This is a genomic window from Rhodopseudomonas sp. NSM (assembly GCF_052445935.1).
Taxonomy (GTDB): Bacteria; Pseudomonadota; Alphaproteobacteria; order Rhizobiales; family Xanthobacteraceae; genus Rhodopseudomonas.
Genome location: NZ_JBQTCH010000002.1, coordinates 166,895 through 279,105, shown reverse-complemented (window position 1 = coordinate 279,105; position 112,211 = coordinate 166,895). Strand labels below are relative to the sequence as shown.

Here is a 112,211-nt window from a genome sequence, read left to right as displayed (position 1 = left end):
CCGTGGATCAATTCCGGCGACCTGCAGGTCGCCTGGGCGTTGCGCGTCGACACTCTGACCGCGGTGATGCTGGTCGTGGTGACGACGGTGTCGTGCCTCGTCCATCTGTACTCGATCGGCTACATGCACGAGGACCCGCACCGGCCGCGGTTCTTCGGCTATCTGTCGCTGTTCACCTTCGCAATGCTGATGCTGGTGACCGCCGACAATCTTTTGCAGCTGTTCTTCGGCTGGGAAGGCGTCGGTCTGGCGAGCTATCTGCTGATCGGCTTCTGGTATCAGAAACCGTCCGCCAACGCCGCCGCGATCAAGGCCTTCGTCGTCAACCGCGTCGGCGATTTCGGCTTTCTGCTCGGCATCTTCACCGTCTTCGTGCTGGTCGGCTCGACCGATTTCGACACCATCTTCGCGGCTGCGCCCGGGCTCACCGGCAAGACCATCAACTTCTTCGGGTGGAACGCCGACGCGCTGACGCTGGCCTGCCTGCTGCTGTTCATGGGCGCGATGGGCAAGTCGGCGCAGTTCCTGTTGCACACCTGGCTGCCGGACGCGATGGAGGGCCCGACCCCGGTGTCGGCGCTGATTCACGCCGCCACCATGGTCACCGCCGGCGTCTTCATGGTGGCGCGGATGTCGCCGCTGTTCGAGCTGGCCCCGAACGCGCAGGCTTTCGTGATGCTGATCGGCGGCACCACTGCGTTGTTCGCGGCGACGATCGGTCTGGTGCAGAACGACATCAAGCGGATCGTGGCGTATTCGACCTGTTCGCAGCTCGGCTACATGTTCGTGGCGATGGGCGCGGGCGCCTATTCGGTCGGCATGTTCCACCTGTTCACGCACGCCTTCTTCAAGGCGCTGCTGTTTTTGGGCGCGGGCTCGGTGATCCACGCGATGCACCACGAGCAGGACATCCGCCACATGGGCGGGCTGAAGGACAAGATCCCGTTCACCTACATCGTGATGGTGATCGGAACGCTGGCGCTGACCGGCTTCCCGCTGACCGCCGGCTACTTCTCCAAGGACGCGATCATCGAGTCGGCCTACGTCTCGCACAATCCGATGGCGTTCTACGGCTTCCTGATGACCGTCGTCGCCGCGCTGCTGACGTCGTTCTATTCGTGGCGGCTGATCTTCAAGACCTTCCACGGCGAGCCGCACGACCAGAAGCACTATGACGCCGCGCACGAGAGCCCGCTGACGATGACGATCCCGCTGTTCGTCCTCGCGTTCGGCGCACTCGCCGCCGGCTATCCGTTCAAGGAGCTGTTCGCCGGCCACGGCGTCGAGGAGTTCTTCCGCGCATCGCTGAAGATGCATCCGGGCATCATCGAGGAGATGCACCACATCCCGGCCGGGATCGCCTATCTGCCGACGGTGATGATGGTGGTGGGCTTCCTGGTGTCGTGGATTTTCTACATCCGCCGGCCGTATCTGCCGGTCGAGCTCGCGACGCAGCATCCGCTGTTGTACAAGTTCCTGCTCAACAAGTGGTACTTCGACGAATTGTACGAGGTGATCTTCGTGCGGCCGGCGAAGTGGATCGGCCGGCAGCTCTGGAAGAAGGGCGACGGCATGCTGATCGACGGCCTCGGCCCCGACGGCGTCTCGGCCCGGGTGCTCGACGTCACCCGCGGCGTCGTCAAGCTGCAGTCGGGCTATCTCTATCACTACGCATTCGCGATGCTGATCGGCGTGGCCGGTCTGATCACCTGGTTCATGCTCGGCGGGGGAGGCCGTTAATGTCGGCTTCAATCATGACCTGGCCGGTGCTGTCGGTCGTCACCTTCCTGCCGTTGCTCGGCGCGGCGCTGGTCTATCTCGCCCGCGGCGACGACGAGGCGGCGCGCCGCAATGCGCGCTGGATCTCGCTGTGGACCACGCTGATCACCTTCGCGGTGTCGCTGATCCTGGTCTGGCGCTTCGACGCCGCCGACCCGGGCTTCCAGTTCGTCGAGAAGGCGCCCTGGCTCGGCGCCACCATCGGCTATCACATGGGTGTCGACGGCATTTCGCTGCCGTTCGTGATCCTGACCACCGCGCTGATGCCGTTCTGCATCCTCGCGAGCTGGAAGTCGATCACGGTGCGGGTGCGCGAATACATGATGGCGTTTCTGGTGCTGGAAACGCTGATGATCGGCACCTTCTCGGCGCTCGACCTGGTGCTGTTCTATCTGTTCTTCGAGGGCGGCCTGATCCCGATGTTCCTGATCATCGGCGTCTGGGGTGGTCCGCGCCGGGTCTACGCGTCGTTCAAGTTCTTCCTCTACACGCTGCTCGGCTCGGTGCTGATGCTGCTGGCGATCATGGCGCTGTACTGGACCGCCGGCACCACCGACATTCCGACGCTGATGAACACCGCGATCCCGCGCAACCTGCAGACCTGGGCGTGGCTGGCGTTCTTCGCATCCTTCGCGGTGAAGATGCCGATGTGGCCGGTGCACACCTGGCTGCCGGACGCGCATGTCGAGGCACCGACCGCGGGCTCGGTCGTGCTGGCGGCGATCATGCTGAAGATGGGCGGCTACGGCTTCCTGCGGTTCTCGCTGCCGATGTTCCCGGATGCCTCGGTGTATTTCGCGCCGCTGGTGTTCAGCCTGTCGGTGATTGCGATCGTCTACACCTCGCTGGTCGCGCTGATGCAGGAGGATATCAAGAAGCTGATCGCGTACTCCTCGGTCGCGCATATGGGCTTCGTCACCATGGGCATCTTCGCCGGCAACACCCAGGGCGTCGCCGGCAGCGTGTTCCAGATGATCTCGCACGGCATCGTCTCGGGTGCGCTGTTCCTCTGCGTCGGGGTGATCTACGACCGGATGCACACCCGCGAGATCGCGGCCTATGGCGGGCTCGTCAACCGGATGCCGATCTACGCCTTCGTGTTCCTGGTGTTCACCATGGCCAATGTCGGCCTGCCGGGCACCTCGGGATTCGTCGGCGAATTCATGACGCTGTTCGGCACCTTCCGGGTCAATATTCCGACCGCGACCATCGCCTCGCTCGGCGTGATCCTGTCGGCGGCCTATGCGCTGTGGCTCTACCGCAAGGTGGTGTTCGGCGCGCTGACCAAGCCGGCGCTGGCCGACATCAAGGACCTGACCTGGCGCGAGGGGATCATCCTGGCCCCGCTGGTGGTGCTGACCATCCTGTTCGGCTTCTATCCCAAGCCGGTGCTGGACATGTCGGCCGCATCGGTCCAGCAACTCGTCAACAATTACGCCGCCGCCGCGACTGCCGTGAAGGCAGCCGCGCTTCCGTAACCGGCAAGGACCGCACGCTATGAACTTCGAAACCGCCGGTTATTCGCTGCTGCCGATCATGCCGGAGCTCGTTCTGGTGATCGGCGCGATGCTGCTGCTGATGCTCGGCGCCTATCGCGGAGAGAAGACCACCGGCCTCGTCACCACGCTGGCGGTGCTGCTGCTGGTCGTGACCGGCGCGCTGGAGCTGATGCTGCCGGCCGGCAAGCTCGTGACCTTCGGCGGCAGCTTCATCGTCGACGATTTCGCCCGCTTCCTGAAGGTGCTGGCGCTGATCGGCTCGGCGGTGACGCTGATCCTGTCGGCCGAAATTCTCGCCAATCCGGCGCGTCGGATGTTCGAATATTCGATCCTGGTACTGTTGTCGTCGGTCGGCATGATGCTGCTGATCTCGGCCGGCGACCTGATCATGCTGTATCTCGGCCTCGAACTGATGAGTCTGGCGCTCTACGTCGTCGCCGCGAGCAATCGCGAGGACCCCAAGTCAAACGAAGCCGGCATGAAGTACTTCGTGCTCGGCGCGCTGTCGTCGGGCATGCTGCTGTACGGCTGCTCGCTGATCTACGGCTTCACCGGCACCGTTCAGTTCACCGGCATTGCCGCCGCGGCCAAGGACGGCAGTGTCGGGCTGGTGTTCGGTCTGGTCTTTCTGCTGGCCGGGCTGTGCTTCAAGGTGTCGGCGGTGCCGTTCCACATGTGGACGCCCGACGTCTACGAGGGCGCGCCGACCCCGGTGACGGCGTTCTTCGCCTCCGCCCCGAAGGTCGCGGGTCTGGCGGTGTTCACCCGTGTGACGCTGACGGCGTTTCCCGAGATCGTGCCGCAGTGGCAGCAGATCGTGGTGTTCGTCGCGATTGCCTCGATGGCGCTCGGCTCGTTCGCGGCGATCGGCCAGAAGAACATCAAGCGCCTGATGGCGTATTCGGCGATCGGCCATATCGGCTTCGCGCTGGTCGGGCTGTCGGCCGGCACCGTCGAGGGCGCGCAGGGCGTGATCATCTACATCTCGATCTATGTGGCCATGACGCTGGGTGCGTTCTCGGTGATCCTGGCGATGCGCCGCAACGGCCTGCATGTCGAGAACATCAGCGACTTCGCCGGCCTGTCGCGCACCAATCCGGCGCTGGCGTTCTTCTTCGCGATGCTGCTGTTTTCGATGGCCGGCATCCCGCCGCTCGCCGGCTTCTTCGCCAAGTTCTACGTGTTCATGGCGGCGATCAAGGCTGGGCTGTTCGCGCTCGCGGTGATCGGCGTCGTCACCAGCGTGGTCGGCGCCTATTATTATCTGCTGATCATCAAGGTGATGTATTTCGACGAGCCGGCGCCGGGCATCGACCGGGTGCGGCTCGAACTGCGCGGCGTGCTGGCGGTCGCCGGGCTGTTCAACATGCTGTTCTTCATCTATCCGGCGCCGCTGGTGAACGCGGCCACGGCGGCGGCAAAGTCGTTGTTCTAGGTGGCGTTCGCCCTCGGACCGAAGGCGCGCGCGGCCGGCGTTGGCCTGAAGGTTTTCGACGAGACCGGCTCCACCAACGCCGACGCGATGGCGTATGCCCGAGCGGGGGGGCGGACGCCCTGCTGGTTCGTGACGACGATGCAGACCGCGGGACGCGGTCGTCGCAATCGGGTCTGGGTGGCTCCGCGCGGCAATCTGGCGAGCTCCGTCTTCGAGAGCTTCAAGGTCACCCCTTCTGTCGCCGCAACCCTCGGCTTTGCTGCAGGCGTCGCGCTCGAGAAGGCATTGCGAGAGGTGAGCGTCGAGGCCGCAATGCGGTCGCCCACTTCCGCTGCGAATGATTATCGGCTGAAGTGGCCCAACGATATCCTGGCAGGCGGATCGAAGCTTGTCGGGATGAATCTCGAAGCCGAGACGTTGCCGGACGGGCGACTCGCCGTGGTGGTCGGGATGGGCACGAACGTGGTCGCTGCGCCGGAAGGTCTTCCGACGGCGGTGACATGCTTGAGCAAGCTCGGCGTGACCGCCAGCGCGGAAGACGTATTTGCGGCGCTGTCGGATTCGTGGCACGAGATGCGCGGCATCTGGGATGACGGGCGTGGTTTCGCCAAGATCCGCGATCTCTGGCTGGAACGGGCCGCCGGGCTCGGTCAGACGGTTTCCATCCGGTCGGGCTCGTCGGTGGTGACCGGGATATTCGACACCATCGATGAAACAGGCTGTATGGTCCTGATAACGTCCGATCGGAGACGCATTCCGATCGCGGCCGGCGACGTCTATTTCGGCGATGCGGCGTCAGCAAAGGCTGCAGACTAATGGCACGACCCGACGATCTGGTTTTTGCACCGCTTGGCGGTGTCGGCGAAATCGGCATGAATTTGTCGATCTACGGCCTCGGCAACCGCCAGCAGCGGAGCTGGCTGGCGGTCGACCTCGGCGTGTCGTTCGGCGACGAGGAGCATCTGCCCGGCATCGATCTGATCATGCCGGACATCCGCTTCCTCGAAAAAGAGAAGAAGAATCTGGTCGGGCTGGTGCTGACCCACGCCCACGAGGATCATTTCGGCGCCATCATCGATCTGTGGCCGAAGCTGCGCTGCCCGATCTACGCCACCAAGTTCAGCGCCTCGCTGTTCGCCGCGAAGCTCGCGGCGGAGCGTACCACGCTGAAGATTCCGATCACCGTGGTGCCGTCCGGCGGCCGCATCGATCTCGGCCCCTTCAACGTCGAGTTCATTCCGGTCGCGCATTCGATTCCGGAATCGCATGCGCTGGCGATCCGCACTTCGGCGGGCCTGGTGCTGCACACCGGCGACTGGAAGATCGATCCGACCCCCGTAGTCGGTCCACCGACCGACGAGAAGCGGCTGCGCGAACTCGGCGACGAGGGCGTGATGGCGCTGATCGGCGATTCCACCAACGCGGTGCGCGACGGCCATTCGCCCTCGGAGACCGAAGTGGGCGCGTCGCTCACCGGCCTGATCAAGGCCGCCAAGGGCCGCGTCGCGGTTACCACCTTCGCCTCCAATGTCGGCCGCATGCGCGCCGTCGCCGACGCCGCGAAGGCGGCGGGGCGGGAAGTGGTGCTGGTCGGTCGCGCGATGGATCGCGTCTCCCAGGTCGCGCGCGAGTGCGGCTATTTCGATGGCGTGCAGAGCTTTCGAGGCTCCGAATATTACGGGCATTTTCCGCCGGACAAGGTGCTGGCGCTGTGCACCGGCAGCCAGGGCGAGCCGCGTGCGGCGCTGGCGCGGATTGCGCGCGACGATCACCCCGACGTCACGCTGAACAAGGGCGACTGCGTGATCTTCTCGTCGCGCACCATTCCGGGCAACGAGAAGGCGGTCGGCGGCATCATCAACGGGCTGGTCAACCAGGGCATCGAGGTGATCACCGATCGCGACCATCTGGTGCACGTCTCCGGCCATCCGCGCCGCGAGGAGCTGCGCGAGCTGATCTCCTGGGTGCGGCCGCAATTGCTGATCCCGGTGCACGGCGAGGCGCTGCATCTGAACGAGCACGCCAAGCTGGCGCGGCAGATGGGCGTGCCCAAGGTGGTGGTCTGCCGCAACGGCGATCTGGTCCGGCTCGGGCCTGGCGATCCGGCGATCATCGACCAATTGCCGGCTGGCCGGCTGTACAAGGATGGGACCATCCTCGAGGAGGAGAAGTCGCGCGCGGTGGTCGAGCGCCGCAAGATGGCGTTCGCCGGCTGCGCCTTCGTGGCGCTGGCGCTGACCCAGACCGGCGACATGGTCGACGACCCGGAAGTCGAACTGATCGGCGTCCCGGAAAACAACAGCGCCGGCGAGCCGCTCGACGACATCGTGTTCGATGCCGTGGTCGCGACTGTCGAGGGTTTGCCGAAGGCGCGCCGTCGCGATCCGGATGCGGTCGCGGAATCGGTGCGGCGCACGGTTCGCTCGGTGGTGCAGCAGCACTGGGGCAAGAAGCCGCTGTGCTTCGTGCACGTGCTGAGGGTTTAGGGGCGTATAAGTAACAAGATCAAGGACGGAGGAAGTGTCATGCTGGGGCGGCTCAATCACGTGGCGATCGCGGTGAAGGATGCGGAGCAGGCGGCGAAGATCTACGGCGCCGCGTTCAACGCCGAGATTTCCGACGCGGTGCCGCTGCCGGATCACGGCGTCATCACCGTGTTCGTGACGCTGCCGAACACCAAGATCGAGTTCATCCAGCCGCTCGGCGAGGCATCGCCGATCGCCAAGTTTCTCGATCGCAATGCCGATGGCGGCATCCATCACGTCTGCTACGAAGTGCCGGACATTATCGCGGCGCGCGACACGTTGATCAAGGAAGGCGCCCGCGTGCTCGGCGACGGCCAGCCCAAGATCGGCGCGCACGGCAAGCCGGTGCTGTTCCTGCATCCGAAGGATTTCTCGGGCGCGCTGGTCGAAATCGAGCAGTCCTAGCCATGTTCAGTCAGATCGGCAGCCTGCTGGCGATCTATTTCGTGCTGTGGTGGGTCGTCTTTTTCGTGACGCTGCCGTTCGGCGTCCGCAATCGGTCCGAAAGCGGCGAGGTCGAGGACGACGTGCCCGGCGCCGATCCGGGCGCGCCGGTGGTGACGCTGCTGGCGCGCAAGGCGCTGTGGACCACCGTGATTTCGGCGGCGGTTTTCGCCGTCGCGCTGTATGCCTATCGCTCCGGATGGCTCGAGATCGAACGGTTGTCGAAGCTGCTGGGATTCCCGCTGTAGCGCCCGCATTGCTGCGCCTCGCGATCGTCGCACGCAGCCGGCGCCAGCCGCTTAGTCAAGGGTTCCGAGATGAGTTTCACCGATATCGCCACCCGGGTTCACAACCACAATTACCGGATGGACCCCGTCGTCCGCACGCTGCTCGACACCGATTTCTACAAGCTGCTGATGCTGCAGCTGATCTGGATGAAGCATCGGGATACGCCGGTCACGTTCGGGGTGATCAATCGATCGAAATCGGTCCGTGTCGCCGACGAGGTCGAGATCGGCGAATTGCGGGCGCAGCTGGACCATGCGAGGACCCTTCGACTCTCGAAGCGGGAAATGATCTGGCTCGCCGGCAATACGTTCTACGGGAAGAAGCAGATCTTCCGGCCCGAATTTCTGTCGTGGCTCGAGACCTTCGCGCTTCCGGAATACGAAGTCGAAGTTCGTGACGGTCAGTACGAACTCCGGTTCGCCGGACCCTGGCCGCTCACGACGATGTGGGAAATTCCGGCGCTCTCGATCATCAACGAACTGCGCGCACGCAAGGCGATGCGCAATATGGGGCGCTTCGAACTCGACGTCCTCTATGCGCGCGCCAAGGCGAAGCTGTGGGGCAAAGTTGAGCGATTGCAGGTGCTGAAGGCGACCGGGCGATTGAAAGTTGGTGATTTCGGCACCCGTCGCCGGCATGGATATCTGTGGCAAAGGTGGTGCTGCGAGGCCTTGCAGGAGGGCATCGGCGACGCTTTCATCGGCACCAGCAACGTCCACGTCGCCATGGAAATCGGCTCGGAGGCGATCGGCACCAACGCGCACGAACTGTCGATGGTCTATGCGGCGCTGGCGGGCGATGACGATGAGCTCGTCGCATCATCCCGCTACGCGGTGCTCGACGATTGGCGTAACCTGTATGACGGCAACCTGCTGGTCATCCTTCCGGACACCTATGGGACGACGTCGTTCCTGCGCAATGCGCCCGACTGGGTGGCGGATTGGACCGGCGCGCGCCCGGACAGCAAGCTGCCGATCGAGGGCGGCGACGAATTCGTCGCGTGGTGGAAAGCCAAGCGGCGAGACCCGAAAGAGAAACTGCTCGTGCTGTCCGACGGCATGGACATCGACTCCATCGAGCAATCCTTCCGGCACTTCAAGGATCGCGTCCGGGTCAGCTTCGGCTGGGGCACCAATCTGACCAACGATTTCCGCGGTTGCGCGCCGAACGGCGGCAACGCCCTCGATCCGATTTCGCTGGTGTGCAAGGTCGTCGAGGCGGCAGGTCGCCCGGCCGTGAAACTGTCCGACAACCCCACAAAGGCCACGGGTCCAGACGCGGAAGTCCGGCGGTATCTCGGAATCTTCGGGACGGAAGGCATGACGGATCACGCCATCGACGTGTGATCAATCCGTCCGCAGGTCCGTCCGCATCAAGTGATTCGGACTTTCGATCCGGATGCCGCGGCACCGACGCCCGGCCGGGATGATTCGCAGTCGAGAAGACGGCTGAACGCGTCACGAAAAAGAAAAAGCAGGGCGCTTGCCCTGCTTAAAAACTGTGTCGACCCTAATATTTTCCCGAATGATTTGGATTTATTCTTTTGTTTGACGGGCGACGCTGCATTGTTGCGCGTCAGGGTTCCTCCCGAGACTTGGACCGCCAGACTTCGCCCGAGGGCTTTGCCTGTTGCCATATTCGTAGCGGAAGTTTTTTGACTTGTCACCATTTCCGGCAACGAATGTTCAAATTTAAGGCACGCGGTGAAACGAACGAAAACTCGCCAGATGCGCGTGACTGTCGATATCATGCCAGATCGCGGCTTCCGACGCGGTGAGCCTGGCGCAATCGACAGCGGTAAAACTGCATGATATTTCGCCATGATGGAGCACAGGCTGTGATGCGCCGACGTCTCGGGCGGATGATTCCGGTTTTCGCGGTCGCGCTTCTGGTGCAACTGCTGTCGCCGATCGGCGCGTTCCGTTTCGTCGCCTCCGCGATCGCCGATCCGCAGAATTCCATCCACCTTTGCTCTGCAATGGCGTCCGCCGACGACGGCGAGACGCAACCGGCCGAGCGGGGGCATGACGGCGCCTGCTGCGCGGTCTGCTCGGTGGGGCTCGGCGGCGGTCCGACGGCTGCACCGGCGAGCCAGGATTTCGCCGTCATCAAGCGACCGCATCAGCGCGTGATCTGGTCGCTGACGGAGCCGGCGCTGCCCGTCTCGCGCGCCCGCGTGACCGCGCAGGCGCGCGCGCCGCCCCCACCCATCGCCGCTTAACAACCAACAGCTGCAGCGATCGCGCAGCCGTTTTCGACCATTTCGATGGACCGGAGTTCGAAGGCGAATGCCTCATGCAGGCGCCTGACGCTGGTCCGTTTCATCCCCATCAAATCCCAGCGAGGATCCGACCATGAATCCATTCATCCGCACATTCGCCTCTGCGGCTATCGTCAGTCTGCTGTCCGTCGCCGCGCAGGCGGCCGAAATCAAGGCCGGCGATCTGGTCATCACCCAGGCCTGGAGCCGCGCCACGCCGGGCGGCGCCAAGGTCGCAGGGGGCTACCTGACGATCGAGAACAAGGGCGCGACCGCCGACCGCCTGATCGCGGGGGCGGCCGACGTCGCCGGCAAATTCGAGATCCACGAGATGTCGATGGACAACGGCGTGATGAAGATGCGCCAGCTCGACAAGGGGCTGCCGATCGAGCCCGGCAAGACCGTCAAGCTTGCGCCGGGCGGCTACCACATCATGCTGATGGATCTGAAGGGGCCGCTGAAGGAAGGCGAGAAGGTGCCTGTCACCCTGCAGTTCGAAAAGGCCGGCAAGGTCCAGGTCACGCTCGACGTCGCCGACATCGGCGCCAAGTCGCCGGACGACGCCGGCGGCAGCATGATGAAGATGGACCACAAGGGCCATTCCGGGATGAAGCACTGATGCGGCGTCGTTTTGGGATCGCGATGGCCGCCTGTGCGGCCGTCGCGGCAATCGGCGGACCCGCGGTGGCCCATGTCTCGCTGCAGCCCAATGAGGCGGCGGCCGGCAATTACTTCCAGACGGCCCTCCGCGTGCCGCATGGTTGCGACGGCACCGCCACGCTCGCTGTGCGGGTCAAAATTCCGGACGGCGTGCTGTCGGTGAAGCCGCAGATGAAGCCCGGCTGGAGCATCGAGATCAAAACCCGCAAGATCGAGGGCGAACAGCCGAAACTGCACGGCAAGACCATCACCGAGACGGTCGACGAGGTGGCGTGGCGCGGCGGGCCGTTGCCCGATGCGTTCTACGACACCTTCGGTCTGGTGATGAAACTGCCCGACGCGGCCGGAAAGACCCTGTACTTCCCGGTGGTGCAGGAATGCGAGAACGGCGTGCATCGCTGGATCGAGATCCCGGCCGCCGGGCAAAAGCCCGACGCGCTGAAGGAGCCCGCGCCGACGCTGCGGCTGAAGCCGAAGGCTCCGTGATCGGAGCTCCCGCCCGGTCGCGACGCAATGCCGGGCGATGGCTGGCATGGGTGACGGCGCTCGCCGTCCTCATGCTGCCGTCGCTCGCGCACGCCCACGCCAGCCTGGTCGCCAGCGATCCCGCCGCCGAGGCTGTGCTGGAGGCCGCGCCGGCGACCATCACCCTGACCTTCAACGAGCCGGTCACGCCGCTGGCGCTGCAATTGATCGACGCCAAAGGCCGGTCGACCCCGATCATCGATATCGCGGGCGAAGGCGACACGTTGCGTTTTGCGCCGCCGGTGCCGCTCGGTGCGGGCGGTCATGTGGTGAGCTGGCGGGTCGTTTCGGCCGATGGCCATCCGGTCGGCGGCTCGCTGACATTCTGGATCGGCGCGCCGGGCACCGGCCTGCCGGCGATCGTGGTACCGGACGATCCGGCGCGGCGGACGGCGATCTGGGCGACGGGCATCGTCATCCAATCTATGCTGCTGGCCGCGACCGGCGGCGCCTTCTTCCTCGGCTGGATCGCGAATTGGGCGGCTGGGCCCGGCATGGTCGCCGGCTGTGCTGCGGCCGCGATCGTCGGCTTCGGCGCGCTCGCACTGTCGGTCGGTCTGCAGGGCCTCGACATACTGGACCTGCCATTCGCGCAGCTCGGCAGCGCCGCGGTTTGGCGGGAAGGGGCGTCCGGCTCGTTCGGCCGGGCCACGACGATCGCTGCGGTCGCATTCGGGCTGACGCTGCTGGCGCTGCTGAGCCGCGGCTGGCTGGCGCGGTGGCTGTCGCTCGGCGCGGTGCTCGGCGTCGGCGCCGCATTCGCTGCGAGCGGCCATACCGCGACCGCCGATCCGCTTTGGCTTGCGGCCTCGGCGATGCTGATCCACGGCGTCAGTCTGGCGATGTGGATCGGGGCGCTGGTCCCGCTGGCGGTGGCGGTCGGGACCGACCGCGCACCGGCCGACACACTACGCCGGTTTTCGCGCGCGATCCCGGTCGCGATCGCCGCGCTGCTGATCAGCGGCGTCGTGCTCGGCGCGATCCAGCTCGGCCGCGTCGAGGCGCTGTGGCGCTCCGATTATGGCCGCATCCTGATCGCCAAGCTGGCATTGGTCGCGTTGCTGCTGCTGGTCGCGCTGTGGAACAGACTCCGCGTGACGCCGCAGTTCGCGGCCGGCGACGGGCGCGCGGGACCGGCGCTGCGCCGGATGATCGCAGCCGAACTGGTGCTGGTGATCGCGATCCTCGGCGTGGTCGGGCTGTGGCGGTTCACCCCGCCGCCACGTGATGCCGCTGCCGTTGCGGAGCAGGCTGTAATTGCCCATGTCCACACCGAACGGGCGATGGCCAACGTCACCCTGACGCCCGGCCGTGCCGGTCCGATCGAGATCGCGGTCACGCTGCAGACGCCCGACGAGGCGCCGCTGCTGGCGCAGGCGCTGACCGTGACGCTCGCCAATCCGGATGCCGGGATCGAGCCGGCCTCCGCCGAGGCGCAACGTCAACCTGACGGAGCTTGGCAGGTGCGGATGTCGGCGCCGCTGCCGGGGCGCTGGACGCTGACGCTCGGCATTCTGATTTCCGATTTCGACAAAGTGACGATCGAGACGTCGGTCGTGATCCGCTAGTCATCGGTACCGGCGCCCGTTCGTAAAGTCGCGCAGAATCCGGCGTTTTTCGCAAAGTTGCGCAGTCGCACCCTTGTGTTTTGCTGCCTGATCCGGTTTCACTGGCGCAAACCAGCTTTCCCCTGATTCTTGAGTAAATCCCATGCGTTTGTCGCGATTCTTCCTGCCGATCCTGAAGGAAAACCCGAAGGAAGCCGAGATCGTCTCGCACCGCCTGATGCTGCGCGCCGGGATGCTGCGGCAGGAGGCCGCCGGCATCTATGCCTGGCTGCCGCTCGGCCATCGGGTGCTGAAGAAGATCGAGCAGATCGTGCGCGAGGAGCAGAACCGCGCTGGCGCGATCGAGCTGCTGATGCCGACGCTGCAGCTCGCCGATCTGTGGCGCGAGAGCGGCCGCTACGACGCCTACGGCCCGGAGATGCTGCGGATCAGCGACCGCCACAAGCGTGAATTGTTGTACGGTCCGACCAACGAGGAAATGATCACCGAGATCTTCCGCGCCTATGTGAAGTCCTACAAGAGCCTGCCGCTGAATCTCTATCATATTCAATGGAAATTCCGCGACGAGCAGCGCCCGCGCTTCGGCGTGATGCGGGGCCGCGAATTCCTGATGAAGGACGCGTACTCGTTCGACGTCGATGAGGCCGCCGCGCGAAAATCCTACAACCGGATGTTCGTCGCGTATTTGCGAACCTTCGCCCGGATGGGGCTGAAGGCGATCCCGATGCGCGCCGAGACCGGGCCGATCGGCGGCGACCTCAGCCACGAATTCATCGTGCTGGCCGAGACCGGCGAGTCCGGCGTGTATTGCGATCGCGACGTGCTGAACCTGCCGGTGCCGGACGAGACCGTCGATTATGACGGCGATCTGACGCCGATCATCAAGCAGTGGACCTCGGTCTATGCGGCGACCGAGGACGTGCACGACGCAGCACGCTACGAGAGCGAAGTGCCGGAGGCCAACCGGCTGAACACCCGCGGCATCGAGGTCGGCCAGATCTTCTACTTCGGCACCAAATATTCCGACTCGATGAAGGCCAATGTCGCTGGTCCCGATGGCACCGATACGCCGGTTCACGGTGGCTCCTACGGCGTCGGCGTGTCACGCCTCGTCGGTGCGATCATCGAGGCCTGCCATGACGAGAACGGCATCAAATGGCCGGAGGAAGTCGCGCCGTTCCGGGTCGCGATCCTGAATCTGAAGCAGGGCGATGCCGCGACCGATGCCGCCTGTGAGCAGCTCTACAAGGAGCTGTCCGCCAAGGGCGTCGACGTGTTGTACGACGACACCGATCAGCGCGCCGGCGCGAAATTCGCGACCGCCGATCTCATCGGGATTCCGTTGCAGGTGCTGGTCGGTCCGAAGGGGCTGGCCGATGGCAAGATCGAGCTGAAACGGCGCAGCGACGGCTCGCGGGAGAACATCGCGTTGGCGGAGGCGGTCGCGCGGCTCGCGCGTTAAGAATTATCCACCGGCGGCTCGGCTGAAATTAGCCCGAATCGTGTGAAATTCGGAGCATGGATCACAGCATGACTGAGCCAGTTCGAACTCCTCCTTTCGCGCCATTCGAATGGCTCCTGTCCGGGCGCTATTTGCGTGCGCGTCGCCGTGAGGGTTTCATCTCGGTGATCGCCGGCTTCTCGTTTCTCGGCATCATGCTCGGGGTCGCGACGCTGATCATCGTGATGGCGGTGATGAACGGCTTCCGCAAGGAACTGCTCGACAAGATCCTCGGCCTCAACGGCCATCTTCTGGTGCAGCCGCTGGAAAGCCCGCTCACCGACTGGAAAGAGGTCGCCGACCGCATCAGCGGCGTGGCGGGCATCAAGCTCGCGGCTCCGGTGATCGACGGCCAGGCGCTGGCGTCGTCGCCGTTCAATGCGTCCGGCGTGCTGGTGCGCGGCATCCGCGCCGACGATCTCAACAATCTTTCGTCGATCGCCAACCACATCAAGCAGGGCACGCTCGACGGCTTCGACGAGGGGCAGGGCGTTGCGATCGGGCGCAGGCTCGCCGATCAATTGTCGCTGCATGCCGGCGACAGCGTCACGCTGGTCGCGCCGCGCGGCGCGGTGACGCCGATGGGCACCACGCCGCGGATCAAGCCGTACAAGATCTCCGCGGTGTTCGAGATCGGCATGTCTGAATACGACTCGACCTTCGTGTTCATGCCGCTGAAGGAGGCGCAGGCCTATTTCAACCGCAACAACGACGTCACCGCGATCGAGGTCTACACCACCAATCCGGACAAGATCGACGCCTTCCGCAAGAGCGTCACCGAGGCCGCGGGCAGGCCCGTCTTCCTGGTCGACTGGCGGCAACGCAATTCGACGTTCTTCAACGCGCTGCAGGTCGAGCGCAACGTGATGTTCCTGATTCTCACGCTGATCGTGCTGGTGGCTGCGCTGAACATCGTTTCCGGCCTGATCATGCTGGTGAAGGACAAGGGCAGCGACATCGCCATCCTGCGTACGATGGGCGCGACGCAGGGCTCGATCATGCGGATTTTCCTGATCACCGGCGCTGCGATCGGCGTGGTCGGCACGCTGACCGGCTTCGTCGTCGGGCTGGTGATCTGCCTCAACATCGAATCGATCCGGCAGTTCCTGTCCTGGGTGACCAATACCGAGCTGTTCTCGCCGGAATTGTACTTCCTCTCGAAGCTGCCGGCCGAAGTCGATTTCGCCGAGACCAGCGCGGTGGTGATCATGGCGCTGACGCTGTCGTTCCTGGCGACGCTGTATCCGTCCTGGCGGGCGGCGCGGCTCGATCCCGTCGATGCACTCCGCTATGAGTGAGGCGCAGGACATGACGCAGGATCTGGAGCAGGGCGCGGAAGACATCCCGGTCGTGTATCTGCACGACATCAAGCGGCAATACGTCCAGGGCGAAGCGACGCTGACGATCCTCGACGGCGCCAAGCTGGCGCTGTGGGCGGGGCAGTCGGTGGCGCTCGTGGCGCCGTCCGGCTCCGGAAAATCGACGCTGCTGCACATCGCCGGCCTGCTGGAGCATGCCGACGAGGGCGAGGTCTATGTCGGCGGTGCCGCGACCTCGGCGCTGACCGACGCCGAGCGCACCCAGATCCGGCGCACCGATATCGGCTTCGTCTACCAGTCGCACCGCCTGCTGCCGGAATTCACCGCGCTGGAAAACGTGATGATGCCGCAGATGATCCGCGGCCTGAAGCGCAGCGAGACTGTCAGCCGCGCCAAGGAAATCCTGGCCTATCTCGGGCTGGCCGACCGCATCACCCATCGCCCCGCGGAATTGTCGGGCGGCGAGCAGCAGCGTGTCGCTATCGCGCGCGCGGTGGCGAACGCTCCGCGGGTGCTTTTTGCCGACGAGCCGACCGGCAATCTCGATCCGCACACCGCCGATCACGTCTTCCAGGCGCTGATGCAACTGGTGCGGGCGACGCGCGTGGCGATGCTGATCGCCACCCACAATATGGAGCTGGCCGGCCGGATGGATCGCCGGGTGTCGCTCGAAAACGGCGTCGTCGTCGAACTGGAATAGGCGCGGCGGCTGCAGTTCGTCATTCCGGGGCGCTCGCGTGAGCGAGCGAACCCGGAATCTGAAACGAGCACTCTGAAACAAGCACAGCGGCTCCCCGGCTTCGCCCAACAACCTCGAGATTCCGGGTTCGCGCCGGACGGCGCGCCCCGGAATGACTGGCTGGGCGACCGATGCGGGCGGCCTCAGTGCCGGCGGCGTTGCTTGCGCAGCTTCTTTTTCGCGGGCTGCGGCGCGGTGTACCACGGGTTTTCGATGCACTCGGCGGCGCGACCCGAGGCCGACATCCGGCATTGCGGGATCGACGTGTAGCTGCACTCGTCGTACCAGTCGCGGTAGTTGTGATAGATCCGCAGGCAGACCGGATAGTCGCGAGCCTCTGCGATCCCGGTCAACCCGAGCAGGGCCAGCATCCCGACCAGCAGTGTCTTGCGCATCTCGACCTCCCTGTGATCCGCCGCAGGCTCAGCGCGCGCGATGCCGCCGCGCCGGCCCTGCGGGCGGCTGATACCATGGATTGGTGACGCATTGCCCGGCGATGCCAGACGCCGCGGGCCGGCATTGCTCCATCGACATGTAGCGGCACTGGTCGAACCGCACCGGGCCGTAGATCCGCAGGCAGACCGGATAGTTGTCGTAAGGCGCCTGGGTTTGCGCCGCGGCTGCCGATGGCAGCGCAAAGGGCGACGCCAGGGCAGCCAACAGAACCGCAGACAAAACGCGCATCGGTATCTCCGAAAATGAGGGCCCCGATCGGGCTGAAGCTCGGCATCGACTCAGCCACGGGCTCATCGCTGATCCCGTGCGCCCGCAAGCATTTTACGTCAACGCCGCCGGCGGCCGAAGAGTCACCGCTGGATAGCGGGGATGTCGACGTTTTGTTAACGCTTCGCGAGCGCCCCGATGCGGGTACCTTGACTCAGGAACAAAATGAGAACAATGTTCTTCGTATGTTCACGTAGTCAGGGAGCGGACGATGTTGAAGATCTTCATTCAGGAAGCTGCGGCGCTGACGTCGATTGCGCTGTTCATCGGCATGGTGGCGGTGTGGGCGCAGGTGCTGCCGCAACTCTGAGGCAGCGGCCGGCGAGGCTGCGCCGATCGCCGAAGGCGATGCGGCAACAGCGGGGATAAGGGGGCGCGGCCGACTTGCGCGGCGGTGTCAGGCGGACCACCATTCCCGCCGAGTCGGCTGCGCGGAGCGCGCGCCGGCCGAGCACCTTCTCACTGCACGCCATCCACGCCCGATCGAGAGCCGCACCGCCGATGAGCAACGCCGGATTCGTCCATCTGCACGTTCACTCGGCCTATTCGCTGCTGAAGGGCTCGATGAAGATCGCGCGGCTGGCGGAACTCGCCAAGGCCGACCACCAGCCGGCGCTGGCGTTGACCGACACCGACAACATGTTCGGCGCGCTGGAATTCTCCGACAAGCTCGCGGGATCGGGCATCCAGCCGATCGTCGGCCTCGAGCTCGGAGTCGATTTCGGCGACCAGGATCCGACCTCGCGCAACGCGGCGCTGGCGGCGCCGGCGCGGATCGTGCTGCTGGCGACGCGCGAGCGCGGCTATCGCAGCCTGATGCGGCTGAACTCGCGGGCGTTCCTCGAGACCCCGGTGAACCAGCCGCCGCACATCAAGTTCGACTGGCTGGATGGCGAGACCGAGGACGTGATCGCGCTGACCGGCGGGCCGGACGGTCCGATCTCGCTGGCGATGCTGACCGACCCGGCGCTCGGCCGGCTGCGCTGCGAGCGGCTGGCGCAGGCGTTCGGCGACCGGCTCTATGTCGAGCTGCAGCGCCACAACACCGATTTCGAACGGCGCGCGGAAGCCGGCCTGATCGACATCGCCTACGACATGGGGCTGCCGCTGGTCGCGACCAACGAGCCGCATTTTGCCACCGCCGACGATTTCGAGGCCCACGACGCGCTGCTGTGCATCGCTTCCGGCAAGCTGATCGCCGAGACCGACCGCGTCCAGCTCACCCCCGACCACCGCTTCAAGACCCGCGCCGAAATGGCGGTGCTGTTCGCCGATCTGCCGGAGGCGCTGGCCTCCACCGTCGAGATCGCGCAGCGCTGCGCCTATCGGCCGCTGACCCGCAAGCCGATCCTGCCGCTGTTCACCGTCGGCGCCAGCGTCAGCGACGCCGAGGAGGCGGCCGCCGCCGAGGCCGCCGAGCTGCGTCGCCAGGCCGAGCAGGGGCTCGCCGACCGGATGCGTATCCACGGCCTGTCGCAAGGCATGACCGAAGAGGACTATCGCAAACGGCTCGCCTTCGAGCTCGACGTCATTACGCGGATGAAGTACGCCGGCTACTTCCTGATCGTGTCCGACTTCATCAAATGGGCCAAGGCGCACGGCATCCCGGTCGGCCCGGGCCGCGGCTCGGGCGCCGGTTCGCTGGTGGCGTATTCGCTGACCATCACCGACCTCGATCCGATCCGGTTCGGCCTGCTGTTCGAGCGCTTCCTCAATCCGGAACGCGTCTCGATGCCGGACTTCGACATCGACTTCTGCCAGGACCGCCGTGGTGAAGTGATCGAATACGTGCAGCAGCGCTACGGCCGCGATCAGGTCGCGCAGATCATCACTTTCGGCACGCTGCAGGCGCGCGGCGTGCTGCGCGACGTCGGCCGTGTGCTGCAGATGCCGTACGGGCAGGTCGACAAGCTGACCAAGCTGGTGCCGCAGAATCCGGCCGCGCCGGTGACGCTGAAACAGGCGATCGAAAGCGAACCGAAGCTTCAGGCGTTTCGCGACGAGGACCCGGTCGTCGCCCGGGCCTTCGACATCGCGCAGAAGCTCGAGGGCCTGACCCGGCACGCCTCGACCCACGCCGCCGGCATCGTGATCGGCGATCGGCCGCTCAGCGATCTCGTGCCGATGTATCGCGATCCGAAATCCGACATGCCGGTCACCCAGTTCAACATGAAATGGGTCGAGCCGGCGGGTCTCGTGAAGTTCGACTTCCTCGGCCTGAAGACGCTGACGGTGCTTGACGTCGCGGTGAAGCTGCTCAAGCAGCGCGACATCCACATCGATCTGGCGACGCTCGGGATCGAGGATCCCACCAGCTATCAAATGCTGGCGCGGGGCGATGTGGTCGGCGTGTTTCAGGTTGAAAGTCAGGGCATGCGCCGTGCGCTGGTCGACATGCGCCCGGACCGTTTCGAGGACATCATCGCGCTGGTCGCGCTGTATCGCCCGGGCCCGATGGCCAACATCCCGACCTATTGCGCGCGCAAGCACGGCGACGAGGAGCCGGAATACCTGCATCCGATGCTGGAGCCGATCCTGAAAGAGACGTTCGGCGTCATCATCTATCAGGAACAGGTGATGCAGATCGCCCAGGTGATGGCCGGCTATTCGCTCGGCGAAGCCGACCTGCTGCGCCGCGCGATGGGCAAGAAGATCCGCGCCGAGATGGAGAAGCAGCGCGCCATCTTCGTCGAGGGCGCGACCAAGAACGGCGTGCCGAAGGATTCCGCTGACACCATCTTCGATCTGCTCGCGAAGTTCGCCGACTACGGCTTCAACAAGAGCCACGCCGCGGCCTACGCGCTGGTGTCGTATCACACCGCCTATATGAAGGCGCACTATCCGGTCGAGTTCATCGCCGCGTCGATGACGCTCGATCTCAACAACACCGACAAGCTGTCGGAATTCCGCGCCGAGGCGCAGCGGCTCGGCATCAAGGTCGAGCCGCCTTCGGTCAACCGCTCCGGCGCCACCTTCGAGGTCGGCGAAAACACCATCTATTACGCGCTCGCCGGCCTCAAGGGCGTCGGCCAGCAGGCGGTGCAGCAGATCGTCGAGGCCCGCGGCGACAAGGTGTTCGCGTCGATCGCCGACTTCGCCGCCCGCGTCAGCCCGCGTGCGATCAACAAGCGCGTCGTCGAATGTCTGGCCGCCGCCGGTGCGTTCGACTGTCTCGATTCCAATCGCGCGCGGGTGTTCGCCGGCGCTGACGCCATCGTCGCGGCCTGCCAGCGCAGCCACGAGGCCTTCACCAGCGGCCAGAACGATATGTTCGGCGGGCTCGCCGATGCACCGCAGGTGATGCTGCCGCAGATCGAGCCGTGGCTGCCGGCGGAGCGGCTGCGGCGCGAATACGACGCGATCGGATTCTTCCTGTCCGGCCACCCGCTCGACGATTACGCCATCGCGCTGAAGCGGTTGCGGGTACAGTCCTGGGCCGATTTCTGCAAAGCGGTGAAATCCGGTGCCACCGCCGGCAAGGTCGCCGCCACCGTGGTATCGCGGATGGAGCGGCGCACCAAGACCGGCAACAAGATGGGCATCATGGGCCTGTCCGACCCGACCGGGCATTTCGAGGCGGTGCTGTTCTCCGAGGGGCTGGCGCAATATCGCGAGGTGCTGGAGCCGGGCGCCGCGGTGCTGCTGCAACTCGGCGCCGAACTGCAAGGCGAGGACGTCCGCGCCCGGGTGCTGCATGCCGAGCCGCTCGACGCCGCCGCGGCCAAGACCCAGAAGGGGCTGCGGATCTTTCTGCGCGACACCAAGCCGCTCGATTCGATCACAAAGCGCTTGCAGCCACCGGACCCCAAGGTCGCGGGCGGCAACATCGCGCTGGTGCTGCGGCTCGACCCGCACACCGAGGTCGAATTCGAGTTACCGGGCCGGTTCCAGGTTTCGCCGCAGATCGCCGGTGCGATCAAGGCCGTGACCGGCGTGGAGCTGGTCGAGACCCTCTAGGGGCGAGGCTGGTTTCGGCGCCGCTGCGGCTTCGGATTCGACTGGAACTGCGCCGCCCCGGCGGTCGCGGGCCTTTCGCGGCCGCGCGGCACCCGTTATGAAAGGTTCACAGATCGGGACTGCGCGTCAGGAGAACATTATGGCAGCCAAGACGAATTTCCGGGGGTCGTTCACCGCCTTGGTTACGCCTTTCAAGAACGGTTCGCTCGACGAGCAGGCTTTTCGCAGTCTGGTCCAATGGCAGATCGCAGAAGGCACCCACGGACTGGTGCCGGTCGGGACCACGGGCGAAAGCCCGACGCTGAGCCATGAGGAGCACCACAAGGTCGTGGAATGGTGCGTCGAGGAGGCCAAGGGGCGGGTGCCGGTGATCGCGGGCGCCGGATCGAACTCGACCCGCGAGGCCGTCGAGCTCGCCAGGCACGCCGAGCAGGCGGGCGCGGACGCCGTCCTGGTGGTGACGCCGTACTACAACAAGCCCACCCAGGAGGGCATGTATCAGCACTTCAAGGCGGTCAATGACGCGATCGGAATTCCGATCATCATCTACAATATCCCGCCGCGATCCGTCGTCGATATGTCGGTCGACACCATGAGCCGGCTGTTCGAGTTGAAGAACATCGCCGGCGTCAAGGACGCCACCGCCAATCTCGGACGGGTATCGCAGCAGCGCCATGCGATGGGGCCCGATTTCATTCAGCTCTCCGGCGAGGACATGACCGCGCTGGCCTATATGGCGGCGGGCGGTCACGGCTGCATCTCGGTGGTTTCCAACGTCGCGCCGAAGCTCTGCGCCGACCTGATGGGGGCGGTGCTCGCCGGCGACTATCCGGGCGCGCTGAAGATCCAGGACCGGCTGGTCCCGTTGCACGATGCGGTGTTCAAGGAGCCCGGCGTGGCCGGCGCCAAGCACGGCTTGACGCTGCTCGGCCGGATTCAGGAAGAGGTGCGGCTGCCGCTGATGCCGGTGACCGAGCCGACCGGCAGCACGATTCGCGCCGCCATGATGCATGCCGGACTGCTGAACTGATTTTCACGGACCAGCACGACGAGGTTGCGCACCGGAAATGCTGAGGGTGGTCGGTATGCTCAAGGAATTCCGTGAATTCGCGATGAAGGGCAATGTCGTCGACCTCGCGGTCGGCGTCATCATCGGCGCGGCGTTCGGCGGCATCGTCAGTTCGCTGGTGGCCGACGTCATCATGCCGATCATCGGCTCGATCACCGGTGGGCTCGATTTCTCGAACTACTTCACGCCGCTGTCGAAGGTGGTCACGGCGAACACGCTGGTCGAAGCCAAGAAGCAGGGCGCGGTGCTCGCCTGGGGCAACTTTCTGACGCTGACGCTGAACTTCCTGATCGTCGCCTTCGTGCTGTTCCTGGTGGTGCGGGCGATGAACCGGCTGAAGCGCAAGGAGGCGGCCGCGGCAGCGGCTCCGCCGAACCCGACCCCCGAGCAGGAACTCCTCGCGGAGATCCGCGATCTATTGAAGAGCGGCAACCGCCCGCAGGTCTAAGCGGGATAGAGAGATTCAGCCGCAATGGCCGAGAAGAACGAACGCCCGATCAAAGTGGTCGCGGAGAACCGCAAGGCGCGGTTCAACTACGCGATCGAAGACACCGTCGAGGCCGGCATCTCGCTGACCGGAACCGAGGTCAAGTCGGTTCGCGGCGGCAAGTCGACGATCGCGGAATCCTATGCCGATTCCCGCGGCGGCGAGATCTGGTTGATCAACGCCAATATCCCGGAATATCTGCAGGCCAACCGCTTCAACCACGAGCCGAAACGGCCGCGCAAATTGCTGCTGCACAGGAAGCAGATCAACAAGCTGATGGGAGCGGTCGAGCGTCAGGGCATGACCTTGATTCCGCTGAAGCTCTATTTCAATGAAAAGGGGCGCGCCAAGCTGCTGCTGGCGCTCGCCAAGGGCAAGCAGTTGCACGACAAGCGCGAGACCGAAAAGAAGCGCGATTGGAGCCGCGAGAAGGGCCGGCTGCTGCGGGCGCGGGGCTGACGCTTCGAGTGTTAGCTGCTCGGCTCGGCTTTACGCGTCCAGATCCGCGCGGACGCGCGCGAACACGTCGTGGAACATCTTCGGCGTCAGGACGCGGGTGTTGGTGTTGTAGCGCGAGCAATGATAGCTGTCGTACAGCCTCAGCGCACCGGCCTCGTGGACCGCGCCGTGTCCGAACGGCGCCTGTGAGGCGCGAAGGCCGAGCGCTTTCAGCGTGGAATCATGCGCGATCCGGCCGAGCAGCACGATGGCGCGCAGCTTCGTCATGGTCTCGATCGTCGTCGCCAGGAAGCGCCGGCAGGTATTGATCTCGACGGGCAGGGGCTTGTTCTGCGGCGGCACGCAACGCACCGCATTGCTGATCCGGCAGCCGACAAGCCGCAGCCCGTCGTCGGGCCGGGCCTGGAATTGCCCCGTCGCAAATCCGTATTCGATCAATGTCGCGTATAGCAGATCGCCGGCGTAGTCGCCGGTGAACGGACGGCCGGTGCGGTTGGCGCCCTGCACGCCGGGAGCGAGGCCGACGATCAGCAACCTGGCATCGGCGTCGCCGAACGAGGGCACCGGCGCGTTGTGCCAGCCGGGCTCACGCGCTCGCAGCTCGCCGCGGTACTCGGCGAGCCTCGGACACATCGGGCAATCGCGATCGGGTTCGGTGATCGGACGAAGAACGCCGGCCCGTGGGCCGCGCGTCGGTGCCTTGTCAGTCTTCGAAATCGTCGTCACCGCCCCTGGGCGCCATCGCAGCCGAGCGTTGCAGGAACTGAGGCGTGTGGCGGGGCTCACGCGGCGGCGGGCGGTCGGCCGGATCGCGGCCGATCTTGGACTGCAGTTCGACCAGGTCGGTGAAGACGTCGGCCTGGCGCCGGAGTTCGTCGGCGATCATCGGCGGCTGGCTCGAGATCGTCGAGATCACCGTGACGCGGACGCCGCGTCGCTGGACCGCTTCGACCAGCGAGCGGAAGTCGCCGTCACCGGAGAACAGCACCATCTGGTCGATATGCTCGGCCAGTTCCATGGCGTTGACCGCAAGCTCGATGTCCATGTTGCCCTTGACCTTGCGGCGGCCACTGGCGTCGATGAATTCCTTGGTCGCCTTGGTGACCACGGTGTAGCCGTTGTAGTCCAGCCAATCGATCAGCGGACGAATCGAGGAGTATTCCTGATCCTCGATGATGGCAGTGTAGTAAAAGGCGCGGACCAGAGTGCCGCGACCATGAAATTCTTTGAGGAGACGTTTGTAATCGATATCGAAACCGAGTGTCTTTGCAGTCGCATAAAGGTTGGCGCCGTCGATGAAAAGCGCGATTTTGTTGCTCGCAGGGGTGGACATCCAGATCTCTCGTGTTTTGTCGTTAGGTCTTTGGCGTGGCAGAAAAGCCAAGCGTTAAAGTCAAATTTTCACGAATAGCCGTCGGCTCGGGCTTCCGGCACAAACTTCAAACGCACGAAGCATCGACCGGTATTGTATACTTTTCTTTGTGAAAAGAAGCCATTTGTTGTCGGACCCGTGTTCGCCCCAGTGATTGGCTGCCAATCGCCGGATATTTGGTGCAATATCAGAGCGAGGGTTCACGGCCAAATGACAAATTGGTTCTTGCGCATCGCTTCAACCCCCTATACCTACGCCGGATAACCCGCATTTTGGTCCTTTGAACGGAGCGACTAGCGATGGCGCGCGTCACCGTGGAAGATTGTATTGATAAGGTCGACAACCGGTTCGACCTGGTCCTGCTGGCGGCGCATCGTGCACGCATGATCTCGTCTGGTTCGCAGCTCACAATCGACCGTGACAACGACAAGAATCCCGTTGTTTCGCTTCGAGAAATTGCCGAGCAGACGGTCTCGCCGGAGGATCTCAAGGAAGAGCTGGTGCACTCCCTGCAGAAGTTCGTCGAAGTCGATGAGCCGGAACAGGATACCGTTCCGTTGATCGGTTCGGCCGGCGCCAGCGTCGATGCCGACGACACCGAGGTCGCGCTGGAGCGCATGACCGAGGAAGAGCTGCTGAAGGGCCTCGAAGGCCTCGCGCCGCCGGAAGAGCAGCCCGAGGAAGACGAGTAGGGCGCGCATCGCTCCCGATCTCGTGTCCCGAATTCGTACAACGGCCCGGATTGCTCCGGGCCGTTTGTTTTGCGGCCCGGCGAAATGCCTTGCGGTCGATCAAACCTCTGTCGGATGGCTGGTTTTCGCGTTCAGCCGGCTTCCCATCATGGCAAAACACTTTAGTGTTGTGCGGTCGGATTTCCAGAAGATCTGAATCTTTCGACCGGTGTAATCCGCGGCGCCCGGCGCCGCGATTGAGGTTTTTTCGTATGGCGTCAGGCCGCCGCATCCCGAGACAGATGGAGGCCACGGCCGATTCGGCCACAGTGGCCGCGCCTGTCGTCGTCCCGCCGAAGCCGCGCGGCGCGCGGGCCCGGATGATGCGGCAGTACGACCTCGTCGAGCTGGTCCGGAGCTATAATCCGAACACCGACGAGGACATGCTCAACCGCGCCTATGTCTACGCGATGATGGCGCATGGCGAGCAGACCCGCGCCTCGGGCGACCCGTATTTTTCGCATCCGCTCGAAGTCGCGGCGATCCTGACCAATCTCAAGCTCGACGATGCCACCATCGTCGCGGCGCTGCTGCACGATACGATCGAGGACACCGAGGCGACCCGGACCGAGATCGACAAGCTGTTCGGCCACGAGATCGGCTCACTGGTCGAGGGGCTGACCAAGCTGAAGCGGCTCGAACTGGTGTCGCGCGAGGCCAAGCAGGCGGAGAACCTCCGCAAGCTGCTGCTGGCGATCGCCGACGACGTTCGCGTGCTGCTGATCAAGCTCGCCGATCGCCTGCACAACATGCGCACGCTGGACTTCGTGCCGCCCGCGTCGCGCCAGCGCATCGCCGAGGAAACCCTCGATATCTACGCGCCGCTTGCAGGCCGCATGGGCATGCAGGAAATGCGCGAGGAACTGGAGGATCTGTCGTTTCGCACGCTCGATCCCGAGGCCTTCGCGGTGGTGATGCAGCGGCTCGACGCACTGGCGGAGCGCAACCGCAATCTGATCGGCGAGATCGAAACCCAGCTCTGCGCCAATCTCGCCAAGAACGGCATCTCCGCCGAGGTCACCGGCCGGCGCAAGCGGCCGTTTTCGATCTGGACCAAGATGGAGCGCAAGTCGGTCGGCTTCGAACAGCTCTCGGACATCTACGGCTTTCGCGTCGTGCTGAAGGATGTCGAGGCCTGTTACCGCGCGCTCGGTGTCGTGCACACCACCTGGCCGATGGTCCCGGGACGGTTCAAGGACTACATCTCGACGCCGAAGCAGAACGATTATCGCTCGCTGCACACCACGGTGATCGGCCCCGGCCAGCAGCGCGTCGAGCTGCAATTCCGCACCCAGGACATGAACCAGATCGCGGAATACGGCATCGCCGCGCACGCGTTCTACAAGGACGGCGTCGGCTCGCCGACCGAACTGCTCAACCGCGAATCCAACGCCTTCGCCTGGCTGCGGCACACCGTCGAGATGCTGTCGGAGAGTTCGAATCCCGAGGAATTCCTCGAGCACACCAAGCTCGAGCTGTTCCACGACCAGGTGTTCTGCTTCACGCCGAAGGGCAAGCTGATCGCGCTGCCGCGGGCCGCCAACGTCATTGATTTCGCCTATGCGGTGCACACCGACGTCGGCAACAGCGCGGTCGGCTGCAAGATCAACGGCAAGTTCGCGCCGTTGTCGTCGGAACTGCAGAACGGCGACGAGGTCGAGGTGCTGACGTCGAGCGTGCAGTCGGCGCCGCCGGCGGCGTGGGAGTCGCTGGCGCGAACCGGCAAGGCGCGCGCCGCGATCCGCCGCTCCACCCGCACGGCGATGCGGGACCAATATGCCGGCCTCGGCCGCCGGATCGTCGAGCGGCTGTTCGCGCGCGCCAAGATCGAATATGCCGACGACAAACTGAAGGGCGCGCTGCCGCGGCTGGCGCGGGCCTCGATCGAGGAGGTGATGGCCTCGGTCGGGCGCGGCGAGATGAAGGCGTCCGACGTCGCCCGCGCGATGTACCCGGACTACAAGGAAGAGCGCACCGCGCGGTTCGGCGGCAAGAAGCCGGAGAAGTCCGGCGCCAAAGTCGTCGGCGAGCCGAGCAAGGTCGGCGCAGCGGTGCCGATCGGCGGGATCCACTCCGGACTGCCGGTGAAATTCGCGCCGAACGGCGGCGCGGTGCCGGGTGATCGGATCATCGGCATCGTGACGCCGGGCGAGGGCATCACGATCTATCCGATCCATTCGCTGGCGTTGAAGGACTTCGAGGAAGAGCCGGAGCGATGGCTCGATGTGAAATGGGACATCGACGAAACGACGCCGCAGCGCTTCCCGGCGCGGCTGTTCGTGCAGAACGTCAACGAGCCGGGCAGCCTCGCGCAGATTGCCGGCGTGATCGCCGAGCACGACGGCAACATCGACAACATCAACATGAGCCGGCGCTCGCCGGACTTCACCGAACTCACCATCGATCTCGAGGTCTATGACCTCAAGCATCTCAGCGCCATCATCGCCCAGCTCCGCGCCAAGGCGGTGGTGGCCCACGTCGAGCGCGTCAATGGATAGCGCGGCGCCGCAAGTCCTTCCGTAGTACGTCCCGCAGGTTCAACATGCCGAAATTCTCTCCGCTGCGTCTCGGGGTCAACATCGATCACATCGCCACGGTGCGCAATGCGCGCGGCGGCCGCCATCCCGATCCGGTGCGCGCCGCGCTGGCCGCGATCGAGGCCGGTGCCGACGGCATCACCGCGCATCTGCGCGAGGACCGCCGCCACATCCGCGACAACGACATGGAGCGGTTGAAGGCGGAGATTTCCACCCCTCTGAATTTCGAGATGGCGGCGACGCCGGACATGGTCCGGATCGCGCTCGGCGTGAAGCCGCACGCGGTCTGCCTGGTTCCGGAGCGGCGCGAAGAACTCACCACCGAAGGCGGCCTCGACGTCGTCGGCCAGCGCGACTCGCTGGCGCCCGCGATCGCGCGGTTCAACGACGCCGGCGTTCGCGTGTCGCTGTTCATCGCCGCCGACCCCGCGCAGATCGAGATGGCCGCTAGACTGAAGGCGCCGGCGATCGAGCTGCACACCGGCGCCTGGTGCGATGCCATCACCGACGACGAACCGGCGCGGGCGTCGGAGGAGTGGCGGCGGATCGTCGCCGGCGCCGCGCTGGCGCAATCGGCCGGGCTCGAAGTCCATGCCGGCCACGGCCTCGATTACGCCACCGCCGAGACGATCGCGGCGCTGCCGCAGATCGTCGAACTGAATATCGGCTTCTACATGATCGGCGAGGCGCTGTTCGTCGGCCTCGGCGAGACGGTGAAGGCGATGCGGGCGGCGATGGACCGCGGCCGCGCCAGGGTGATCGCGGCATGATCATCGGCATCGGCTCCGACCTTATCGACATCACCCGGATCGCCAAGGTGATCGAACGCCATGGCGAACGGTTCCTCGACCGCATCTTCACCGAGACCGAGCAGGCGAGGGCCGGGCGGCGCGACAAGCAGCCGAACCTGGTGGCCGCCACCTATGCCAAACGGTTCGCGGCCAAGGAGGCGTGTTCCAAGGCGCTCGGAACCGGGATTCGCCAGGGCGTCTGGTGGCGCGATATGGGCGTGGTCAATCAACGGGGCGGCCGGCCGACGATGCTGCTGACCGGCGGCGCCAAGGCGCGCCTCGATGCCCTGACCCCGGCCGGAATGATCGCCCAGATCGATCTCTCGATCACGGATGAATGGCCGCTGGCGCAGGCCTTCGTCGTCATTTCGGCGATTCCTGCGGTCGCGTCCGGCGCTTGACGCAGGGCTTCCGCCACAGGAAAAGTGACTGATACGTCATAGGATTAGCGAGTTTTGTCGGGACGGTTGATTGCACCCTTGCCGACAACAGTCTACAACCGCGCGGAACCCCCTGCGGGTCGAATCTGTGGTGAAGCAGCCTTGTCGGGCCTTCGCCGTCTCCAGCAGCTTCTCATCGCGAAGCGGTCCGCTTCACCTGAGAACAGTCGTCCACCGCGCGGCCTCCCGCGACGGGAATCGGGAAAGCGATGAGCGTGACATCCGGTACGAAATCTGAAAGCGGCATCGGCGAAACGATCCGTGTCGTCATTCATGCCCTCATCATCGCGCTGGTGATCCGCACCTTCCTGTTCCAGCCCTTCAACATCCCGTCCGGATCGATGAAGGCGACGTTGCTGGTCGGCGACTATCTGTTCGTGTCGAAATATTCCTACGGCTACAGCCACTATTCGATCCCGCTGTCTCCGCCGATCTTCTCCGGCCGGATCTTCGGCTCCGAGCCGAACCGCGGCGACGTCGTGGTGTTCCGGCTGCCGAAGGACGACTCCACCGACTACATCAAGCGCGTGATCGGGCTGCCCGGCGACCGCATCCAGATGCGCGAGGGGCTGCTCTACATCAACGAAAAGCCGGTGGTGCGCGAGCGGCTGCCCGACTATGTCGGCGAGGACCCGTGCGGCTCGGACGCCACCGCTCGCGTCAAGCGCTGGAAGGAGACACTGCCGAACAACGTCTCCTACGAGACGCTCGATTGCGTCGACAACGGCTTCTACGACAACACCAACGTCTACACCGTGCCGCCCGGCAACTTCTTCATGATGGGCGACAACCGCGACAATTCCACCGACAGCCGGGTGCTGTCCGCGGTCGGCTATGTTCCGTTCGAGAACATCATCGGCCGCGCCCAGATGATCTTCTTCTCGATCGCCGAGGGCGAACACGCCTGGCAGATCTGGCGCTGGCCGACCGCGGTGCGCTGGAGCCGTATCTTTTCGATTGTGCGATGATCGAGGATGTAACCAGCATCGACAGCCCGCCGATGGCCAGCGATGCGGCTGCGCCGGCGACGCCGGCCGAGCCGCCTGCCGGGCGCAAGCGGCGCAGCAAGGCAAAGTCGAAGGCCATGGCGGTCGCGATCGAACAGCGGATCGGACATAGCTTTGCCGATCCCTCGCTCCTGAACACTGCGCTGACCCATGTCTCCGCTTTGAAGTCTGCGCGCAACCGCGCCGACAGTTATCAGCGGCTGGAGTTCCTCGGCGACCACGTGCTCGGCCTCGTCGTCTCCGACATGCTGTATCGCGCCTTTCCGAACGCCGACGAGGGCGAACTATCGAAACGCCTCGCCGACCTGGTGCGCAAGGAAACCTGCGCCGACGTCGCGCGCAGCCTCGATCTCGACGAAGGCGTCCGGCTCGGCACCGTCGGCGCCGGCGCCGGCGCGCGTTTGCGCAAATCCGTGCTCGGCGACATCTGCGAGGCCGTGATCGGCGCGGTGTTTCTCGATGGCGGCTATCCGGCCGCGGCCGAATTCGTGCAGCGCAACTGGACCGAGCGGATGCGCAAGCCGACGCGCTCGCTGCGCGACCCCAAGACCGTGTTGCAGGAATGGGCGCAGGGCAAGGGCCTGCCGACGCCGGTGTATCGCGAGGTCGAACGCACCGGGCCGCATCACGATCCGCAATTCCGCGTCGCCGTCAGCCTGCCGGGGCTCGATCCCGCCGAAGGCGTCGGCGGCAGCAAGCGCGCCGCGGAGAAAGTCGCCGCCTCGGTGATGCTGGCCCGCGAAGGCGTCAGCGCTGGCGGTCACGATGCCTGAAACCACTGATGCGGCTCCGGCCACCCGTTGCGGCTTCGTCGCGCTGATCGGCGCCCCGAACGTCGGCAAGTCCACGCTGGTCAATGCGCTGGTCGGCTCCAAGGTCACCATCGTGTCGCGCAAGGTGCAGACCACGCGCGCGCTGATCCGCGGCATCGTCATCGACGGCGGCTCGCAGATCGTGCTGGTCGATACGCCCGGCATCTTCGCGCCGAAGCGCCGGCTCGATCGCGCGATGGTGCGGACGGCCTGGACCGGCGCGCACGACGCCGATCTGGTGTGCGTGCTGCTGGACGCTCGCAGCGGGATCGACGAGCAGGCTGAGACGATCTTCGGCAATCTCGAAAATGTCGGTCATCCGAAAGTGCTGGTGATCAACAAGATCGACCTGGTGCCGCGCGAAAAGCTGCTGGCGCTGACGCAGGCGGCCAACGAGCGGCTGCGGTTCGATCAAACCTACATGGTGTCGGCGCTGTCGGGCGACGGTGTCGACGATCTCCGCAGCGGGCTCGCTGCCGGCGTCCCTGTCGGCCCGTTCCACTATCCCGAAGACCAGATGTCGGATGCCCCGCTGCGGCATCTCGCGGCCGAGATCACCCGCGAGAAGATCTTCCGCAAGCTGCATCAGGAACTGCCGTATCAGTCGACGGTCGAAACCGACGTCTGGACCGAGCGCAAGGACGGCTCGGTGCGGATCGAGCAGACGATCTTCGTCGAGCGTGAAAGCCAGCGCAAGATCGTGCTCGGCAAGGGCGGAGCGACGATCAAGTCGATCGGCGCCGAAGCCCGCAAGGAAATCGGCGAGATCCTCGAACAGAAGGTCCACCTGTTCCTGTTCGTCAAGGTGCGGGAGAACTGGGAGAACGACCCGGACCGCTACCGCGAGATGGGCCTCGAATTTCCGAAGGAATAGCGGCGCCGCAATGAGCGTTCCCAAGAATGTCTACTGGTTCGAGGTGCTGCTGCTGGCATCGCTGATGCTCGATTGCATCTCGGTCGCGTTTCAGGACCGCACGATGGATCCCGAGATGTCGGCCAGCGTCATCGCCGCCGCCAACACCATCGCCGCGGCGCTGATCATGCTGCTGACCTATCTGGTCTGGCTCGCCGCCCATGGCCGCAAGAAATGGGCACGCGCCGTGCTGACCGCGTCGCTGGTGTTCTCGGTGGTGTCGCTGATGCAGATCATCGCGAGCAGCGGCCTGGAAGCCGGTCTGTGGATCGACATCGTGTCTTCCGCGCTGACCGCGGCGGGGATCTATCTGTCCTACACCGGCGACGCCCGCGGCTGGTTCAACGCCTGAGGCTCGTCCGCCACGGCTGCGCTCCGGCGAATAATCCTGTACGATCATTCCATGGAATGGAGCGACGAGGGCATCATTCTCGGGGTTCGGCGGCATGGCGAGGCCGGCGCGATCGTCGAGTTGTTGACGCGCGGCCACGGCCGTCATCTCGGGCTGGTGCGCGGCGGCGCGTCGTCCCGGCTGCGGCCGCTGCTGCAACCCGGCAACAGCGTGCTCGCGGTGTGGCGCGCGCGACTCGACGAACATCTCGGTTACTATCAGCTCGAAGGCACGCGGATGCGCGCCGCCACGATGCTGGCGTCGTCTCACGCGGTCTACGGCATCACCCATCTCGCGTCGCTGGCACGGCTGCTGCCGGAGCGCGACCCGCATGAAGACATCTACGAGATGCTGGAGCACACGCTCGACGATTTCGACGACGTCGCCGGGGCCGCGACGCATCTGATCCGGTTCGAACTGGCGATGCTGGCCGAGCTCGGCTTCGGCCTCGATCTGTCGTCCTGCGCCGCGACCGGCGCGACCGCCGAACTGATCTACGTCTCGCCGAAATCCGGCAGCGCGGTGTCGCGCTCAGCCGGCGAGCCGTGGCGCGACAAGCTGCTGCGGCTGCCCGGCTTTCTGCGCGACGACCATGACGGCCGCAACGGCTGGTCCGATCAGGATCTGCGCGACGGCTTCGAACTAACCGGCCGGTTCCTGCTGCGCAACGTGCTGGAGCCGCGCGGGCAGGGGCATTCTGACGCGCGGGATGGTTTCATCAACGCGGTGACGAAGCTGCTGGCGCGGGTCGCGCCGCCCTGAACACGCCACGGGGCGCCTATTTGTATCGCGGGAGCCGCTGTCCCGGCAGCAGATCGTAGGGCGAGCGCCAGCCCGGCAAGGCCGCGATCCGGCCGAGCCATGCGTTCACTGCCGGGTGGTGAGCGGGCAGGTCGAAGCCGGTCTCATCGTCGGGAAACGACAGATAGGCCATCATCGAAAAATCGGCGATGGTCGGTGCATCGCCGGCGACGAAGGCGTGGTCGCGCAGATGCCTGTCGAGGATGGTGAGCGCATCCTCGATCCGCCGGCGGAAATACGCCTGAACGTCCTGGTTCGCCGAGGGCATGAAGGTGCGGGCGAAGCGGTAGGTCGCGCAATAGCTGCTGAGCTTGTGGTTGTCCCAGAACAGCCAGCGCAGCACTTCGAACCTGTCGTCTGCACCGGCGCCGCCGAACCGGCCGTAGCGCTCGGCGAGCTGCAGCAGGATCGGCGCGGTCTGCGTCAGCCTGACGCCGTCTTCTTCAAGCACCGGAATTTCGCCCATCGGATTGACGCGCGCCCGCCACTCGGGCGTCCGCGTCACGCCGCTGCCGAAGTCGGTCCAGACCGGCTCGAAGCTCTGCCCGCACAGCGTCAGCATCAATGCGAGCTTGTAGCTGTTTCCGGATTCGGGGAAATAATGCAGGCGGTAGGTGGGCATTCGGCTCTCTCGAGGCTGGCAGCGGCGGTCGCGGCAGGTAGCGTTCAGAGAAATGAAACAGAAGTTTTGTAAAATAGAACAAATGTTCCGTCAACCGAGGCCGGGAACGCTGCTGCGAGCAGGATGGTTATGATCGAGATTGTGGAGATCAACGATCGCGAGCGCCCTGTGATGGAGGCGACGTTGCGCCTGATCGGGCGGAGCGGGCTCAAGGGCGTCACACACAGGGCGGTGGCCGCCGAAGCCGGCGCGTCGCTGGGCGCCATCACCCATCATTTCGGAACACGCGACCTGCTGGTCGAAGCCGCGCTGAATTTCGCCTTGATGCGGGAGGTGAGGCGTCTGCGCGCGCTGGCGCTGAGCCTGCAGAGCGACGCGCTCGACGTGGACGCGTGGATCGACGCGCTGGTCGGCTGGTACGCCAAAGAGCTCGGCTCCGACGCCGAGATCCACATCGCCTGTTACGAGGCGTTCCTGGCGGCGGCGCGCGACGATCGCTATCGTCCGATTGTTGCCGAATGGTACGCGACCTGGCGGCGCAGCGCCGAGCTGGCGCTGACCGCAGCGGGCTCCGGTGCGCCGCGGCTCCACGCGGAAATCTTCGTCTCGGCGCTGGTCGGGATCGTGCTGCCTTGTCGGAACTGGTGCGCGGCCTGATCGGAAGCAGCGGGCGGACGTAAGCAGGTCGAAGGCTGTTCGAAGCCTCATTGGCCTCAATCTGCTGCCCGATTGTGCCATCCGCAGCGGAAACGACCGTTCAAAGACAGTTTGATGGGTGGAGCGCCCGCAAAACGGCCGTAGAACTTGCCGGAAACCCAGCCAAAGGCTAACTCCACCCCATGGGAAAACGACTGATTCCGCCGGAGCCGGCCGAGATTCACGAAGTCCAGCTTCGTGACGCTCTGGAAGAGCGCTACCTCGCTTATGCGCTCTCGACCATCATGCATCGCGCGCTGCCGGACGCCCGGGACGGGCTGAAGCCGGTGCATCGGCGCATCCTCTACGGCATGCGCCTGCTGCGGCTCGACCCCGGCACGCCGTTCAAGAAGTCCGCCAAGATCGTCGGCGACGTGATGGGTTCGTTCCATCCGCACGGCGACCAGTCGATCTATGATGCGCTGGTGCGCCTCGCGCAGGACTTCTCCTCGCGCTATCCGCTGGTCGACGGCCAGGGCAATTTCGGCAATATCGACGGCGATAATCCGGCCGCCTATCGCTACACCGAAGCGCGTATGACCGACGTCGCGCGGCTGCTGCTCGACGGCATCGACGAGGACGGCGTCGCGTTCCGGCCGAATTATGACGGCCAGTCGAAAGAGCCGGTCGTTCTGCCGGGTGGCTTCCCGAACCTGCTCGCCAACGGCGCGCAGGGCATCGCTGTCGGCATGGCGACCGCGATCCCGCCGCACAACGCCGCCGAACTCTGCGACGCAGCCCTGCATCTGATCGAGAAGCCGGACGCCAAGTCGAAGGCGCTGCTGCGCTTCGTCAAGGGACCCGACTTCCCGACCGGCGGCATCGTCATCGATTCCAAGGAGAGCATCGCCGAGGCCTACACCACCGGCCGCGGCGCATTCCGTACCCGCGCCAAATGGGCGCAGGAAGAGGGCGCACGCGGCACCTGGGTCGTGGTCGTCACCGAGATTCCCTGGCTGGTGCAAAAGTCACGGCTGATCGAGAAGATCGCCGAACTGCTGAACGAGAAGAAGCTGCCGCTGGTCGGCGACATCCGTGACGAATCCGCCGAAGACGTCCGCGTCGTGATCGAGCCTAAATCGCGCGCGGTCGACCCCGCCCTGATGATGGAATCGCTGTTTCGGCTGACCGAACTGGAAAGCCGGATCCCGCTCAATCTCAACGTGCTGGTGAAGGGCCGCATCCCCAAGGTGCTCGGCCTCGCCGAATGCCTGCGCGAATGGCTCGACCATCTCCGCGACGTGCTGCTGCGCCGCTCCAACTACCGGAAGGCGCAGATCGAGCACCGGCTCGAAGTGCTCGGCGGCTATCTGATCGCCTATCTGAACATCGACAAGGTGATCAAGATTATCCGCACCGAGGACGAGCCCAAGCCCGTCCTGATGAAGGCCTTCAACCTCACCGACGTGCAGGCCGAGGCGATCCTCAACATGCGGCTGCGCAGCTTGCGCAAGCTCGAGGAATTCGAGATCCGCACCGAGGACAAGAACCTGCGCGCCGAGCTGAAGGGCATCAACGCGATCCTGAAATCCGAGACCGAGCAGTGGGCCAAGGTCGGCGAGCAGGTGCGCAAGGTGCGCGAGATGTTCGGGCCGAAGACGCCGCTCGGCAAGCGACGCACGCAATTCGCCGACGCGCCGGAGCACGATATCGCCGCGATCGAGGAGGCCTTCGTCGAGCGCGAGCCGGTCACCGTGGTGATCTCGGACAAGGGCTGGGTGCGCACGCTGAAAGGCCACGTCGAGGATCTGTCGGGCCTGAACTTCAAGCAGGACGACAAGCTCGGGCGGTCGTTCTTTGCCGAGACCACCTCGAAGCTGCTGCTGCTCGCCACCAACGGGCGGTTCTACTCGCTCGAGGTCGCGAAATTGCCGGGCGGTCGCGGCCACGGCGAACCGATCCGGATGTTCATCGACATGGAGCAGGACGCAGCCATCGTCGCGATGTTCGTGCACAAGGGCGGCCGCAAATTCCTGATCGCCAGCCATGACGGCCAGGGCTTCGTCGTCGGCGAGGACGACTGCGTCGGCACCACCCGCAAGGGCAAGCAGATCATCAATGTCGACATGCCGAACGAGGCGCGGGCGCTGACCGTCGTGGCCGAAGGCTCGGACAGCGTTGCGGTGATCGGCGACAACCGCAAGATGCTGATCTTCCCGCTCGACCAGGTGCCCGAGATGACGCGCGGCCGCGGTGTGCGGCTGCAGAAATACAAGGACGGCGGCCTGTCCGACATCGTCACTTTCGCATCGAAGCAGGGCCTCGGCTGGCGCGATTCCGCCGGCCGCGAGTTCAGCGCGACGATGAAGGAACTGGCCGAATGGCGCGGCAATCGCGCCGACGCCGGCCGCCTGCCGCCGAAGGGTTTTCCGAAGTCGAACAAGTTCGGCCGCGGCATCGAGTGAGCGCGCCCGCGGCGGTTCGCCAGAAGCGGTGCCGCGCGCTTCGCCGCGGCGTCCCGCCGCGATGTCACGACTGCTTGATGGGCTTTCCGAACGGCACTTATCTGCAATCCACTTATCTGCAATCAATGACCCGGGTGACGATGACCCTCACCATGGTGCGATGGCGATCAGCGAGTAGGGGCTGAAATCTGATAGTCCATTGCAGTTGCTAGTCATTTGCAAAAAGGACCAAAATCATCCAGTCTGACGAGATGGACGCGAAAACGCCTCGACCCAGCCCTGATGTTCCGTTGCCACAGCCGGATGGGGCGGCGTCAGGTTGGCGGTCGGCGCGCGGCGAGCCGTCACTGTCGAACATGTTTGGTTCGGTGCCGGCGCGGACGGGCGGATCGTTCTGGCGCAAGCTCGTCGCGTTTCTCGGCCCCGGCTATCTGGTCGCGGTCGGCTATATGGATCCGGGCAACTGGGCCACCTCGCTCGCCGGCGGCTCGAAATACGGCTATGCGCTGCTCAGCGTCGCGCTGGTCTCCAACGTCATGGCGATCATTCTCCAGTCGCTCTGCACCCGGCTCGGCGTCGGCGCCGGACGCGATCTGGCGCAAGCCTGCCGCGACGCCTATCCGCGCTGGGTGTCCTGGCCGCTGTGGCTGTCGGCGGAAATCGCGATCACCGCGACCGATCTCGCCGAGGTGATCGGCACCGCGATCGGCCTCAATCTGCTGTTCGGCATCCCGCTCGAACTCGGCGTGGTGATCACCGCCGCCGACGTGTTTCTGGTGCTGGCGCTGCAGGCGTTCGGCTTCCGCTGGATCGAAGCCTTCGTGGTGGCGCTGCTCGGGGTGATCGCGGCCTGCTTCGCGATCCAGATCGCGATGGCCGATCCGGAGTGGGGCGCGGTGATCGCCGGCTTCGCTCCGACGACGAAAATTCTCACCGAACCCGGCATGCTGTATCTGGCGCTCGGCATTCTCGGCGCCACGGTGATGCCGCACAATCTCTATCTGCATTCCGGCCTGGTGCAGACCCGCGGCTTCGGCGACAGCGTTCCCGAACGTCGCGAGGCGATCAAGCTCGCCACCATCGATTCGACGATCGCGCTGACCTTCGCGCTCACCATCAATGCCTCGATCCTGATCCTCGCCGCGGCAACCTTCCATCACACCGGCAAGACCGATGTCGCGGAGCTCGATCAGGCGCATGCCCTTCTGGCGCCGATGCTCGGCTCGACGCTGGCGCCGACGCTGTTCGGCATCGCGCTGCTGGCCTGCGGCCTCAACTCGACCATCACGGCGACGCTGGCCGGGCAGATCGTGATGGAGGGATTCATCCAGTTCAAGATGGCGCCGTGGCTGCGCCGGATGGTGACGCGGATGATCGCGATCGTGCCGGCCGTGGTGGTGACGATCTGGCTCGGCGAGAAAGGCACCGGGCAGTTGCTGATCCTCAGCCAGGTCGTGCTGAGTCTTCAGTTGCCGTTCGCCGTGGTGCCGCTGGTGATGTTCACCGCCAGCCGCGCCAAGATGGGCGTATTCGTCGCGCCGCGCTGGCTCACGGCATCGGCGGTGGCGATCGCCGTGGTCATCATCGCGCTGAACATCAAGCTGGTGTTCGACTTCGCCACCGGCGGGTAGCGGACCCGTCGCGTACCACCGGCCTGACTCTAAAGCTGATCAGCGTCATCCTGAGGTGTCCGACGTGCCGCGCTGCTGCGCGGTACGTTGGACCTCGGGTCGCGGTTGACGACTTTGGAGTTAGTCCTGCGGCTCGGGATGTTCGCCCGATGCGTCGACGCGGATCCAGCCCGAGGAGGCGAGGCGCTGCTGCGGGAGATAGCGGCCCTTGTAGTCCATCTTCTTGGAGCCTTCGATCCAGTAGCCGAGATACACATAAGGCAACCCGAGCCGGCGGGCGCGGGCGATGTGATCGAGGATCATGAAGGTGCCGAGCGAGCGGTTCTGTTCGCCCGGCTCGTAGAACGAATACACCATCGACAGTCCGTCATTGAGCACGTCGGTCAGCGCCGCCGCGATCAGATCGCCGCCGCGGCCGGTGATGCCGGTGTCGACGGTGCGCCTGCGATACTCGATGATCCGGGTCTCGACATGGCTGTCCTCGACCATCATCGCGTAGTCCAGCACGGTCATGTCGGCCATGCCGCCATGGCGATGGCGCTGGTCAAGATAGGCGCGGAACACCGAATACTGTTCCGACGTCGGCACTGGATTGCGCTGCTCGCCGACGATGTCGGCATTGCGCGCGAGGATCTTGCGCTGGTTGCGCGAGGGCCGGAATTCGTTGGCGATGACGCGGACCGACACGCAGGACCGGCACTGGTCGCAGGCCGGGCGGTAGGCGATCGACTGGCTGCGGCGGAAGCCGCCATGGGTCAGCAGATCGTTCAGCTCGCCGGCCTTGTTGCCGACCAGATGGGTGAACACCTTGCGCTCGTGCCGGCCCGGCAGATACGGGCATGGCGAGGGGGCCGTCAGATAGAACTGCGGGGTGTCGCGCGAGTGCTGTGTCACGTCGGTTCGTCAACCTCCACCGCGACATAGCATCGCGCCGCGACCGTCCCGGGTCAATCGCTTTGGCGTGTCAATACGAACGCGCCGGCTGCGGTGCGGCCGCCATGCTGTTGATCACCACCGTTCCGAGCATGATGTCGTGCAGCAGCCGGCTGCGGCCGTTGAACAGGCCGACCAGCAGCACCAGCGGCGTCAGCATCGAGACCGACAGCCAGAACAGGAACGCGTGCACCACACCGAGCACGAAATAGCCCGGCTCGCCGGTCCATGTCGCCATTTCGATGCCCATCGCCCGCATCCCGAGCGTCGCCGAATGCGGCCCGCCGAGCGACGCGCCGTAATAGATCAGCGCCCAGATCGCCGAGGCCGGCGATACGATCCAGAACAGCGTCCAGCCCAGCCCGAGCGTGATCACGCCGAACACGGTGATGAAGATGATGGCGAGAATCACCGGGATCGACAGCACCACCAAGTCTATCAGGAAGGCGAATACGCGTTTGGTCAGCACACCCTGGAATAGCTCCGGATTGCGCCAGGGATCGAAGGTTTCGCCCTCGTCGCGCCAGTCGGTATTCCCACGCGCACCAGGCCCGTTCGAACCGTAGTCAGACATGACCCTCGCTCCCTTGCTCCACGCCGCAACTCACGACGCGCTGGAAATGGCGACGGTCTGCGTGCCTTGCAAGGCCGCCGCGACATTACAAAGCGGCAACCGGGCCCGGGTCCGGGAGCGAGCGGTCCCTGATATCAGCCCTGCTTCTTCAGCTTCTCGGCCGCCTGCGGGGCGAAATAGGTCAGTACGCCGTCGGCGCCGGCGCGCTTGAAGCCGAGCAGGCTTTCCATCATCGCGCGCTCGCCGTCGAGCCAGCCATTGTTCGCCGCGGCGGCGATCATCGCGTACTCGCCCGACACCTGATAGGCGAAAGTCGGCACCGCGAAGGTTTCCTTCACGCGGCGGACGATATCGAGATAGGGCATGCCCGGCTTCACCATGACCATGTCGGCGCCCTCGGCGAGATCGAGTTCGACCTCGCGCATCGCCTCGTCGGTATTGGCCGGGTCCATCTGGTAGGTGCGCTTGTCGCCGGTCAGCGCCTTGGCCGAGCCGATCGCGTCGCGGAACGGGCCGTAGAATGCGGAGGCGTATTTCGCCGCATAGGCCATGATCTGGACGTCCTGGAAGCCGGCGTCGTCGAGGCCGGCGCGGATCGCGCCGATCCGGCCGTCCATCATGTCGGACGGCGCGATCACGTCGCAGCCAGCCTCGGCCTGGACCAGCGCCTGCCGGACCAGCACCGCGACGGTCTCGTCGTTGAGGATGCGGCCGTCCACGATCAGGCCGTCATGGCCATGGCTGGTGAACGGGTCGAGCGCCACGTCGCACAGCACGCCGATGTCCGGGAATTCGTTCTTGATGGCGCGCACGGTGCGGCACACCAGGTTCTCGGCGTTGGTCGCTTCCGTGCCATGCTCGTCGCGCAGCGACGGCTCGGTGTAGGGGAACAGCGCGATGCAGGGGATGTCGAGTTTGGCGGCGCGCTCGGCGGCGCGGACCACCTGATCGACGCTGAGCCGCTCGACGCCGGGCATCGAAGCGATCGGCGCGCGCTTATTGTCGCCGTCGATCACGAACATCGGCCAGATCAGATCGTCGGTGGTCAGCACGTTCTCGCGCACCAGCCGACGGGCCCATTCGGTCTTGCGGTTGCGGCGCGGGCGCACCGTGAGGTCGAGGGACGGGGCGGACGGCCGGGGGGCGGGGTCTCGCATTTCGATGGGACGGCCGAATTTGATCGCCATGTTGCCAACTCTCCCTGTGGGCGTCCGATTTGGTGCATCAAACTAGCATTTTGGCACCCCCGCGTCACTGCGCTGTTGATTTGGCGCAATCGGCGGCGTCGGCCACGATCACAGGCGATTGATTTTGCCGGTCCGGCAGGCCAAGACTCCGGCCCATCGACCACCGCCGAACAGCGAGCCGCATGTCCGAAATCCAGCCTTCGTCGCGCGACCACGCCCCGCGCGACCCCTCGATCGGGGTCGCGGCGATCGCGCCGGAACGCGACGACCTTCACGAAAACGACTGGACCCAGCGCCTGGTGCTGTTCCTGCGGGTGATGGCGGTGATCTCGATCTGCAAGGGACTGTATCACTGGGCCCAGATCACCGGTTTCGTCGGCGGCGAAGACGATGCCTTCGAATATCAGTCGATGGCATGGCAGACGGCGACGGTGTATTTCGCCGTGATCGAGCTGGTGGCGGCGATCGGGCTGTGGCTGGCGACGCCCTGGGGCGCGGTGGTCTGGCTGACCACCGTGGTGTCGATGGCGGTGATCGAGCTGATGTTCCCCGCGATCTATGGCGGCAGCCTGCTGGTCGTCTCGATCGAGGCGCTGCTGCTCGCGGCCTATCTGGCGCTGGCCTGGATGGCCGCCCGTGAACGGCCGCCATAGCCGCAAGTTCGGCCGATCCGGCCGCAATGTGCCGGCGGCGATGCCAACAACCATAAGAAAACAGGGGGAGCGCACCATGAGCCAGCTTCATTCCGGCGGAACCGCCGGCAGCCTGATCGTCAACGCGGTGGCGCGTTATGGCGACCGACCGGCGATCGCCGACGACAATCTGCGCTGGACCTATCGCGAATTCGGCGAAGCGGTCGGCCGCTTCATCACGCTGTTCCGGTCCGTCGGCCTCGCCAAAGGCGATGCGCTGTCGATCCTGTCGTCGAACCGCGCGGAATCCTGGGCTGCGATCTCGGCCGCGACGGTGATGGGCCTGCGCTACACGCCGCTGCATCCGATGGCCGCCGAGGACGACCACGCCTTCATCATCGAGGACGCCGAGATCGACGCGCTGATCGTCGAGAGCGGCAAGTTCGCCGCGCGCGGGCTGGCGATCCGCAGCCGCGTGGCGGGGCTCAAGCACCTGCTGTCGTTCGGCCCGGTCGAAGGTGCACGCGATCTGCTCGATGGCTTCGCCGGCGTCGAGGCGGCGCCGCTGGTCGACGACAGCGAGACCGCGGACATCGCCTGGCTCGCCTACACCGGCGGCACCACGGGCCGCTCCAAGGGCGTGATGATCCCGCATCGGTCGCTCTCGACGATGGCGGTGATTATCTATGCCGACTGGGACTGGCCGGCGGAAATCCGGTATCTGGCGGCGACGCCGATCAGCCACGCCGCGGGCATCACCGTCTATGTGGTGATGATGCGCGGCGGCTTCACCCGGCTGGTGCAGGGCTTCGAGATCGATTCCTATTGCCGCGTGGTGGCCGAGGAAAAGATCACCGCCGCCTTCCTGGTTCCGACGCTGATCTACGCACTGATCGACGCACCGGAGGTGAGGGCGCGCTACGACCTGTCGTCGCTCGACATGATCGTCTACGGCGCGGCACCGATGTCGCCCGACCGGCTGCGCGAAGGCATTGCGATCTTCGGCAACGTCTTCGTGCAGCTCTACGGCCAGACCGAAGCGCCGCAATGCATCACCACGATGCGCAAGATCGATCACGACGACCGCGTCCCCGGCCGGCTCGGCTCGTGCGGACGTCCGAGCCCACTGCTCGACGTCAGGCTGTTCGATTCCGACATGCGCGAAGTCGCCGACGGAGAGCCGGGCGAGATCTGCGTCCGCGGCACGCTGGTGATGGACGGCTACTGGAAGCGCCCGGAGGCGACGCAGGAAGCGTTCCGCGGCGGCTGGCTGCACACCGGCGACGTCGCGGTGAAAGACGCGGACGGTTACTTGTACATCGTCGATCGCACCAAGGACATGATCATCTCCGGCGGCTTCAACATCTATCCGCGCGAGGTCGAGGACGCGCTGATGGCTCATCACGCCGTCGCCTCCGCCGCCGTGATCGGCGTGCCGGACGACAAATGGGGCGAGGCGGTCAAGGCCTTCGTGGTGCTCAAGCCGGGCGCCAACAACGATGCGGCGGAACTGCAGGCGCATGTGAAGGAGAGACGCGGCGCGCCGTGGTCGCCGAAATCGATCGAGTTCGTCGCAACGATTCCGGTGACCGGTCTCGGCAAGATCGACCGCAAGGTACTGCGCGCGCCGTATTGGGACGGCCGCAAGCGCGGCGTCGCGTAAAATTTTCCGCGAATTGCGCGGGGTAAGGTTCCGGTCACCTTAAAGGGTTCGGTCAGGTCCGTTACGGGAATCTTTCGAATTGGAACGAAGCTGTTCTCAAATGCGACAGGGGGGACGTCGAGGGCATTGAATCCGGCCCCATCCGTGAATCAAACCTTGCAAGAAGTGGCCGATTTGCAAGCTTAATCCGCGATTCACTGTCTTCAATTCATGATCTCTTTATTGTCTTATTTAAGCCGATCTTCAAACGCCCCGATTAAGTTGCACCTATCAGACGGGACACAAGTTTCGTCGAATAAGTCGATCATAAAAGACGACAGGGGAAGTGTCATGATCAAAGCCGTTGCCACGGCAGCCGAAGCCGCCGCGCCCGCAGTCGCAGGACAAGCGCCGGTCCAGCCGCTCTATCTCGAGGCCCTGACTCTGGTGGAGCGGCTGCACCGCCGGCTGCTCGACGTCATCAAGGACGAGTTCGACCGTCGCGGTCGCGCCGATATCAATTCGGTGCAGGCGCTGCTGCTCTACAACATCGGCGACAAGGAGCTGACCGCGGGCGAACTACGTACGCGCGGCTACTATCTCGGCTCGAACGTTTCCTACAACCTGAAGAAGCTCGTCGAGCTCGGCTTCCTCGACCACCAGCGCTCGCGCGTCGACCGCCGTTCGGTGCGGATCCGGCTGACGGCGCAGGGCCAGGAGGTTCGGCACATCGTCGACGCGCTGTACCAGAAGCACGTCAGGACGGTGGAGCAGGTCGGCGGCATCTCCAGCGAGGAATTCGCCACGCTGAACAAGTCGCTGCACCGGCTCGAGCGGTTCTGGACCGACCAGATCCTCTACCGGCTCTGATCCCGATCCGGGAGCGCGCCGACGCCAGCCGGCTCACGCCAGGCGTTGCCCGAACGAGGCAGGCACGCGCGCTTCCGTTGTTTCCCAGGCTCCGTCGTCATCGGCTCTCCGCGAGGGGGGCCGATTTCTTTTTGGCCGGCCATCTCGCAGTGCCGAAAATCAGGTCCTGAACGGGAACTTTCCGCGCCGCCGCGATTTGTATCGGCGAGGCCGCTGGAGAGATTGATGCTGGTCGAGCGAGGATTGCGGGTCATGAATGTCGACGTGATCGGACGAGCTTACGATATCGCCGCCAATTATCTGCGCCGCACCGGGGCGATCGCCGACAACTCGGCGACCAACGATGCGCTGCTGGAATTGATCGTGCAGATGTTCCATCGCGGCGAGACCAATCCGATCCGACTCGCCAACAAGGCGATTTCCCACTTCGAAGCCGCCAAGCTGGCGGCTTGAACCAAGAGGCATTCTGCATGCAACGAGCCGTCGACCGCGTGATCCAGACATACGGCCTGCTGACCAGCCGCGAGGCCGCGGAAGAGGCGCAGGTCAAGGTCGAGAATTACATCCGCACGCTGTTCGAGGCCGGTGAGACCGACGACAACCGTCTCACCGTTTGTGGCCTGGTGTATTTGCGTGAACTCGACGGCAGCAACGATCCTGTCAAGGCGGGCTTTACCGGTCTCTGACGATACGGTGTGATCGATCGGAGCCGAGGCGGTTCTTTCTATTTTTGCGCGAACCGATATCATTCCGATGAAGACGCTCTGAAATGGAGTGGTGAGCGACGATGATACGTTGGGTTGCAGGATTGGTCGCAATCCTCCCGGCGATCGTCGTGTTCGCCGGCGCCGTCGCGGGCTCCGAAACGCCGCGCAAACGCTCGCTGATCGAAGACCTCGGCATCAAGCGGATGTTCGGCTGGCCGCCGAATGGTCACGACGTGCTGCGGCTGATGCACGAATTCGACCTGGTGCAAATTCGTGCCGCCGGCATCGCCGCAACGCGCGGCAACGACGCCGTGCACCGGTTCGCGCTGGAGCAGGCCGAGCGCGCGCAGCAGCGCGAAGCGGCAATCGTGCGGCTCAACATGTTCGCGCTGCTCAACATCGATTTCGCAGCCGACCCCAGCCTGCTGCGGCGCAACGAACTCGCCGGCCTGCAAGGCGAGGTCGGGCAGGCTTTCATCCGCGACTACACCGTCAAGCAGAAGGCCGACATCGCCGACACGATCGGCATGCTGCAACGCTATCTGCTCAACCCCGACAATGACGACGTCCGACGTTTCGCCGAGGCGCAGCTGCCGTCGCTGAAGCAGGCACTGCGGAGTCTTCAGTCAGTCCCGATGCAGTAGACGCTGGCGCGTCGGTCGATCAGATGCCCGACGATGTCAAACAGCCATGCCAATTTGATCTCGCGGCTCCGCTGAGCCCGAGTTGTGCACCCGTCGCTTCACAGCGAGGGGCGGGGGCGCGCCGAAAGGCGCGAAGGTGGTGAGTATCGCGATGGCTTGCGGACCATCGCGCAACGCCGTTCCGGCGCGCCCACCGCGGCGGTTTTGGGCGTCGGGACCGTTCTTCCGGGAACACAGCGGAGCGGGATCTCCCCGGCCTTGCTGCGCCCGTCCAGCCACGAAAGCGGCAGCCGCTCATAGTAGCGGCGGACGGTGACCTCTGCCTCCCGGACGCGTGCTTGCGAGGCACGACGCGCAGGACGCCGCGTCCACCCGACCTCGCTGACCAGTGTCAGCTTCGCCGGGCCATCGTTCCGGACCGGTTGCCCGGCCCGTCGATCTGTCCCGCTTGTACGACGCCTCGCGAAGCGCCCCTCACGGACAGGACGATGGGGAAATAATCCTAATTTGTGCCGCCTGTCAACCGGAATTCGCGACCCGCACCGAAATTCTTGCGGCGCCGTCGCATCGTTGCGCTACAAGGCGCGGGAGATTTCCAGGAGCAAGGCGAGGGCATGGACAAGAAGGCGATGCGCGAGGAGGCCGAACGGCTGATGCGCGAGGCGATGGCGAACCGCAAGGTGACGGTGAAGCAGGGCGACACCGTGCTGATGGTGACCTGCGGCAAATGCGGCGCGCCGAACAAGGTCAAGGCGCCGAAGGGCGTCACCCGCGTCGGCTATGTCTGCAAGGAATGCGGGGCGAAGCAGGAAACGATGTGAGGGCGCATCGCGTTGGATGCGACGGCCGTTGATCGCGTTGCGGCCGCCGGCCAACGCCAGTCGCAAGGGTTCCGATGCTGACGCTCCACCATCTCAACGACTCCCGCTCGCAGCGCATCCTGTGGCTGCTGGAAGAACTCGGCGCCCCGTATGAGCTGAAGCTCTACCAGCGCGACGTCGCCACGCGGCTGGCACCGCCGGAACTCGCCGCGGTGCATCCGCTCGGCAAGTCGCCGGTGATCACCGATGGCGATCTGACGCTGATGGAGTCCGGCGCGATCGTCGATTACATCCTGCGCCACCACGGCCAGGGCAGCGCGTTGCGCCCCGCCGAAGGCTGCGCCGAATTCGAGTCCTATCAGGAATGGCTGCACTATGCGGAAGGCTCGGCGATGCTGCCGCTGATGCTGCAGCTCTACACCAGCCGCCTGAAGCAGGAGGTCACGCCGCTGCAGCCGCGGATCGACAGCGAAATCGCCAACCATCTCGGCTTCATCGACAACGCGCTGAAGGGCCGGGCGTTCTTCGTCGGCTCCGGCCTCACCGGCGCCGACATCATGATGAGCTTCGTCGCCGAAGTCGCCGGCTCCTTCACCCGCCTCGGCCCCTATCCCGACCTCACCGCATGGATCAGGCGTATGCACGCGCGGCCGGCTTTCCGGCGGAGCGTGGAGAAGGGCGGGGCTTATCGGATGGGGTGAGGCTTCGGGCGGTTGTTGTGAGCACCGCCCATCGTCAGGCCGCTCAAGGCATGTCACACCAATTCTCGGCGCGCACCCCCGGCATCCGCCCAAACTCGCGCATGTTATTCGTGACCACGATAAGTCCCTCGCTGCGGGCGTGGCCGGCGATCTGCATGTCGTAGGCGCCGCAGGGCGTGCCGGCACGTTCGAGTTCGGCTCGGAGCTGGCCGTAATGCGCGGCGGCCTTGTCGGCAAATGGCAGGACTTCGAGACGTGCAGTAAAATGTGCGATCGTGTCGAGGTTCTCGGTGCGGCGGGATGACTTCTCCGCACCGTAGAACAACTCGCCGAGCGTGATGCTGGAAATGCACAGCTGCTCCGCCAGCGCGTTGAATTTCTCGCGCAGCGCTGGCGTACGATTCTTGATCACGTAGATGCAGATATTGGTGTCCAACATGTAGGTGAGCATCACAGCGGCTCGCGCTCGTCGGCCGGCGGCTGCACGCGCTCGCTGAGAAAATCGTTACTGGCGCGGGGCCCGTTCAGGAAGAAGTCGTCCCATCGCTGACCTTGCGGAACGATGACACGACTGCGGCCGATCTTGAGGATGTCGACCTTATGCACGCCTTCGGGAAAGGCGACGCCTTTAGGCAAGCGGACCGCTTGGCTGCGATTGCTGGTGAAGACAGTCGAACTGGCCATAGTAGATCTCCGAGCGGCATATCCATATGGGATATACATAATCCGACTGGGCCTGCCCGGCAAGAGAACGCGGCGCCGCCATCCCTCCTGCAAGCCCCTCGCATCCACCATATCTGGGTCTGATCGGAGCGCATGGCCGCAAATGTGGCGGGCGTCCTTGGCCCGCCGGCGCGGATATGCTATGGCCCAGCCGCCGCTTCCGAACCGCTATCCTGTAACCGCTCGCACCCGCCTCAACCGGCTGCGGCGGTGGAGACATTGCCCATGAGCACATCAGCCAACACTTCCTCGGCAAACGCCGCGTCCGCGCCCGACAGCTTCTTCTCCGCCTCGCTCGAGCAGGCCGATCCCGAGATCGCCGCCGCGATCAAGGGCGAACTCGGCCGCCAGCGCCACGAGGTCGAGCTGATCGCCTCGGAGAACATCGTCAGCCGCGCCGTGCTGGAAGCGCAGGGCTCGGTGATGACCAACAAATATGCCGAGGGCTATCCGGGCGCGCGCTATTACGGCGGCTGCGAATTCGTCGACGTCGCCGAAAATCTGGCGATCGAGCGCGCCAAGAAGCTGTTTGGCGCGAACTTCGCCAACGTCCAGCCGAATTCCGGCAGCCAGATGAACCAGGCGGTGTTCCTGGCGCTGCTGCAGCCCGGCGACACCTTCATGGGCCTCGATCTCGCCGCCGGCGGTCATCTGACCCACGGCGCCACCGTCAATATGAGCGGCAAGTGGTTCAAGCCGGTGCACTACACCGTGCGCCGCGAGGACGGCATCATCGACATGGACGCGGTCGCCAAGCTGGCCGAGGAGACCAGGCCGAAGCTGATCATCGCCGGCGGCTCGGCCTATTCGCGGGCCTGGGACTTCAAGCGCTTCCGCGAGATCGCCGACAGCGTCGGCGCCTATTTCATGGTCGACATGGCGCATTTCGCCGGCCTCGTGGCGGGCGGCGTCCACGCCTCGCCGGTGCCGCACGCCCATGTCGTCACCACCACCACCCACAAGTCGCTGCGCGGCCCGCGTGGCGGCCTGATCCTCACCAACGACGAGGCGCTGGCCAAGAAGTTCAACTCGGCCATCTTCCCCGGACTGCAGGGCGGCCCGCTGATGCATGTGATCGCCGCCAAGGCGGTGGCGTTCAAGGAGGCGCTCCAGCCCGACTTCAAGGTCTACGCGAAGAACGTCGTCGAAAATGCCAAGGCGCTTGCGGAAACGCTGCGTGCGGCCGGCTTCGATCTGGTCTCCGGCGGCACCGACAACCATCTGATGCTGGTCGACCTGCGGCCGAAGGGCCTGAAGGGCAACGTCTCGGAGAAGGCGCTGGTCCGCGCCGCCATCACCTGCAACAAGAACGGTATTCCGTTCGATCCCGAGAAGCCGTTCGTGACCTCGGGCCTGCGGCTCGGCACGCCTGCGGCGACGACCCGTGGATTCGGCGTCGCCGAGTTCAAGCTGGTCGGTAGCTTGATCGCCGAAGTGCTGAACGCCATTGCACAATCCCCCGACGGCGCCGCGCCGCTGGTGGAGGCCTCGGTGAAGCAGCGGGTCAAGGAATTGACCGACCGCTTTCCGATCTATCAGTAACTGATCACCGTCATGGCCGGCCTTGTGCCGGCCATCCACGTCTTTACGGCGTGGGGCGGGACGAAGACGTGGATGGCCGGGACGAGCCCGGCCATGACGGACGAGGGGGCTAATCCCCTTTGAAGCACTGAGGACGCGTCGCGATGCGGTGCCCGAACTGCAACAGCCTCGATACCCAGGTGAAAGATAGCCGGCCCACCGAGGATTCCTCGGTGATCCGGCGGCGGCGCGTCTGCATCGCCTGCAATTTCCGTTTCACCACCTTCGAGCGGGTGCAGTTGCGCGAGCTGACGGTGATCAAGCGCAACGGCCGCCGGGTGCCGTTCGACCGCGACAAGCTGGTGCGCTCGGTGCAGATCTCGCTGCGCAAGCGGCCGGTCGAGCCGGAGCGGGTGGAGCAGATGGTGTCGGCGATCGTGCGCGAGCTGGAAAGCGGCGGCGAGGCCGACATCTCGTCCGAGACCATCGGCGAGATCGTGATGGACCATCTGCGCAAGCTCGACGACGTCGCCTACGTCCGGTTCGCCTCGGTCTATCGCAATTTCCGCGAGGCCAAGGACTTCGAGGCCGTGCTGGGCGAGTTGTCCGGCGAGGAGGAGGCCCGGCAGGCGCTGGTTCGCAAATGATCTTCCGGATCCTCGAAGATCAATACGCCGAGCGCGCCCGCGCCGAGAAGGCCGGAAAGGCCGCAGCCGCCATCGATCTGCGCTTCATGCAGCTCGCGCTGACGCTCGGCCGCCGCGGGCTCGGCCGTACCGGGACCAACCCCGCCGTCGGCGCGGTGCTGGTCAGGGACGGCGTGATCGTCGGACGCGGCTGGACCCAGGACGGCGGCCGGCCGCATGCCGAAGTCGAGGCGCTGGCGCGGGCCGGCGAGGCGGCGCGCGGCGCGACGCTGTATGTGACGCTGGAGCCGTGCTCGCATCACGGCCGATCGCCGCCCTGCGCCGATGCGATCATCGCCGCGGGCGTCGCCCGCGTGGTGTCGGCGATCGAGGACCCCAATCCGCTGGTCGCCGGGCAGGGCCACGGCAAGCTCCGCGCGGCGGGCATCGCGGTCGATGTCGGCCTTTGCGCCGAAGAAGCTGCGCGCGATCATGCCGGCCATCTCCTTCGCGTCCGAGAGCGGCGGCCGCATGTCGTGCTCAAGCTCGCGGTCTCGACCGACGACAAGATCGCGGCTTCCGGCCACAAGCCGGTGGCGATCACCGGCGAGGCAGCAAGGGCGCGGGTGCACCTGTTGCGGGCGCGGTCCGACGCGATTCTGGTCGGGATCGGCACCGTGCTCGCCGATGATCCGGAATTGACCGTTCGCCTCCCGGGGATGGCGGCGCAGTCGCCGATCCGGGTCGTGCTCGATCCCAGCCTGCGGATTCCCGGCGACAGCAGGCTGGTGCATTCGGCGCGGGCCACGCCGCTGTGGCTGGTGGCGTCCGAGGTCGCCGAAGCCGCGAGCGCGATGCGGCTCGGCGCGGCCGGCGCGCAGGTGATCCATGTGGCGGATCGAAAGGGCGCGCCGGGGCTGGACCTCGCCGCGGTGCTGACGGCGCTGTCGGAGAAGGGCGTCACGCGGCTGATGGTCGAAGGCGGCGCGCGGGTCGCGAGCGCACTGGTCGCGGGCAAGCTCGTCGACGAGATCTGGTTGCTGCGCGGCGAGACGACCATCGGCGCCGATGGAGTCGATGCGCTGGACAAGCTGCCGCTCTCGACCATCACCCGATCGCCGGCCTGGCGCGCGCGGGAAAGCGAGCGTCTCGGCTCCGACACCCTCACGGTTTATGATCCTACCTAAGAGTCCGCATCCATGTTCACCGGCATTGTCACCGACATCGGCGAGATCGAAGCCCTGACGCCCACGGCGCAGGGGCAGTTGCACCGGCTGCGGATCGGCTGCAGCTACGACCAGGGCACGATCGCCGACGGCGCCTCGATCGCCTCGAACGGAATCTGCATGACCGTGGTCGGCTCCGGCACGGCGGGCGGCCGCACCTGGTACGAGGTCGACGCCGGCGCCGAGACGCTGGCGATGACCACGGCGAAGCATTGGGGCGTCGGCACCCGGCTCAATCTCGAACGCGCGCTGAAGATCGGCGACGAGCTCGGCGGCCACATCGTCACCGGCCATGTCGACGGCGTCGCCACCGTGGTGGCGCGCGAGGAACTGCCGGACATGGCGCGGTTCACACTGGAGACGAGCCGTGAACTGGCACGATTCATCGCCGCCAAGGGCTCGGTGACGCTCGACGGCACCTCGCTGACGGTGAACACCGTCGACGACATCCGGTTTTCGGTGCTGATCATCCCGCACACGCTGAGCGCGACCATCCTCGGCGGCTGGCGCGAGGGCAGTGCCGTCAATCTCGAGGTCGACCTGATGGCGCGCTATGCGGCGCGGCTGAGCGAGATGAAATAAGGCGGAAACACCGTCATGCGCGGGCTTGACCCGCGCATCCATCCTCTTAACAAGAACGCTCCTCGTCCGAAGACGATGGATCGCCGGGTCGAGCCCGGCGATGACGACACCAGGATCGAAGAATGGCAGACGCACGGCGCGCTCCCCTGAAAGACCAGACCGATGTGGCGGGCGCGCGCGTCCTGATCGTCGAGGCGCGGTTCTATGACGACATCCAGGACGCGCTGCTGGACGGCGCCGTCGCCGAGCTGAAGGCAGCCGGCGCGACGCACGACGTGCTGACCGTGCCCGGTGCGCTGGAAATCCCCGCCGCGGTCGCGATCGCGATCGACGCCGCGGAGGCCAACGGCAAGCCCTATGACGCGGCGATCGCGCTCGGCTGCGTGGTGCGCGGCGAGACCATCCATTTCGAGATCGTGTCGATGGAGTCGGCGCGGGCGCTGATGGATCTCAGCGTCGCGCGAAAGTTTCCGCTCGGCAACGGCATCATCACCGTCAACACCGACGAGCAGGCCTGGGCGCGGGCGAAACCCGGCGACCTCAACAAGGGCGGCGACGCCGCGCGCGCCGCGCTGGCGATGCTGCGGATCAAGCGCCGCCTGGCGCGGGGCTGACCATGGCCGAAGCCAAGAAACCGTTCGACCGCAAGCCGCCGTTCAAAGCGGGCGACAAGAAGACAGGCGAGCGCAAGGCCAACCGCCGCGGCGCCGCGCGGCTCGCCGCGGTGCAGGCGCTGTACCAGATGGATATCGGCGGCGCCGGCATCAACGAGACCTTCGCCGAGTTCGAAAGCCACTGGATCGGCAACGAGGTCGAGGGCGATCAATATCTGCCGGCCGAGGCTGCGTTCTTCCGCGATATCGTCTCCGGCGTGGTGCGCGACCAGAAGAAGCTCGACCCCCTGATCGACGAGGCGCTGGCCAAAGGCTGGCCACTGGCGCGGATCGACGCGATCCTGCGCGCGGTGATGCGCGCCGGCGCTTACGAGCTGGAGCACCGCAAGGATATTCCGGCCCGCGTCGTCGTCTCCGAATATGTCGACGTCGCCCATGCCTTCGTCGAGAAGGACGAGACCGGCATGGTCAACGCCGTGCTCGACCAGATCGCAAGGCAATTTCGCGAAGACGAATTCACGAAGTAATCGAGTCGGTTCGTTCGGCTGCCATTCCGACTTGCGCGTGACGCGCGCAAGCAGGAATGCCCCTGTGAGACGCTCCAATTCCGGCTAGAACTGCCAGTTCGCCGGGACCCAGGCATAACCGGCATCGGTCTTCAGCATCCGCCCGAGTCCGGGAAATGGATAGTGGAAGCCCAGCACCAGAAGCTTGTCGGCCGCGGCGCGGTCGAAGATTCGCCGGCGCGACCGCAGCGCGGCGTCCTTGTCGCGATCAGGACCCGGCCGCCACGGCCGGTCGACATTGACGACGGGATGATAGGCCAGATCGGCGGTGAGCAGCAGTTGGTCCGATCCGGAGTGAACGAGGAACGCGGCCATGCCGGGCGTGTGTCCGAAGGCGGGCAGCGTCGTCAGTCCGGGCACGATCTCGGCGCCGGCCTGGTACAGCACGACGTCGGCGGCGACCGGCTCGACGCTCCGCTTGATCGCCGCGGCGAAGCGGCGCCGAAACTCGTCGCCGACGGGAAGATACGACAGGTCCGGCTCGCCGCGGACGAAGAAGGTCCAGTCCGCTTCCGGCGCATAGATGGTCGCGCGCGGGAAGGCCTTGCCGCCTTCGGCGCTGCGCAGATTGCCGACATGGTCGGGATGGGTGTGTGAGATCACCACCGCGTCGATGTCGTCGGCGCGCAGTCCGATCGTCGCGAGATTGGCGAACAGCCGACCGCCATTCGGGCCCATGGTCTGCGCCGCGCCCGCTTCGATCAGGATGCGGCGGCCGCCGGTCTCGATCAGCAGCGTGTTGAGGTTCAACGTCATCGTGTCGGTCGGCAGGAAGGCCCGCCGCAGCGCCTCGCGCAGTTCGACCTCGGGCGCGTCATGGGCATAGACGCTGGGCGGGCCGCTGAGCAGGCCATCGCTCAGCACGGTCGCCTGAATATCGCCGACGTGGAACCGATAGGCGCCCGAATTGCGCACCACAGCCGGCGCCTTTGCGCAGGTGGCGCCGCTGATGTTTGCGGCCGGGCCGACCGCAGCGGCCAGCATGAGGCGTCGTCGGCTGATCTTGAATTCGGCCATGCCTGTCCTTCCTGTCCCACGTTCCGCTTCGCTGGGGCGCGGAGCCCCATCGATGTAGGCAGGCGGCCGTGTTACAGAAACCGGAGTTTCCGGATATTCGTTTTCCGCCAAATGAATAACGCGGTGCCGGCGGCAGGAGTGGGAGATGGCGTCCGACGACAACCTCCACCGCGTCGACCTCAACCTTCTCGTGGTGCTGAAGACGCTGCTGGAGACGCGCAGCGTCACCAGAACCGCGGAGCAGACCGGGATGAGCCAGCCGGCGGTGAGCAGGGCGCTCGCCAAGCTGCGAGAGCTGTTCGACGACGCGCTTCTGGTCAAGGCCGGCACGGTGATGCGGCCGACGATCCGGGGCGGCCAGCTGCTCGAACCGGTTCAGAAAGCGCTGGCCGGCGTCGCCGACGTGCTTGCGACCCGACCGGCCTTCGATCCCTGCAGCACCGCGCGCGTCTTTCGCGTCGCGACGACCGACTACGGTGCCGCGGTGATCCTGCCGCGGCTTGCGGGCCTGATGTTCGCGCTGGCGCCGGGGGCCAGCGTCGAGATCGCTCCGGTCGATGGACAGACGTTCAAGAGCCTCGGCGAGACCAACACCGATCTGGCGCTTTACAGCGACAATCCCGTTCCGGCCCACCTGCACAGCCGCGATTTGTTTCGCGAGAGCTTTGCCTGTCTGGTGCGCGCCGGTCACCCGCTGCTCGATCGGTCCGCGGGAAGCCGCATGACGCTGGACGACTACGTCGCCGCCTCGCACATCCTCGTCACCGTTGTCGGCGGGCGCGCCGGCCCGGTCGATACGGCGCTGAGGTTGCTCGGCCGGGCGCGGCACATTGCCGTGCGCATTCCTTACTTCGCCACCGCCGCCCAGGTGGCGATGAGTTCGGATCTCGTGCTCACGATTCCGCGGCGCGCGGCCGAGACCTTCTCCAACGACCAACGCTTGTGTCTGGTCGAGCCGCCGCTCGAACTTCCCAGCTTCGGCTATCGCATGGTCTGGCACGAGAGGGTTCACGCCGAGCCGGATCACGTCTGGCTGCGGCGACTGTTGCTTCGGGCCGTTCGCACGGAAGCGGATCCGCCCGACGACGCGGGCGCGCCGCGTGCACCCGCCTGAATTGGTGTTGAGGATGCAGGGCTCGATCGGCCTGGTGCTCGGCCGCGGTGCGGCTTGCGCTCGCCGCGGTTGTGGCCTTTCAGTAGCGGCCGACCTTCGACCCAGATTGGCACTCGCGTGCCGGTCGCAAACCTGCGGTGGACATGCCCTCCGGTGAAGACGATCTGATCGCCCGTTACTTCAAGCCGCTCGCGACCGATCCGGGCGCGCTGGGGCTGGTGGACGACGCCGCGGTGCTGGCGGCGTCGCGGGACGATCTGGTGCTGACCACCGACGCCATCGTCGAGGGCGTGCATTATCTGCCCGGCGATCCGCCCGAGGCGATCGCCCGCAAGGCGCTGCGGGTGAACCTGTCGGACCTCGCCGCCAAGGGGGCCACGCCTGCGGGCTTCCTGCTGACGCTGGCGCTGCGCAATGTCGATGCCGCCTTCCTGGCGCCGTTCGCCGCCGCGCTTGGCGAGGACGCGGCGCAGTTCGGCTGCCCGCTGCTCGGCGGCGATACGGTCTCGACGCCCGGACCGGTGATGATCTCGGTCACCGCGTTCGGCCGGGTACCGCCGGGCCGCATGGTGCGGCGCAACAGGCTGCGCCCCGGGGACCGGATCGTTGTGAGCGGCACGATCGGCGACGCCGCGCTCGGCCTCGACCTGCTGCAGCGCGCGAATGCGACGATCCCGGACGAGCACCGCGCCTTTCTGATCGGCCGCTATCGCGTGCCGCAACCGCGGCTGAAGCTCGCGCAGGCGGTGCGCGATCATGCCGGCGCGGCGATGGACATCTCCGACGGGCTCGCCGGCGATCTCGCCAAGATGTGCGCAGCGTCCGGCGTTACCGCGACGCTCGACGCTGCGGCCGTTCCGCTATCGGATGCGGGGCAGGCGATGCTCGGCGCCGGCGCGACGGAACTAATCCGTCTGCTCGGCGGCGGCGACGACTACGAGCTGCTTTGCGGCGTTGCACAAAACAGGCTCGATGAGTTTCTTGTTGCAGCGCGGCGAAGCGGCGTGAGTGTGACTGTCATCGGCACCGCCGAGACCGGAACCCGTCAGCCGCGCTGGCTCGACGCCAACGCCGCCGAAATCCCGCTGCAAAGACTGTCTTTCAGCCACTTCTAGCGCTTAGTCGCAGGTATTCCGGCGCGAGGGATACGGCTGGAATTCGCCTAAGGCTCCGGGAAAAGCCCGGGTTAGTCCCTTCGCAGCGATTGCGGAGCAACCGTGATTTTGGCATGGTCCGCGGCGATTTGGGGCTGCTCCGAAAGAGAGCAAGTCATCTTTTTGCGCGCCTGGGGCATCACGGCCATAGGCACGGGGGTGAAACTCGGGACTGAGGCATCAGTAATGACAGCTTTATGGGTGATCGTGCTCTGCGGAGCGCTTGCGATCGTATACGCCGCGTGGGCGACCACGTCGGTGCTCGCCGCTGATCAGGGCAACGCGCGGATGCAGGAAATCGCCGCCGCCGTTCGTGAGGGCGCGCAGGCCTATCTGAAGCGCCAGTACATGACCATCGCCATCGTCGGCGTGGTGATCTTCGCGCTGCTCGCTTACTTCCTCGGCGTCCTCGTCGCGATCGGCTTTCTGATCGGCGCGGTGCTGTCGGGTGCGGCCGGCTTCATCGGCATGAACGTGTCGGTGCGTGCCAACGTCCGCACCGCGCAGGCCGCGACCACGTCGCTGGCCGGCGGCCTCGAACTCGCCTTCAAGGCGGGCGCGATCACCGGCCTTCTGGTCGCGGGTCTCGCGCTGCTCGGCGTGACGCTGTATTTCATCTATCTGATCCACTTCGCCAGCCTGGCTCCGAACAGCCGCACCGTGGTCGACGCGCTGGTCGCGCTCGGGTTCGGCGCGTCGCTGATCTCGATCTTCGCCCGTCTCGGCGGCGGCATCTTCACCAAGGGTGCGGATGTCGGCGGCGATCTGGTCGGCAAGGTCGAAGCCGGTATTCCGGAAGACGATCCGCGCAACCCGGCGACGATCGCCGACAATGTCGGTGACAATGTCGGCGACTGCGCCGGCATGGCCGCCGACCTGTTCGAGACCTATGCGGTGACCGCGGTGGCCACCATGGTGCTCGCCGCGATCTTCTTCGCCGCGGTGCCCGAACTGCTGCTCAACATGATGACGCTGCCGCTCGCCATCGGCGGCATCTGCATCCTGACCTCGATCGCCGGCACCTTCTTCGTCAAGCTCGGCGCATCGCAGTCGATCATGGGGGCGCTGTACAAGGGCCTGATCGCCACCGGCGTGCTGTCGCTGATCGGCGTCGGCGCCGTGATCCACCAGCTGATCGGCTTCGGTCCGCTGGCCGGCGTCAACTACACCGGCTTGGCGCTGTTCGAATGCGGCATCGTCGGTCTCGCCGTCACCGGCCTGATCATCTGGATCACCGAATACTACACCGGCACCGACTTCCGCCCGGTGAAGTCGATCGCGCAGTCGTCGGTCACCGGCCACGGCACCAACGTGATCCAGGGCCTCGCCATCTCGATGGAATCGACCGCGCTGCCCGCGATCGTGATCATCGCCGGCATCCTGATCACCTACAGCCTCGCCGGCCTGTTCGGCATCGCGATCGCCACCACGACGATGCTGGCGCTGGCCGGCATGATCGTGGCGCTCGACGCCTTCGGCCCGGTCACCGACAATGCCGGCGGCATTGCCGAAATGGCCGGTCTTCCCAAGGAAGTCCGCAAGGCCACCGACGCGCTCGACGCGGTCGGCAACACCACCAAGGCGGTGACCAAGGGCTACGCGATCGGCTCCGCCGGTCTCGGCGCGCTGGTGCTGTTCGCGGCGTATAACGAAGACCTCAAGTTCTTCATCGCCAACGCCGCGAAGTATCCGTACTTCCAGGGCGTGCTGCCGGACTTCTCGCTGAACAACCCCTACGTCGTGGTCGGCCTGCTGTTCGGCGGCCTGCTGCCGTATCTGTTCGGCGCGATGGGCATGACCGCGGTCGGCCGCGCCGCCGGCGCGATCGTCGAGGAAGTGCGTCGCCAGTTCCGCGAAAAGCCGGGCATCATGAAGGGCACCGACAAGCCGGATTACGGCAAGGCGGTCGACCTGCTGACCAAGGCGGCGATCAAGGAAATGATCATTCCGTCGCTGCTGCCGGTGCTGTCGCCGATCTTCGTCTACTTCGTGATCTACGCGATCGCAGGCGGCGGTCCGGCCGGCAAGTCGGCGGCGTTCTCGGCGGTCGGCGCGATGCTGCTCGGCGTCATCGTCACCGGCCTGTTCGTCGCGATCTCGATGACCTCGGGCGGCGGCGCCTGGGACAACGCCAAGAAGTACATCGAGGACGGCCATTTCGGCGGCAAGGGCTCCGACGCCCACAAGGCGGCGGTGACCGGCGACACCGTCGGCGACCCCTACAAGGACACGGCGGGCCCCGCCGTGAACCCGATGATCAAGATCACCAACATCGTGGCGCTGCTGCTGCTGGCGGTGCTGGCGCACTGAGGCTTCGAAGCTTCTGACTGAGGAGAAAACCCCGCGGTGTGAGCCGCGGGGTTTTTGTTTGGCGAGCGGCTTTTTCCCGCGATAGACTGACGCACATTGCCCGATTGAGTGCGGCCGATATTTCCGGCCGCAAAGTCGACTCGTTGATTTTCTGGCCGGAGCGGACAAAGATCCTGCGCCCGCGGCGCGGGGCTGGTTCACGCCGGAGGTCGTCTCGAAGTTCAACAAGCACGCCTAGGCTGATGCGATGAAAGCATTTTTCTTCGACCTCGATGGCACGCTGACCGACTCGCGGACGGGGTTGCACGATTCGTTTCGCGCTGCGATCGAAGCGATCGGCGTCATGCCGCTTGGCGATGCCGAGCTTGACCTGTTCCTGGGCACGCCGCTGCCGGAGATGTTCCGAACGTTGAAGGCCGACATCAGCCAGGCCGGAATCGCGGCCGGCATCGACGCTTTCCGGGCTTACTACGAAACCCACGGCATCCGTCAAAACCGTGCCTATCCCGGAGTTCGGGAGATGCTGGAGGCCTTGAAGACCAGACGGATTCCTGTCTGGGTCGTGACCTCCAAGCCCCAGGCCTATGCCGAGCGTGTGATCCGCGATCTCGGCTTTGCCGATTTGGTCACCGACGTCGTCGGCGCGGGGCTCGCGGAGTTGGACACTAAAAGCGATCTGGTGAAGCGCGCGCTCGGCGAGGCGGGCGTCGCCCCCGGCGATGCCGTGATGGTCGGGGACCGACGCTATGATGTCGAAGGGGCCAAGGCCAATGGTGTCGTCGCTGTCGGCGTGACCTGGGGCTACGGCACGCGCGAAGAACTCGAGTCCGCGGGCTGCGATCGCCTCGTCGAGTCCGTTTCGGAATTCTGTCAGATCTTCATCGATCGCTCGATCGTGCTTCGTACCAGGACCGCCGCTGCGGCCTGCTGAACCGGTCGCCATTTCGGCGGAGCCGGCGGGCATCCTTCCGCACGCTCACGAGTGGCGCGCGCGCCTGCGAATTGAACCAATTGGAACCCGGCGCGTTACCCGTTCCCATCTTTCGTGAGGAACATGACATGAGCGGCGTGAGCGATATCAAAGAACATATGGAAGTCATCGGCGCCGACGGCGTGCATGTCGGCACCGTCGACAAGGTCGAAGGCAACCGCATCAAGCTGACCAAGAAGGACAGCGGCGAGGGAAGCCACAAGGGCCATCACCATTTCATCGACGGCGGCCTGGTGGCCGAAGTCGAAGGCGACAAGGTGCGGCTGTCGGCCAATGCGGCCGTCGCGGTGAGCATGGAAGAAGAGAAATAGGCAAGCGCTGCCGTCAGGCGCGTTGCATGCGACAGACCCCGTGGTGAAAGCCGCGGGGTATTTGTTTGGCCGCGCGACCGGCCGGGCCTCATGGTGAGGTCCGCGCTCTTGCGCGGCGTCTCGAACCATGGATGTTGATCTCCATCCTTTGGGACGCCGGCTTCGCTCTGCGAGCGACGCCGGGCATCCTCGGGATGACGGCGTTGCGAGGTGCAATGCCCCGATTGCCGGTTCGGAAGGTGTTGCGAGGAGTTCATCGATGTCACTGTCATCCGCCAAGAACTACGCGCTGCGCGCAGCCAAATCGCAGGATCAGAAGGAAGCGATCGAGCTGTTGTCCAAGGCGATTCTCGAACTCGCGAGTTCGATCGAGACCACTGATGCGAAGATCAAGAAGCTGAACAAATCGGGATAGGCACCCGGCTTGCGGCCGGACCGATGGCCGCGCCGGCGAAACCGGACCGGCAATAGCGGGTCTGACGGCGGCACGGAGGGATCGTGATGTCGATTCGGAGCAGACGGCTGCAGGCCAACGGGATCGATTTTGTGATCGACGAGGCCGGCGAGGGCGACACCACGGCGCTGCTGCTGCACGGCTTCCCGGAAGCTCGCCAGTCGTGGCATCGGCAACTCCCGGCGCTCGCCGCGCTCGGCTGGCACGCGGTCGCGCCGGATCTGCGCGGCTATGGCGGCACCACGCGGCCTCGGGCGAAGGCGGCCTATCATCTCGACCACCTCACCGACGACGTCGCCGCGCTGTTCACGGCGCTGGGCGGCAAGCGGCGCATTCTGATCGGTCACGATTGGGGCGGGGTGATCGCCTGGCAGACCGCGCTATGCGGCAAGGTCGCGCTCGACGGGCTGATCATTCTCAATGCGCCGCATCCGGACGTGTTCGCGCGCGTGCTGGCCGACGGCTGGCGGCAGAAGCGGAAGTCCTGGTATGTCGCGTTCTTTCAGCTGCCCTGGCTGCCGGAATGGCTGATGACCCGCAACGACGGCGCGGCGCTGGCGCAGATGTTTCGCAAGCACAGCCCGACGATCCCGGACGCGCAGATCGAGATCTATCGCCGCAACGCGATCCAGCCGGGTGCTGCGACCGCGATGATCAATTACTACCGCGCCAATCTCAGCGCGCTCGGCGGCGGCAGCGGGACGCATCCGAAGCTCGCAGTGCCGACCCTGATGATCTGGGGCGAGAAAGATCTGGCGCTCGACATCGCGCTGACAGAAGGCAACGAGGCCCATGTGGCCGACTTCACGCTACGCCGGCTGCCCGGCGCCTCGCATTGGGTGCAGCAGGATGCGCCCGATCAGGTCAACGACCTGATCGCCGAATGGGCGCGCGGCAAGGCGCTGGCGTAGCGCGTGCCGACCGCGCGCACCGCTCGCGATGCGATCAGCGGAAGCTGATCAGCCTGAACAGCGGCGCCAGATAGCTCATTTCCTGGCCCGAGGTCGGCGTGGTGCGGCTGATGAAGTCGAAGATCTTGCCGTCCTGCATGCCGTAATTGGCGATGCGGCGAACCTGCCGGTTCTGGTCGAAATAGATCGCGATCACCCGCTGATCGACCACCTTCTGCGGCATGAACGCGACCGGACGCTCGGCGCGCTGCGAGATGTAGTAGAACACCTCACCATTCAGGGTGGCGACGGTGGATGGGGTGCCCATCACGATCAGTACCTGGTCCTGGCTGGCGCCGATCGGAATCTGCTCGAGCGCGCCGTTGGGGAGGATATAGCCCTTCTGGAATTGCTCGGAGGTGCAGGCGGACAGTCCGGCGCCCAGCAGCGCCAGCGCCAGTGCCGGGCCGAGCCGACGACGGGCCATCGCGCGGAGGCCGTCGCGGCGGCTTCGTTCGATCGAAATACTCATTCGGAAGCAGGCTCCATCCCCTTGCATCGCGCAGGGCGTTGACGTACCGGGCAGGCACTCGGATTGCAATCCCGAAGGGCCCGCGTCAGGAACCCGCAATGATCTGGCCGTTCAATCAGCTTCGTCCGCCCCGGACGCCACCGCGCCGCACCATCGAGGCGATCTATGGCATGATCGTGGCGCAGGCGCGAGAACCCGCGTTTTATCAGCAATATGGCGTCGCCGATACGGTCAACGGCCGATTCGAGATGATCGTCGTGCATCTCTGGCTGGTGCTGCGACGGATTCGCGCAACCCCGGACTCGGCACCCTTCGCTCAGGCGCTGTTCGACTATTTCTGCAGCGATCTCGATGCGAATCTGCGCGAACTCGGCGTCGGCGACCTGACCGTGCCGAAGCGGATGCAGGCGTTCGGCGAGGCGTTCTACGGCCGCTCGGCGGCCTACGATCTGGCGCTGACCGAGGGCGACGAAGCGTTGGCGATGACGCTGGACCGGAACGTTCTCTACGGCGCGGACATTGAAAACGCGCGCCGGATCGCGGCCTATGTCGGGCAGGTGATCGAGACACTCGACGGCATCGAGCCGTCCAAGCTACGCAATGGCGAGGTGCGGTTTCCCGCGCCGCCGGCTGCCTGAGCGCGGAAGGACTTGACGATGAGCGGCGACAATCCCTGGCGTGTGCCGATCGTGGTGATGCAGATTCCGGAGACCGGGCTGCATCGCGAGATCGAGGCGGGCGAGGCCGAGCGCGCGGCGATGGCCGCGCTCGGCGGTCTGCGAGAGGTCATGTCGGCCAAGGCCGCCTTCGACCTGACGCCGGAGAGCGGCGGCCGGGTCCGCGTCACCGGCCGGGTCCAGGCCAGGGTCGGCCAGACCTGCGTGGTGACGCTCGATCCGATCGAGAGCACGATCGACGAGGATGTCGACCTGACGTTCATGCCGGCGGAGCAGATTCGCGAATTGTCGGAGACGGTCGATGACGACGGCGAGCCCGATCCGGGCGATCCGCCGGAGGCGATCGAGCGCGGCATGATCGACATCGGCCGGGTCGCGGCCGACGCGCTGTATCTCGGCATCGATCCGTATCCGCGCAAGCCGGACGTGGTGTTCGAGCCGGTGGTCGAGCCGGATGCCCCTGAAGAGCATCCGTTCGCCGTGCTGCAGGCGTTGAAGGCTCCGGCGAAGCCGTCGCGATCGCGCAAGCCGAAGGGTGATTGACGACCGCGCCGACGCCTGATCCCGGCAAACGCGCGGGATTCGCATCTGCGCTGCGTATTTTCCCCAACCGGGAAATGCGACTTAAATCTGCCCGGTCAAGATGTTGTATCGGGGGCGGGAACGGCTATTGTCCGGCCCGATCGGTGTGCAGCGCTGCACGCACGAGCGCCATCCGGCGCATTTCTCACGACGCGGCCAAGCGCTTCAGGCCGCAAGCGAACGGGTTTCCGATACGCCATGCCGGTGAAGGTTCGAATCGCGCTGGACGCAATGGGTGGTGATTTTGGTCCATCCGTCATTGTCCCAGGCGCCGCCATTTCGCTCGGCCGCCATCCCGACGCTGAATTTCTGCTGTTCGGCGACAGTGCGCTGATCGAGAAAGAGCTCGCTGCGTACCCGGCGCTCAAGAAAGTCTCGCGCGTCATCCACACCGACGTCGCGGTCAGCATGCACGACAAGCCGAGCCAGGCGCTGCGCCGCGGCCGCAAGGTGTCGTCGATGTGGCTGGCGATCGAGGCGGTGAAGAAGGGCGAGGCCGACGTCGCGGTGTCGGCCGGCAACACCGGCGCGCTGATGGCGATGGCGCGGTTCTGCCTGCGCACGCTGCCCGGCATCGACCGTCCGGCGATCGCGGCGACCTGGCCGACGGTGCGTGGCGATTCGGTGGTGCTCGATCTCGGCGCCACGATCGGCGGCGACGCCGAGCACCTCAGGGCGCTGGCGGTGATGGGGGCGGCGATGGCCAGCGTGCTGTTCGACCTCGAACGGCCGACCGTGGGCCTGCTCAATATCGGCGTCGAGGAGATCAAGGGCGGCGAGGAAATCCGCGAGGCCGCCGAACTGCTGCGGGCGATGCAATCGCCGCGGTTCGAGTTCATCGGCTTCGTCGAGGGCGACGGCATCGGCAAGGGCGCCGCCGACGTGATCGTGTCGGAAGGCTTTTCCGGCAACATCGCGCTCAAGGCGGCCGAGGGAACCGCCCGGCAGATCAGCGAATATCTGAAGGCCGCGATGTCCCGGACGTGGCGATCGAAGATCGGCTATCTGTTCGCGCGCGACGCCTTCAAGGCGCTCAAGGACAAGATGGACCCGAACAAGTCCAACGGCGGCGTGTTCCTCGGACTTAACGGAATCGTGGTCAAGAGCCACGGCGGAACCAGCGCCGACGGCTTTGCCTATGCGGTCGATGTTAGCTATGACATGGTTCGCTACGATCTCCTGACCAAGATCAATCAAACGCTCAATCGTGAAGCCGGCGCGCTGGTCTCGACGCCGACGGCGCAGGAGGCTGTCTCGTGACGGTGGTTCGTTCGGTCGTGCTGGGCTGCGGCGCTTATCTGCCGGAGCGGATCCTCACCAACGCCGAACTGGCTGCGTCGGTCGACACCTCGGACGAATGGATCGTGCAGCGCACCGGCATCCGGGAGCGCCACATCGCCGCCGAGGGCGAATACACCTCGCATCTCGCCACCAAGGCGGCGCAGGCCGCGCTCGACGACGCCGGGCTCACCGCCGACCAGATCGACCTGATCGTGCTGGCGACCTCGACTCCGGATCACACTTTTCCCGCCACCGCGGTTCAGGTCCAGGCCGCGCTCGGCATGACCCACGGCGTTGCCTTCGACCTGCAGGCGGTCTGTTCGGGCTTCGTGTTCGCGGTCGCCACCGCCGACAACTTCTTGCGCGGCGGATCCGCGAAACGTGCGCTGGTGATCGGCGCCGAGACCTTCTCGCGCATTCTCGACTGGACCGACCGCGGCACCTGCGTGCTGTTCGGCGACGGCGCCGGCGCGATCGTGCTGGAAGCGCAGGAAGGCTGGGGCACCTCGGCCGATCGCGGCGTGCTGACCACGCATCTGCGCTCCGACGGCCGCCACAAGCACAAATTGTATGTCGACGGTGGACCGAGCTCGACGCAGACCGTCGGCCATCTCCGGATGGAAGGCCGCGAAGTGTTCAAGCACGCGGTCGGGATGATCACCGGGGTTATCATCGACGCGTTCAACGCCAGCGGCACCAGCGCCGACAATGTCGACTGGTTTGTTCCGCATCAGGCCAACAAGCGGATCATCGATGCCTCGGCGCAGAAACTCCATATTGCACCGCAGAAGGTGGTGATGACGGTGGATCGCCACGGCAACACCTCGGCGGCCTCGATTCCGCTGGCGCTGGCGGCAGCCGTCGCTGATGGCCGGATCAAAAAGGGCCATCTGGTGCTGCTGGAAGCCATGGGCGGTGGCTTCACCTGGGGCTCGGCGCTGCTGCGCTGGTAGTTGCGCGTGTAAATTTTTAACAGCATTTCCATTGCGTTCCGTGCTAATCTGAATGCTGGCGGAGGTTGACCGCCGATTGCTAAACACCTAGTTTCAGCACGGATTTTTCTTTCGCCGAGAGGTGGGGCAGGCGATGACCGGGACCGGACGAACAGTCACACGTGTCGATCTTTGTGAGGCGGTCTACCAAAAGGTGGGCCTGTCGCGCACGGAGTCGTCGGCGTTTGTCGAACTGGTATTGAAAGAGATCACCGACTGCCTCGAGAAGGGCGAGACGGTGAAGCTGTCGTCGTTCGGTTCGTTTTTGGTGAGACAGAAGGGCCAGCGCATCGGCCGTAATCCCAAAACCGGGACTGAGGTGCCGATCTCGCCGCGGCGGGTGATGGTGTTCAAGCCCTCGGCAATCCTCAAGCAGCGCATCAACGCCAACGGCGCCGCTGAGCCTTCGATGGCGGCGTCCGCAAACGGCGCGTCCGAAGGCAAGTCCGAGTCGGCGTCGGGCACCTGAGCACAGGAGACTGCATTTGGACAAAGCGCCGGATGCATTCCGAACCATCAGTGAAGTCGCCGACGAGCTCGATATTCCTCAGCATGTGCTGAGGTTCTGGGAGACGCGCTTCACCCAGATCAAGCCGATGAAGCGATCCGGCGGCCGGCGCTACTACCGGCCGGACGATGTCGATCTGCTGAAGGGCATCCGCCGGCTGCTCTACGGCGAAGGCTACACCATCCGTGGCGTCCAGCGCATCCTCAAGGAACACGGCATCAAGTCGGTGCAGCGGCTTGCCGACAGCGAGGCCAGCGCGACCTTCGGCGCGGTCGAGGAAGCGATCGGCCGCACCGTCGCCGAGGAAGACTACGAGCCCGCGCCCGGCAGCGGCATCGATCTCGACGACGACGATTATGACGGCAAGGACGAGGGGCTCGATCTCCACGCGATGATGGACGAGCCCGACCTGCGGGCAGCGCCGGCCCGGGCGGCGAGCCCGGCAGCAGCGCGACGCGCGCCGGCGATCGAGCCTCACGCCTTCGAGGACGACGACGACCTGCCGGCGATGACTTCGCCGGCGCCACGGCTCAATCTGCCGCCGCTGGGTCTGCCCCCGGTGAATGATGCCCCGGCGCGCCCCCCGGTCGATCTGGCGCCGCTGCGCGCCGTGCTGCAGGACCTGATCGCCTGCCGCGAAGCGCTCGACGCGGCGATGAAGGACGGCTGACACGGCCGGTTTCGCCGCGCCGGGAGCCATGATTTGACGCCGCCCGCCTTGCGCAAGCCGCCGATCGAAGCTACAGCATCAGAGCCGAAACGGCATCGGAGCGTGGCGCAGCCCGGTTAGCGCACTAGTCTGGGAGACTAGGGGTCGAAGGTTCAAATCCTTTCGCTCCGACCATTTCTTGGCCGTCACGGCTGAATTCCCGAACAACCTGACGCGAGGTCCGCTGTTGAGCAGTTGATGCCCAACGCGATCTTCTCCACCGTCGTTGAAATTCGACAACAGCTCGGAGTGAGTCCGTGCGCCTGATGTCGCGGTGTGACTAGTACCCCGACCAAGTAGCCGGACATCGTGCGTGCACATTCGATGGCTCGCAGAGACGCAAGCATCGCTCTTGCGGCGCGACGCCGCCGTCCGGCCAGCTTCCGCCCAGCATCGAAATGTCATAGCGTGCCGAATCTCTGCAACGCTGAGGACCCGGCCATGCGATTCCGTGTGCGAAAAGCCGCTCATGTCCTCGAACGCACCGGGCTGGCGATGGCGGGGGCGGCGTGCGGGATGTTCGTCGGCGCGCATGTCGGGACCAGCATCGGCGCGCTGACCACGATCGCATTCCTGCTGGCGATGATCGCAGTCGGCGCTGTCGGATTTTATCTCGGCATCGATATACCGCCGCTGCCATTCCACGCCGGCGAGAGCGAGGCCGAGCACGCCGAGCGGGGCAAGGTCGACACCGCCGAATTCCTCAGCGCGGTGGGCACCTTCTGCGCCACGCTCGCCGCATTCGCATCCGTCACCCTTGTGGTGCTGCATCAGGCGCCGCATCTCGCCTGGACGGTGATTATCCTCACCGGCTGGCTCGGCGGGGTGACGATGCAGATCGTCGCCGGCGCGATCGCGCGGTCGCGGAAATGACCGGCGGCGGCCTTCGCATGCGAGTTTCGTCGAACTGACAACGAACCGCCCTCGCGAACGAGGGCGGCTGTCAGAAACCAACCCGGGGAGGACGCCCGCCGCCGCGGTGAAGCGGCGGGTCGGGCGGTGGCGTTGGCTATTTCTTGCCGAGCAGGCCGGTCACCGACGCCGGCAGCGGGATTCGGGAGACCAGCCGCGGCGCGAACACCAATGCGGCGATCGCCAGCGCGATCAGCACCGGCAGCAGTTCGAAGGCGCTGACCTGCGCCACCAGCCAGATCGCGAACACCAGCGCCGCGAGTTCGGCGGCGAGATACAGCAGCACCGTGGTCAGGCCCGGCCGCGGCAGCTTGCCGAGCGGCGGCGCGAGAAAGGCGATGAACACCGCGACGACCAGAACCGCGACCAGCAGCAGAAACAGGAAAGCCGCGGTCTGAAAGGTGGCTGCCAGCATCGTCACGCTCCTCGATCCGAATGAAGCCGAAAGACTAGGACGATTCCGGCGAGGACGAAAGCAGCGTTGGTGTCAGGAACGCACCTGACGACGAACGGCAGGCCGACCGCGTAAGCCGCCGGCGTCCGCGTGGCCATGATGGACTCGCGCGTGACGCCCTCTATGCTGCGCTCCGCAGCCGCGGCTCGAACCGCGGCGCGAAACAATATCGGGAGGCACGTCATGGATGCGGTGATCGCGTCGGAGACATTCGATTTCGCGGCGATGGTGGCCGATCTCAATGCGCTGCTGCGGCTGAAGACCACCGTGATCGGCATGAAGATGTTCGCCACGACGGCCGAGATGGAAGCGGTGCCGAAGATCCGCCGGCCGAACGCCATCCACACCACCGACCAGATCGTCAGCATGGCATCGCGGCTCGGCTGGACCGTCGGCATCACCGGCGAGGATCTGGTCGGCGCGCAGTGCCGCGCGGTGATCGGGCTCGGCCCGCAGGACGAGCAGTGGCTGGACGGTCGCTCCTATGTCGGCGTCTGGCATGCGACGCCGGAGGATGCGCGCAAGCGCCAGCAGGCGCTCGACGTTGTGCCGTTCGGGCAATATCAGGCGATGGCGGTGTCGCCGCTTTCGAGCGGCCGGCTCGATCCGCCCGATATCTGCCTCGTCTATGCGACGCCGGGGCAGATGATCATCCTGATCAACGGCCTGCAATATGCCGGCTACAAGAAGTTCGAATGGGGCGTGGTCGGCGAGACCGCCTGCGCGGATTCCTGGGGCAGGGCGCTCGTCACCGGCGAGCCGAGCCTGTCGCTGCCCTGCTTCGCCGAGCGCCGCTACGGCGGCGTGCCGGATGAAGAGATGCTGATGGCGCTGAAGCCGGCGCAACTCGCCAAGGCGATCGACGGCATGAAACAGCTCGCCAGCAACGGGCTGCGCTACCCGATCGCGCCCTACGGCATCCAGGCCGACGTCCGCGCCGGGATGGGCGTGTCGTACGGGAACAAGTAGCAAGTCGTTCGGAGTCAATCAGGCGCCGACTTAACCTCTCCCCACTTGCGGGTAGAGGTCGACCGGCGTAGCCGGTCGGGTGAGGGGGCGCATCCGCGCTGCCGAGCCTCTGCGACTTGTGGCCTGCCCCTCACCCCAACCCTCTCCCCGCAAGAGCGGGGCGAGGGAGTTCGCTTTCTCCCGGGGCGGCTTCTTCTCATCCCACAGGAGCAAGGGCAGCGCGTTGCGCCTACGCTGTCTCAATACGCGTTCTCGCCCTTGAGCAGGGCCCACGGCGTCTTCAGCAGAATGAAGAGGTCGAACAGCACCGACCAGTTCTCGATGTAGTACAGGTCGAACTCGACGCGCTTCTGGATCTTCTCTTCGTTGTCGATCTCGCCGCGCCATCCGTTGATCTGCGCCCAGCCGGTGATGCCCGGCTTGACGCGATGGCGGGCGAAGTAACCGTCGACGGTTTCGTCGAACAGCCGATGCTGCAGCTTGCCCTGCACGGCGTGCGGGCGCGGGCCGACCAGCGACAGATTGTTCTTGAAGACGACGTTGAACAGCTGCGGCAACTCGTCGAGGCTGGTGCGGCGGATGAATTTTCCGACGCGGGTGACGCGCGGGTCGTTCCTGGTCACCACCTTCGACGCGGTCGGATCTGCGAGGTGATGATACATCGAGCGGAACTTGAACACGTCGATGCGTTCGTTGTTGAAGCCGAACCGCTTCTGCCGGAACAGCACCGGGCCGGGGCTGTCGAGCTTGATCGCCAGCGCGACCAGCGCCATCACCGGCGCCGCCGCCAGCAGGATCAGGCCGCCGACTATATGGTCGAACAATCGCTTCGTCACCTGGTCCCAGTCGGTGATCGGCGCCTCGAACACCTCCAGCGTCGGCACATTGCCGAGATAGGAATAAGCGCGCGGGCGGAAGCGCAGCTTGTTGGTATGTGCGGATAGCCGGATGTCCACCGGCAGCACCCAGAGCTTCTTCAGCATATCGAGAATGCGGGTCTCGGCCGAGATCGGCAGCGCGAACAGCACCAGATCGACGCGTGTGCGGCGTGCGAATTCGAGAATGTCGTCGATCTTGCCGAGCTTCGGCGAGCCCGCGCAGCTGTCGAGCGCGCGGCTGTCGTTGCGGTCGTCGAACACGCCGAGCACGCGAATGTCGGAATCGTCGTCCTGCTGCGCTCTCAGCGCGTTGATCAGTTTCTCGCCGTTCTCGTCGGAGCCGACGATGATGGTGCGGCGATCGAGCCGGCCCTGGCGCGCCCAGTGCCGGACCAGATTGCGCAGCACCAGCCGTCCGCCGATCAGCAGCGCGAGGCCGATGACATAGAATGAGGACAGCCACAGCCGCGAGACATCGCCGCCGACCTTGGCGAGGAACGAAACGCCGATGAACAGCAGGAACACGAACGACCACGCCGAGATCATGCGGGTCATCTGCTTCAGCGTGCCGCGGAACACCTGGACCTGATAGATGTCGGCGGCCTGGAAGCTGATCACCGCGGTGATGGTCATGCCGAGGATCGCGGCGATGTACTCCCACTGCAGGCCGTCGCGACGCGCGACATAGCCGAGATACAGCGCGATGCCGACGCCGGCGATCAGCACGAAATCGGCGAGCCGTACCAGTCCGGCAATCACGATCGGCGAATAGGCTTCGGGAACCTTTTCGTTGGCCACGGCGAGCGCTGCCGGCGACAGCCGCTTGCGCCGCTCGACCGTCGGCCGGGTCGCATCATTGCCGGCCGCTGCCTGCGCTGCAGCGGCGTCGATGATGGAGCGGGAGCTGATCGGTTCCACGTGACGATTTCCGTTGTCACCGCTCGCGACCCTGCCGCGCGCGAATCCTCGGCGGACTTAAGGGTAAAAATTGCAAGAAACCGTTAGCGCAATCGTAGACTATTGATGTCCGCCGGTCGCCTCGTCGGAACCGGCGTCTCTGGCACTGCCTTCTCCGGCAAAGGCTTCGCGGTAGCCGGCCATCACGCCATCGACCATCGCCTTCTGCGAGAAATGCAGGAAGATCCGTTCCCGCAGCGCGCGGGCGCGCGCCTGCGCGGCGGGCAGGTCGTCGAGCGCCGCCTTGATCGCGTCGGCCATTGCGGCGGGCCGGCCGGGCGCGAACAGGGCGCCGGTGTGTTCGGGACCGAAGATCTCCGGGATGCCGCCGACATTGGCGGCGATCATCGGAATGCCCGCGGCGGCGGCCTCGATCACCACATAGGGCATCGAGTCGCCGCGCGACGGCACCACCAGGAGTCGTCCCTTGGCGAAGCCGTCGCGCGCCTTGACGTGACCTACGAAGCGCACCGCATCGTTCAGGCCGAGTTGCCTGACCTGAGCTTTCAACGCCTCGGATTCCTCGCCGTCGCCGCCGAGTGTGAGCGTGACCGGCCGGCCGTCGGCGCGAAGCCGGGCGACGGCCTCGACCAGCAGATCGGCACCCTTGATCCTGCGGAATTCGCCGACATAACCGAGGTCGGTGACGTCTTCGGCGGGTTTGACCGGATCGAACTCGCCGGCAGTGACGCCGTTGAACACGCAGCGCACCAGGCCGTCGGGCTTGCCGATCATTCTTTGATAAGTGTTCCGCGCGAATTCGCTCTCGAACAGGAACAGTTCGGTCCGGTTCATCAGCAGCCGCTCCATCCGGCTGTAGAGTTGCCCCTTCGTCGTCGAGGTCGGATAGTGCAGCGAGCCGCCGTGCGGGGTGTAGACCCGGATCGCATGCGCGGGCTTCGGCACGATGCGCATGAAGACGCCGGCCTTGGCGCCGTGGCCGTGCAGCACGTCGGGGTTCAGGCCGCCGATCAGCCGCGCGAACCGGAGCCAGATCCAAGGATCGGTCGGCGACGGCTCGCGGCGGATCGGCATCCGGTAGACGCCGAGCTTCAGCCTGGGCGCGATCTCGGCGAGCGCGGCCGCGGCGCGGTCGCCGCCGGTGAGGCTGTCAGTGATCAGTGCGACCTGGTGGCCGCGATCGGCCTGGCCGTTGGCGAGGTCGAGGATGTGGCGGATGATGCCACCCACCGGCGCGCGAACCGCGTGGACAATCCGCAACGGCTGGTTCGGGGGCGAGACCACGTCAGAGCCAGCGCTTGCCGACGCGAATGGAGGCTCCCACGCCGCGCTGGATGATGAGCGGCGCCGCGGCGCTGACGACGAAGGGGTGGCCACGGTGCATTGCTGGATCCGCGAAAATTTTCCGATTCAGATTAACGGTTTGGATGGTTAACAAATAATGCCTGTTCCTGCGACAGTACACGATTTGAGTAGTCCGGAAACCGCGATTTTAACGCCACAGCAACCTTAATCGTTTGTAATCGGGAGGATCACGAGACGAGTCTTGGCGTCAAGTAGGAGTTTGCGATGCGCTTCCCGTTCTGGCGTCGGACGAAGGACGAAACCGCGGGCAGCGAACCGGTTTCGCCCGCGAATCCGGCCGCGGCTGCAGCTTCGAAGGCAGAGCGCATCAAGGCTGCGGCAAAACAGCCGATGTTCAACAGATCGCCGGCCGACGAGCCGATCATCAAGCGCTCGCGGCAGGCGCCGGCTGCAATCGCGGCGCCGGCCAACGGCGATATCGACCTGCGGCTGATCGGCCAGGCGCTGGCGCGCAAGAAGCACCTGATCATCGCGCCGACGCTGCTGGCGCTGGTGCTGTCGCTCGCCGTCGTCAATCTGATCACTCCGCGCTACAAATCGGAAGCGCGCATCCTGATCGACGGTCGCGAGAACATCTTCCTGCGCCCGACCGGCGAGCGCGACGAGCGGCGCAACGCGGTCGATCCGGAAGCGGTGACCAGCCAGGTTCAGCTTCTGCTGTCGCGCGAACTCGCGCTCGAAGTCATCAAGCAGAACAAGCTGGCCGAGCGCCCCGAATTCGACCCCGTCCTGAAGGGCATCAATCCGCTGAAGTCGTTGCTGGCGCTGGTCGGCATCGGCCGCGACCCGTTTTCGATGACGCCGGAAGAGCGCGTGCTCGACGCCTATTACGAGCGGCTCACCGCCTATGCGGTCGACAAGTCGCGCGTGATGGTCGTCGAATTCCAGTCGCAGGATCCGGAGCTCGCGGCGCGCGTCGCCAATTCCATCGCCGACGACTATCTGGTGCTCCAGCAGAATGCCCGCCAGGCGCAGGCGCGGTCCGCCGGGCAATGGCTGTCCGGCGAGATCGAGTCGCTGCGCAACAAGGTCGCCGAAGCCGAATCCAAGGCCGAGGATTTCCGCTCGAAGTCGAGCCTGTTCATCGGCACCAACAACACCACGCTGTCGAATCAGCAGCTCGGCGAGCTCAACACCCAGCTCGGCAATGCGCGCGCCCTGAAGTCCGACGCCGAATCCAAATCGCGGCTGATCAAGGAGATGCTGCAGGGCGGCCGCCCGATCGAGGCGTCCGAGGTGCTGAACTCCGAGGTGATGCGGCGGCTGACCGAACAGCGCGTGATGCTGCGGACCCAGCTCGCCGAACAATCCTCGACGCTGCTCGGCAACCATCCGCGGATCAAGGAACTGAAGGCGCAGCTCACCGATCTGGACCGGCAATTGCGCGACGAGGCGATGAAGCTGTCGCGCTCCTTCGAGAGCGACGCGCGGATCGCCAGCGGCCGGGTCGACAACCTTGTGGCAAGTCTCGAGCAGTTGAAGAAGCAGGCGTCTTCCACAAACGGCCAGGATGTCCAGCTTCGCGCGCTCGAGCGTGAAGCCAAGGCGCAACGCGATCTGCTGGAATCCTATCTGGCGAAATATCGCGAGGCGACGACCCGCGAAACCATCGACCAGGCGCCGGCCGACGGACGCATCATCTCCCGCGCCATCGTCTCGAACACGCCGGCCTATCCGAAGAAACTGCCGATCGTGCTGATCGCCACGCTGGCGACGCTGATCCTGTCCGCCGGCGGCATCGCCACCGGCGAGTTGCTGCGGATGACCCAGCCGCGGGCCGCCGGGATGGCGATGCCGGTGACCGGCCCGACGCGCGCGTCCCAGGAGCCGCCAGCACCGACCTTCGTCGCGGCGCCCGCCACGCCGCCATCGCCGCCGCCGGCTCGCGACGACGTCGATGAGGCCGTTGCCGACCGGCCGACGGATGCAGGCGACCTCGAGGCACTGGCGCAACGGCTGCACGGCGCCGGCGACGCTGCGCGCAAGATCACCGTGCTCGGCACCGGGGACACCGACAACGTCACCGCAACGGCGCTGACCCTGGCGCGGCGGCTCGCACGCGACGCCAAGGTGGTGCTGATCGATCTGTCGGAATCCTCCGCCATGCTGAAGGCTGCGTCATCCGATCCGGTCGCGCCGGGACTCGCGGAGCTGATGCAGGGCGAGGCATCGTTCGGCCAGGTGATCACCCGCGACCGTAGCACGGCGCTGCACCTCGTCAGTGCGGGGCGTCCGGGCTTCGACCGCAACCTGCTGCAATCGCCGCGGCTGATCGTGGCGCTGAACGCGCTGCTGCGGGTCTACGATCACGTGCTGCTCGACGCCGGCACCGCGGCCGATCTGCCGGCCGAGCTGTTGACGGCACAGGCCCAGGCCGTCGTGGTGCCGGCGGCCGACATGCCGGCGGACGCCCGCGTGAAGATGGCGGAACAACTCAGGGCGGTCGGCTTCTCGGAGGCGACGATGGTGAGCGCGGCGGCGCGGCCGTCGGATCTCATCGAACCCGGCGAGCGCACCGTCGCTGCGTGACGAGCTGCGATGTCGCTGAACTGAAAATGCCCGGGTCCTGCCCGGGCATTTCGGTGGTCGCGAAGTGATATTGCGATCAGCGCTGCAGCGCGCCGCGCAGCCGCTGCGCGATCCGCATCAGGGCCGGGGTCTGCTTGACGGCGCGCTTGGCGCGCGCGGCCCCTGCCATCGCGACGGCCGCGATCCGGCCGCGCGGAGACAGCGCGACGAAGCTGTCGAAGATCGGTTCGAGGTCCTTGCAGAACAGCTTCTTGTAGTCGTCGGAGCCGATGCCGAGATCGAGCCGGCGGTAGCCCCGCTCGGCGTAGTGATCGATGATCGAGCGCATCAGGATCAGGCCGGGGCTGTAGCGCGACGCCTCCGACAGCGTGTAGGTGTTGAACATCATCGAGTAGCGATGGCCGTCGGCGACGCCGGCGAACATCGCGATCATCTCGTCGTCGGATTCCAGCGCGTGGATCTCGATCGCGCGGCCGCCGCCCGGGAGTTTCGTCAGGCAGGCCCGGCGGATGAAATCGGCGACGCCCGGGTCGGCGAACACGTTCGGCAGTTTCTGCGCCGCCATCCGGATCGGCTTGATCCGGAAGAAGGCATCGAGCACGCGTTCGACGTCGGCGTCGCTCTCGGCCTGGACGTAGCGATAGCCGGGCAGCGCCTGCAGCTTCTTTTCCTTGGTCTTGAGGCGGCGTCGGAACGAGTTGCTGATCCGATCGGTCGGCGGCGCCGCGGGATCGACCACGAGAACCGGACAGTCGTTGATCGAGGGTTGATGCGGGAACTGCGCCATCGGGTTGGCGAGATCGCGCCAGCGCAGCGGCTGCTGAGACAGCGCCAGCACGTCGGCGCCGTCGGGGCGCGCACGCAGGCCCGCGATCAGCGCGGCGAGGTCGCTCGCATCCGCCGTTCGCGCGACATCGCGGCGCCACAGCGGCATGTTGAAGGTGGTGTGCTTGCCGCCGAGGAACCGCGCGATACGAACGCCGAAGCGTCGCTCCAGCCCGAGCGGCAGCAAAAACATCGGCCGCTGCTCGGCGTCGCTGGCCACGACGATGAAGGGTTCGAGTTGACCGGCGAGGCCGACATGGCGCTGCCACGCGTCGAGAAAGTCGAACCGCTGGTATGGCGTGGAAAATTGCTCGGGCTGTTCCAGCGCGCGCCAGATCGCTTCCGCCGAGGCCATGTCGCGGAAAATATCGAGCCGCGCAATGCGGCCGGGATGCACCGACGACGACGCGTGGTCCGCGGAACGGCCTTCGCTGAGCACGGCCATCAGCGTCATGTGAATTCCTTTAGACGAATCTTTACGCTTTTCAGCGTGTCCGGACCTTTACAAAGAAATCTCAACAAACAGTAATGAGACCGCGCGAAACGCGGCGATGGGCGCCGCGGGCGTCGGGAGCAGACCTTGTCAGCGAGCGGTTTTTGGGCGTCGGCAGGGCTGGAACTTGCTTATTTCAGCGGCCTGGCGCGGCTCGCGCAACTCGGCGGACGAGGTTGTGGTGTCATTCTGCGTTTCGACCGTGTTCGGCCGACGCGCAGGGACAGATTCCAGCCGCTGCGCAGCCGCGAGATCACGCCGCAGTGGCTCGATCGCCTGCTACGCGCGCTGCGGCGCTGGAACTGCGACGTGATTTCGCCCGACGAGGTGCTGGACCGCATGGCGCGGCCCGATGCGATCGGGCGCTTCGTCTGCCTCACCTTCGACGGCGGCTCGCGCGATCTGATCACTTTCGGTCATCCGGTGCTGGCCCGGCATGACGCGCCGTTCGCGGTGTATCTGCCGACCGCGTTTCCCGACGGACTCGGCGAAGCCTGGTGGCTCGCGCTGGAGCAGGTGATCGCCGGTCACGATCGCATCGCTCTGGTGATCGATCACAACGAGCGCCACTTCGACACCGCGACGACCGACGACAAGTATCGGGTGTTCCACTTCCTCGGGAGCTGGTTGCGCGCGCTGTCGCCGCCGGATCTGACGGCTGCGATCCACGATCTGTGCAAGCGTTATGGCGTCGACGTCGCACGGCTCACCAGCAGCGCGGTGATGAACTGGGAGGAGGTGGCGAGGCTCGCCTCCGATCCCAGGGTCACGATCGGCAGCGCGACGGTGAACTATCCGCTGCTCGGCAATGTCGACGACACGGTCGCGCAACGCGAGATCGCGATGGGCCGGGCGGTGCTGCGCGCGGCGCTCGGCCGCGACGCGCCGCACTTTGCCTATCCGTATGGCGAGCGCGGCAGCTTTGCGCAGCGCGACGTGCGGATCGTCGAGCACGACGGCTTTGCCAGCGCGGTCACAGCGATCCCGGGCGTGATCGAGCGAACTGCGTCGCCGCAGATGCTGCCGCGGATCGCATGGGACGGACGGCGAAGCTCGCTGCGCGGATTGCGGGTGGTCTTGTCCGGCGTGATGCCCGGGGCCGCCACCCGGCTCGGGCGGCGTTACTGACGATCTGGGCGCGACATCCAGGTCACGATCGGCATCGCCGGCAGCACCCAGCCGAGCCCGGCGACGACGTAATAGACGATCTGCAGCCATTTGGATTCGGCGATCACCGGCGCCTGCGCGATCGCCATCGCGACCAGCGACCATACGATCGCGAGCACCAGCAGCGCGATGGTTCCAATCAGTTTTCGGGTTCGGATGTTCATGTCGAAATCACACGCACTTGATAGGTTCTCGCGACGCCTTGCGCGTGGGAACGGCGCGACTATAAGGGGCGCGAAAATCCGTTCAAGGTATGCTTTATGACCGCTGCCGCGGAGCCAGACCGTTCCCCCGTCCGTAGATCTCGCGTTCGTGCCGTCCGGATCTGGCTGACGCTGGTCGCGGCATTGATCGCGGTGATGGTGCTGGTCGGCGGCGCGACGCGGCTGACCGAATCCGGTCTGTCGATCGTCGAATGGAAGCCCGTCACCGGCACGCTGCCGCCGCTCACCGACGCGCAATGGCACGCCGCGTTCAACGGCTACAAGCAGATCCCGCAATATCGCGAGCTCAACGCCGGGATGACGCTGCATGAGTTCAAGACCATCTTCTGGTGGGAATGGAGCCACCGCCTGCTCGGGCGGGTGATCGGCATCGCCTATCTGCTGCCGTTCCTGTGGTTTCTGTGGCGCGGCGCGATCGGCCCGGAATGGAAGCGGGCGCTGTGGGGCATCTTCGCGCTCGGCGCGCTGCAGGGCGCGGTCGGCTGGTGGATGGTGGCGTCGGGCCTGTCGCAGCGCACCGAAGTGTCGCAGGTGCGCCTCGCGATCCATCTGACGCTGGCGCTGATCATCTTCGCCGCGATCGTCTGGACGCTGCGACGGCTCAGCGACAAGCCGCCGGTCCTGGCTGCGGCGCGGCTGAAATTCACCGCGATCATATTGCTGGCGATGACGCTGCTGCAGCTCTTCCTCGGCGCGCTGGTCGCCGGGCTGCGCGCCGGACGGGTGTTCAACACCTGGCCGCTGATCGACGGCGCGCTGATCCCCTCCGCCGAACGGCTGTGGTTCGAGCAGCCATGGTGGAAGAACCTGTTCGACAATCACCTCACCGTGCAGTTCGACCATCGCATGATGGCCTATGCGCTGTGGGCGCTGGCGGCATGGCATGCGATCGACGCGCTGCGGTCGCGCGCGGGAGCTGCGGCCGGCGGCGCGCTGTGGCTGTTCGCGGCATTGTCGCTGCAGGCGGCGCTCGGCATTCTCACGGTGCTGCATGCGACGCCGATCGGTCTGGCGCTCGCCCATCAGGCCGTCGGCATCGTGGTGCTAACCTTGGCGGTGCTGCAGGTGGAACGGCTGACCGCGCCGCGGCCGAAAGACGTGGCGCGCGCGGTGGCGCTGCCGATCGGGCAACCCGGCTGATCCGGAGCGGAAGTGCCGCTAAGGCGCTTCGCCATCAAATTTCGGCCTGTGGCGCCGTTCGACATAGGCGCTGATGAACGGCGACAGAAACGCGATCGGCCAGATGTATTTGGGCGAATGCGGGTCGATCAGGCACGCCACCAGCGCGGCGCAGAACAACACCAGAGAAAAGGCCGGCGTGGCCAGCATCACCCAGTCGTTCTTCCGCGCCACGGCGATCGCCCACAGCACGGTGTTGAACAGCGCGATCAGCAACAGATTGAAGCTGTACAGCGTCGTGACGTTGGGCGAGTCGTAATTGTTGCCGTACAGCCCGCAGGTCACCGGCAGCAGGATGATCGACAGCAGGAAGAACAGGTTCAGCAGAACTTCGGCGCGGCCGGCGTGGGTCGCGTAGGCGAGCCGGCGCTGATGGCTGTACCAGAACATGCCGGCGACGATGAAGCTGAGCAACAGCGTCGACAGAAAGGCGCCGTAGAGGTGCCAGATCTCCCGCCATTGCGGATCGGCGCTGGCGAATTTTTCACGCGGCGCCTGATAGGCGAGCAAGGTCATGGCGACGCCGAACACGGTGTTGCTCAGCGCCTCCATCCGGCGCATTTCGAGATGGCCGCCGCTCATCGCCGCCTCCGGGCGCCGTTTGGCGTCAGCCGCCGAGCGCCTCGTCGAGATCCGCGATCAGGTCTTCCTTGTCCTCGATGCCGATCGAGACGCGCACCATGTCCGGTGCGGCGCCGGCCGCTGTCTTCTGCGCGTCGTCGAGCTGGCTGTGCGTGGTCGATGCCGGATGGATGATCAGCGAGCGGGTGTCGCCGACATTGGCGAGATGCGAGAACAGCTTCACATTGGAGACCAGATCGACGCCGGCCTGATAACCGCCCTTGAGGCTGAAGGTGAACACCGCGCCGGCGCCCTTGGGCGCGTATTTGCGGGCGAGTGCGTTGTACTTGCTCGACGCCAGGCCGGAATAGTTCACCGCCGACACCGCCTTGTGGGCCGACAGGAATTCGGCGATCGCCTTGGCGTTCTCGCAGTGCTTCTGCATCCGCAGCGGCAGCGTCTCGATGCCGGTCATCAGCAGGAAGGCGTTGAACGGCGACAGCGCCGGGCCGAGGTCGCGCAGGCCGAGCACGCGGCAGGCGATCGCGAAGGCGAAATTGCCGAACGTCTCCTGCAGCTTCAGCCCATGATATTCCGGCCGCGGCTCGCTCAGCATCGGATACTTGCCGCCCTTCGACCAGTCGAAGGTGCCGGCGTCGACGATGATGCCGCCCAGCGAATTACCGTGTCCGCCGAGAAATTTGGTCAGCGAGTGCACGACGATGTCGGCGCCGTGGTCGATCGGGCGGATCAGATACGGCGTCGCCAGCGTGTTGTCGACGATCAGCGGCACGCCGGCGTTACGCGCGACTTCGGCGATCGCCTCGATGTCGGTGATGCTGCCGGCCGGATTGGCGATCGATTCGATGAAGATCGCCTTGGTCTTCGGCGTCACCGCGCGCTGGAAGCTGTCGATGTCGTCGGGATCGGCCCACACCACGTTCCAGCCGAAGCTCTTGAAGGCGTGGGTGAACTGGTTGATCGAGCCGCCGTAGAGCTTTCGCGCGGCGATGAATTCGTCGCCGGGCATCAGCAATTGCTGCATTACCACGAGCTGCGCGGCGTGGCCGGACGCGGTCGCGAGCGCCGCGGTGCCGCCTTCAAGCGCGGCGACGCGCTCCTCGAGGACCGCGGTCGTCGGATTGGTGATGCGGGTGTAGATGTTGCCGAACGCCTGCAGGCCGAACAGCGACGCGGCGTGGTCGGCGTCGTTGAATACGAAGGAGGTGGTCTGGTAGATCGGCGTCGCCCGCGCCCCGGTGGTGGGATCGGGCTGCGCGCCGGCGTGCACCGCGAGCGTGGCAAATCCCGGGCTGCGTTCGGTCATGGTCGATCCCTCCGTCGAGCTGGCTGATGGTTTGGCGCTATCTGAGCGCAACCCGGCGGAAGGTCAAGCGAGGTGCAGCGACGGGCGAGGCGCCGTCAGGACGTCTCGCCGCGATTGCGGGTGGCGCGGTCGGAAGCGGCGGTATCGCCGCCGGCGAGGCTCGCGCGGTCGAGCGACAGCCGCATCCCCTTGACGGGGACAGGCGCGCGCTTGGAGCTGAGCGTGCGCGAATTGACGCCCATCCAGGAAATCTCCGACGACAGCCGGCCGTATTCGATCTTCGGGCAGCGGTTCATCACCACGCGCAGCCCGGCGGCTTCAGCGCGCGCCGCGGCTTCGTCGTTACGAACGCCGATCTGCATCCAGATCACTTTCGGCAGCGGCGCCAGCGCCAGCGCCTCCTCGACGATCGGCATCACATGCGCGGACGCCCGGAAGATGTCGACCATGTCGACCGGGCGATCGATGTCGCGCAATGAGGCGACGAACGGCTTGCCGAGCAGGCTGTTGCCGACCTGGCCGGGATTCACCGGGATCATGTCGTAGCCGCGCTCGGCGAGATATTTGAACACGAAGTAACTCGGCCGCACGTTGAGCGGCGACGCGCCGACGACGGCGATGGTCTTCACGCCGCTGAGGATCTCGCGGATGTAGTTGTCGGGATAGGCGTCGTGGTTCATGTCAGATGACCGTCATTGCGAGGAGCGAAGCGACGAAGCAATCCAGCTTCGATTGCGGGGCCCTGGATTGCTTCGCTTCGCTCGCAATGACGGGGCGGCTTCGAAGTGATTACCGGTCTTTCCACTCCGGCTTGCGCTTGTCGAGGAAGGCGCCGATGCCTTCTTCGGCGTCTTCCGCCATCATGTTTTCGGCCATCACCTGCGAGGCGTAGTGATAGGCGTCGGCGAGATTCAACTCGGCCTGGCGATAGAACGCTTCCTTGCCGATCTTGACGGTGTGCGACGATTTGCTGGCGATGGTCCCGGCCAGCGCGATCGCGGCGTCGCGTTCGGTGCCGTGCGGCACCACGCGATTGATCAGTCCGATCGCGCGGGCCTCGTCGGCTTTCACCGGCTCGCCGGTCAGCAGCATGTGCATGGCGTGCTTGCGCGGCACGTTGCGCGTCAGCGCCACCATCGGCGTCGAGCAGAACAGGCCGATGTCGACGCCCGGCGTCGCGAAGGTCGCCTGCTCGGAGGCGACCGCGAGATCGCAGCTCGCGACCAGCTGGCAGCCCGCCGCTGTGGCGACGCCTTGCACAGCCGCGATCACCGGCTTCGGCAGCAGCACAATTGTCTGCATCATCGCGCTGCACGCGGTCATGATCCGGTTGAAGCTGGCGCGGCCGCGGTCGGCGTCGTTGCGATGCGCGGTCAGTTCCTTCATGTCGTGGCCGGCCGAGAACGCCGGCCCATTGGCGGCGATCACCACAACGCGCACGCCGTCGTCGCGGCGGATCAGGTCGAGGGCGGCATGAAGGTCCGCGATCAGTTCGAGTGACAGGCTGTTGCGCGCGGCCGGACGATTCAGCGTCAGCACCGCGACACCCCCGTCGATCGTCTCGCGCAGCAGGATCGGCGACGGAGAATTCGCCGTAGAGGCGGGCAGGGCAGTCATGAAACCTTCCGGAAGGACAATCCAGCGCTGGGAACGGGCGTCACCTTATTGTAACAAACCCGGCGAAAACGAGAGTAGGGCGGGAACACATGACACATGCGAGAATGAGCGTAGCCGATCTCGAGAATTTTTTGAATCGTGAGTTTCCGCAGGCTTTCGGCCACGGCGATATTTCCATCGAGTCCGCGGATGGCCGCTCCAGCCTGCTGCGGCAGCGCTACAGCGACCGCATGCTGCGTCCCGGCGGAACGGTGTCGGGGCCGACGCTGATGGCACTGGCGGACTTTGCGATGTACGTGGTGCTGCTGTCGGCGATCGGCCCGGTCGCGCTCGCGGTCACCACCAATCTCAACATCAATTTCCTGCGCAAGGGCCAGCCGGGGCAGGACGTGGTCGCGGTGGCGCGGTTGCTCAAGCTCGGCAAGCGGCTTGCGGTCGGCGAGGTGACGCTGCTGTCGGGCACCTCGCCCGATCCGATCGCCCATGTCACCTCGACCTATTCCATTCCGATCGCTTGAGGTTTCGAAGGGTAATATAGCACCATATTTATAAGATGCTGTTTTAATACAATAATCTCGTGCGGACGGGGATTGACGACGGCGAGCGGCTTATCTACAAGCCAGCTCAAGTCCGGTGCGCCTGCGCCGAATTTCCCCCTGTCATGGATTAATCTCATGAAGACGTTTTCGGCCAAGCCCGCCGAAGTCACGAAGAAGTGGGTCATTATCGACGCCACTGGTCTCGTGGTCGGCCGGCTCGCCACGCTGGTTGCGATGCGGCTGCGCGGCAAGCACCTCCCGACCTACACCCCGCATGTCGATTGCGGTGACAACATCATCATCGTCAACGCCGCCAAGGTGGTGCTGACCGGTCGCAAGCGCGACAACAAGGTCTATTACCACCACACCGGCTTCATCGGCGGCATCAAGGAGCGCACTGCGAAGTCGATCCTCGAGGGTCGTTTCCCGGAGCGCGTCGTCGAGAAGGCTGTCGAGCGCATGATCCCGCGCGGTCCGCTCGGTCGCGTGCAGATGGGCAATCTGCGCGTCTATCCCGGCGCCGAACATCCGCACGAAGCCCAGCAACCCGAAACGCTCGACGTCGGCGCGATGAATCGCAAGAACAAGAGGGCCGCATAAGATGTCCGAAACCATGCAGTCCCTCGACCAGCTCTCGGCGCTGAAGACGACCCAGCCGGATGCGCCGACCTACACCAAGAAGGTCGACAAGTTCGGCCGCGCCTACGCCACCGGCAAGCGCAAGGACGCGGTCGCCCGCGTCTGGATCAAGCCGGGCGCCGGCAAGGTCACCGTCAATTCGCGTGAGGTCGAGGTCTATTTCGCCCGTCCGGTGCTGCGCATGATGATCCAGCAGCCGCTGGTCGCCGCGGCCCGTGCCGGCCAGTACGACGTGATCTGCACCGTCGCCGGCGGCGGCCTGTCCGGCCAGGCCGGCGCGGTTCGCCACGGCATCTCCAAGGCGCTCACCAATTTCGAGCCGGAGCTGCGCGGCGTGCTCAAGAAGGGCGGCTTCCTGACCCGCGACAGCCGCGTGGTCGAGCGCAAGAAGTACGGCAAGGCCAAGGCCCGTCGTTCGTTCCAGTTCTCGAAGCGCTGATCCTCCGCTTCATCGTCAATCGGAAAGGGCGTCCTTCGGGGCGCCCTTTTTGGTTTTGCCGGACTTTTGTGCCCGTCCGCCGGCCACGGCGCGCTGTCAATTTTCATCGCATTTTTCGAAACTTCGCTGCCAAAGCGAGCTGTTGAGGACACGCGATCTCAACGCGGTGCAGCCAGATTGCGATCAGCAGGGGGCACTTCTGTCGCATCGGCAGCGTTGCAAACCCTCCAGTTGGATTGGTCCCGGGTAGTTCGCATCATGTCGCTCGATTTTTCGACGTTGCTCTTGGTCGCAACGCTGATCTGCACGCTGCTCGGGGGAATGCTTCTCTACTTCGGCGGACAGGAGAAAATCCCCGCGCTCTACTGGTGGGGGGCCGCTTACCTGATCGGCGCGGCGACCGTGGCACAATGGCAGGTCCTCGGATCGTTCCTGCCTGACATCGCCGTGCTGTCGCTGGCGAGCGCGGGCTTCATCGCCTGCGGCATGATGTGGAACGCGGCGCGGGTGTTCCACGGCCACAAGCCGAACTGGCCGGGCCTGGTCCTCGGCGCGATCGCCTGGATCGCCGCGGTGATCAGCCTGCCGCCGGAATCGTCGTCGGTGCGGATGACGCTCGGCGCCGGCATCGTCGCGATCTACGCCGCGCTGACCGCGAACGAATTGTTCGCCGAGCGCCGCAAGGCCGTGATGCGGCGCTGGCCGGCGATGCTGGTGCCGCTGCTGCACGGCGCCGTGCTGATGCTGCCGATCGTGCTCGCCGAACTGCTGCCGACGCAGGGTAACACCTATACCAGCAATATCTGGGTGCTGATCTTCGCCATCGAGCTGGTGCTGTACGCGATCGGCACGGTCTTCGTGGTCTTCATGCTGGTCTCGGAGCGCACCGTGCGCGCCCACAAGACGGCGGCCGCGCTCGATCCGCTCACCGGCCTGTTCAACCGTCGCGGCTTCTCGGAGGCCACAGCGCGGATGATCGAGCGCGAGGCCGCGGCCGGGCGGCCGGTCACGGTGATGATCTTCGACCTCGATCACTTCAAGTCGATCAACGACCGGTTCGGCCATCCGGCGGGCGACGAGGTCATCAAGCTGTTCGCGGCGATCGTGTCCGGGTCGCTGCGGATGTCGGATCTGTGCGGGCGGATCGGCGGAGAGGAATTCGCGGCGCTGTTGCCGTGCTCCATCGACGAGGCGATGACCGCGGCGGAGCGGGTGCGCGAAACCTTCGAGGGCTGCGGCCTGGAAGTCGACGGCGCGCCGATCGCGACCACCGTCAGCATCGGCGTCGCCGGCGGGCCGGCGAATGTCGAACTCGACGTGCTGCTCGCCGCGGCCGACACCGCGCTGTATCAGGCCAAGCGCGGCGGCCGCAACCGCGTGGTCGCCACTGTTGAACAGCCGCTGTCGCTGGAGCAGGGCCGCCGCCGCGCGGCGCAGCGACACGAGCCCGTCCAGCAGGTCATCGTCCGCAACGCGATGAGCATCGGCGCCTGACAGGGTACCGCGCGGGTCGGCTTCAATTGCCGCGCGGAGTGCGATATGACGCTGGCCCCAACAATCAACACGGGCCGAGCGCATGATCACCGAAATCGCACAGATCGACGTCAAGCCGGGCAGCGAGGCCGACTTCGAAGCAGCCGTCGCCAGGGCGGGCGCAGCCTTCGGCCGCTCCAGGGGCTTTCACGGTTTCGAGCTGCACCGCTCGATCGAGAAGCCGCAGCGCTACCGGCTGATGGTGAAGTGGGAGACGCTGGAAAACCACACCGTGGATTTCCGCGGTTCGGAGAATTTCACCGAGTGGCGTGGACTGGTCAGCGGATTCTTCGCGTCGCCGCCCGAGGTCGAGCACACCGATACGGTGGTCACGATTCCGGGCTAGCGGCGAGCGCGGCCGGCGGCGCGGCGGTGACCATGTCGGCGGTCGGACCTTCCGCGCGCACATGGTTGATCACGACTCGTCCGATCGCCATCAGTGGCAGCGCCATCGCCAAGCCCCACAGCCCGAACACGATGCCGAGCAGGATCTGCATCGCGAACAGCGTCGCCGGCGGAATGTCGATGGCCTGACGCTGGATCAGCGGCGTCAGGATGTAGCTTTCCAGCGCGTGAACGCCGAGAAACAGCACGAACGCGCTGACCACGGCGAACCAGCCGGACCCGATCGCGGCGAGCACGATGACCAGGCCGCCGAGGATCGCGCCGACGGTCGGGATGAAGGCGAGCAGACCGGCCTGAATGCCGAGGATGAAGGCGCCGGGAATCCCGATCAGCGACAGCCCGGTCGCGGTCACCGCGAACACCACCGTCATGGTGATGAGCTGCGCCAGCAGCCAGCGCTTCAGCATATCGCCGGTGTCCTTGACGATGGCGCTGGCCTGGGTCCGATAACGCAGCGGGGCGACCCGCTCCAGCCCGCGCCGGTAAACGCCGGGCTGCGCCGCGAAGGCGAGGCCGAGAAACAGCACGATGAAGAAGTTGCCGACCGCGCCGATGGTGCCGAGAATCAGTTTCAGCGTCTGGCTGACGATCGCGCCGCCGCCGGAGGCGAGGTCGCCTGCGCTCGGCAGATTGCGCGGCTGCGGCGGCGGCTGAATCTCGGTGGCGGCGGGACCGCCGGGATTGGCGGCGGCGGCGACATGGCTGAGCTCCATGAAGCTGGTGTCGACGCCCTGTCGCTCCAGAAAACCTTTCACGTTCACGATCTGGGTCTTGATCGTGCCCGACAGCGCTGTCGCCTGCTGGGCGATGGTGTTGCCGCCCAGCACCGAGACGCCGATGAACATCACCGTCAGCACGCAGCACACCAGCGCCAGCCGCAGCCCGTGCGGGCCACCGACCACCTTGCCGGCGAGGTCGGTCAGCGCATTGAGGAACACCCCGAACAGAATGCCGGCGAAAATCAGAAACAGCGTGCCGGCGAAATGCCAGGAGGTGTAGAGCAGGGCGCCGAACGCGACGGTGGCGATGCCCCCGACGGCGATCGCCCAGGCGAGGTCGTTGCGGGCCTGGATACGATCGAGCACTGGGACGGTCACGGGCAATTCCTCTGATGTTCGACAGAGCATTCCGTCAAATTGCGAACGAAGCAAGCCGGCCTTGCGCGATCGCGAGAGCCGTTTGCAAGATACTCGCATGTCACGAATTCGTAGCCGGCTGTTAACCATCCGCCCGGCGTCCCCATTTTCGCCGTGATCGCTCTGCGATATGGTCAAAGTTCGGTGCCGATGTGGGCAGGCAGCGACTCGTGGCTCGTGCAGGTCCGTATTGGGCAGCTGACCACGGCAATGGTATTTGGGGATCTATGGGGATTCGCGAACGAGATTCGTTTGGCCGCGCTGCGCGTGCAGTTGCCGCTGCGGCTGCGTGTCTGGTCCTCGCCAACTGCGCGCAATCCGGCAAATTCGCCCGCGTCGACCCGAAATACGGCGTTTCATCCAGCCCCCGTGTCGTCGCGATGGGAGAACCGGTGCCGAAGGGCGGCGGGACTTACCGAATCGGCAAGCCCTATGTGGTCGGCGGGCGCACCTATGTTCCCGAAGAGAATGCCAACTATCGCGCCGAGGGGCTGGCGTCCTGGTACGGCGACAGTTTTCACGGGCGCCTGACGGCCAATGGCGAAGTGTTCGACATGGCGTCGCTGTCGGCGGCGCATCCGACCTTGCCGATCCCGTCCTACGCCCGCGTCACCAATCTCAGCAACGGCCGATCGCTCGTCGTTCGCGTCAACGACCGCGGCCCGTATCACGGCAACCGGCTCATCGACGTGTCGAACCGCGCCGCCGATCTGCTTGATTTCAAACGCAATGGCACCGCGCGCGTGCGGGTCGAGTATGTCGGCCGGGCGCCGCTCGAAGGCTCCGACGACCGCCAGCTCGTCGCGACGCTGCGGACCAACGAACCAGCCCCTGCGCCCTCGACGGTCAGGATCGCATCGGCCAGACCGTTCGTGCCCGACATGCCGGGCGGTTCGGACTCGGGCCGGTCGGTACGAGGCGACGTTCCGATGCCCGAGGGACGGCCGTATACCCTCGGCAACACATCGGTGGATGTGGCCTCGGTCGGCGCGACCTCGGAAATTTCCGCCTCCCGCAGCTCGCGCTCGGACGGGCGAACGCTGGCGCGCAACCAGCACGCGGTCTCCTATGATCGCAACGGCAATTATGCGGACGCCGGGTCGCGCGCAGTCAGCAGCCAGCCCGAGCCGCGTTCGCGTGACGAGATCGGCAGTTTGCTTTCGGCGCGCGGGCTTTACTGAGCTCGATTTAATGCGCCTGCCGCAATCAGGAGGGGGCGCATCATGAATACAAAGAAGTATGCCGCCGAAATCATCGGTACATTCTGGCTGACTTTTGCCGGCTGCGGCAGCGCGGTTCTGGCTGCGGCCTTTCCGCAGGTCGGGATCGGCCTGCTCGGCGTGTCTTTTGCCTTCGGCCTCAGCGTCGTCACAATGGCGTTCGCGCTCGGCCACGTCTCCGGCTGCCATCTCAATCCCGCTGTTACATTGGGGCTGGCCGCCGGCGGTCGCTTTCCCCTGGGGCAGGTCGCGCAGTACATCGTCGCGCAAGTCATCGGCGCCATCCTGGGGGCGGGCCTGCTGTACATCATCGCGAGCGGCAAGGCCGGGTTCGACCTTGCGGGCGGCTTCGCATCCAATGGCTACGGCGACCATTCTCCGGGCAATTATAGTCTGCTGGCCTGCTTCGTTTCAGAAGTGGCGATGACGGCGATCTTCCTGTTCATCATCATGGGTGCAACGCATGGCAAAGCGCCGGCCGGCTTCGCCCCGCTCGCCATCGGCTTCGCGCTGGTGCTGATCCACCTCGTCAGCATTCCGGTTACCAACACCTCGGTGAACCCGGCGCGCAGCACCGGTCCCGCGCTGTTCGTGGGCGGTTGGGCCATTCAGCAGCTCTGGTTGTTCTGGGTCGCGCCGCTGATCGGAGGCGTCATCGGAGGCGTCGCCTATCGCTGGCTGAGCGATGAGCCGGAAGGCATCGTCGCGGGCAAGTGAGCGACAATCCATCGTGCTCTCCTCGATCAGTTCGAGGCCGTCGCGACAGTCGCGGCAGCCTCGTCGATCCGGCGCTTCGCTCACATCACCTGTTTCAGAAAATCGACCAGCGCCGCGTTGACCTCGGCCGGCTTTTCCTGCTGGATCCAGTGGCCGGCGCCGTCGATGATCAGCTTCTGCTTGAGGTTCGGCAGCACGCGCTCCATGCCGGCGACCTGCTTGCCACTCATCGCGTCCGAAATCACCGGGTCCTTCGCGCCGGCGATGAACAGCGATGGCTGGCGGATCTGCGCGCCGTGCCACGGCGCGGTCATCTCCCAGTTGCGGTCGATGTTGCGATACCAGTTCAGGCCGCCGCGAAACCCGCTCTCCCGATAGGCCTCGATGAAATACGTCAGTTCCGATTCGCTGAGCCAGCCGGGCAGCGGTCGGTCCGGCGCGATCTTGCCGAGGAAGCCGCCGCCTTCGCGAATGAACAGCGACCGCGCCGGATCGGAAAAGCCGCCGGCGAGAATGCCGCGCATCGTCAGCGCGACGTCGCGCTCGAGCTCGGCTTCCGCGACCCCGGGCGTCTGGAAATACTGCCAGTAGAAATTGGTGATGCCGTTCTGGCGTAGTGTCTCCATAGGCCGGCCGCGACCGCGAAACGCCGGCGGAACACTGAGGCCCGCCACCGCGCTGAACAGGTCCGGGCGAAACAGCGCGGCGTGCCAGGCGACCGGCGCGCCCCAGTCGTGGCCGATGATCGCCGCGCTTGTCTCCTTCAACTCGGCGACCAGCGCCACCATGTCGCCGACCATGTCGAAGATGCTGTAAGCCTCGATCGGCTGCGGCGCGCTTGAACGCCCGAAGCCGCGCATGTCGGGCGCCACCACGCGATAGCCGGCGTCGGCGAGCGCCACGATCTGATGCCGCCACGAATACGACAGTTCCGGCCAGCCGTGGCACAGTAGCACCAGCGGGCCTTCGCCGCGTTCGCGCAAGAACAATTCGATCCCGTTGACCGCAACGGTCCTGGTCGATTCCATCGCGTTTCCGCCCTGAATTGATTGGAGTTTATGTGGAAGCCGAGCGTCCTGCACGATAGGATTGATCCGGCGTCACCACAATGGAGAACAGTCCCCTGCTGCCGTCCGTCCGTCCGGATGGGTGGGGGGCAATCCGCGCCTGTCGTTCGAGGCCGTTCCCGGGACATTTGTCATGGCTCTGTTCACCCCCCTGCGTTCGATCGGATCGCGCCGCCGCCTGCCGGGATGGCGCGTGCTGCTGGCCGGCGTGCTGGTGATGACGATCGGATCGGGCGGGGTGTTCGCCGCGAACCAGAGCGTGCAGGGCGCCAAGAAGGAAGACGTCGCCGGCGGCTACGACACCGATGCGCCGAGCGCGATCCTGATCGACGGCGAGAGCGGCAGCGTGCTGTTCGAGAAGAATGCCGATGAATTGCGCCCGCCATCGAGCATGCTGAAGCTGATGACGGTGGAGCTGGTATTCCATCTGCTGGCCAAGGGCGAGATCAAGCCGAGCGACGAGTACAAGATCAGCGAATACGCCTGGCGGCGCGGCGGCGCGCCGGCCGGCAACTCGACGATGTTCGCCGAAATCCACAGCAAGGTCGCGGTAGAGGATCTGCTGAAGGGCGCGATCATCCAGAGCGGCAACGATTCCTGCATCGCGCTGGCCGAAGGCATCGCCGGCAGCGAGCCGGCATTCGTCGAGCGGATGACCAGGCGCGCACGCGAGATCGGGCTGACGCAATCGACCTTCGCGAATTCCAACGGTCTGCCCGACCCAGGCAACAAGATGAGCGTGCGCGAACTCGCCCGTCTCGCGCGCCACATCATCCAGACCTATCCGGACGACTACAAGCTGTTCAGCGAGAAGGAATTCACCTGGAACAAGATCCGGCAGACCAACCGCAACCCGCTGCTGAGTGCATTCAACGGCGCCGACGGGTTGAAGACCGGCTACACCAAGGATGGCGGCTACGGCATGGTCGGCTCGGCAGTGCAGAACGGGATGCGGCTGATCGTGGTGGTCAACGGGATCGACGACATCGACGACCGCGCCGCCGAGGTGAAGAAGCTGCTGGAATGGGGCTTCCGCAATTTCGAATCGCGCCCGCTGTTCGCGGCGCAGGCGACCGTCGGCTATGCGCGGGTATTCGGCGGCGAGAAGCGCTATGTCGGCCTGACGCCGGTCGAGCCGGTGCGGGTGATGGTCCGCAGGAATGGCGGCGACAGGCTGATCGCGCGGATCGTCTATACCGGCCCGGTCGCGGCGCCGGTCGAGGCCGGCCGACGCATCGGCGTGGTGCGGGTCTGGCGCGGGCCCAATCTCGCCGTCGAGGTGCCGCTGCAGGCGGCCGAGGCCAATCCGGTCGGCTCGACCATGCGGCGCGCCATGGACGGCGCCAGCGAATTGCTGATCGGGGTGGTTCGTGCCGGCTTTGCAAAGCTCTGATAATGGTTGAACAGACGCCGAGATCCTCATCGTTGCACGGCCATTTCATCACCTTCGAAGGCGGTGAGGGCGCCGGCAAATCGACCCAGATCAAGCTGCTCGCCAAGCGGCTGGAGAAAGCCGGGCTGGAGACGCTGGTGACGCGCGAGCCGGGCGGCTCGCCCGGCGCGGAGGTGATCCGGCATCTGCTGTTGTCAGGGATCGGAAATCTGATCGGGGGTGCGCAGGCCGAGGCGCTGCTGTTCGCCGCCGCCCGCGACGACCATGTCCGCACCCTGATTCAGCCCGCATTGGATCGCGGCGTCTGGGTGCTGTGCGACCGGTTCTACGACTCCACCCGGGTCTATCAGGGCAAGCTCGGCGAGGTCAGCCCGGCCATGCTCAACGCGTTGCAGGACGTCACCATCGGCACCATGAAGCCCGACCTGACCGTGATCCTCGACGTGCCGGTCGAGATCGGGCTGGCGCGGGCGGCGATCCGGCGCGGCAGCGAGGCGCCGGACCGGTTCGAATCCGAGAACATCGATTTCCATCGCCGGCTGCGCGACGCCTACCGGCAGATCGCGCTCGCCGAGCCTGAGCGTTGCGTGGTGATCGACGCCAATGCCGAGCCGCAGATCGTCGCCGACCGCATCTGGCTGACGGTGCAGGAGCGACTGCTTCAGTGGCCGCAGGCCAAACCCAAGACGGCGAAGGCGACGCCAAAGGCGAAAGCCAAGACGAAGATCAGGACCAGGGCGAAAACGGCATGAGCGCGCGCAAGGGGGCGGCCGAGATCGTCGCGAAATCACCGCGCGAAACCACGGCGCTGTTCGGGCATGCCGCCGCCGAGCAGGCGCTGCTCGACGCCTATCGCAGCGGCCGGATCGCCCACGCCTGGCTGATCGGCGGCGCGCAGGGCATCGGCAAGGCGACGCTGGCCTACCGGATGGCGCGCTTCGTGCTGGCGCATCGCGATCCGCAGGCCGACGCCGTGCAGGGCGCGGCGTCGCTCGAGCTCGACCCGTCGCATCCGGTGGTTCGCCACGTCGCCGCCGAGGCGCATGGCGGGCTGCTGACGCTGGAGCGCTCGCTCAACGACAAGGGCGTGCGGCGCAACGTCATCACCGTCGACGAGTCGCGCGAGACCATCGGCTTCTTCGGCTCGACCGCCGCGATCGAAGGCTGGCGGGTCTGCATCGTCGATACCGTCGACGACCTCAACGCGTCCTCCGCCAATGCGCTGCTCAAGGTGATCGAGGAGCCGCCGCAGCGCTCGCTGTTTCTCCTGATCAGCAATTCGCCGGCGCGGCTGCTGCCGACGATCCTGTCGCGCTGTCGCAAGCTGATGCTGCGGCCGCTGGCGACCGACGACGTCATCGCCGCGGCGCTCGCGGCGACCGATCTTTCGCCCGGCGATCCCAAACTCGCGGAGGCCGCCGAGGCCTCGGAAGGCAGCGTGTCGCGGGCGCTGACGCTGCTCGGCGGCGACGCGCTGTCGCTGCAGCACAAGACCACCGCGCTGCTCGACAGCCTGCCGAACGTCGATCCGCGCGCGCTGCATGCGCTGGGCGAGGCGATCGGCGGCACCGACCGCGCCACGCTCGCGGCCTTCGTCGACGGCGTTGATCGCTGGATCGCAGGGCAGCTGCGGAGCGGCGACGCCAACGCGAACCTGCCGCGCCTTGCACGGCTGGCGGAGGTGTGGGAAAAGATCGGCCGCGCCGCGCGCGACACCGAAGCCTACAATCTCGAGCGCAAGCCGCTGGTTTTCTCGGTCTTCGGGCTCCTCGCGGAGGCGGTGCGCTGATGCGCCAGGGCGATCATTCCGGATGATGGTCAGCGCCGCCGCCCACACTCGATCCTGTTGTTGAAAGGCGTCCGCGCAGATGGCGCAGCGAAATTCATTCTACATCACCACCGCGATCTCTTATCCGAACGGCGCGCCGCATATCGGCCACGCCTACGAGGCGATCGCGACCGACGCGCTGGCGCGATTCCAGCGGCTCGACGGCCGTGACGTGTTCTTCCTGACCGGCACCGACGAGCACGGCCTGAAGATGATCCAGACTGCGCAGAAGGAGGGGGTCGAGACCCACGTTCTCGCCGCCCGCAATGCCGGCCGCTTCCGCGACATGGACGACCGCTTCGGCGTGTCCTACGACCGCTTCATCCGCACCTCGGAGGAGCAGCATCACCGCTCGGTCCAGGAGGTCTGGAAGCGGTTGCAGGCGAACGGCGACATCTATCTCGACAGCTATGCCGGCTGGTATTCGGTCCGCGACGAGGCCTATTACGCCGAGGACGAAACCGTCGTCGGCGAGGATGGCGTGCGCCGCGGCCCGCAGGGCACGCCGGTCGAATGGGTCGAGGAGAAGAGTTACTTCTTCAGGCTCTCGGCCTATCAGGACAAGCTGCTGAAGCTGTACGAGGACCAGCCGGACTTCATCGGCCCGGACTCGCGCCGCAACGAGGTGATCAGCTTCGTCAAAAGCGGGCTGAAGGACCTGTCGGTGTCGCGCACCACCTTCGACTGGGGCGTCAAGGTGCCGGGCGATCCGGAGCACGTGATGTATGTCTGGGTCGACGCGCTGACCAACTACATCACCGGCGTCGGCTTTCCCGACGAGAGCGACGCCAACTGGCATTACTGGCCGGCCGACGTGCACGTCATCGGCAAGGACATCATCCGCTTCCACGCGGTGTACTGGCCGGCGTTCCTGATGTCGGCGGGCATCCCGATCCAGAAGCGCGTCTACGCCCACGGCTTTTTGTTCAACAAGGGCGAGAAGATGTCGAAGTCGGTCGGCAACATCGTCGACCCGTTCAACCTCGCCGACCAGTACGGCGTCGATCAGGTGCGCTACTTCTTCCTGCGCGAGGTGCCGTTCGGCTCGGACGGCAGCTACAATCACGAGGCGATCGTCAACCGCATCAACGCCGATCTCGCCAACGACCTCGGCAATCTGGCGCAGCGCTCGCTGACCATGGTGGCCAAGCAGTGCGACGCCGAGGTGCCGGCGCATGGTGAGTTCAGCGACGCCGACAAGGCGATGCTGGCGATGGCCGACGGCATGATCGCGCAGGCGCGCACCGCGATGGCGACGCAGCAGATCCATCAGGCGCTCAACGCGGTGTGGGCGGTGGTGGCGGAGGCCAACCGTTACTTCGCCGGCGAGGCGCCGTGGGCGCTGGCCAAGACCGATCCGCCGCGGCAGAAGACGGTGCTCTACGTCACCGCCGAGGTGTTGCGCCAGGTCGGCATTCTGGCGCAGCCGGTGATGCCGGGCTCGGCCGCCAAGCTGCTCGACATCCTCGGCGTCGCAGAAGGTTCGCGCGACTTCGCGGCGCTGCCGACGCGGATCGTGCCGGGCACGCCGTTGCCGGCACCCGCGCCGATCTTCCCGCGCTATGTCGAGCCGGCGGCGACGGCGTAAGCCATGCTGATCGACAGCCACTGCCATCTCGACTTCCCCGACTTTGCCGACGACCTCGCCGGCATCGTCGCCCGCGCCGAGGCGAGCGGGGTGGGGCGGATGGTGACGATCTCGACACGCGTCAAGCGGTTGCCGGAGCTGCTGGCGATCGCCGATCGGTTTGCCAACGTGTACTGCTCGGTCGGCACCCATCCGCATCACGTCGACGAGGAAGACGGCATCAGCGCCGACGAACTGATCGCGCTTGCGCAGCATCCGAAGGTGGTGGCGTTCGGCGAGGCCGGGCTCGATTACTTCTACGAGCACGGCTCGCGCGACGCGCAGGAGCGCGGCTTCCGCACCCACATCGCGGCAGCCCGCGAGACCGGCCTGCCGCTCGTCATCCACACCCGCGAGGCGGACGAGAATTGCGGCCGCATCCTCGAAGACGAGATGGCCAGGGGCGCATTTCGCGCCGTGCTGCATTGCTACACCGGCGGCCGCGAGCTGGCGATGAGAGCCATCGATCTCGGGCTGCTGATCGGCTTCACCGGCATCGTGACGTTCAAGAAATCCCAGGCGCTGCGCGACCTCGCCGCCGAATTGCCGGCCGATCGCGTGCTGGTCGAAACCGACTCGCCGTATCTGGCGCCCGGCAAATATCGCGGCAAGCGCAACGAGCCGGCCTATGTGGTCGAGACCGCCAAGGTGCTGGCCGAGGTGAGGGGCGTCTCGCCCGATGAGATCGCGCGCCAGACCACGGCGAACTTCTTCAATCTGTTCGGCAAGGTGCCGGCGCCGGAATTGCCCGCATGACGCTGATCCTCACAATCCTCGGCTCGGGCTCCTCTGCCGGCGTGCCGCGCCCGGCGCTGGGCTGGGGCGCCGCCGATCCCAGCAATCCGAAGAACCGCCGCCGCCGCTGCTCGCTGCTGGCGGAGCGGGTGACTCCTGACGGCATCACAAGGGTGCTGATCGACACATCGCCGGACCTGCGTGAGCAACTGATCGACGCCGACGTCGATCATCTCGATGCCGTCTTCCTCACCCACGAGCACGCCGACCAGACTCATGGAATCGACGATCTTCGCTCGGTGGCGATGGCCATGCGGCGACGCATCCCGGTCTATCTCAACCAGTCGACCGCCGAGCACGTCGTGTTCCGCTTCCACTATTGCTTTGCGACGCCGCCGGGCAGCTCCTATCCGCCGATCCTCGACGAGCACCGCATCGAGGCCGGCGAGAGCCGCAGCATCGCAGGGGCGGGGGGCGAGCTGACGCTGGCGCCGTTTCTGGTGCAGCACGGCGACATCCCCGCGCTCGGCTACCGGATCGGCGATGCCGCCTACACGCCCGACGTCAGCGACATTCCCGAGCATAGCTTCCCGGCGCTCGAAGGCCTCGACCTCTGGATCATCGACGGGTTGCGCTACAAGCACCACGGCACCCACTTCAACGTCGAAGCGGCCCTGCGATGGATCGACCGTTTCAAGCCGAAGCGCGCGGTGATCACCAACATGCACGCGGATCTCGACTACGAGACGCTGCGCGGCGAACTACCCGACGGCGTCGTGCCGGGGTTCGACGGGATGCGTCTGACGCTCGATAGCAGCGCTGCAGGCTAGACTAGCCTCCCGGGCGTTACCAGGCGTAACGCACCCGGCCGATGCCCCGGTATAGGCTGGCATGTTCGGCGAATTCTCCGTCCAATTGCGCACCGACTGAGAAGCCGTTGCTGAACCGCAATTCGGCGCCAGCCGAGGCCAGCAACAGATCGGTCGGCCCTGCGGCGCCGTTGACGGTGAAGCTCGACCCGGGCAATGCGAGAAAGCCCGCCGTCATCGTCGGATCAGAGCTTTCGTCGTGCGCCCAGGCCGCGCGGCTGCGGAGGATCAGCAAGCTGCGGTCGCCGAGCGGCGTGGCCTGGTCGAACCAGGCACCGACCTCGGTGCGAACCACGCTTTCGGTGCGCGCGTCGTAGCGTCGTGCGAAGTCCGAATTGTCGTTCTCGGCGTAAGAGGGGGTTCGGAACGCCTGCGCCTGCAACGCGGCATAGGGCGTGATGCCGAACGCCGGCAGCATCCAGAAGTCCTGCACCGCGAAGCGATAACCTCCCTCGATCCGCGCCCCGAAATTGTTGGCGTTGAAGCGCGCGCGCAAATGGTCGGCGGTGACGACCGACAGAAACTGATCGGTGGTGACGTCATGCCAGGCGTAGGCCAACGCCGCCGACACATAGGCGGCATCGAAGCGGGTCGTGCTGTAGATCGCGGCCTGGAACATGTCGCTGCGGCCGCTGCCAAGTCCATTGGCCAGCGCATAACTTGTTCCGCCGCCGCCGAGCGCGAAGCCGACGATGGTGTCGGGCAGGATCCGATAGTCCAGGCCGGTGGCGAAGCCGAAGCCTCGGCTCGAGCGGTCATCGGTGAGCCATGCGGCATTGCCGTGGATCTCGGCTTGGCCGCCATAGCCGGCACCCCATACGCTCCAGCGTGGACCCGGACCGATCACCAGGCTGCGATCGATCGCCGTCGCGGCCGGCGCCTTGGTGGCCATGCGGCTGTCCGGCGCATAGCCGAGCGTGCGCAGCACCGGCGCTGAGGGTCCAAAGCCGCGGCCGTCGGAATTCATCCCGGCGGCATATGGATTGAGCACCAGCGAAAGGAATGAGTTCATCGCCAGGATGCCGGTCTGCGCGATCCCGGTGCTGGATTGGCCGGTCAGCTGCCCCAATACGATCGCCTGCTGCAAAGGGGACAATCCCGCCAGATCGATGAACCCCTGCGGAAAGCTGGCGGACAAGAAGTTGTTGGGGCCGATCGCGTTGGCGAACGCTGCGTTGATGGCGGCAATCACTCCCGTTGTCGGAGGCGTGATCGCGGGCGTTTCCGTCGTGTTTCCCGGACCGGGCACCACGGGGGTGGTCGGCAGCAAAGGCGCGGGAGCACACGGGGACAGAGCGCGGGCCGCGATGGTATTGGTGTCGAGCGTCACCGCGCCGTTGCGCGCCAGTGCACTGCCGCAACTGATATTGGCGCCGGTGTTGAGCGTGATGCTGGTCAGCGCAAGAATATCTCCGACGAACGACGTGGTGGTGCCGAGCGTCGCCGAGCTGCCGACCCGCCAATAGACGTTGCTGCCGAGGCCGCCCCCGATCACGGTGACGCTCGCCGCGCTGCTGGTGGTCAGCGTGCTGCCGATGTTGAAGATGAAGATCGCATTCGGGTTGCCCAAGGCATTCAGCGTCAGTGCGCCGGTCAATTCCGCCGCGGAGGCGAAATTGTAGACCCCGGGGGTGAGGGTCAGGCCGCCGAGATTCTGTCCGGTCAGGTCGCCGGTGGCTGGCCGGCTCGCGATGGCGTTGTAGCCGGATGCCAGATCGATCTGGGCCTGGATCGCAACGGCGTCGCCGATAAAGACGCCTCCGGGGGCGGTCACGATGCCCGGCGGAAATCCGCTCACCGCGCTTCCGGGACTGATGCCGAGGCTGCCGATCAGCGTCGTGGGGCCGGTGTTGCTCACCGCCGATCCGGCCAGGACGGCGAAGCCAGCGGCGGTCCCGAGGTTCGGCGCCTGCGCCCAGGCGGTCGACGATGCTGCCAGCGCCGTCAGACAGGCGAGCCCCAGGCCGAGCCGTTGTGTGGATCGTCCGCCACGGGAGAGCGAGCGAACGGAAAAGCAGTCAGCACCAATCGCGAGCATCGGCTTTCCCTATCGAAACAAGAAAGACTCCTCACACTCCAACCGACTTGCGAATCAGTACGAGATGTGAGTCGATCGATGCTAATCAACCCGTGCTGGAGACACATCTGTAGAACTACTTACTTCCTGTTACTTAATCCGAGATGGCCTTCGCCGATCTCACCTGATCGCGTAGCATGAACTTCTGGATCTTGCCGGTCGAGGTCTTGGGGATCGCCGAGAACACGATGGTCTTCGGCGCCTTGAAGCCGGGCAGATGCTCGCGGCAATAGGCGATGATCTCGGCCTCCGAGGCGCTGGCGCCGTCCTTCAGTTCGACGAAGGCGCAGGGCACCTCGCCCCATTTCGGGTCGGGCTTGGCGACCACGGCGGCGAACAGGATCGCGGGGTGCTTGTAGAGCACATCCTCGACCTCGACCGAGGAGACGTTCTCGCCGCCGGAGATGATGATATCCTTGGAGCGGTCCTTGATGATGACGTAGCCGTGGGGGTCGAGTACGCCGAGGTCGCCGGTGTGGAACCAGCCGCCGGCGAGCGCTTCCCTGGTGGCCTTCTCGTTCTTGAGATAGCCCTTCATCACGATGTTGCCGCGGAACATCACCTCGCCGATGGTCTCGCCGTCGCGCGGCACTTCCTTCATGGTTTCGGGATCGAGCACGGTGACGGCTTCCTGCAGCGGGTAGGGCACGCCCTGCCGGCGCTTGAGCTGGGCGCGCTCGGCGGCGGGGAGATCGTCCCAGCCCGGCTGCTCGGCGCACACCGAGGCCGGGCCGTAGACCTCGGTCAGGCCGTATACATGGGTGAGCTTGATGCCGACCTGCTCGGCGCCGGCCAGCACCGCCACCGGCGGCGCGGCGCCCGCGATCAGGCCGACGACGGGACGCGCGGCGGCGCCCTTCGGCGCCTCGGGGGCGTTGATCAGCGCGTTGTAGACGATCGGCGCGCCGGACATGTGCGTGACGCCGTGGCGCGGGATCAGATCGAAGATTTTCGCCGGATCGACCTTGCGCAGGCAGACATTGACGCCGGCCGCGGCCGCGATGGTCCAGGGGAAGCACCAGCCGTTGCAGTGGAACATCGGCAGCGTCCACAGATAAACCGGATGCGCGCCGAGATTGGCGGCGAGGATGTTGCTGACGGCGTTCAAGTAAGCGCCGCGATGATGCGTCACCACACCCTTGGGATTGCCGGTGGTGCCGGAGGTGTAGCCGAGCGCGATCGCGTCCCATTCGTCCTGTGGCCGCTCGCCCGTGAAGCTCGGATCGCCCGAGGCGACGGCGTATTCGTATTCGAGCTCGCCGATGTGGTGGTGGCCGGGAAACATCTTGTCGTCGACGTCGATCACCAGCGGCTTCGGTCCCTTCATCAGCTTCAGCGCATCGGCGATCACCGCGGCGAATTCCGGATCGACCAGGATGATCTTGGCGCCGCCATGCTCGAGCTGGAACGCGATCGCCGGCGCGTCGAGGCGGATATTGAGTCCGTTCAGCACCGCGCCGGCCATCGGCACCGCGAAATGCGCCTCGACCATTGCGGGCACGTTGGGCAGCATCGCAGCTACCGTGTCGCCGCGGCCGATGCCGCTGCGCGACAGCCAGGAGGCGAAGCGGCGGCAGCGCGCGCGGGTCTCCTTCCAGGTGTAGTGGCGGCCTTCGTAGACCACGCTGGTGTGGTCCGGATAGACGTTGGCGGTGCGTTCGAGGAAACTCAGCGGCGACAGCGCCACGTAGTTCGCCGGCGTCTTGTCCAGCCCGATGCTGTAGTGACCTTGCGGAGCGCTCATGACGACCTGCCTCTCACTTCACGATGGCGGCGCGTCTGATGACCCGCAACGCCTCACAGAAATCCGATTGAAATCCAGGGCACCGCGGCGACGATGATCAGGCCGACCATCAGCGCCAGCAGATAACCCAGGATCGGGCGCACGCCCTCGGCCGGATCGACCCGGCCGATCGCGCACGCCGCATAATAGCCGACCCCGAACGGCGGTGCGAACAATCCGATGCCCATCGCCAGGATGACCACCATGGCGTAGTGCACCTCGTGGATGCCGACCGCGCGGGCGATCGGGAACAGCAGCGGGCCGAACAGCACGATCGCCGGAATACCTTCGAGCACGCTGCCGAGGATCACGAACGCCACGATCGACACCGCCAGGAAGGTCGGCGGGCCGCCGGGCAGGCCGGTCATCGCGGTGGCGAGCGATCGCGAGAAGCCGGACTGCGTCAGGCCCCAGGCCATGCCGGTTGCGGTGCCGATGATCAGCAGGATCGCGCCGGACAGCGCCGCGGTATCGACCAGCATCGGCATCAGCCGCCGGAAGTCGAACTTCCGGTAGATCAGAAGCCCCGCAAACACCGCATAGACGATGCCGATGGTCGAGACTTCGGTGGCGGTGGCGACGCCTTCGACCACCGCGGCGCGGATCACGAAGGGCAGCGCCAGCGCGGGTAGGGCGATGATCAGCGTCTTGCCGATCTGGGCGCCGCTGGCGCGCCTGATGTGGCTGAGATCCTCGCCGCGATAGCGCCACCACACCAGCATCGACAGCGTGATCGCCAGCACCACGCCCGGCAGCAGCCCGCCGGTGAACAGCGCCGCGATCGACACGCCGGTGACCGAGCCGATGGTGATCAGCACCAGGCTCGGCGGAATGGTTTCGGTCTGGGCGCCGGTGGCGGCGAGCAGGGCGACCAGGTCGCCCGGCTTTGCGCCGCGCTCCTTCATCTCCGGAAACAGCACCGGCGCCACCGCCGCCATGTCGGCGGCCTTGGAGCCGGAGATGCCGGAGACCAGATACATCGCGCCGACCAGCACGTAATGCAGGCCGCCGCGGACATGGCCGAGCAGGCTGGCGAGAAACGCCACCATCGCCCGCGCCATGCCGGTCATCTCGATCAGCAGGCCGAGGAACACGAACAGCGGCACCGACAGCAGGATCAGATGGCTCATGCCCTCGTCCATCCGGCCGACCAGCACGATCAGCGGCGTCCGCGTCGTCAGCGCCAGATAGCCGTAGATCGCGAGGCCAAATCCGAAGGCGATCGGCACGCCGGCGAACACGCAACAAGCGACCACGCCGACAAAGAAAATCACCAGATTGAGATTACCGAGCGGCTTGAACAGCGGCTGCGCCAGCCAGAACGCGCCGATCAGTACGGCGACGATGAGGGCGGCAGCGGCCACCAGCCGCCAGTCGCCGAACCGGATCAACCGCAGAACCGCGAACAGCGTCATCAGCGCGGTGCCGACCGGCAGTGCCGCGGCGCGCCAGGCGTTCGACAGCGACAGCGCCGGCGTGGTGATGTAGCTTTCCTCATAGGCGTATTCGAAGGCCGGCGCCGCGATCAGCAGCAGGAACGCCAGCGCCGCGCAGATCGCGACGAGGTCGAGAAACGCGCGCAGGCGCGGCGAGGCTGCCGCCACCAGCGCGGTCATCCGCATGTGCTCGCCGCGGCGGAACGCCACCGCAGCGCCGAACATCGCCAGCCACAGGAACAGGATCGAGGCGAGCTCATCCGACCAGATCAGCGGGCTGTGAAACACGTAGCGCGACACCACGCCGGCGAACAGCACCACGATCTCCGCGACCACGAGCAGGGCCGCGGGGATCTCGACCAGCAACCCCAGCCCGGACTCCAGCGCGCTCGTCAGCGACTTGCGCGTTGCGGTCCCGAGCGGTTCGCCAGCCGCCGCTTGCGGGATCTCGGCGTGGGTCATCGCGATGGTCAGGCCAGCTTGCCGACGGATTTCTCCAGCAGCGACCATGCCTGCTCGCCATATTTGCCTTTCCACTCAGCGTAGAAGCCGGCTGCGCGCAGCTTGTCGCGGAACGGCCCGATGGTCGGCTGGTTGAACGTCAGGCCCTTGCCGGCGAGTTCGTCCTTGAGGCCGGCGTTGAGCTTGGCGACGTCGCCGCGCTGATTGACGCCGGCGGCGTTGATGTTCCTGGCGACGATCTCGCGCAGATCGGCCGGCAGCCGTTCCCAGGCGCGGCGGTTGGCGAGGAACCAGAAGCCGTCCCACATGTGGTTGGTCAGCGAGCAGTATTTCTGCACTTCATAGAGCTTCGCGGTGGAGATGATCGCGAGCGGATTTTCCTGCCCCTCGACCACTTTGGTCTGCAGCGCCGAATAGACCTCGCTGAAATTGATCGAGGCGGGCGAGGCGTCGAACGCCTTGAACATCGAGGTCCACAGCGGCGACACCGGAACGCGGATCTTGAGGCCCTTGAAATCCTCCGGGCCGTTGATCGGCCGGGTCGAGGTCGTGGTCTGGCGGAAGCCGTTGTCCCAGATCTTGTCCATCACCACCAGGCCGGCCTTGTTGATCTCGCCGCGGACATAGGCGCCGAGGTCGCCGTCCATGGCCTTCCAGACCGTGTCGTAGTCCGGGAACGCGAAGCCGATGCCGTTGATCGAGGCCGCCGGCACCAGCGTCGACAGGATCAGGCCGGACAGCGTGAAGAACTCGACGCCGCCGGAACGGATCTGGCTCAGCATGTCGGTGTCGGAGCCGAGCTGGTTGCTCGGGAAGATGTCGATCTGGACCCGGCCATTGGTCTCGGTCTTGATCGCCGCCGCCATCTCGCGGGCGCGCACATTCATCGGGTGGGTGTCGGGCAGGTTGTTGGCGTATTTGTAGACGAACTCGGCCTCCGCCGCGCGCGCCACCAACGGCGCCCCGATGCCGCCGAGCGCGGCCGCTGCCGCCGATGCCTTCAACAAGGTCCTGCGCGAAACGCTCATCCCGAATCCTCCTGCCACGTCGTCTTCTTGTGCGAACCGACCCATCGAGTCGACCGGCCTCTGGTCATCATTTCGGCCCAGCGCGGTCAAGCGATTTCCCGCCATCACCGAGGGGATTGTGGCAGCCGAAGCCGGCCCGTCCGAGCCGTGCCGGTGGCTTCGGTGAAGAGATGCGGCCGCCGGCCGGCGTGCCAGGTATGGCCGACTACTCGCAGCCGGCACCAGAATTGCACGCAAAGGGCGCGTTCATCAAGAACGCATTCCTTGGTTGCACCCGATGTCTCGGATCTGCATTCGAAACGCGATCGATGCCTTGCGTGTTTAGACCATCCTGACGTCGAGCAGGGCGCCTGCCCATGCCGCCAGCGCGACGATGACCAGCCCCGGGATCACCCGGATTGCGAACGGGCGTCCACCGCTGACGGTGGCAAACACCATCTTGCTGACTGTGTTGGTCGAAAGCCCGGCCAGAATTGGAAGGATGGCATCGTTGGAGGTGATTTTTTCCGACGACACCAGCGAGGCGATGGAAACAGCGGCGGAATGCGTATCGACAAAGCCAGCGAGTGCTGCTGCGACGACAGTGCCCTTCTCGCCGAACAGGTCCTGCAGCGCTGCGGAGGCCACCAGAATAACGGCCAGGATGGATGCAAACAGCAATGACGTCGAGAGACTGAAGGCGCGGCCTTGCTGTGGATCTCCGTCCACCTGTTGTCGCAAGGCGAGTATCGTGAATGCGCTGCCATAGGCAACGGCGGCCAGACCTGCGCAAAGCAATGGAGTCGCCAGGGATTGCAGGGTGGTCATGCTCGTCGCAGCCAGAACAACCGTCATCTGGACGATCGTCGCTATCGTCGACAACACCGCCCCGGCAACGGCAGCCGGCAGAGCCTCTTTTGACCTCGCGGCCCGCGCACCCATGGCGCCGATCGTTGCCGTGCTCGAGATGAAGCCGGATGCCAGTCCTGCTATCGGCAATCCGAAACGCGAACCGAGAAGCCGGACTGCGAGGTAGCCGGCAGCGCTGATTGCCATCACGAGAAGGACGATGACCCAGATCGCATGCGGGTTGAGCGCCCCGTAAGGCCCCATTGCACGGTCGGGTACGAGCGGCAGGACAACGAGCGAAGCCGCGGCGAAGACCAGGGCATCCTCGAGTTCGTTTTCGGTCAGCAATGTGCTGACAAACCGATGAAGCCGAGATTTCACCGTCAGCAAGACGGCCAGCACAACCGCAACGCCGCCGGCGAGTTCTGGCTGTTGCATCGACAGCCCGCCAAGCAGAACGGTGGCGATCAGCGCCAGTTCGGTTGTCAGTCCGGGATCGTCCTCGTCCACACGCCAATAGGCGACCGTGACCAACAGCACCACACCGGCGGTCGCAATGGCAAACAGCGTGACGCCGCCGACAATGAAGCTGATTGCTCCAACAAGCGAAGCGACGGCGAACGTGCGTATTCCGGCCGGAGATCGTGACGGCCCCGCGCCCTTGCGACGTTCCCGTTCGGCGCCAATCAATAGACCGACCCCGAGGGCGACGGCCAGCTTCAGTATGACGGGATCAATGATGACAACTTCTCCCGCCACAAAGGGTGCGATGCCGACGAGACTATCGACATCGCGCGAAGACGAGAAGGATCATCTCGGGATCGAACGGGGTGTGGGGCTCGGAGTTCGGTCCATGAAGAGAAGAGGTGGGGGCTTGCCACGAACGGCGGCGAGGCCGCACGCTAGACCGCGTGTCCGACCAGAGCCCCGATGGCGGCGCTGGCAGCCATTGCCAGCGCGCCCCAGAACGTCACCCGAAGCGTCGGCTTGACCATCCCGGCGCCGCCAATTCGTGCGCTGACGGCACCTAGGATCGCGAGGCAAATCAGCGATCCGCCGGACACGGCAACGGAGGTCGAGCCCGTTGGCGAGAGCAGGACGATGCCGATCGGCAAGGCTGCGCCGACGGAAAACGTCAAGGCGGACGTCAGTGCGGCCTTGCACCGGCCGTGCAACGACGTGCGCACTCAGCCCGAGTTCGTCCTTTGCATGCGCGGCGAACGCGTCTTTGGCGGTCAATTGCTCCGCAACCTGCCGGGCCAATTCCGGTCCGATTCCCCGGTCGATGTATATCTTCGTCAGCTCTTCGAGTTCGTCTTCCGGTGAATCGGCCAACTCCTTGCGTTCGCGCGCCAGATCGGCCTGTTCAGTATCGGATTGAGAACTGACCGAAACGTATTCGCCCGCGGCCATCGACATCGCGCCGGCGACAAGACCTGCGACTCCGGCGATCAGCACGTCCTTGGAGGAGGTTGCGGCCGTCGCCACGCCGACGACGAGGCTGGCCGTCGAAATGATCCCGTCATTGGCGCCCAGCACGGCAGCCCGCAGCCAGCCGATGCGCTCGATGAGGTGGTTTTCACGGTGAACTCGATGCATCGATGGACCTCTTGCCGGGGGGCGGCTTCTTCACGGGGCTTCCGTTGTGATTTCCTGCGAATGATGCCGCTGCTCGTAACATCATGCAGTCCCCATGGACCACTGCGTAGCGGGACCGTCCAAGTGATGCTCCCCACATAAGAGCGACGTGAAATCGAAAATCTTCAAGGATTTCTGAGGCGGTCGCACCCCATAAGAAAACGCGATTCACCCCATAAGACCGTCGTAACAGGGGGGCTACCCCATAAAGACGTCGCGCTTTTTAGAGCCAAGTGGAGGAGTTGGCGTAACGAACGGTGGCCTAAGACCTTCGCGCAGAGCCAGAACGACAGATAGGAGGCTTTGAAACTACAGCTTCATGCCGACGCTCGCCAGGAAGCTTTCCATCCGGTCATCGACCTCAGCCTTCGTCTCCGCCCACGCTGGGAACGAACGGAGAAGGTTGTCGTGCCAAGCGACCAGGTTCGGAAACTCTTTGAACGGAAACTTCGCGCGACCGGCCTGGGAAAAGGGCGCCGCAATATCGATGTCGGCAAAGGTCAGTGCATTGCCGACCATGAACTTGCGGCCTTCAAGATGCCGGTCGAGCACCTTTGCTGCGGCGCGGATCTTGCCCTCGGCGAACGCGACGAGAGACTCTTCCTTCGGTAAGCCCATAACCGTCTTCGCCACGCGCTCGTCGAAGATAGTGGTGGTGAAGGTGCGCCACTGTTCACCCGACCAAAACATCCACTGAAGAACCTGGAAGCGCTCCTCTCGGGTGACACCGACCAACGGCGAATTCACCTTCTCGGCAAGATACAGATTGATCGCCGAAGCTTCCCACAGAATGGTGTCTCCATCCTCAAGAACCGGCGTCAGGCCATGGGGATTGAGGCGTGATTTGAACTCGTCGGTCTGGCTCTCGCCTTTGAAGAGGTCGACGTTAACGCGTTCGAGTTCGATGCCCATGATCTTCGCCGCCGTGCTCACGCGACGCAGACTTCCCGAGCCCGCGTCACCATAAATCTTCATCGCCATGACTTTTCGCTTTCGGTTTGCGGCCCGGGACGGGCGGCCTAGAAAAAGCTCTCACATTCTATTGGCGAATGAAATTGAGCCAGTTAGAATTCCATCTATTCCATTATGGAATTGATCGGGATCAGCGATGGATAGGCTGGATGCGATGAGGATGTTCGTGCGCGTTGTCGAAAGCGGAAGCTTTTCGCAGGCGGCGCGTGACTTGAACGTCAGCCAACCCACCGTCAGCAAACAGCTTGCCGCGCTTGAAGCGCGGCTCGGGACGCAACTGCTCTCGAGAAACTCCCGTGCTCTCGCCGTGACGCCCGCAGGACAGGACTATTACGAGGCCACCGTCCGCATCCTTCAGGATATCGACCTCGTCGAAGAGAGAATCCTCGAGGGGCAGGCGGCCCCTTCGGGGCTGGTCCGCGTGACGCTCTCGCCGGCGTTCGGGAGAATGTTCGTCATCCCCCGGCTGCCGGACTTCAGGCGCCGTTTCCCTGACGTCGCGATCGAGATGGAAATCTCCGGGCGACACGTCGATCTGATCGAGGAAGGAATGGATGTCGCAATCCGTATCGGTCGGCTCTCCGATTCAGCGCTCGTCGCCCGGCACATCGGCGACATGCGGATGATGACCGTGGCCTCCGCCGGCTATCTTGCCCAACATGGCACGCCGCAAACGGTCAACGAACTGCATGACCACCAGCGTGTCAGCTACATCTACCAAGGGGATATCATCGGGTGGGGTTTCCAGGTTGACGGCCTACCGGTCACGATCGACGGAGGGGGAGCATTCCGCACCAACGACGCCGAGCATGTCCGCGGCGCAGTCCTCGCGGGCCTTGGCATCGCCCACCATGCGAGTTGGTTGTTCACGGATGTGGTGGCCTCCGGCGAGGTTGTACGAATTCTGGATCAGCATGCGCCGCCGTCCTTTCCGATCAACGCAGTGACCGCTGCCGGACGACGCATGCCTTCGCGAGTGCGGCGGTTCATCGATTTTCTCGCTTCGATTTGCGCCGAAGAGCCGGAATTGAAGGTCGGAGACGGCTAGGGCGAGGCAGCTCAACTTCGTCCCGCCGAAAGCGCGACGGTCTTATGGGTGCGTCGCGACGTTCATATGTGATGAAATGCGCTCTTATGGGGGGATCGACACCAAGCGCTCGGCGTTGTTCAACCGACGATCTCTAATTCGCATAAGGTATATTATGGAATATCTAGATACACACGATTCGTCATAGGCTTATCTGGGATGCCGAAAGTGCGGGCTGCCCGACACCATGCTTGTGGATGGTTGTGCATCAGTCCGAAGACCTTGCCAGTCTTTCCAGCCTGCGCCGCAGTTTTTGGCGTAACGCGCAGGATCGACCGACCGTCGGGCGGCCAAAAATAGTCGGACGGGATTCGACGCGTCAGTTCTTCGGGGCCGCCTCGCCCTGCTCGCCTTTCTGGCCGGCCGGACCGGCGGGACCAGCTGGGCCTGCGGGACCCGCTGGCCCGGTCGGACCGGCGTCGCCCTTGGGACCGGCATCACCCTTGGGGCCTGCCGGGCCAGTCGGGCCCGCCGGGCCGGCGGCCCCCGCAGGACCGGCCGGGCCGACAGCGCCGGCGGCGCCGGGTTCGCCCTTGGGGCCACGCAGGCCGCAATTGGCGACCAGCCGGTCCTTCAACGTCTCGTTGCCTGATTTCAGGTCGAGCTTGCAGGTCTCCGGCAGATACGACAGCGAGAACCGGAAGCGTCGCGAGGACGAGCTTTTGACCTTGTCGCCGGTCGCGACGACTTCGACCTCCTGATTGGGTTTGCTGGTCTTGCCGGTGATCACCAGCTGGCCGCTGGTGATCGACAGCGTATCGAGTTCCAGCGCCATCGCCGTACCCGAACTCATGACCAGAATTGCGGTCCCAACGAGAATGGATCGTCTTGCCATCAAGCCTACCCCCATGCGTGTTCGACCGGCGCGAAGCGCCAAATGCGTTGTCAGGCCGGCGCGGCTCATCCGCGACCGCCGCTATCGAGGATAGCCGAACGCACGCGCGAGCATAGCCGTCCGTGCGCGACATTTTCGATACAGGCGGAGTTCCGTGGATGAAGCCGCGAACTGCCGTGCCGGGCCCGCGATCGGCGTTGCGAACAAAGCAGGAATCAGGGACCGTCGGTCCTCATCCCGACAGGCGCTGATTCGTGTCTCTGCCCGCAACCTATCTCGACGGCCTCAATCCGGAGCAGCGTTGCGCCGTCGAGCACGGCGTGGGCGAGGGTCCCTGCCCGCCGCTTCTGGTGATCGCCGGCGCCGGCAGCGGCAAGACCAACACGCTGGCGCATCGCGTCGCGCATCTCGTCGTCAACGGCGCCGACCCGCATCGCATCCTGCTGATGACGTTCTCGCGCCGCGCCGCCGCCGAAATGACCCGCCGTGTCGAGCGCATCGCCCGCCGGGTAATGGGCGACGGCGCCGCGCGTGGCGGCGCGCTGAGCTGGGCCGGCACGTTTCACGGCATCGGCGCGCGGCTGCTGCGCGAATACGCCGAGCGGATCGGGCTCGATCCGGCGTTCACGATCCACGACCGCGAGGATTCCGCCGACCTGATGAACCTGGTCCGCCACGATCTCGGCTTCTCCAGGACCGAAAGCCGGTTTCCCGCCAAGGCGACGTGCCTGTCGATCTACTCGCGCTGCGTCAATGCCGGGCTGGCGCTCGATGTCGTGCTCGGCGCCAACTATCCGTGGTGCGCCGGCTGGGCCGCCGAGCTGAAGCAGCTGTTCGCCGGCTATGTCGACGCCAAGCAGCGCCACAACGTGCTCGATTACGACGATCTGCTGCTGTACTGGGCGCAGACCATGACCGAACCGTCGCTCGCCGACGAGATCGGCGCGCGCTTCGACCACGTGCTGGTCGACGAATATCAGGACACCAACGCGCTGCAGGCGCAGGTGCTGCTCGGGCTGAAGCCAGAAGGCCGCGGCCTGACCGTGGTCGGCGACGACGCGCAGTCGATCTATTCCTTCCGCGCCGCGACCGTGCGCAACATCCTCGACTTCCCGAAGGCGTTCAGCCCGCCGGCCCGGATCGTCACGCTCGACCGCAACTATCGCTCGACGCAGGCCATCCTCGGCGCCGCCAACGGCGTGATCGACCTCGCCGCCGAACGCTTCACCAAGAATTTGTGGACCGATCGCGCCACCGGATCGCGGCCGCAGCTCGTCGCCGTCCGCGACGAGGCCGATCAGGCGCGCTACATCGTCGAGCGCGTGCTCGAGCATCGCGAGAGCGGCACCACGCTGAAGCAGCAGGCGGTGCTGTTCCGCACCTCCTCGCATTCGGCGCCGCTCGAGCTCGAACTGACGCGGCGCAATATTCCCTTCGTCAAGTTCGGCGGCCTGAAATTTCTCGACGCCGCCCACGTCAAGGACATGCTGGCGCTGCTGCGCTTCGTGCAGAACCCGCGCGACCGCGTCGCCGGTTTCCGCGTCATGTTGCTGCTGCAGGGGATCGGGCCGGCTTCCGCGCAGAAGGCGCTGGACGCGATCACCGCCGTCGCCGATCCGCTGAAAGCCCTCGCCGCCGTGCCCGCGCCGCCGCGTGCGCCCGACTGGCGCGATTTCGTCGACGCGATCGGCGAGTTGCGCGACGGCCGCGCCGGCTGGCCGGCGGAGATCGAGCGCGCCCGGCTGTGGTACGAACCGCATCTCGACCGGATTCACGACGACGCGGTGACGCGGCGCGCCGACCTGGTGCAACTGGCGCAGATCGCGTCGGGCTATCCGTCGCGCGAACGCTTCCTCACCGAGCTGACGCTCGACCCGCCGGATGCGACGTCCGATCAGGCCGGCGTGCCGCTGCTCGACGAAGACTACCTGATCCTGTCGACGATCCATTCCGCCAAGGGCCAGGAATGGAAGTCGGTATTCGTGCTCAACGTCGTCGACGGCTGCATGCCGTCCGATCTCGGCACCGGCACCTCCGCCGAGATCGAGGAGGAGCGCCGCCTGCTCTACGTGGCGATGACGCGGGCCAAGGACGATCTGCATCTCGTGGTGCCGCAGCGCTTCTTCACCCACGGCCAGAACGCGATGGGCGACCGCCACGTCTACGCCGCGCGCAGCCGCTTCATTCCGGACAGGCTCCTGAACCTGTTCGAGCGCACGAGTTGGCTGAAGGTGACCGCCTCGCCCGGCTATCCCACCCGGCAAGCCGCACCGATCGACATTGGCGCGCGGATGCGCGGGATGTGGCGCTAACGCGGGCGGCGGTGCTCACGCCGCGGCGGTGACCGTGCCGCCCAGCGCGTTGTCGACGATCACCGGGCTGTCGAACCACGAAATCACCGGCTCCGCGCCGTACAGCTGCGCCACCCGCTGCCGCCATTCGCCGGCATAGACCCGTTCGGCGGCCTCGCGCGATTCCCACAGATACACGCCGCCGGCGGTGCGGCCGTCCTCCGAGCGGATATAGTACTTGCGGATCAGGCCGGGCATTTTCTGATACTTCGGCGCGCTGCTGCGAAACCGCTTCGCCGCCTCCTCCAGACTGATCGGCTCTGACAGCGCGAACTGCACGATCGTCGTGATCATCGAATACCTCCCAGATTGATTTGATCGATCCTAGCGCGAAACCCGCGGTGCCGCTGCTCACTTTCCGTGAAACCGCGGCTTGCGGCGCTGCAGGAAGGCGTCGACGCCTTCCTTGTGGTCCTCGCTCATACCGGCGAGCGCGAACTGGTCGAGGTCCATGTGGCTGGCGAGGTCATCCAGCGCGTGCGCCAGCCGGTTGACGGTGAGCTTGGTCATCGCCACCGACATCGGCGGCTGCGCCGCGACCTTGTCGGCCAGCGCCATCGCGGCGGCGAACGCCTGCCCCGGCTCGGCCAGATGCTCGACCAGCCGCCATTCATAGGCCTCGTTCGCGCTGATCTTGTCTTCGGCGAGGATCACCGCCTGCTTGGTGCGCGCCGGGCCGATCAAATGCAGCATTCGCGGCACGCTCTGCCAGCTCATGTTCATGCCGAGGCCGATCTCCGGCACGCGGATATGCGCGTCGCGCGCCATCACCCGGAAATCCAGCGCCACCGCCAGCGCCACGCCGCCGCCGATGCAGAAGCCCTCGATCGCCGCGATGGTGATCTGCTCCATCTCCTGCCAGGCGCGCGTCAGCCGCGGGCCGAGCTTGAGATGCCGGCGCAGTTCGCCGAGATCCATTCCGGCGCGGCTGCGTCCCTCCGGGTCCTTCAGATCGAAGCCGGCGCTGAACGCCCGGGCGCTGCCGGCCAGCACCACGACAGATGTGGCGCCGTCGTCCTCGAAGCTGCGCGCGGCGTCGGTCAATTGCCGCATCGCGTCGGGCGACAGCGCGTTGATGCCGTCACCGCGGTCGAACCGCACCACGGCGACGCGGCCCTCCGGCCCGAGCCCCCGCTCGATCGTCACGAACTCCGCCACGCCGCCTCCCAACTGCATTCTTGGTTGTTCCGAGGCTAGCAGCTTCCCGGCTCGACAGCGCAACATTTTCCAATCTATGTTGCGTCGCATGAGCAATCATCATCACGGCCATTCACACGATCACGACCATTCGGAACTGTCGGACACCGAGCTGCGGGTGCGTGCGCTCGAGTCGATCCTGACCGAGAAAGGCTATGTCGAGCCGGCCGCGCTCGACATCCTGATCGAGACCTACGAAACCAGGGTCGGGCCGCGCAACGGCGCCCGTGTCGTGGCGAAAGCCTGGGCCGATCCGGCGTACCGCGCGCGGCTGATCAAGGACGCGACCGCCGCAATCGCCGAGCTCGGCTACACCGGCCGCCAGGGCGAGCACATCGTCGCCGTCGAGAACACGCCCTCGACCCACAACATGGTCGTGTGCACGCTGTGCTCCTGCTATCCATGGTCGGTGCTCGGCCTGCCGCCGGTCTGGTACAAATCCGCGCCGTACCGTTCCCGCGCGGTGAAGGAGCCG

At 65.6% G+C, this 112,211-nt stretch carries 112 protein-coding genes, 1 tRNA gene and 1 pseudogene (2 of these 114 running past the window's edge); 81 read left to right on the top strand and 33 right to left on the bottom strand.

Annotation, left to right across the window (positions count from 1 at the left end; genetic code table 11):
* The 15 genes from nuoL to ACTZWT_RS05510 form a co-directional block, all read left to right on the top strand.
* Positions 1-1,740, top strand: the 3' portion of a protein-coding gene (gene nuoL / locus ACTZWT_RS05580) for an NADH-quinone oxidoreductase subunit L (RefSeq protein ID WP_444768714.1). Its footprint begins 336 nt before the window's first position; only the last 1,740 of its 2,076 coding nucleotides appear in the window; the start codon falls outside the window, past its left edge; the stop codon is at positions 1,738-1,740.
* Positions 1,740-3,257: an NADH-quinone oxidoreductase subunit M gene (locus ACTZWT_RS05575; protein WP_444768713.1), complete on the top strand. Its 1,518-nt coding sequence runs from the start codon at positions 1,740-1,742 to the stop codon at positions 3,255-3,257. Before nuoL ends, ACTZWT_RS05575 begins: the two co-directional genes overlap by 1 nt.
* A 19-nt stretch (positions 3,258-3,276) precedes the next feature.
* The gene (gene nuoN / locus ACTZWT_RS05570) at positions 3,277-4,713 is read left to right on the top strand and encodes an NADH-quinone oxidoreductase subunit NuoN (RefSeq protein ID WP_444768712.1); all 1,437 of its coding nucleotides are present in this window, start codon (positions 3,277-3,279) and stop codon (positions 4,711-4,713) included.
* Entirely contained in the window at positions 4,714-5,529 is an 816-nt protein-coding gene (locus ACTZWT_RS05565) for a biotin--[acetyl-CoA-carboxylase] ligase (RefSeq protein WP_444768711.1), read from the top strand.
* On the top strand, positions 5,529-7,199 hold the full coding sequence (locus ACTZWT_RS05560) for a ribonuclease J (RefSeq protein WP_444768710.1): 1,671 nt from the start codon (positions 5,529-5,531) through the stop codon (positions 7,197-7,199). The genes ACTZWT_RS05565 and ACTZWT_RS05560 overlap by 1 nt, the downstream gene beginning before the upstream one ends.
* Positions 7,200-7,238: 39 nt before the next feature.
* On the top strand, positions 7,239-7,643 hold the full coding sequence (gene mce / locus ACTZWT_RS05555; protein ID WP_322517258.1) for a methylmalonyl-CoA epimerase: 405 nt from the start codon (positions 7,239-7,241) through the stop codon (positions 7,641-7,643).
* Positions 7,644-7,645: 2 nt separating this feature from the next.
* Positions 7,646-7,930, top strand: coding sequence for a DUF1467 family protein (locus tag ACTZWT_RS05550; protein WP_444768709.1), 285 nt, complete (start codon positions 7,646-7,648; stop codon positions 7,928-7,930).
* Positions 7,931-7,999: 69 nt separating this feature from the next.
* The gene (locus tag ACTZWT_RS05545; protein WP_444768708.1) at positions 8,000-9,316 is read left to right on the top strand and encodes a nicotinate phosphoribosyltransferase; all 1,317 of its coding nucleotides are present in this window, start codon (positions 8,000-8,002) and stop codon (positions 9,314-9,316) included.
* A 494-nt stretch (positions 9,317-9,810) separates the two neighbouring features.
* Positions 9,811-10,191, top strand: coding sequence for a DUF2946 family protein (locus tag ACTZWT_RS05540; protein ID WP_444768707.1), 381 nt, complete (start codon positions 9,811-9,813; stop codon positions 10,189-10,191).
* Between the two features lie 133 nt (positions 10,192-10,324).
* Positions 10,325-10,849 carry a copper chaperone PCu(A)C gene (locus ACTZWT_RS05535; RefSeq protein ID WP_444768706.1) on the top strand — a complete coding sequence of 175 codons (525 nt, stop codon included), beginning with the start codon at positions 10,325-10,327 and terminating at the stop codon, positions 10,847-10,849.
* Positions 10,849-11,376, top strand: coding sequence for a YcnI family protein (locus ACTZWT_RS05530; protein ID WP_444768705.1), 528 nt, complete (start codon positions 10,849-10,851; stop codon positions 11,374-11,376). Before ACTZWT_RS05535 ends, ACTZWT_RS05530 begins: the two co-directional genes overlap by 1 nt.
* Positions 11,373-12,983: a copper resistance CopC/CopD family protein gene (locus ACTZWT_RS05525; RefSeq protein WP_444768704.1), complete on the top strand. Its 1,611-nt coding sequence runs from the start codon at positions 11,373-11,375 to the stop codon at positions 12,981-12,983. The genes ACTZWT_RS05530 and ACTZWT_RS05525 overlap by 4 nt, the downstream gene beginning before the upstream one ends.
* A 142-nt stretch (positions 12,984-13,125) precedes the next feature.
* Complete coding sequence (gene proS, locus ACTZWT_RS05520; RefSeq protein ID WP_444768703.1) at positions 13,126-14,445, top strand: proline--tRNA ligase; 1,320 nt, start codon at positions 13,126-13,128, stop codon at positions 14,443-14,445.
* Positions 14,446-14,501: 56 nt separating this feature from the next.
* Positions 14,502-15,782 carry a lipoprotein-releasing ABC transporter permease subunit gene (locus tag ACTZWT_RS05515; protein ID WP_444768702.1) on the top strand — a complete coding sequence of 427 codons (1,281 nt, stop codon included), beginning with the start codon at positions 14,502-14,504 and terminating at the stop codon, positions 15,780-15,782.
* Between the two features lie 22 nt (positions 15,783-15,804).
* Positions 15,805-16,503 carry an ABC transporter ATP-binding protein gene (locus ACTZWT_RS05510; RefSeq protein ID WP_444769209.1) on the top strand — a complete coding sequence of 233 codons (699 nt, stop codon included), beginning with the start codon at positions 15,805-15,807 and terminating at the stop codon, positions 16,501-16,503.
* Positions 16,504-16,685: 182 nt separating this feature from the next.
* Here ACTZWT_RS05510 and ACTZWT_RS05505 read toward each other — a convergent pair whose 3' ends face one another.
* Positions 16,686-16,937 (bottom strand): DUF3551 domain-containing protein, encoded by a 252-nt coding sequence (locus ACTZWT_RS05505; RefSeq protein WP_444768701.1) that lies wholly within the window; start codon positions 16,935-16,937, stop codon positions 16,686-16,688.
* Positions 16,938-16,965: 28 nt separating this feature from the next.
* A complete protein-coding gene (locus ACTZWT_RS05500; RefSeq protein WP_444768700.1) occupies positions 16,966-17,226 on the bottom strand; it encodes a DUF3551 domain-containing protein in 261 nt (86 codons plus the stop codon).
* Positions 17,227-17,766: 540 nt separating this feature from the next.
* On the opposite strand from ACTZWT_RS05500, the gene dnaE reads away from it, so the two are divergent.
* The 4 genes from dnaE (at position 17,767) to smpB (ending at position 23,237) form a co-directional block, all read left to right on the top strand.
* Positions 17,767-21,222, top strand: a complete 3,456-nt coding sequence (gene dnaE, locus ACTZWT_RS05495; protein WP_444768699.1) for a DNA polymerase III subunit alpha — start codon at positions 17,767-17,769, stop codon at positions 21,220-21,222.
* Between the two features lie 139 nt (positions 21,223-21,361).
* Positions 21,362-22,252: a 4-hydroxy-tetrahydrodipicolinate synthase gene (dapA, locus tag ACTZWT_RS05490; protein ID WP_444768698.1), complete on the top strand. Its 891-nt coding sequence runs from the start codon at positions 21,362-21,364 to the stop codon at positions 22,250-22,252.
* Positions 22,253-22,307: 55 nt separating this feature from the next.
* On the top strand, positions 22,308-22,739 hold the full coding sequence (gene mscL, locus ACTZWT_RS05485) for a large conductance mechanosensitive channel protein MscL (protein ID WP_444769208.1): 432 nt from the start codon (positions 22,308-22,310) through the stop codon (positions 22,737-22,739).
* 24 nt (positions 22,740-22,763) lie between these two features.
* The gene (smpB, locus tag ACTZWT_RS05480) at positions 22,764-23,237 is read left to right on the top strand and encodes an SsrA-binding protein SmpB (protein ID WP_444768697.1); all 474 of its coding nucleotides are present in this window, start codon (positions 22,764-22,766) and stop codon (positions 23,235-23,237) included.
* 30 nt (positions 23,238-23,267) lie between these two features.
* Here the strand turns inward: smpB and ACTZWT_RS05475 are convergent, their stop codons facing one another.
* Both ACTZWT_RS05475 and ACTZWT_RS05470 read right to left on the bottom strand, forming a co-directional pair.
* Positions 23,268-23,870, bottom strand: coding sequence for a uracil-DNA glycosylase (locus tag ACTZWT_RS05475; protein ID WP_444768696.1), 603 nt, complete (start codon positions 23,868-23,870; stop codon positions 23,268-23,270).
* Positions 23,871-23,940: 70 nt separating this feature from the next.
* Positions 23,941-24,570, bottom strand: coding sequence for a LabA-like NYN domain-containing protein (locus ACTZWT_RS05470; protein WP_444769207.1), 630 nt, complete (start codon positions 24,568-24,570; stop codon positions 23,941-23,943).
* A 338-nt stretch (positions 24,571-24,908) separates the two neighbouring features.
* On the opposite strand from ACTZWT_RS05470, the gene rpoZ reads away from it, so the two are divergent.
* From rpoZ to recO, 9 genes are all read left to right on the top strand, one after another.
* A complete protein-coding gene (gene rpoZ / locus ACTZWT_RS05465; RefSeq protein WP_011441495.1) occupies positions 24,909-25,301 on the top strand; it encodes a DNA-directed RNA polymerase subunit omega in 393 nt (130 codons plus the stop codon).
* 251 nt (positions 25,302-25,552) lie between these two features.
* Complete coding sequence (locus ACTZWT_RS05460; RefSeq protein WP_444768695.1) at positions 25,553-27,838, top strand: RelA/SpoT family protein; 2,286 nt, start codon at positions 25,553-25,555, stop codon at positions 27,836-27,838.
* Between the two features lie 44 nt (positions 27,839-27,882).
* Complete coding sequence (locus tag ACTZWT_RS05455) at positions 27,883-28,647, top strand: pyridoxine 5'-phosphate synthase (protein ID WP_444768694.1); 765 nt, start codon at positions 27,883-27,885, stop codon at positions 28,645-28,647.
* On the top strand, positions 28,644-29,069 hold the full coding sequence (acpS, locus tag ACTZWT_RS05450) for a holo-ACP synthase (protein WP_444768693.1): 426 nt from the start codon (positions 28,644-28,646) through the stop codon (positions 29,067-29,069). The genes ACTZWT_RS05455 and acpS overlap by 4 nt, the downstream gene beginning before the upstream one ends.
* Before the next feature lie 248 nt (positions 29,070-29,317).
* The gene (gene lepB / locus ACTZWT_RS05445) at positions 29,318-30,076 is read left to right on the top strand and encodes a signal peptidase I (protein WP_444768692.1); all 759 of its coding nucleotides are present in this window, start codon (positions 29,318-29,320) and stop codon (positions 30,074-30,076) included.
* On the top strand, positions 30,073-30,888 hold the full coding sequence (gene rnc, locus ACTZWT_RS05440) for a ribonuclease III (protein WP_444768691.1): 816 nt from the start codon (positions 30,073-30,075) through the stop codon (positions 30,886-30,888). The genes lepB and rnc overlap by 4 nt, the downstream gene beginning before the upstream one ends.
* Positions 30,881-31,801 (top strand): GTPase Era, encoded by a 921-nt coding sequence (gene era / locus ACTZWT_RS05435; protein ID WP_444768690.1) that lies wholly within the window; start codon positions 30,881-30,883, stop codon positions 31,799-31,801. Before rnc ends, era begins: the two co-directional genes overlap by 8 nt.
* 10 nt (positions 31,802-31,811) lie before the next feature.
* Positions 31,812-32,192, top strand: a complete 381-nt coding sequence (locus ACTZWT_RS05430) for a hypothetical protein (RefSeq protein WP_444768689.1) — start codon at positions 31,812-31,814, stop codon at positions 32,190-32,192.
* Positions 32,193-32,243: 51 nt separating this feature from the next.
* Complete coding sequence (gene recO / locus ACTZWT_RS05425) at positions 32,244-32,993, top strand: DNA repair protein RecO (protein ID WP_444768688.1); 750 nt, start codon at positions 32,244-32,246, stop codon at positions 32,991-32,993.
* A 16-nt stretch (positions 32,994-33,009) separates the two neighbouring features.
* Here the strand turns inward: recO and ACTZWT_RS05420 are convergent, their stop codons facing one another.
* Positions 33,010-33,654 (bottom strand): glutathione S-transferase family protein, encoded by a 645-nt coding sequence (locus ACTZWT_RS05420; protein WP_444768687.1) that lies wholly within the window; start codon positions 33,652-33,654, stop codon positions 33,010-33,012.
* Positions 33,655-33,783: 129 nt separating this feature from the next.
* Here ACTZWT_RS05420 and ACTZWT_RS05415 point away from each other — a divergent pair, with 129 nt between their 5' ends.
* The 3 genes from ACTZWT_RS05415 (at position 33,784) to ACTZWT_RS05405 (ending at position 38,386) form a co-directional block, all read left to right on the top strand.
* Positions 33,784-34,311 (top strand): TetR/AcrR family transcriptional regulator, encoded by a 528-nt coding sequence (locus ACTZWT_RS05415; RefSeq protein WP_444768686.1) that lies wholly within the window; start codon positions 33,784-33,786, stop codon positions 34,309-34,311.
* 182 nt (positions 34,312-34,493) lie between these two features.
* Positions 34,494-36,755: a DNA topoisomerase IV subunit A gene (gene parC, locus ACTZWT_RS05410; protein WP_444768685.1), complete on the top strand. Its 2,262-nt coding sequence runs from the start codon at positions 34,494-34,496 to the stop codon at positions 36,753-36,755.
* 251 nt (positions 36,756-37,006) lie between these two features.
* On the top strand, positions 37,007-38,386 hold the full coding sequence (locus ACTZWT_RS05405) for an Nramp family divalent metal transporter (RefSeq protein WP_444768684.1): 1,380 nt from the start codon (positions 37,007-37,009) through the stop codon (positions 38,384-38,386).
* A gap of 120 nt (positions 38,387-38,506) precedes the next feature.
* Here ACTZWT_RS05405 and ACTZWT_RS05400 read toward each other — a convergent pair whose 3' ends face one another.
* The 3 genes from ACTZWT_RS05400 to hemB all read right to left on the bottom strand — a co-directional run bounded on the left by ACTZWT_RS05400 (position 38,507) and on the right by hemB (position 41,080).
* Positions 38,507-39,280 carry an arginyltransferase gene (locus tag ACTZWT_RS05400; RefSeq protein WP_444768683.1) on the bottom strand — a complete coding sequence of 258 codons (774 nt, stop codon included), beginning with the start codon at positions 39,278-39,280 and terminating at the stop codon, positions 38,507-38,509.
* A 70-nt stretch (positions 39,281-39,350) separates the two neighbouring features.
* A complete protein-coding gene (locus tag ACTZWT_RS05395) occupies positions 39,351-39,893 on the bottom strand; it encodes an RDD family protein (RefSeq protein WP_444768682.1) in 543 nt (180 codons plus the stop codon).
* Between the two features lie 134 nt (positions 39,894-40,027).
* Positions 40,028-41,080 (bottom strand): porphobilinogen synthase, encoded by a 1,053-nt coding sequence (hemB, locus tag ACTZWT_RS05390; RefSeq protein ID WP_444768681.1) that lies wholly within the window; start codon positions 41,078-41,080, stop codon positions 40,028-40,030.
* Positions 41,081-41,262: 182 nt separating this feature from the next.
* On the opposite strand from hemB, the gene ACTZWT_RS05385 reads away from it, so the two are divergent.
* From ACTZWT_RS05385 to ACTZWT_RS05350, 8 genes are all read left to right on the top strand, one after another.
* Positions 41,263-41,733: a DUF6163 family protein gene (locus tag ACTZWT_RS05385; RefSeq protein ID WP_322517228.1), complete on the top strand. Its 471-nt coding sequence runs from the start codon at positions 41,263-41,265 to the stop codon at positions 41,731-41,733.
* Positions 41,734-41,809: 76 nt separating this feature from the next.
* Entirely contained in the window at positions 41,810-43,375 is a 1,566-nt protein-coding gene (locus ACTZWT_RS05380; RefSeq protein WP_444768680.1) for an AMP-binding protein, read from the top strand.
* A gap of 330 nt (positions 43,376-43,705) precedes the next feature.
* The gene (ldtR, locus tag ACTZWT_RS05375; RefSeq protein WP_322517226.1) at positions 43,706-44,224 is read left to right on the top strand and encodes a transcriptional regulator LdtR; all 519 of its coding nucleotides are present in this window, start codon (positions 43,706-43,708) and stop codon (positions 44,222-44,224) included.
* Between the two features lie 225 nt (positions 44,225-44,449).
* Complete coding sequence (locus ACTZWT_RS05370) at positions 44,450-44,677, top strand: hypothetical protein (RefSeq protein WP_444768679.1); 228 nt, start codon at positions 44,450-44,452, stop codon at positions 44,675-44,677.
* Positions 44,678-44,694: 17 nt separating this feature from the next.
* Positions 44,695-44,910 (top strand): hypothetical protein, encoded by a 216-nt coding sequence (locus tag ACTZWT_RS05365; protein ID WP_444768678.1) that lies wholly within the window; start codon positions 44,695-44,697, stop codon positions 44,908-44,910.
* 122 nt (positions 44,911-45,032) lie between these two features.
* The gene (locus ACTZWT_RS05360) at positions 45,033-45,575 is read left to right on the top strand and encodes a DUF4142 domain-containing protein (RefSeq protein WP_444768677.1); all 543 of its coding nucleotides are present in this window, start codon (positions 45,033-45,035) and stop codon (positions 45,573-45,575) included.
* 614 nt (positions 45,576-46,189) lie between these two features.
* Positions 46,190-46,396, top strand: a complete 207-nt coding sequence (locus ACTZWT_RS05355; RefSeq protein ID WP_444768676.1) for a hypothetical protein — start codon at positions 46,190-46,192, stop codon at positions 46,394-46,396.
* 74 nt (positions 46,397-46,470) lie between these two features.
* The gene (locus tag ACTZWT_RS05350) at positions 46,471-47,097 is read left to right on the top strand and encodes a glutathione S-transferase family protein (protein WP_444768675.1); all 627 of its coding nucleotides are present in this window, start codon (positions 46,471-46,473) and stop codon (positions 47,095-47,097) included.
* Positions 47,098-47,140: 43 nt separating this feature from the next.
* On the opposite strand, the gene vapC is transcribed toward ACTZWT_RS05350, so the two are convergent.
* Entirely contained in the window at positions 47,141-47,548 is a 408-nt protein-coding gene (vapC, locus tag ACTZWT_RS05345; RefSeq protein ID WP_444768674.1) for a type II toxin-antitoxin system tRNA(fMet)-specific endonuclease VapC, read from the bottom strand.
* Positions 47,548-47,781: a type II toxin-antitoxin system VapB family antitoxin gene (gene vapB / locus ACTZWT_RS05340; RefSeq protein ID WP_444768673.1), complete on the bottom strand. Its 234-nt coding sequence runs from the start codon at positions 47,779-47,781 to the stop codon at positions 47,548-47,550. The genes vapC and vapB overlap by 1 nt, the downstream gene beginning before the upstream one ends.
* A gap of 264 nt (positions 47,782-48,045) precedes the next feature.
* Here vapB and glyA point away from each other — a divergent pair, with 264 nt between their 5' ends.
* From glyA to nusB, 6 genes are all read left to right on the top strand, one after another.
* Positions 48,046-49,362 carry a serine hydroxymethyltransferase gene (gene glyA / locus ACTZWT_RS05335; protein WP_444768672.1) on the top strand — a complete coding sequence of 439 codons (1,317 nt, stop codon included), beginning with the start codon at positions 48,046-48,048 and terminating at the stop codon, positions 49,360-49,362.
* 143 nt (positions 49,363-49,505) lie between these two features.
* Positions 49,506-49,988: a transcriptional regulator NrdR gene (gene nrdR / locus ACTZWT_RS05330; protein WP_444768671.1), complete on the top strand. Its 483-nt coding sequence runs from the start codon at positions 49,506-49,508 to the stop codon at positions 49,986-49,988.
* Positions 49,985-51,154, top strand: coding sequence for a bifunctional diaminohydroxyphosphoribosylaminopyrimidine deaminase/5-amino-6-(5-phosphoribosylamino)uracil reductase RibD (ribD, locus tag ACTZWT_RS05325; protein WP_444768670.1), 1,170 nt, complete (start codon positions 49,985-49,987; stop codon positions 51,152-51,154). The genes nrdR and ribD overlap by 4 nt, the downstream gene beginning before the upstream one ends.
* Positions 51,155-51,166: 12 nt before the next feature.
* Positions 51,167-51,775, top strand: coding sequence for a riboflavin synthase (locus tag ACTZWT_RS05320; protein WP_444768669.1), 609 nt, complete (start codon positions 51,167-51,169; stop codon positions 51,773-51,775).
* 122 nt (positions 51,776-51,897) lie between these two features.
* The gene (gene ribH / locus ACTZWT_RS05315; protein ID WP_444768668.1) at positions 51,898-52,389 is read left to right on the top strand and encodes a 6,7-dimethyl-8-ribityllumazine synthase; all 492 of its coding nucleotides are present in this window, start codon (positions 51,898-51,900) and stop codon (positions 52,387-52,389) included.
* A gap of 2 nt (positions 52,390-52,391) precedes the next feature.
* Positions 52,392-52,916: a transcription antitermination factor NusB gene (gene nusB, locus ACTZWT_RS05310; RefSeq protein ID WP_444768667.1), complete on the top strand. Its 525-nt coding sequence runs from the start codon at positions 52,392-52,394 to the stop codon at positions 52,914-52,916.
* A gap of 84 nt (positions 52,917-53,000) precedes the next feature.
* Here the strand turns inward: nusB and ACTZWT_RS05305 are convergent, their stop codons facing one another.
* On the bottom strand, positions 53,001-53,939 hold the full coding sequence (locus ACTZWT_RS05305) for an MBL fold metallo-hydrolase (RefSeq protein WP_444769206.1): 939 nt from the start codon (positions 53,937-53,939) through the stop codon (positions 53,001-53,003).
* Between the two features lie 178 nt (positions 53,940-54,117).
* Between ACTZWT_RS05305 and ACTZWT_RS05300 the strand changes: the two genes are divergently transcribed.
* From ACTZWT_RS05300 to ACTZWT_RS05270, 7 genes are all read left to right on the top strand, one after another.
* Positions 54,118-55,086, top strand: coding sequence for a LysR family transcriptional regulator (locus tag ACTZWT_RS05300; RefSeq protein WP_444768666.1), 969 nt, complete (start codon positions 54,118-54,120; stop codon positions 55,084-55,086).
* 143 nt (positions 55,087-55,229) lie between these two features.
* Positions 55,230-56,201 (top strand): thiamine-phosphate kinase, encoded by a 972-nt coding sequence (gene thiL / locus ACTZWT_RS05295; protein WP_444769205.1) that lies wholly within the window; start codon positions 55,230-55,232, stop codon positions 56,199-56,201.
* A gap of 225 nt (positions 56,202-56,426) precedes the next feature.
* A complete protein-coding gene (locus ACTZWT_RS05290; RefSeq protein WP_444768665.1) occupies positions 56,427-58,550 on the top strand; it encodes a sodium-translocating pyrophosphatase in 2,124 nt (707 codons plus the stop codon).
* Positions 58,551-58,797: 247 nt separating this feature from the next.
* Positions 58,798-59,481 (top strand): HAD hydrolase-like protein, encoded by a 684-nt coding sequence (locus ACTZWT_RS05285; protein WP_444768664.1) that lies wholly within the window; start codon positions 58,798-58,800, stop codon positions 59,479-59,481.
* A 137-nt stretch (positions 59,482-59,618) separates the two neighbouring features.
* Positions 59,619-59,852: a DUF2171 domain-containing protein gene (locus ACTZWT_RS05280; RefSeq protein WP_444769204.1), complete on the top strand. Its 234-nt coding sequence runs from the start codon at positions 59,619-59,621 to the stop codon at positions 59,850-59,852.
* A gap of 259 nt (positions 59,853-60,111) precedes the next feature.
* Positions 60,112-60,267 carry a hypothetical protein gene (locus tag ACTZWT_RS05275; RefSeq protein ID WP_444768663.1) on the top strand — a complete coding sequence of 52 codons (156 nt, stop codon included), beginning with the start codon at positions 60,112-60,114 and terminating at the stop codon, positions 60,265-60,267.
* An 86-nt stretch (positions 60,268-60,353) separates the two neighbouring features.
* Positions 60,354-61,217 (top strand): alpha/beta fold hydrolase, encoded by an 864-nt coding sequence (locus tag ACTZWT_RS05270; RefSeq protein ID WP_444768662.1) that lies wholly within the window; start codon positions 60,354-60,356, stop codon positions 61,215-61,217.
* A 34-nt stretch (positions 61,218-61,251) separates the two neighbouring features.
* Here the strand turns inward: ACTZWT_RS05270 and ACTZWT_RS05265 are convergent, their stop codons facing one another.
* Complete coding sequence (locus ACTZWT_RS05265) at positions 61,252-61,728, bottom strand: outer membrane protein assembly factor BamE (protein ID WP_444768661.1); 477 nt, start codon at positions 61,726-61,728, stop codon at positions 61,252-61,254.
* A gap of 98 nt (positions 61,729-61,826) precedes the next feature.
* Here ACTZWT_RS05265 and ACTZWT_RS05260 point away from each other — a divergent pair, with 98 nt between their 5' ends.
* The 8 genes from ACTZWT_RS05260 (at position 61,827) to ACTZWT_RS05225 (ending at position 67,350) form a co-directional block, all read left to right on the top strand.
* A complete protein-coding gene (locus ACTZWT_RS05260; protein ID WP_444768660.1) occupies positions 61,827-62,366 on the top strand; it encodes a ubiquinol-cytochrome C chaperone family protein in 540 nt (179 codons plus the stop codon).
* 18 nt (positions 62,367-62,384) lie between these two features.
* Entirely contained in the window at positions 62,385-62,948 is a 564-nt protein-coding gene (locus ACTZWT_RS05255) for a YceD family protein (RefSeq protein ID WP_444768659.1), read from the top strand.
* Between the two features lie 237 nt (positions 62,949-63,185).
* The gene (gene plsX, locus ACTZWT_RS05250) at positions 63,186-64,247 is read left to right on the top strand and encodes a phosphate acyltransferase PlsX (RefSeq protein ID WP_444768658.1); all 1,062 of its coding nucleotides are present in this window, start codon (positions 63,186-63,188) and stop codon (positions 64,245-64,247) included.
* Positions 64,244-65,221 (top strand): beta-ketoacyl-ACP synthase III, encoded by a 978-nt coding sequence (locus ACTZWT_RS05245; RefSeq protein ID WP_444768657.1) that lies wholly within the window; start codon positions 64,244-64,246, stop codon positions 65,219-65,221. Before plsX ends, ACTZWT_RS05245 begins: the two co-directional genes overlap by 4 nt.
* Positions 65,222-65,354: 133 nt before the next feature.
* Positions 65,355-65,729, top strand: coding sequence for an integration host factor subunit alpha (locus ACTZWT_RS05240; RefSeq protein WP_322517204.1), 375 nt, complete (start codon positions 65,355-65,357; stop codon positions 65,727-65,729).
* A 16-nt stretch (positions 65,730-65,745) separates the two neighbouring features.
* A complete protein-coding gene (locus tag ACTZWT_RS05235) occupies positions 65,746-66,438 on the top strand; it encodes a MerR family transcriptional regulator (protein WP_444768656.1) in 693 nt (230 codons plus the stop codon).
* Between the two features lie 96 nt (positions 66,439-66,534).
* Positions 66,535-66,612: transfer RNA gene (locus ACTZWT_RS05230), tRNA-Pro, on the top strand.
* 306 nt (positions 66,613-66,918) lie between these two features.
* Positions 66,919-67,350, top strand: a complete 432-nt coding sequence (locus tag ACTZWT_RS05225) for a hypothetical protein (RefSeq protein WP_444768655.1) — start codon at positions 66,919-66,921, stop codon at positions 67,348-67,350.
* Positions 67,351-67,486: 136 nt separating this feature from the next.
* Here ACTZWT_RS05225 and ACTZWT_RS05220 read toward each other — a convergent pair whose 3' ends face one another.
* Entirely contained in the window at positions 67,487-67,804 is a 318-nt protein-coding gene (locus ACTZWT_RS05220) for a hypothetical protein (RefSeq protein WP_444768654.1), read from the bottom strand.
* A gap of 222 nt (positions 67,805-68,026) precedes the next feature.
* Between ACTZWT_RS05220 and ACTZWT_RS05215 the strand changes: the two genes are divergently transcribed.
* Positions 68,027-68,812 carry a DUF169 domain-containing protein gene (locus tag ACTZWT_RS05215; RefSeq protein WP_444768653.1) on the top strand — a complete coding sequence of 262 codons (786 nt, stop codon included), beginning with the start codon at positions 68,027-68,029 and terminating at the stop codon, positions 68,810-68,812.
* A gap of 239 nt (positions 68,813-69,051) precedes the next feature.
* Here ACTZWT_RS05215 and ACTZWT_RS05210 read toward each other — a convergent pair whose 3' ends face one another.
* Complete coding sequence (locus tag ACTZWT_RS05210; RefSeq protein WP_444768652.1) at positions 69,052-70,608, bottom strand: undecaprenyl-phosphate glucose phosphotransferase; 1,557 nt, start codon at positions 70,606-70,608, stop codon at positions 69,052-69,054.
* A 99-nt stretch (positions 70,609-70,707) separates the two neighbouring features.
* Positions 70,708-71,892: a glycosyltransferase family 4 protein gene (locus ACTZWT_RS05205; protein ID WP_444768651.1), complete on the bottom strand. Its 1,185-nt coding sequence runs from the start codon at positions 71,890-71,892 to the stop codon at positions 70,708-70,710.
* Here ACTZWT_RS05205 and ACTZWT_RS05200 point away from each other — a divergent pair.
* Positions 71,825-72,043, top strand: coding sequence for a hypothetical protein (locus tag ACTZWT_RS05200; RefSeq protein ID WP_444769235.1), 219 nt, complete (start codon positions 71,825-71,827; stop codon positions 72,041-72,043). The genes ACTZWT_RS05205 and ACTZWT_RS05200 overlap by 68 nt on opposite strands.
* A gap of 134 nt (positions 72,044-72,177) precedes the next feature.
* Positions 72,178-74,502, top strand: coding sequence for a GumC family protein (locus ACTZWT_RS05195; RefSeq protein ID WP_444768650.1), 2,325 nt, complete (start codon positions 72,178-72,180; stop codon positions 74,500-74,502).
* Positions 74,503-74,578: 76 nt separating this feature from the next.
* Here the strand turns inward: ACTZWT_RS05195 and ACTZWT_RS05190 are convergent, their stop codons facing one another.
* The gene (locus tag ACTZWT_RS05190; protein WP_444768649.1) at positions 74,579-75,781 is read right to left on the bottom strand and encodes a GNAT family N-acetyltransferase; all 1,203 of its coding nucleotides are present in this window, start codon (positions 75,779-75,781) and stop codon (positions 74,579-74,581) included.
* A 126-nt stretch (positions 75,782-75,907) separates the two neighbouring features.
* Here ACTZWT_RS05190 and ACTZWT_RS05185 point away from each other — a divergent pair, with 126 nt between their 5' ends.
* Positions 75,908-76,948 (top strand): polysaccharide deacetylase family protein, encoded by a 1,041-nt coding sequence (locus ACTZWT_RS05185; RefSeq protein ID WP_444768648.1) that lies wholly within the window; start codon positions 75,908-75,910, stop codon positions 76,946-76,948.
* Here ACTZWT_RS05185 and ACTZWT_RS05180 read toward each other — a convergent pair.
* The gene (locus tag ACTZWT_RS05180; RefSeq protein WP_011441551.1) at positions 76,942-77,151 is read right to left on the bottom strand and encodes a DUF2842 domain-containing protein; all 210 of its coding nucleotides are present in this window, start codon (positions 77,149-77,151) and stop codon (positions 76,942-76,944) included. The two genes, ACTZWT_RS05185 and ACTZWT_RS05180, sit on opposite strands and share 7 nt — an antisense overlap.
* A gap of 96 nt (positions 77,152-77,247) precedes the next feature.
* Here ACTZWT_RS05180 and ACTZWT_RS05175 point away from each other — a divergent pair, with 96 nt between their 5' ends.
* Entirely contained in the window at positions 77,248-78,351 is a 1,104-nt protein-coding gene (locus ACTZWT_RS05175; RefSeq protein ID WP_444768647.1) for a COX15/CtaA family protein, read from the top strand.
* 18 nt (positions 78,352-78,369) lie between these two features.
* On the opposite strand, the gene ACTZWT_RS05170 is transcribed toward ACTZWT_RS05175, so the two are convergent.
* The 4 genes from ACTZWT_RS05170 to ACTZWT_RS05155 all read right to left on the bottom strand — a co-directional run bounded on the left by ACTZWT_RS05170 (position 78,370) and on the right by ACTZWT_RS05155 (position 81,895).
* Entirely contained in the window at positions 78,370-78,972 is a 603-nt protein-coding gene (locus ACTZWT_RS05170) for a TMEM175 family protein (protein ID WP_444768646.1), read from the bottom strand.
* A 25-nt stretch (positions 78,973-78,997) separates the two neighbouring features.
* Positions 78,998-80,278, bottom strand: a complete 1,281-nt coding sequence (locus ACTZWT_RS05165; protein WP_444768645.1) for an O-acetylhomoserine aminocarboxypropyltransferase — start codon at positions 80,276-80,278, stop codon at positions 78,998-79,000.
* Positions 80,279-80,373: 95 nt separating this feature from the next.
* Entirely contained in the window at positions 80,374-80,958 is a 585-nt protein-coding gene (locus ACTZWT_RS05160; RefSeq protein ID WP_444768644.1) for a CoA-binding protein, read from the bottom strand.
* Positions 80,959-81,067: 109 nt separating this feature from the next.
* Complete coding sequence (locus ACTZWT_RS05155) at positions 81,068-81,895, bottom strand: enoyl-CoA hydratase (RefSeq protein WP_444768643.1); 828 nt, start codon at positions 81,893-81,895, stop codon at positions 81,068-81,070.
* 89 nt (positions 81,896-81,984) lie between these two features.
* Here ACTZWT_RS05155 and ACTZWT_RS05150 point away from each other — a divergent pair, with 89 nt between their 5' ends.
* The 5 genes from ACTZWT_RS05150 (at position 81,985) to ACTZWT_RS05130 (ending at position 85,391) form a co-directional block, all read left to right on the top strand.
* Positions 81,985-82,413: a PaaI family thioesterase gene (locus tag ACTZWT_RS05150; RefSeq protein ID WP_444768642.1), complete on the top strand. Its 429-nt coding sequence runs from the start codon at positions 81,985-81,987 to the stop codon at positions 82,411-82,413.
* A gap of 156 nt (positions 82,414-82,569) precedes the next feature.
* Entirely contained in the window at positions 82,570-83,034 is a 465-nt protein-coding gene (rplM, locus tag ACTZWT_RS05145) for a 50S ribosomal protein L13 (RefSeq protein ID WP_444768641.1), read from the top strand.
* Position 83,035: 1 nt separating this feature from the next.
* Positions 83,036-83,512 (top strand): 30S ribosomal protein S9, encoded by a 477-nt coding sequence (rpsI, locus tag ACTZWT_RS05140; RefSeq protein ID WP_322517187.1) that lies wholly within the window; start codon positions 83,036-83,038, stop codon positions 83,510-83,512.
* Between the two features lie 258 nt (positions 83,513-83,770).
* A complete protein-coding gene (locus ACTZWT_RS05135; RefSeq protein WP_444768640.1) occupies positions 83,771-85,006 on the top strand; it encodes a GGDEF domain-containing protein in 1,236 nt (411 codons plus the stop codon).
* Between the two features lie 82 nt (positions 85,007-85,088).
* Positions 85,089-85,391, top strand: a complete 303-nt coding sequence (locus ACTZWT_RS05130) for an antibiotic biosynthesis monooxygenase family protein (protein ID WP_444768639.1) — start codon at positions 85,089-85,091, stop codon at positions 85,389-85,391.
* On the opposite strand, the gene ACTZWT_RS05125 is transcribed toward ACTZWT_RS05130, so the two are convergent.
* Positions 85,375-86,547, bottom strand: a complete 1,173-nt coding sequence (locus ACTZWT_RS05125; protein ID WP_444768638.1) for an AI-2E family transporter — start codon at positions 86,545-86,547, stop codon at positions 85,375-85,377. The genes ACTZWT_RS05130 and ACTZWT_RS05125 overlap by 17 nt on opposite strands.
* Before the next feature lie 266 nt (positions 86,548-86,813).
* Between ACTZWT_RS05125 and ACTZWT_RS05120 the strand changes: the two genes are divergently transcribed.
* Positions 86,814-87,767: a septal ring lytic transglycosylase RlpA family protein gene (locus ACTZWT_RS05120; RefSeq protein ID WP_444769203.1), complete on the top strand. Its 954-nt coding sequence runs from the start codon at positions 86,814-86,816 to the stop codon at positions 87,765-87,767.
* Between the two features lie 42 nt (positions 87,768-87,809).
* Positions 87,810-88,523, top strand: coding sequence for an aquaporin Z (aqpZ, locus tag ACTZWT_RS05115; RefSeq protein ID WP_444768637.1), 714 nt, complete (start codon positions 87,810-87,812; stop codon positions 88,521-88,523).
* An 80-nt stretch (positions 88,524-88,603) separates the two neighbouring features.
* Here the strand turns inward: aqpZ and ACTZWT_RS05110 are convergent, their stop codons facing one another.
* Positions 88,604-89,551, bottom strand: a complete 948-nt coding sequence (locus tag ACTZWT_RS05110) for an alpha/beta fold hydrolase (protein WP_444768636.1) — start codon at positions 89,549-89,551, stop codon at positions 88,604-88,606.
* 172 nt (positions 89,552-89,723) lie between these two features.
* Here ACTZWT_RS05110 and ACTZWT_RS05105 point away from each other — a divergent pair, with 172 nt between their 5' ends.
* The 6 genes from ACTZWT_RS05105 to ACTZWT_RS05080 all read left to right on the top strand — a co-directional run bounded on the left by ACTZWT_RS05105 (position 89,724) and on the right by ACTZWT_RS05080 (position 96,003).
* Entirely contained in the window at positions 89,724-90,983 is a 1,260-nt protein-coding gene (locus ACTZWT_RS05105) for a D-alanyl-D-alanine carboxypeptidase family protein (RefSeq protein WP_444768635.1), read from the top strand.
* Positions 90,984-90,985: 2 nt separating this feature from the next.
* The gene (gene tmk, locus ACTZWT_RS05100) at positions 90,986-91,735 is read left to right on the top strand and encodes a dTMP kinase (RefSeq protein ID WP_444768634.1); all 750 of its coding nucleotides are present in this window, start codon (positions 90,986-90,988) and stop codon (positions 91,733-91,735) included.
* Positions 91,732-92,772: a DNA polymerase III subunit delta' gene (locus ACTZWT_RS05095; protein WP_444768633.1), complete on the top strand. Its 1,041-nt coding sequence runs from the start codon at positions 91,732-91,734 to the stop codon at positions 92,770-92,772. The genes tmk and ACTZWT_RS05095 overlap by 4 nt, the downstream gene beginning before the upstream one ends.
* A 79-nt stretch (positions 92,773-92,851) precedes the next feature.
* Positions 92,852-94,399 carry a methionine--tRNA ligase gene (gene metG, locus ACTZWT_RS05090; protein WP_444768632.1) on the top strand — a complete coding sequence of 516 codons (1,548 nt, stop codon included), beginning with the start codon at positions 92,852-92,854 and terminating at the stop codon, positions 94,397-94,399.
* A gap of 3 nt (positions 94,400-94,402) precedes the next feature.
* Positions 94,403-95,194, top strand: a complete 792-nt coding sequence (locus ACTZWT_RS05085) for a TatD family hydrolase (RefSeq protein WP_444768631.1) — start codon at positions 94,403-94,405, stop codon at positions 95,192-95,194.
* Entirely contained in the window at positions 95,191-96,003 is an 813-nt protein-coding gene (locus ACTZWT_RS05080; RefSeq protein WP_444768630.1) for an MBL fold metallo-hydrolase, read from the top strand. Before ACTZWT_RS05085 ends, ACTZWT_RS05080 begins: the two co-directional genes overlap by 4 nt.
* 16 nt (positions 96,004-96,019) lie before the next feature.
* On the opposite strand, the gene ACTZWT_RS05075 is transcribed toward ACTZWT_RS05080, so the two are convergent.
* The 7 genes and pseudogenes from ACTZWT_RS05075 to ACTZWT_RS05045 all read right to left on the bottom strand — a co-directional run bounded on the left by ACTZWT_RS05075 (position 96,020) and on the right by ACTZWT_RS05045 (position 106,275).
* Positions 96,020-98,080, bottom strand: coding sequence for an ice-binding family protein (locus ACTZWT_RS05075; protein WP_444768629.1), 2,061 nt, complete (start codon positions 98,078-98,080; stop codon positions 96,020-96,022).
* 133 nt (positions 98,081-98,213) lie between these two features.
* Positions 98,214-99,863, bottom strand: coding sequence for an acyl-CoA synthetase (locus ACTZWT_RS05070; RefSeq protein WP_444768628.1), 1,650 nt, complete (start codon positions 99,861-99,863; stop codon positions 98,214-98,216).
* A gap of 53 nt (positions 99,864-99,916) precedes the next feature.
* Positions 99,917-101,800, bottom strand: a complete 1,884-nt coding sequence (locus ACTZWT_RS05065; RefSeq protein WP_444769202.1) for a TRAP transporter large permease — start codon at positions 101,798-101,800, stop codon at positions 99,917-99,919.
* A gap of 8 nt (positions 101,801-101,808) precedes the next feature.
* Positions 101,809-102,828: a TRAP transporter substrate-binding protein gene (locus ACTZWT_RS05060; protein ID WP_444768627.1), complete on the bottom strand. Its 1,020-nt coding sequence runs from the start codon at positions 102,826-102,828 to the stop codon at positions 101,809-101,811.
* A 321-nt stretch (positions 102,829-103,149) separates the two neighbouring features.
* Positions 103,150-104,415 carry an MgtC/SapB family protein gene (locus ACTZWT_RS05055; protein WP_444768626.1) on the bottom strand — a complete coding sequence of 422 codons (1,266 nt, stop codon included), beginning with the start codon at positions 104,413-104,415 and terminating at the stop codon, positions 103,150-103,152.
* Between the two features lie 143 nt (positions 104,416-104,558).
* A pseudogene (locus ACTZWT_RS05050) lies at positions 104,559-105,255 on the bottom strand (VIT1/CCC1 transporter family protein).
* Between the two features lie 348 nt (positions 105,256-105,603).
* Positions 105,604-106,275, bottom strand: coding sequence for a glutathione S-transferase family protein (locus tag ACTZWT_RS05045; protein ID WP_444768625.1), 672 nt, complete (start codon positions 106,273-106,275; stop codon positions 105,604-105,606).
* Between the two features lie 127 nt (positions 106,276-106,402).
* Here ACTZWT_RS05045 and ACTZWT_RS05040 point away from each other — a divergent pair, with 127 nt between their 5' ends.
* Entirely contained in the window at positions 106,403-107,314 is a 912-nt protein-coding gene (locus ACTZWT_RS05040; protein WP_444768624.1) for a LysR family transcriptional regulator, read from the top strand.
* 358 nt (positions 107,315-107,672) lie between these two features.
* Here the strand turns inward: ACTZWT_RS05040 and ACTZWT_RS05035 are convergent, their stop codons facing one another.
* Positions 107,673-108,146: a collagen-like protein gene (locus tag ACTZWT_RS05035; protein WP_444768623.1), complete on the bottom strand. Its 474-nt coding sequence runs from the start codon at positions 108,144-108,146 to the stop codon at positions 107,673-107,675.
* 296 nt (positions 108,147-108,442) lie between these two features.
* On the opposite strand from ACTZWT_RS05035, the gene ACTZWT_RS05030 reads away from it, so the two are divergent.
* Positions 108,443-110,500, top strand: coding sequence for an ATP-dependent helicase (locus ACTZWT_RS05030; RefSeq protein WP_444768622.1), 2,058 nt, complete (start codon positions 108,443-108,445; stop codon positions 110,498-110,500).
* Positions 110,501-110,515: 15 nt separating this feature from the next.
* Here the strand turns inward: ACTZWT_RS05030 and ACTZWT_RS05025 are convergent, their stop codons facing one another.
* Complete coding sequence (locus ACTZWT_RS05025) at positions 110,516-110,833, bottom strand: YdhR family protein (protein WP_444768621.1); 318 nt, start codon at positions 110,831-110,833, stop codon at positions 110,516-110,518.
* A 57-nt stretch (positions 110,834-110,890) separates the two neighbouring features.
* Complete coding sequence (locus tag ACTZWT_RS05020; protein ID WP_444768620.1) at positions 110,891-111,715, bottom strand: enoyl-CoA hydratase/isomerase family protein; 825 nt, start codon at positions 111,713-111,715, stop codon at positions 110,891-110,893.
* A 70-nt stretch (positions 111,716-111,785) separates the two neighbouring features.
* On the opposite strand from ACTZWT_RS05020, the gene nthA reads away from it, so the two are divergent.
* Positions 111,786-112,211 carry the 5' portion of a nitrile hydratase subunit alpha gene (gene nthA / locus ACTZWT_RS05015; protein WP_444768619.1) on the top strand. Its footprint extends 207 nt past the window's final position, so the window shows 426 of its 633 coding nt (coding positions 1-426); the start codon lies at positions 111,786-111,788; the stop codon falls past the right edge of the window.

Coding starts and splice junctions, on each gene's coding strand:
- ACTZWT_RS05575 (WP_444768713.1), top strand. CDS start 1,740: ATGTCGGCTTCAATCATGACCTGGCCGGTGCTGTCGGTCGTCACCTTC.
- nuoN (WP_444768712.1), top strand. CDS start 3,277: ATGAACTTCGAAACCGCCGGTTATTCGCTGCTGCCGATCATGCCGGAG.
- ACTZWT_RS05560 (WP_444768710.1), top strand. CDS start 5,529: ATGGCACGACCCGACGATCTGGTTTTTGCACCGCTTGGCGGTGTCGGC.
- mce (WP_322517258.1), top strand. CDS start 7,239: ATGCTGGGGCGGCTCAATCACGTGGCGATCGCGGTGAAGGATGCGGAG.
- ACTZWT_RS05550 (WP_444768709.1), top strand. CDS start 7,646: ATGTTCAGTCAGATCGGCAGCCTGCTGGCGATCTATTTCGTGCTGTGG.
- ACTZWT_RS05545 (WP_444768708.1), top strand. CDS start 8,000: ATGAGTTTCACCGATATCGCCACCCGGGTTCACAACCACAATTACCGG.
- ACTZWT_RS05540 (WP_444768707.1), top strand. CDS start 9,811: ATGCGCCGACGTCTCGGGCGGATGATTCCGGTTTTCGCGGTCGCGCTT.
- ACTZWT_RS05535 (WP_444768706.1), top strand. CDS start 10,325: ATGAATCCATTCATCCGCACATTCGCCTCTGCGGCTATCGTCAGTCTG.
- ACTZWT_RS05530 (WP_444768705.1), top strand. CDS start 10,849: ATGCGGCGTCGTTTTGGGATCGCGATGGCCGCCTGTGCGGCCGTCGCG.
- proS (WP_444768703.1), top strand. CDS start 13,126: ATGCGTTTGTCGCGATTCTTCCTGCCGATCCTGAAGGAAAACCCGAAG.
- ACTZWT_RS05515 (WP_444768702.1), top strand. CDS start 14,502: ATGGATCACAGCATGACTGAGCCAGTTCGAACTCCTCCTTTCGCGCCA.
- ACTZWT_RS05505 (WP_444768701.1), bottom strand. CDS start 16,937: ATGCGCAAGACACTGCTGGTCGGGATGCTGGCCCTGCTCGGGTTGACC.
- ACTZWT_RS05500 (WP_444768700.1), bottom strand. CDS start 17,226: ATGCGCGTTTTGTCTGCGGTTCTGTTGGCTGCCCTGGCGTCGCCCTTT.
- dnaE (WP_444768699.1), top strand. CDS start 17,767: ATGAGCAACGCCGGATTCGTCCATCTGCACGTTCACTCGGCCTATTCG.
- dapA (WP_444768698.1), top strand. CDS start 21,362: ATGGCAGCCAAGACGAATTTCCGGGGGTCGTTCACCGCCTTGGTTACG.
- mscL (WP_444769208.1), top strand. CDS start 22,308: ATGCTCAAGGAATTCCGTGAATTCGCGATGAAGGGCAATGTCGTCGAC.
- smpB (WP_444768697.1), top strand. CDS start 22,764: ATGGCCGAGAAGAACGAACGCCCGATCAAAGTGGTCGCGGAGAACCGC.
- ACTZWT_RS05475 (WP_444768696.1), bottom strand. CDS start 23,870: ATGTGTCCGAGGCTCGCCGAGTACCGCGGCGAGCTGCGAGCGCGTGAG.
- ACTZWT_RS05470 (WP_444769207.1), bottom strand. CDS start 24,570: ATGTCCACCCCTGCGAGCAACAAAATCGCGCTTTTCATCGACGGCGCC.
- rpoZ (WP_011441495.1), top strand. CDS start 24,909: ATGGCGCGCGTCACCGTGGAAGATTGTATTGATAAGGTCGACAACCGG.
- ACTZWT_RS05460 (WP_444768695.1), top strand. CDS start 25,553: ATGGCGTCAGGCCGCCGCATCCCGAGACAGATGGAGGCCACGGCCGAT.
- ACTZWT_RS05455 (WP_444768694.1), top strand. CDS start 27,883: ATGCCGAAATTCTCTCCGCTGCGTCTCGGGGTCAACATCGATCACATC.
- acpS (WP_444768693.1), top strand. CDS start 28,644: ATGATCATCGGCATCGGCTCCGACCTTATCGACATCACCCGGATCGCC.
- lepB (WP_444768692.1), top strand. CDS start 29,318: ATGAGCGTGACATCCGGTACGAAATCTGAAAGCGGCATCGGCGAAACG.
- rnc (WP_444768691.1), top strand. CDS start 30,073: ATGATCGAGGATGTAACCAGCATCGACAGCCCGCCGATGGCCAGCGAT.
- era (WP_444768690.1), top strand. CDS start 30,881: ATGCCTGAAACCACTGATGCGGCTCCGGCCACCCGTTGCGGCTTCGTC.
- ACTZWT_RS05430 (WP_444768689.1), top strand. CDS start 31,812: ATGAGCGTTCCCAAGAATGTCTACTGGTTCGAGGTGCTGCTGCTGGCA.
- recO (WP_444768688.1), top strand. CDS start 32,244: ATGGAATGGAGCGACGAGGGCATCATTCTCGGGGTTCGGCGGCATGGC.
- ACTZWT_RS05420 (WP_444768687.1), bottom strand. CDS start 33,654: ATGCCCACCTACCGCCTGCATTATTTCCCCGAATCCGGAAACAGCTAC.
- ACTZWT_RS05415 (WP_444768686.1), top strand. CDS start 33,784: ATGATCGAGATTGTGGAGATCAACGATCGCGAGCGCCCTGTGATGGAG.
- parC (WP_444768685.1), top strand. CDS start 34,494: ATGGGAAAACGACTGATTCCGCCGGAGCCGGCCGAGATTCACGAAGTC.
- ACTZWT_RS05405 (WP_444768684.1), top strand. CDS start 37,007: ATGGACGCGAAAACGCCTCGACCCAGCCCTGATGTTCCGTTGCCACAG.
- ACTZWT_RS05395 (WP_444768682.1), bottom strand. CDS start 39,893: ATGTCTGACTACGGTTCGAACGGGCCTGGTGCGCGTGGGAATACCGAC.
- hemB (WP_444768681.1), bottom strand. CDS start 41,080: ATGGCGATCAAATTCGGCCGTCCCATCGAAATGCGAGACCCCGCCCCC.
- ACTZWT_RS05385 (WP_322517228.1), top strand. CDS start 41,263: ATGTCCGAAATCCAGCCTTCGTCGCGCGACCACGCCCCGCGCGACCCC.
- ACTZWT_RS05380 (WP_444768680.1), top strand. CDS start 41,810: ATGAGCCAGCTTCATTCCGGCGGAACCGCCGGCAGCCTGATCGTCAAC.
- ldtR (WP_322517226.1), top strand. CDS start 43,706: ATGATCAAAGCCGTTGCCACGGCAGCCGAAGCCGCCGCGCCCGCAGTC.
- ACTZWT_RS05370 (WP_444768679.1), top strand. CDS start 44,450: ATGCTGGTCGAGCGAGGATTGCGGGTCATGAATGTCGACGTGATCGGA.
- ACTZWT_RS05365 (WP_444768678.1), top strand. CDS start 44,695: ATGCAACGAGCCGTCGACCGCGTGATCCAGACATACGGCCTGCTGACC.
- ACTZWT_RS05355 (WP_444768676.1), top strand. CDS start 46,190: ATGGACAAGAAGGCGATGCGCGAGGAGGCCGAACGGCTGATGCGCGAG.
- ACTZWT_RS05350 (WP_444768675.1), top strand. CDS start 46,471: ATGCTGACGCTCCACCATCTCAACGACTCCCGCTCGCAGCGCATCCTG.
- vapC (WP_444768674.1), bottom strand. CDS start 47,548: ATGCTCACCTACATGTTGGACACCAATATCTGCATCTACGTGATCAAG.
- vapB (WP_444768673.1), bottom strand. CDS start 47,781: ATGGCCAGTTCGACTGTCTTCACCAGCAATCGCAGCCAAGCGGTCCGC.
- glyA (WP_444768672.1), top strand. CDS start 48,046: ATGAGCACATCAGCCAACACTTCCTCGGCAAACGCCGCGTCCGCGCCC.
- nrdR (WP_444768671.1), top strand. CDS start 49,506: ATGCGGTGCCCGAACTGCAACAGCCTCGATACCCAGGTGAAAGATAGC.
- ribD (WP_444768670.1), top strand. CDS start 49,985: ATGATCTTCCGGATCCTCGAAGATCAATACGCCGAGCGCGCCCGCGCC.
- ACTZWT_RS05320 (WP_444768669.1), top strand. CDS start 51,167: ATGTTCACCGGCATTGTCACCGACATCGGCGAGATCGAAGCCCTGACG.
- ribH (WP_444768668.1), top strand. CDS start 51,898: ATGGCAGACGCACGGCGCGCTCCCCTGAAAGACCAGACCGATGTGGCG.
- nusB (WP_444768667.1), top strand. CDS start 52,392: ATGGCCGAAGCCAAGAAACCGTTCGACCGCAAGCCGCCGTTCAAAGCG.
- ACTZWT_RS05305 (WP_444769206.1), bottom strand. CDS start 53,939: ATGCTGGCCGCTGCGGTCGGCCCGGCCGCAAACATCAGCGGCGCCACC.
- ACTZWT_RS05300 (WP_444768666.1), top strand. CDS start 54,118: ATGGCGTCCGACGACAACCTCCACCGCGTCGACCTCAACCTTCTCGTG.
- thiL (WP_444769205.1), top strand. CDS start 55,230: ATGCCCTCCGGTGAAGACGATCTGATCGCCCGTTACTTCAAGCCGCTC.
- ACTZWT_RS05290 (WP_444768665.1), top strand. CDS start 56,427: ATGACAGCTTTATGGGTGATCGTGCTCTGCGGAGCGCTTGCGATCGTA.
- ACTZWT_RS05285 (WP_444768664.1), top strand. CDS start 58,798: ATGAAAGCATTTTTCTTCGACCTCGATGGCACGCTGACCGACTCGCGG.
- ACTZWT_RS05275 (WP_444768663.1), top strand. CDS start 60,112: ATGTCACTGTCATCCGCCAAGAACTACGCGCTGCGCGCAGCCAAATCG.
- ACTZWT_RS05270 (WP_444768662.1), top strand. CDS start 60,354: ATGTCGATTCGGAGCAGACGGCTGCAGGCCAACGGGATCGATTTTGTG.
- ACTZWT_RS05265 (WP_444768661.1), bottom strand. CDS start 61,728: ATGAGTATTTCGATCGAACGAAGCCGCCGCGACGGCCTCCGCGCGATG.
- ACTZWT_RS05260 (WP_444768660.1), top strand. CDS start 61,827: ATGATCTGGCCGTTCAATCAGCTTCGTCCGCCCCGGACGCCACCGCGC.
- ACTZWT_RS05255 (WP_444768659.1), top strand. CDS start 62,385: ATGAGCGGCGACAATCCCTGGCGTGTGCCGATCGTGGTGATGCAGATT.
- plsX (WP_444768658.1), top strand. CDS start 63,186: ATGCCGGTGAAGGTTCGAATCGCGCTGGACGCAATGGGTGGTGATTTT.
- ACTZWT_RS05240 (WP_322517204.1), top strand. CDS start 65,355: ATGACCGGGACCGGACGAACAGTCACACGTGTCGATCTTTGTGAGGCG.
- ACTZWT_RS05225 (WP_444768655.1), top strand. CDS start 66,919: ATGCGATTCCGTGTGCGAAAAGCCGCTCATGTCCTCGAACGCACCGGG.
- ACTZWT_RS05220 (WP_444768654.1), bottom strand. CDS start 67,804: ATGCTGGCAGCCACCTTTCAGACCGCGGCTTTCCTGTTTCTGCTGCTG.
- ACTZWT_RS05215 (WP_444768653.1), top strand. CDS start 68,027: ATGGATGCGGTGATCGCGTCGGAGACATTCGATTTCGCGGCGATGGTG.
- ACTZWT_RS05200 (WP_444769235.1), top strand. CDS start 71,825: ATGATGCCACCCACCGGCGCGCGAACCGCGTGGACAATCCGCAACGGC.
- ACTZWT_RS05195 (WP_444768650.1), top strand. CDS start 72,178: ATGCGCTTCCCGTTCTGGCGTCGGACGAAGGACGAAACCGCGGGCAGC.
- ACTZWT_RS05190 (WP_444768649.1), bottom strand. CDS start 75,781: ATGACGCTGATGGCCGTGCTCAGCGAAGGCCGTTCCGCGGACCACGCG.
- ACTZWT_RS05180 (WP_011441551.1), bottom strand. CDS start 77,151: ATGAACATCCGAACCCGAAAACTGATTGGAACCATCGCGCTGCTGGTG.
- ACTZWT_RS05175 (WP_444768647.1), top strand. CDS start 77,248: ATGACCGCTGCCGCGGAGCCAGACCGTTCCCCCGTCCGTAGATCTCGC.
- ACTZWT_RS05170 (WP_444768646.1), bottom strand. CDS start 78,972: ATGAGCGGCGGCCATCTCGAAATGCGCCGGATGGAGGCGCTGAGCAAC.
- ACTZWT_RS05165 (WP_444768645.1), bottom strand. CDS start 80,278: ATGACCGAACGCAGCCCGGGATTTGCCACGCTCGCGGTGCACGCCGGC.
- ACTZWT_RS05160 (WP_444768644.1), bottom strand. CDS start 80,958: ATGAACCACGACGCCTATCCCGACAACTACATCCGCGAGATCCTCAGC.
- ACTZWT_RS05155 (WP_444768643.1), bottom strand. CDS start 81,895: ATGACTGCCCTGCCCGCCTCTACGGCGAATTCTCCGTCGCCGATCCTG.
- ACTZWT_RS05150 (WP_444768642.1), top strand. CDS start 81,985: ATGACACATGCGAGAATGAGCGTAGCCGATCTCGAGAATTTTTTGAAT.
- rplM (WP_444768641.1), top strand. CDS start 82,570: ATGAAGACGTTTTCGGCCAAGCCCGCCGAAGTCACGAAGAAGTGGGTC.
- rpsI (WP_322517187.1), top strand. CDS start 83,036: ATGTCCGAAACCATGCAGTCCCTCGACCAGCTCTCGGCGCTGAAGACG.
- ACTZWT_RS05135 (WP_444768640.1), top strand. CDS start 83,771: ATGTCGCTCGATTTTTCGACGTTGCTCTTGGTCGCAACGCTGATCTGC.
- ACTZWT_RS05130 (WP_444768639.1), top strand. CDS start 85,089: ATGATCACCGAAATCGCACAGATCGACGTCAAGCCGGGCAGCGAGGCC.
- ACTZWT_RS05120 (WP_444769203.1), top strand. CDS start 86,814: ATGGGGATTCGCGAACGAGATTCGTTTGGCCGCGCTGCGCGTGCAGTT.
- aqpZ (WP_444768637.1), top strand. CDS start 87,810: ATGAATACAAAGAAGTATGCCGCCGAAATCATCGGTACATTCTGGCTG.
- ACTZWT_RS05110 (WP_444768636.1), bottom strand. CDS start 89,551: ATGGAATCGACCAGGACCGTTGCGGTCAACGGGATCGAATTGTTCTTG.
- ACTZWT_RS05105 (WP_444768635.1), top strand. CDS start 89,724: ATGGCTCTGTTCACCCCCCTGCGTTCGATCGGATCGCGCCGCCGCCTG.
- tmk (WP_444768634.1), top strand. CDS start 90,986: ATGGTTGAACAGACGCCGAGATCCTCATCGTTGCACGGCCATTTCATC.
- ACTZWT_RS05095 (WP_444768633.1), top strand. CDS start 91,732: ATGAGCGCGCGCAAGGGGGCGGCCGAGATCGTCGCGAAATCACCGCGC.
- metG (WP_444768632.1), top strand. CDS start 92,852: ATGGCGCAGCGAAATTCATTCTACATCACCACCGCGATCTCTTATCCG.
- ACTZWT_RS05085 (WP_444768631.1), top strand. CDS start 94,403: ATGCTGATCGACAGCCACTGCCATCTCGACTTCCCCGACTTTGCCGAC.
- ACTZWT_RS05080 (WP_444768630.1), top strand. CDS start 95,191: ATGACGCTGATCCTCACAATCCTCGGCTCGGGCTCCTCTGCCGGCGTG.
- ACTZWT_RS05075 (WP_444768629.1), bottom strand. CDS start 98,080: ATGCTCGCGATTGGTGCTGACTGCTTTTCCGTTCGCTCGCTCTCCCGT.
- ACTZWT_RS05070 (WP_444768628.1), bottom strand. CDS start 99,863: ATGAGCGCTCCGCAAGGTCACTACAGCATCGGGCTGGACAAGACGCCG.
- ACTZWT_RS05065 (WP_444769202.1), bottom strand. CDS start 101,800: ATGACCCACGCCGAGATCCCGCAAGCGGCGGCTGGCGAACCGCTCGGG.
- ACTZWT_RS05060 (WP_444768627.1), bottom strand. CDS start 102,828: ATGAGCGTTTCGCGCAGGACCTTGTTGAAGGCATCGGCGGCAGCGGCC.
- ACTZWT_RS05045 (WP_444768625.1), bottom strand. CDS start 106,275: ATGGCGATGAAGATTTATGGTGACGCGGGCTCGGGAAGTCTGCGTCGC.
- ACTZWT_RS05040 (WP_444768624.1), top strand. CDS start 106,403: ATGGATAGGCTGGATGCGATGAGGATGTTCGTGCGCGTTGTCGAAAGC.
- ACTZWT_RS05035 (WP_444768623.1), bottom strand. CDS start 108,146: ATGAGTTCGGGTACGGCGATGGCGCTGGAACTCGATACGCTGTCGATC.
- ACTZWT_RS05025 (WP_444768621.1), bottom strand. CDS start 110,833: ATGATCACGACGATCGTGCAGTTCGCGCTGTCAGAGCCGATCAGTCTG.
- ACTZWT_RS05020 (WP_444768620.1), bottom strand. CDS start 111,715: ATGCAGTTGGGAGGCGGCGTGGCGGAGTTCGTGACGATCGAGCGGGGG.